We start from the raw sequence: 110,366 nt of genomic DNA, 5'->3' as shown, positions 1-110,366 counted from the left end.
CTCGCGCTGGGGGGCGATGTGCCACCCGCAGTACGCCCGGACCTCTGCCTCGGCACGCGCGGTCGCGTCGGCCTGGCTCAGCGGCATGGGTCAGCTCGCGCTCTTGTTCGCCGGAGCGGTCGCCTTCTTCGTGGCAGCGCCAGCCTTCTTGGCCGCGTCGCCGTACTTCTCGGCGTCGGTCTCCGACAGCAGCATCGTGTGCTCGATGCCGTTGATGGTCACGGTGTACTCGGTCAGCTTCTCTTCAGCCATGGCGGTTTCTCCTTCAGCGGATAGGAGCCCGGGGCAACCAGGCAGGGGTCGGCTGCCCCGGGCTGAGGACTACGCGGTGAAGGTGACCTTCACGACGGCCGACGGGATGCGGACCGCGAGCGCCAGACGCTCTTCGACGCGGGTCGTGACGATGTTGCTGGTGAACTTGCCCTGGTCGGAGTTCGTGGACTCGACCCGGACACCGCCCTTGCGGTACACGGTCCCGGCCTGGTTGAACGCTCCGACGAGTGCAGTGCCGGCCGCGACAGCGCTCGTGACGACGGTGCGCAGTCCCCACAGCGGAGGCTGCTGGAGCACGCTCCCGTTGCCGTACTCGCCCTGGAAGTACCCGCCGCCGAAGTACTGGTTGTTCGCGTCCCGCGACAGCCGCAGCCGCTGGTAGTCCATCGGGTTGATCACGATGCCGTCCGCCGCGAGACCCGTGGCGGTCTGGACCTTCGTCATCGCCCGGAACAGTGCGTCGGCGTCGTCGCCGCCACCGGCCGCCGACACCTCGGTCTGGATGCCGGAGCGGTTGAGCAGGCCGAGAACGTTGGTCCCGGTGCCGTTCCCGTTGAGGAGCTGCGCCTCCTCGAACATGCCGAGCAGGTACATGCCCCGGTTGTTGATCTCAGACACGAAGAAGTCGAGGTCTTCGGTCATCTCGTCCGACATGTCCCACCACGCGGCGATCTTCTTCAGCGCGTCGGTGCGAGTGGTCGGGTCCGTGAAGTGCATCTGCGGCTTCTGGCCGGTCTCACCGACCGTGGCGAATCCGCCCTCGACCGCGCCTTCGATGAAGTACGAGATCGCGTTGCCGGAGATGGACCCGGAGCCGAGCAGGTCGGCCACGACCGGCCCCGGCCGGTAGGCCCGGACGATGGTTCGGTCCACGGTGGTGAGCAGCGGGCCGAACACGGCTCCGGTGGTCACCTGCGGGTCGGTGTTCGCCTTGCTGGGCACGAACTCCGGGCTGGAGACCGTGTACCCGCTGATGGACTTGAGCCGGGCCAGGGTGTCGCCCTTGAGCGACTTGGCGAAGTGCTCGCCCAGGCTCTTGGCCGGGATGTCCTTGTCGTCGTCCTTGCGCTCGCCCTCGGACGCGTCGAGCTGCATGACGCTGTCCACGAGGGACTTCCCGGCGATCTGCTTGTCCAGCTCGCCGACCTTGGTCTTCTGCTCCTGGACGGACTTCAGCTCGTCCGGGGTCAGCTCGCGGCTTTCGGTCTTCGCTGCCTCGATGAGGTCTCGGGCAGCCTTGATGGCGGCGGAACGCTGCTCTGCAAGGGATGCAGTAGGCATGGCTACACGCCTCCTTCCAGTTCGATGAGGTCGAATTCGGCTGCCAGGGTCGTGACGGACGTGGCGCGGCTGGACTCCTTGGCCGTGGCCCCTTCGGGCTCCTTGGCCGTGGTCGGACCGGCGTCGCTGGTCTTCTCCTGACTGGTGTCACTGCTGGTCGAGTCGAGCTGCTTGAGCACGCCGGAGATGAGGTTCATGGCGTCCCGCAGGTCGGTCTCGTTCTTGGCGGACAGCACGCGGCCCGCCTTCCCACCGGCCCCCTCGTTGCGCTTGGCAACCAAGGTCCGGGTGTTCTGGTTCATCCCGATGAGCGTCGGCCCGACCTCGTAGAGGTTCAGCTCCTTGAGCGCGGTCTCCCCGGGGCCTTCCTCGTCCGGCGCGGCTCCCCCGTCCGGTACGTCGTACGCGAACGAGTACTGCCGGACCCGGCCGCCCTTGATGAGCTTGAAAGCCTTGGCGGCCTTGGGGTCCTCCATGTCGATCTGGGCCTTGACCCACAGACCTTCGTCGGTCTCCTTGGCCTCGGTGACCTCACCGATGTAGGCGTCCAGGTCGTCGTGCAGGTGCGACCAGATGAACGGGATGGTGTTCCCGCTGTCGGCCCACTCCTGAAGGGACTTCGAGAACGCGCCCGGCAGAATCCGGTCACCGATGCTGTCCACGTCGTAGGTCGCGACTAGTGCTTCCACCACTCCGTCGTCGGTGGTGTTCGCTGCCTTGACGCGGGCAGGCAGGGTCTTCAACTCAGGCATGTGCAGCCCTCCTTGCGGGCATCAAGGTGGAGTCCCCCCGCCCGGGGGCCCTGGTGACTTGGGGCCTGCTGGGGGGTGTGACGGGCCAGCCCTCGGGTCGTGGCAGCCCCAGGCAGGGGGAGTCAGAGGAGATTGATCTGCAACGCGCAGTTGCATCCGGCAACGTCATCCACGTCGCCGTCGGCGTCTCCGGGCCACATCAGGCCGTTGGAGAACTTGTCGTCCATCGCGACCGTCTCGCCGTTCATGCGGGCGTGCTCCGGCCGCGCGTTCGAGCCGGTCACCCATGTCTTGGTGGGCTCGACGTTGTTGGTGCGGGCGATCTGCCCGGCTGCTTCCTGGCTGGCGAATCCGGCCAGCCACGTAGCCAGGCCGATCGCGATCCCGACCGCCCGGGAGTCCAGCGCGGTCTTGTAGACGTTCGCCGGGTCGCCCTCGGGGTCGAGCACTGCGGCTTCGATCTGGTCGCGGGTGGTGGTGTTGATGTTCTCGGCCCGCTGCGCCATGACCGCCTGAAGGAAGTTCACGGTCGCGTCCGGGTCGTAGTCGTCCTCGCTGAAGCCGAGCGCCAGGGCCTCGGCCTTGCCGAGGGTGGCGGACACGGACAGCGCGACCCGGTGCAGGTCATCGGCCAGCTCGCGGTTCCAGCGCTCCTCGTCCCACTCGCCGCCCCGGCCGTACTTGTCGGCCGACTGCTGCCGTGCGAAGAACCGGCGCAGTACCCCTGCCACCTGCTCGGCCTGGCGTTCGGTCACCGCAGCCTTCAGCAGCACCAGGTTTCCCCTGCGGAGCTGGCGGGAGGCGGCGGCCGGCACCGAGTTGCTCGGGTTGTTCGGGTTGTTCGGTGCGGTGTCGCGTGGGTTCGCCTGCCCGCCGACCAGGACGTTGAGCGGGGTGACAAGCCCATCTCCGTCAGGGATCGCGGGCATGTTCCGCAGGCCACGGGCCTCGTTCGCCGTCATCCACGGGCGGCCCACCGAGGACTGGAGCGCCTGCGTCTGCTCCTCGAAGCTGCCCTGCAACTTCTCCTCGATGTTGAACTCCAGGTACACGTCGGTCCGGGAGTCGAAGCGGGGCACGAGGAAGGCGTTGATGCGGTCTTCGATCTGGGCGATGATCGGGCCCAGGGTGTCGCCGTACAGCATCCGGCGGAACTCGCGAACGTTGCTGTAGTTGGCGTTGTCGAGCAGGCCGATCATCGTCGGGTTGATGTGGTACACCGACGCGACGGTGTTGAGCGCCAGCCGGGCCCCCTCGATGAACTCCATCTCGTGGGCCGAGAAGTCCACCCGGCCCAGGGACATGCCGTCTTCGAGCAGCGGCGTACCGCCGACGCCCGGCCCGTTCCCGGTGAACTTGGATTCCCAGTCGGACTTGAACTGCTTGCGGGCCTCGTCGCTCCACTGCGGGGCACCGGCCGGGCGGGTCAGTACCGCACCGACCTTGCCGCCGCGCTGCCACACCGACTCGCGGTACCGCGACGCCTGCACCTGCTCGGACAGGATCTCGCGCAGTGCGCTGATCGGTGAGCTGCCCAGGGCCAGCGAGTCCGGCGACCAGCCGTGGAACGGGATCACCTGATCGGCCGGAATGTCCACCCAGTTGCCGCGATCGTTGGACGCGACCCGGTACGTCGCCGGACCGAGCGCGTCACCGCCCCAAGGCGTCACCCACGGGACCGGCAGCCGCGACAGCGGCTGCGCCGGGTCGTCGCTGGTCAGCCAGTACGCCCGGTCGTACAAGGCGAGATCGGCCACCAAGCCATAGATCAGCTCGTATGTGGTGGTGGCCTGGTTGGGTCGCCGGACGATCCTGCCGACGCCGTCGTGGATGCGCTTGCGGTCCACGTCGTCCACGCGCTGGAAGGCTTGCAGCCCGAGTTGGGCGATGTTGCGGGCGAGGAAGTTGACCACCGTCCGCAGGTACGGCTGCGTACGCCACATCTCCGCCGGAGACATGTGGAGGATGTGCTCGACCTGCTCGTTGGACAGCCGCCAGGAGCCGTACCAGTCGCCCCAGTTCGGAGGCCAGGAGGTGACTGTCTGAGTTCGCCGGAACCGGTCGAACAGACCCATCAGAAGACCTCCAATCTTGCAGCTTCGTAGGCACTGGTCGGCGCGGGCTCGGGCATGCCGCCGGTCAGGCACCACAGCGCGCCGGTCACTGCGACCAGCGGGCTTGCGTCGGTGGGCGATCCGCGCCGGTCCCAGACCCACGAATCGCCTACGGGGCGGGTAGATGCGGTGGCTGCGGCGAGGTTGAGTGCTGGCTGGTCGCGGTGGCGCAGGCCGACTGCCGCGTCCCCTTCTCCGATGGCTGCTCGAACGCGGTCGTAGAAAGTGCCGGCCGCAATGCCTAGGTCAGCTCCGCCCCACTCGACCACGCGAATCCCGGCGTCGGTCAGCGGTCCGATGAGGCTTGAGCTGGGGGCACCGCGGTGCTGTATCGCGACTGGCGCTCCCCTGACCTCAGCTGCCCGCTCCGGAGAGGTGAGCCAGTCAGCCAGCCAGTCCGTACCGGCCCGGCGTGCGATCAGCTCGACGTGGTACAGCCCATCCGGCCGGACCGACGCCAGCCCGACGTAAGTCGTGCTGCGGTCCCATGACACGTCCACGCACAGTGCGATCAGCGCGCCGGGGGCCCGGGAGGTGTCGGGGTCGGCGCTGGCTTCCCACGCTCCAGGCGGGAACGGGCCTTCCAGCGTCCCTTCGGACCACTGGCACAGCACCTCGGTGCGGAAGATCCACTCCGGGTCGGTCCGTACGGCCGACTTGATGGTCCGTTCGGTGATCGTGTGGCCGAGTGCCGGGTTGGCCTGCGCCCACGCGGCCGGGTCGCGCAGTGCGGCCCCGGGCGGGGCCGACCACTCGAAGATCCCGAGCGAGTCGTCTTCGGCGTCCAGCTCCATGCCGTCCTCGTCCGGCCGGATCTCCTCGTCGTCGGAGTTGATGCCGTCCGGGTCACCGAGCGCCAGGTGGGCCAGCTTGCGCAGGTATCGCAGCACGATGGACGTGCTGTCGCCCGCGTTGCTCATGGCAAGGATGAGCGCGAACGCTCGGGCCATGGTGGTCTTGGTGATGGCTCCCCAGGCGTCCCACGACTGGTGCTCGCGCAGCTCGTCCAGAAGCACCACGTCGCCGGACAGTCCGCGACCGGCGCGTCGGTTGGCGGCCTTCACCTTGTAGCGCTCGCCGGACGTCAGGACCAGCGACTTCTTGCCGTTGACCCGGATCACGTGCTGCTTCAGCTCGTCCAGCTCCGGTGTCTCTTCAACGAGGTCCACCGCGCCTTGCCAGATCTCTTCTGCGACGTCCAGATCCTGCGCTGTGCCGATGATCAGCGGGCTGCCGTACACGAACATGAACCACAGCGCGATGACCTGCGACAGCGTCGATTTGCCGTTCTGCCTGGCGATGAGGACGACGCAGGTGCGGAACCGGAGCGAGCCGTCAGGTTGCAGCTCCAGCATGTGGATCAGCAGCCATCTCTGCCACGGCATGAGGTCCATCTCCAGCACGTCTTCTGCGAAGGCGATGACACTGAAGCCGAGCGAGGTCTCCGGGGTCAGCTCACGCAGCGGCGGCGTGAAGATCCGTGGCTCCTCACAGCCGTGCAGCGTCACGTCAACTCGACTTGCGTGCGCCTTGGATCGCCCGGAGCTGGGCTAGCTTGCCCTCGGTCCTTGGCGGAGGTGGCGTCTTGTCAGCCGTCGCGGCCCGGCTCGCCGGGGTCGCCAGCATCTCCCGCAGCACGTTGTTCAGGTGCGGGATCAGGTACAGGGCCTTGGTGACCTCCTGGCCCTCGCCGGTCGATACCGCTTCGTCCACTCGGTCAGCGATCTTGCGTCCGGCCTCGACCAGCGCGGCATCCCAGCCAGGGTTCAGCTCGGCCGACGTGGTGGCGGACTGGTCGAACGCCTTCCGGAGCGAGTGTTCGTTGACCTTCGGTACGGCGGCGACGCGCTCGCGGCGCTCGCTGATCCGAAGCACCCGGTCCACCGCGTCCAGCTCGCCCTTGACTGCACGCGGCCACAGACTGGCGTGCAGCCGGTCCAGCCGGTCGGTTTCCAGCGCCCGTTGGAACTCCGGGTCGTGCTCGCCCATCGCCTGGTCGAACAGGGCACGGGCGGTCGGGATCGTCAGGTTGAGCTGATCCGCGATCACGTCGAAGTGCAGGCCACCCCGCCGGAGGTTGAGCACCTTCTGCGCCAGCTCGGCATCACCGGTCAGCTTCTTCACGGGTCACCTCCTGGTGGCAGTCGCAGACGCACATCGCGGGGCACCACTTGCACTGGCCCGGGACCTTCGGGCCGTCCGGCCCGGACGTCGAGAGGCAGTGATCGTGTTGCCCGTGCAGGCAGCTCGTGGACAGGTAGACGTGCTCGGTCACAGCAGCTCCAGGGCCACGCGGAGCCGCTGGGCTATGTCCTGCGTGGACCCGTGGTCGTTGATGCGGTGGAGGCGCACTCCGGGCAGCTCGCTGACGGTCTCGGCCAGCCGGGCGGCCCGGGTGGTGGCGGCCCGGACCCACTGCGGTGACTGTCGCGAGCCCCGTGCCTCGCGGCGAGACCGGCAGACCTCCTCCGGTGGGTCGAGCCAGACCAGGTCAACGGTCCGCCCGGCTTCGAGCGCGGACGTGACGAATCCGCGCGTTCCGAGACGTTGCCCTTCCCCGAGCACCACAGGGTGGTGGGCAGCGGCGATCCACCGGCACGCAACCGGGTGGATGTTCATGGCGAGCGCGTCGGTTCCGCTGAACGACTTTCGATGCCGGCCGAGCTCCGCTCCGACGAGCTGGTCGGCGTGGAACAGCTCGGTGCGGGGCATCCGCTGGTCGTCGCGGAACACGCGCAGCCAGTTCGTCGGGATCAGGGCACCCATCAGGGTGGACTTCCCGGACCCCGGCGGCCCGACGAGGTAGATCAGTCGCACGGGTCCGACGCGGCGATGTGCTGCCGTACGGTCTCGTCGCTGACAACGTCGACGACCAGGTGCACCCGGTCCACTCCGGTGGGGTTCGTGACCGCGTGCGGCTTCCGCGCGTCCAGGTAGTAGCAGCGCCACGGCTGGAGGTGTGTGGCCCGTTCGCGGCCGGTCAGGTCCCAGGAGTGCATGACGATGCGCGGGTCCGTGATCAGCGGGATGTGGAACCTGACGATCTGTCCATCGCGGGTGCCCGCGTTGCGGTCGGTGATGTCGGTGTGGCGGCCGAGCTTGCCGCCCTTGCCGCCGCGTCCGGCCATGCGGAGCAGTCGGACCCGCTCGAGTTTTTGCCACCAGTCCACGGACTCCACCAGGTCCTGGATGATCGGGGTCTGGTCTGCGAGCGTCGTCCACTGACAGCTGTAGCGCATGGCCTCGGGGTGCTCCGATTGCCACGAGCGTGGCATTTCGGACGGCTTGATGCCCCACCGCGGATCATCACGCTTGAACCCGCGCAGGCTGACCGCCGACCATGTGCCGTCGCTGTAGTACGGGAAGTCGTCGTGCCACTGGTTCACCGCCGCGACCTCGGACAGGATCGTGTCGCGGTACAGCTCGCGGACCTGGAAGGTTGGCAGCGTCGTGACCGTCTGCAGGTCTGCCGCCGCCATCCCGTCCACGTCGCCGGGCCGGGACCACACCGCGATCACCTCGGACGCGGCAGTGATGCGCCAGCACTTGATCGGTCGGCCCTGCGCGGCGAGTCCGGCCGCCAGCTCTGCATCCTCGACGTAGCCCATCACGTAGTCGAACCGGTCGAGGCTCGGGACGGGTGCGCCCGGGGTCCGGGCCAGGTGCGTGACGACGCTTGCTCCCTTGGCCATCGTGAACTCGCGTCCGGTGAAGTCCTTGCGCCTGCTGTCGCGGGTGAGTCGCTTCGCGATGCCGACCGTGCGGTGGTCGCCGTAGCGCCAGTCGCGGACCATCTCGGGGTTGGCTGCCAGCTCCTTGGCGGTCGGGGTGGCGAACGCGCCAGCGGCGTACTGCTTGGCGTAGCCCTGGAGGAAGCGAGCGGTCTCCCGAGCGGTCTCGGTCCGGTGGTCCAGGGTCATGGTCATGCAGCGTCCCTACAGGGGTCGAGAATGGCTCCAGTGCGCCGGTACGCGCCTCTCAGCGCCTTGTCTACGCCCGGGGCTATGCCGGACCAGGGGGCGGGGATTGCGACGTTCCATGCGGCTTCCAGCGTCGGCCGGTCGTCGGCCGGGGCGGACAGGATCTCGGCGCGCAGCGCGGCCAGGTGCTGACCGACGTAGTAGCGGCCCTTCCGCATGACGTTGAAGTCACAGATGACGGTCTCGAAGTCCACCCACTTGAGCTCGACGCCAGCGGCGTACAGCTCGGCGCGGCAGACCTCGGCGTGGTGCTCCAGCCAGCCTCGGGTCGGGGTCGGGTTGCCGTACAGCCGTTGCAGGGATTCGCGTGGCCCGCTGGACTCCCACAGGCAGCCGTCCGGCGCGTCCAGCGGCCAGTCGAGCACCTTCGAGATGAACTCGGTCCACTCGAACGAGGCTTGCCGGCCGACGCCCCACACCTGTCGCGTGAACGCCAGCATGCGGTTCCAGTTGCGTTCGCGGTCCGGCCCGTCCAGGGCACTGGACAGCCACTCCGCTTGGGTTCCGGTGCCGACGTACCTGGTGTAGGAGGCGTGCCGGAGCAGCATCTTCCCGGCGTACAGGTTGCGGCGCTCGGTCATGATCGGCAGGTCTGCGGCGTCGGTCCGGTCCGGCGCGGTCGCCCACGCTCGTGGTGTCGGCCAGCGGGCGTACGCGGTCCACGCCGAACCGAAGTCGTCATAGGCGTTGTAGAGGTAGAGCACCCACAGCGCGGCCTCGGTGTCGAGCGCGCCGGACCGGTGCAGCTCGGTGATCAGGTCGGCCCACGGCTCCACGTCCCGGCTGACCCACTCCAGGTGGGCGAACGTGGCCAGGTCGGACAGGGTCGCTTCGTCTCTCACATCGACCGCCAGCGTCCCGGCCGTACCGCCTTCGGCTCTCCCCCGCCGCGCGGCTGCGACTCGTCGCGGTCGCCCGGCCGGGGCTCCTCGTAGGTCATGGCCCGGCCGCGACCGGCGTTCCTGCCGGACCCGAAGCGTGCCGCGCCACCCTCGGCTGGCCGAGAGTCGCGGTTCAGCACCCGTTCCGGGCCGGGGTCGTTGGGGTCGGCGGCCTTCCGGCCCAACGCGGCCTCGCGTTCGGTGCGCTTCACGGCGGCCCGCGCGGTCTCCTCCGCGAACGTGTGGCAGTCCTTCAGGCCGCGGAGTGCGTAGTACACGACCGAGATCCGGTAGGCGTCCGGCGTCGTCTTGACCATCGGCGTGACTCCGTGGACGAGCTTCTTCCCGAAGAACATCACCGAGTACCCGTCGCGGCACGGGACCACCATGTCGTACTCGGGCACGTGCAGGTGTCCGCCGCGTACTCCGCGCCGGACCACCGGCATCACCGACCAGGCGTCGAAGTTGTTGCCGTCGCGGTGGTACGGCAGGGACGACTCCTTGTTGATCACGCCGGAAGTCCACAGGCTGTCGTCGGACAGACGCCAGTCAGGCAGAACCTGCTGGATGACGTCGCGGCCCATGATCTCGATCTCCGGGAACACGCCACCGAGCTGGCGGGCCAGTACGTCGGCGTAGTGCGCCAGGTAGGCGTGGGCGGCCGGGTTGTCCCGGCCGAAGCTGGACAGCACGCAACCTTCGTTGCGCATCATCGGCTTGCGGGGCCGGTAGCCGAACGTCCACGACTTGTTGCGGTTCCCGCTGGCGGCCCGGTAGTTGTCGGTGCTGCCGCCCCACTCGATGCCGAGGATGACCGACCGGAACCTGTCCAGGTCCGTCATAGGCAGGTGGCCCATGACCGGCTCGCCGGTGTCGGCGTCCAGGAACAGGGCCGGTCCACGGAACGTGGGCTCGTGGGTGGGGACCTTGCTTCCGACCAGCTCCGTGGCTTCCTCGGCGGTCCGCACCCGGGGTACCGGGATGCGGGAGATCATGCTCCGATCGGCTCCTCAGCGTCAGCCGCAGCGGCCGGGTACAACTCGGCCAGGTGCGCCAGGACGGCAGCGGAGTTGGACTCCTGGCCGTACTGGGCGCGGAGCTGGTCCATGCACGCGGTGACCTGTGCGTAGGCGGCCCGGTCGTAGTCGAGGACGATCAACCGGCGGCCCTGCTCCTCGTACCGCTCGGCGTACTCCTTGAGATCCGTGGACTCCCAGGCGTTCTCGCGCTCGGATCTGTCGGTGCCGGCGGCGTCGGCTGGAGGGTTCTCCGACAGTGCCGCGAGCAGGTCGTCTAGGTCGTCGTCCAGGTAGCCGGACCCTGACAGCCCTGCCTCCGTGGCCTCCAGCTCCTTCAGGATCGCCAACAGCGCGTCCTGGTCGTAGCTGCCGGAGTCGGCGGCCCGGTTGTCCATGAGGACGATCCGCGCGGCCTGCTCGTCGTCAACGTCCACGTAGGTGACCGCGACGGACTCCCAGCCCAGCTCCTTCGCGGCGTACAGCGTGTGGTTCCCGGCTAGTACCACGCCGGTGTCACGCCGGGCCACGATCGGCCGGTACTGGCCGTGCGTCTGCAGGGACTCCTTGATCAGGTCGACGTTGCCCCGGCGCGGGTTGCCGTTGTACGGCGACAGGTCAGCGACCGGTACCGCCAGCTCCGCAAGGGATTCGGGGATCTGGCTCATACCCCGGCCATCCCGTCCCACATCGAGTTGACGGTGAACTGAATGTCGCTGTCCGTGGACTCGAAGGTGATCGCGGCGTTGCGGGCTACTGCCCACGCGAACCGCACGTGGTAGCCCTCCGGGTCGTTGAGGACGTTGGTCGCGAGTGTCTTGCGCAGGCTGTCTCTGCGCTGGTCGCCGCTCGGGGCCTCGGCTGCAACGTCTGCAGCGGCCTGCATGGCTGCAACGAGCACGCGGTCGGCGAAGCCTTCGAAGCGGGCAAGCTGTGCCTGGTCGAGTAACGACATGGCGGTATCTCCTTCGTTGAAGGGCGGTTCAGTAGAGGGAGGTAACGAGGATCTTGCCGGGGGCACCTGCGCCACCGGCGACGTTCGCGGTAGAGGCGAAGCCGCCCGATCCGCCTCCGCCAGGGCTGTTGCCTGCGGTCCCGGTACCGGCCCCGAAGTTGGGGAACATCACGGCTCCTCCGCCAACTGGTGCGGCGCCACCGTGGTTCGCGAAGAGGCAGGTGCTGCCCAACCGGCGGCCCTTGCCTCCGTCGCTGCCTTGGGCGTTGAGCTGTCCGCCGGACCCGGTGCCACCTTGGCCACCGTTGGCTCCGGCGTCAGTGGTGCCTGAGGTCATGACCGAGCCACCCGCGCCAGCACCAGCCGTCAGGGCCTTGAAGGTGGACGAAGCGCTACCCGGGTTGCCGTTGTTGCCGGACACGCCGGTACCGCCAGCTCCGATCAGGAACGGCTCGGAGGCGGACAGTTCGGAGTCGGCGTAGACGCGCCGGACGTACCCGCCAGCTCCCCCGCCCCCGCCTTCTGCGGTGCCGGAGCCAGCTCCGACGCAGCCACCCCCAGCCCCGCCCGGCCCCCACAGCTCCACGATGTGTAGCCGCGCGGCCGGGCCGGTCGGCTTGACGAAGTTCGCGGAGCCGGCAATCGACTGGGTGAAGGTCGAGTTCGTCAACGGTCGCAAGGCGACCCACGCGGTACCGGTGTACCACTCGAACACGCCTGTGGTGGTGAGGAACGACAGCATGCCTGCGGTCGGCGCGGGCACGGCTGCGGTACGCGATGCGGCGTCCGCGTACACCATGACAACGCGCTTCTCTACGGCCTGTGCGAGGTTCTGGAAGGCCACCGGCCCGTTCGCAGCGTCCGACAGGGCCGGGTACGGGAACCCCTGCATGGGTGTGTTGGGCAACGGTCAACCTCCGCTCGGGATCGGGGGGTGGGCCCCACGAGGGGGGGATGGTTGACTCACCGGGGAGTCACCCTGGGCTCGGAGCTCCTGCGATCGCGACGCCCCTACGGGTGGTGCGTGATGTGCTTGCTCACCACTGCTCTGATGTGTTGCCGAGATTCGGCAGAGGTCGCCTGTTGCCCGCAGCCTTGTTGCAGTGCAGGTGGGCGGGGGCCAGGTTGGCAGGGTCCTCAGCAAGGTGAGGGTGGGTGCTCAGCGGATACGGGAAGTGATCCACGCTGAAGCTGTTCGGGTCCGGGTACGCGAGCCGGTAGTCAATGCGCTGTCCGCAGCGGCAGCAGGTTCCGCGCCGGGCTCTGACCTCAGCAACGAGCCGCAACCACCTGCGTCCCGCACGGCCCGCTGATCCCGTCATGCCCTTTCCTGTAAGGGAATCCGGGCAGGCAGAACCGCGCAGCTCCTATGTAAGCACACTGCGCGACTCATCACGAAGCCCTGCGCCTGTTGCCCTTGGCAAGGTGCTGGTGCCGTACGTCCGGCCACCACACCATCAGCCGACCCGTGGCCGGGTTGCGCTGACTGTCCACAGCGCCAGTCCTCATCCACGTACGTACCGTCTGTTCAGGCCGACCCGTCGCGGCTACCGCCTCGCTCACGGGCACGTACCGGTCCGCTCCCTCGCTCGCCAGGTGGTCGTACTTGGCTCGCTCGTACCGGCCCTGGTCGTACGCCTCGTGGCAGCGTGGACATTCCCAGTGGTCGTACTGCGCCTGGCGGGCGTACACCTTCACCAACCGCGCGCCGCACTCCCAGCACGGGACTCGCGACACCTCAGGCCGTACCCCGTCATGCAGCACGTTCTCGACCTGGTGCACCACCTGGGCAAGGTCCTTGGACAGGTGGGGGAAGATCCGGGTCATCGCAATGCGGTGGAGTTGCGCGTCCAGGTAGTCCGCGACCTGATCCAGTGTGGGCCGGAGTGCGGTGGGTTGGTCAGTCTGGCCGCGCCAGAGCTCCTCCCAGAACACCAGCATGTCCAGCGGAGGTACAGGGTCGTTGGGTAGCTCTGGTGTCGGCCGTTGGGTCTGTCCGATCCGGCCGCGCTGGCTGGCTGCTGGGGTGAGGAGGACGAGCGCGTCCCCGCCGGGCAGATGGTCGCCGCCGCGCCAGGCGTGCATGCCTCGATGTGCTTCTGCGGGCAGCTGAGCGGTGAGCTGGCGCAGGGTGTCCAGGTTGCTCCGTGCCACGGCTACGCAGCGAGGGCAGGTGTCCTGGGCGTGTTCGCGGTGGCACACCTGGCAGTGCAGCTCTGGACACGGTAGGCATCCACGACACGTGGCGTCGTCGCACTCGTCCTGGTGCCGGCTACGAACTACTCGGCCTTCGCTTCCGCGGTGACAGGTTGGGGGGTGGTTCCCCGGTTCCGCCCTATAGGGCGGCGGAACCGGGAACCGGGTAGAACCCTCTGCGGTTCCCGGCCGGTTCCCAACCTCGGGAACCGTGTCTGACCTGCGAATATGCGGATTCCGGTCGCTTGCGGTTCCCGGAACCGGGTCAGGTCCGGGAACCGGTCCTGGTTCCCGGCCTCGGGAACCGCTCATGATCGTCACTGGTCCTCACCCCACGGCAGCCGGTTGAAGGTCAGTTCGCGGTCGTTGATCGCGTCCCGGACGTTCTCGAACCGTGGGGAAATCCCGAACCGGTCCTTGAGCCGACGCATGGCGTCCTTGATGCTCGGTGGGGTGCGGTCGCCGTACAGCTCGTTGAGCTGCTCAATGAGCTGGTGCTTGCGGGCTGTCGCGACCGCGAGCACGCCACCGCCCTCGACTTCGTGGCGGAGGTGCGGCAGCATCTCGCGGCGCACCACGAGCACTTTCTCCGTGATCGGCATCCGGTTGGCGGTGCACTCCAGGCGGAAGGTGGTGTCGCTGACGGTTGTCATGGACCACACGGCGTCCACGTCGCCGTACTTGGCGCTCCCACCTCGCATGCCCTTCGTGGGGTCCTTGCCGGTGTGGTCGAGCCGGATACAGGCGATGCCCGCCTGCTTCAGTGCCAGGCCGGTGCGCCGGTATAGCCCGAGCCAGGTGTCGTTCTCGTTCTCCTCGCCTGCGACGGCCCGGGAGACGGTGTCGATCACTACGACCTCGGTGCCGTACTCGTTGCACGCGGCGAGCAGCAGCGCAGCCCCGGGGCCGGTGTCCAGTCCACCGAGCTGGGGAAAGCTGAGATAGTCCAAATACTCGAGGTCGTCGGGCCCGCGACCCATGGCTACGAGCCGGGTGCGCACATCGGCGCGCGGGTCGTTCTCGTAGTCCAGGTACAGCACGCGCCGAGGCCGGTCGATCTTGGTACCGAGCACCGGTTCGCCACGAGCGATGGCTACCGCGAGCTCCAACATGAGGAGGCTCTTGCCGACCTTGGGCGCGGAGTACATGGCGACGTGTCGCCGGGCGGGCAAGATCGGCTCAACGATCCACTCCTCCTGGCTGTCGTCGGCCCACAGCTCGTGCCAGTCGAGGCGCGGGAGCTGGTCGCGCACGGACCTGGCGGCTACGTCGTCGCTGTCCGGCGCGGTGACCACTGTGACGGTCGTCTCGGCCTGCTCGGGTACGTCGCGTGGTGACGCGGCCCGGAACGCTGACTGGAGGGTGGCTTGGGTCTCGTGGCTACTGAGTCCGATGCTGTGGGCTGCGGCGGCGAGTGACGCCCACGTGGACTCGTAGCCGAGGTGCCCGGCGAGAACGAGCTGAGCGAGGTTGAAGGCGGACACGTTGAGCTGGTGGTTCCGGCCGCCTTCGGGTGTGTGTTCCAGCTTGTCCAGCTCGCTGGACAGGGCACGGAGCGCGTAGGCGGTCGCGGTGCCAGGCGCTGCGGTGTGCCCGTTGAGCTGTTGGCGCGGCTCGTGCTGCGGGCGCAGCTCCCGCAGGAACAGGGGACGCTCGTCTGTCATCGCGCCACCTCTGCCAGCGGTCGCAGCCAGTGGTAGCTTCCAGCCGCGGTGACGGACGGCGGAACGACGACGTACCCGCCGCGACCGCGATAATCCACGCCGGGCAGCATTCCGGCGTAGTTGCCTGCGCCGGTCGCGGCCACGTACACGTGCAGCCCTCCCGGTCGGGGCGTGGACACGATCCCGAGTACGTCGATGCCGGCCGCGTCCCACGTCGGGTACTTCCGACCCCACTCGGCGTGGGAATCTGGGCCGTCGAAGTCGATCACGTCCACGCGGTGACCGGTGGCGATTGCCAGGTTGCAGCCGGGCCGGTCCGCGAACATGGCCCGTACAGCGTCGGGACCGGTGGTGCCGTCGTCCAGGCCGTGGCTGCCGAGGTAGGGCTTCTTGCTGCCGGGCTGGATCGGGAACACGGGCAGGCCCCGTGCGGCGTACCACAGGGCGGCACCGACGATGCTGGCCCGCTTGGGTGGTGGTTCGAGCCGATCCAGCTCGGCAGCGGCGGACATGATGCCGTCCACGTTCTGCGCGTCGAGCTCCTGGCGGAGCAGGGCTTCGGCGCGGGTCAGGTCATCCAGGTCATGCACGGGAGGCACCTCCAGCGGTCGGCGATCAGGGCGCGCTGGTGCAGTTGCAGGTGCAGGTGCAGTGACAGTTGCTCAGGCAGTTGCAGTTGCGGTGCTACAGGTCGTTCAGGGCCTCACGGATCAGCATCCCGCCGACCATCATCCGCAGGCCGAAGCTGGCCTGGGCCCACTCGTCGTAAGCGGCCCAGTAGGCGGCCTGGGCGTGGCCGTCGTCGTACGGGTAGGCGTCCCGGTCGGGCTCGGCGGCCATGTGGTCGCGCAGCATACCGACCGCCACCGACAACGTGCCGGTCACTCGTTGCGCTCCTCGGCAATGAACAGCGCGAGCTGACCAGGGACCTGGGCCGGTGGCTGCTCACGCCGGAGACGGAACTCGGTGCAGCGGTACGTGGCCCCGAGTAGCAGCCGGTCCCCCGGCTGCCACTCGGTCGGCGTCTTGCCCATCAGGCCCACGAGCAGAATCGGGCAGCCGTTGTCCGGCGCACCCTTGTCGTGGGCGCACTTGTCGCACCAGTTCGCGATCCAGGCGTCTCCCTCGGTGGAGTTGCTGAACGGCGCACGGTCGCGGGCGTTGGCGCTGATGGTGATGTAGCTCCTCACGGCTCCTCCCCGGTCGCGAACTTGCCCGGCTCGCGTGGGGCGGCGACGGTGCTGTACGCCTCGCAGTGGCTGTTGCCGGTGGCGCGGTGTGTCCACGCCCGGTGGCCGTTCCAGTGGCGGTAGATGATCGGCTCGGCGCAGAACCGGCAGGTGGCGATGGCTCGTGACCTGCTCATGGGCACAGCTCCTTGGCGAGGTCTGCGGTCTGCTCCTCGACGCACACCGCGTAGCCCTTGTCGAACTGCTCCAGGGCTTCGTCGACGATGTTGATCACGCGGTCGTACAGGTGGACCTGGGCCGGGGTGAGTCCGTACAGCTCGTTGAGCGTTCGCTCGTGCTCGTCGCGGCCGGCATCGGCCTCCTCGTACTTCGTGTGCCAGTCACCGCAGAGCACGTGGGTCTCGCCGTCGAGCCGCACGGACGCCTTGGCCTCGTGGGCGACCCAGCACATCAGTAGAGCCGTTCCGGGATGCTTGCGGTCATGGGCATCTTGGTGAGCGTCTTGCCGCGACGCCACGCGTTCCAGGCGCGGTACACCAGGCCGATGAGCATCACGCCGTTCTGGCGGGTCTTCTCCTGGCTGAGGTACTGCAACCGGCGCGCCAGCGCCAGGCGCGGGTCGCCGGGGCCGTCTGTGGTCATCTCGGCCAGCGAATGGAAGAACAGCGAACACGCGTCCATGTCGATCGCGGACAGCCGCATCCACGCGAGTGCGGCCACGGACGGCTGGAGGTGGATCTGCTTGTAGTACGCCTTCCCGATCTCGGCGCAGCGGTGAATGTTTGGATGCGTGTCGATCCATGCAGCGATCTCGCTGTTGGTCGGGTTGGCGATCCGCTCATCGGTGGTGACGAAGCCAGCGCCGGGCTCGGACAGCGCGAGCCGGACGGCTGCACTGACCACGGAGGCGTTCTTGGTGCCGCGCATGGCGAGCTGGTCGTTGACGGACCGCTTGATGCCGGAGTCCATCACCTCCTGCGCGCCGACCGGCACGTTCCATACCACGAGCATGCGGACGGTGCAGCCGGACCGTACAACGGCCTTGAGCCGGTGCTGTCCGTCGTCCAGCTCCCCCTTGGTGTTGAACTTGACCGGCTCGCCGGTGAGCTGCCAGCGGCCCGCGAGCATGTCGCGCATGTACGCGGCCACGACCCGATCCTTGACCGGCCGGTTGCGGACGTGGCAGCGCAGGAACTCGGCGGCCAGCTCCGGGGTGACGTTGAAGACTTCGGCGGACGGTTCGACGTCCGGCAGTCCCCGGGTGGGGACCGGAATCACCTGCCCTGGCGAGGGAATCTTCATGTCGATCACTTGGTATCCTTCCGGTTGGGTTGGTATGGCGATGGCCCGGTCCGGCGATAAAGGTCGGGTAGCCGGGCGGTGAAGCGCCGGGGCGGTGGTCACTCGACCACCGCCCCGTTCTCGTGGGGCACGTTCCCGAAGGTTTCGAAGCATTGGCAGCCTTCCAACGGGCTCCAGGTCTTGCAGGCCGACTGGGCCTCGGCCTGATGCCCGCAGGGAGCCAGGTACCAGTCCACGTCGCACGGTTCGGCCGGGGTGCCGCACTGCTGCTCGTCGTGCCAGTGCCGCACGGGCTGGCCGCAGCGGCTGCACCGCATGTACGGGTTGGGGAACTTGACCCACCGGTGGACCGGCGCGGAGCCGTCCTTCCGCGTGCCGGTCATGCGACCAGCTCCAGGCAGGGACGCGGGTTGCCCCACTCGGCTAGGAGGTTGTTGGCGCGGGCCAGTACCCGCACCGGGTCCAGGGGCCGGTGGTCCAGGTGGGCGCAGCGGTGTACGGAGTCCAGCAGCTCTGCCAGCGCGCAGTGCGGCTGGTCCTGGACGATGAACATGACGGCTGTCCGGACGGAGTGGCGTCGGCGTTGCTCCGCGATGGTCAGCGCGTCGTTGAAGTCGTTCGTCATCAGTGCTCCTCGGTGATCCGGGTGACGGTCAGCCGGTACGGCGACCGCAGGAAGCTGAGGGTGATGTCGAGCTGGTTGGTTGCGTTGCCTTCGGCATCGGTCACCAGCTCCAGTGAGGTGAGGGTCCTGACCTGCCCCTGCGCGAGCAGGAGCAGCATCAGGACCCCACCGGCCGCGACCAGGTTGTTGTCGTAGTCCGGTGCGGCGTCGTCCATCAGAACGGGGGCTCTTCGCCCACGGAGCTGGGCTTGTTGGCCAGGTGCTTCTCCGCGACCTCGATATCGGCCTTGGATGCCTTGTCGAGCTTCCACGGGGCGGACTGGCCGGGCTTGGCGGCACCCTTGCCAAGGCGGCCGACCACGAGCTGGCCCGTACGGGGCTTGAGCTGGCCCTGAAGGACGCGCGGGAACACCAGTGCGTCCGGGTACTCCTCACCCTTGTTCGATCCGTCCAGGACCGTCACGTCGGCGCGTACGGCGTCGGTGGTCCCGAAGTTGGTCACTACCCCCTGCTCCAAGCCGTACGGCTTGATGAGCAGCAAGGCCCCTTCGAGGTCGTCCCACTTGATGCCGGTCATCTCGGCCGGGTCAGCGAACTGGTTGCTCATGCGGTTGCTCCTTCAGTTTGTGAGTTGCTCGATGTGGGTCCGGGCGAGCTGCGTCAGCTCGTCGGTCCACTGGCTGGCGTGCTCGCGCCACAAGGCCCGGACGTCGTCCGGGGTCACCGCGGAATTGATCTGCTCTGCGAGCGTGGGGATTTCGTTCGCGGCCGGCACCGGCGTCGTGTTCGCGTTCGGGCCACCGATCGGTGATAGGAGAGCGCGTTGCGGAAGGGCTCGCTTCTCGCGGACCCGGCGGGACAGCGTCACCACGTCCCACCCGACCAACAGGTCGATCCAGTAGAGGGTGCAGGTGGCGGACCCGGCAGGGAGGTGGACGATCACGCCCCGGTCCAGCTCGGCCCCGTGCGGCTCCAGACGCTTCCCGGTCTCCACGTCGTACGGCAGCGACCGGGCGTACACCGCAAGCTGCGCGGCGATCTTCAGGAAGCCGTAGTCCAGCGACCCGGTCTTGAGGTCGGTGACGTACCGCTTACCTCCGTACCGGCTGATGCGGTCCGGGGTGCCGCCGATCTTGAGACTGTCCAGCACCATGAACTGCTCGATGTGGATCGGTTTGAAGTCCTTCGTCGCCGCGATGTAGGCGTTCAGGTCGGCCTGCGCGTCGTCCGGCAGGGTGCCGACCTCCTGCCCACGGTCGTGGGTCTCGGTGATCGCGTGCAGCGCGGTCCCGGTGGTCGCGGCGGCGCTGCCCTTGGCTGCCTCGATGGCGGACTCGCAGACGGCGTTCAGCTTGGACTTGTCCTCGCGGTGGGCAGCCACTGCCAGCTGGAGGTCACGCCGATCCGAGAGCCCCAGCGCCACCATGCGCTGCTGCCACTTGCTGAGGTTGTAGGTGTCCTCGATCGTGCCGACGTACGTCGTGCAGCGGGTGTACGCGGTCGGCTTGCCGCCGCCTGGCGGGACCACCAGCGGCCTTCCCCAGCGGTCTCGCCGGATCTCCGGGCTGGGGGCAACTGTCTGGACCATCAGGCCACCGCCTGGCGTTGGAGCGCAACGGAGGTCAGTCGGAGATGGGTCTCTGGCGCGCCACGCAGGATGCCGGTGGCGTGGTGGTGGCACCGGCCGTCGTACGCGGACATGGAGCGCTGCGCGTCGGTCAGGCTGTCCAGCCAGCGGAGGAAGTCGCCGGGCGGCACCTGCACGCCGAGCTCGTTGCTGTAGGTCGACCAGTTGATGGACAGCGGCGGAGGCAACTGCCGGTCGTGGATGACCATGAGCAGGTCGAAGGTGGCGCGTGCGAAAATGTGAGAGGGGTCGATCACGACGCCACCGCCGCCACCGCGTCAGGCGTCCACGGTTCCCGCTGGTTATGTTGCGTCCCGGTGAGACGGCTGTAATGAATCTGCGACACGCGGGGCCGCTTCCACGCGATCAGCGGTACCGCGTAGTTGGGTAGGAGCGCAGTCACACGGAGTAGGTCGGCACGCTCGGCCGGTGAAGCGTTAGCGTCGAGCTTGCATTGAATGAGGAGGATTTGCCTGGCCTTGAAGGCAACCAGGTCGATCTTGGTCTTGCTTCCGGCGGACCGGATCACGTCGTAGCCGTCGGCAACGAGCTCGCGCCTTACGGCGTGCTCGAAGTCGCGGCCCCGGTGGTACTGGGCCATGACGTTCACCTCGTGGGGGTACGAGTAGTGGACGCCCGATGTCCTGCTACTGCAGGGCTTCAGACGTAGTCGTTACACCGATGTCGGTGCTCACTGATTTGCCGCGCGGTTGTTACACCGGGCGGCGCGGTGTGCCGTGCGAGGGGCATGCGCGGTCGCGTCGAAACACCCACTGGTAGCCGTTCTTGGTGCGCACGTTGGCGAAACGGCAGGAGCACGGAGGCGGCTCCGGGTCAGGGGTTGCGACAAGCACTGCGACGTTCATTGCGCCATCTCCAGCAGCACTGGCTGCGCGTCGTCATGCGGTACGACGACCGGTGCCGGCCGCAGCGGAAGGAATGCGCTCGCAGGGATTCGCAGCGCCAGCTTGACGATCACTGTGCCGCCGATAGGGCTCTGTGGATGCGACTGTGTCAGCCGCGCGACCCTTGCTCCACGCAAGGACTTCGCGAGGCCGTTGTTGTACGCCCAGATCGGCTCAACCTGCGCGTAGAACAAGGCATCCACGTAGTCGGCGCTCACGCGCCACGCTCGGCGGGCAGGCCAGAGATGAACTCCCGCAGCGAGGTCATGACGACGAGGCGGCGGCGGCCGATATACCTGGAGTCGATAGCTCCCTGGTCCAGAAGCTCGTATACGTGGTTGCGGGATAGCCCGAGCAGTCGGGCGGTTTCCTTGGTGGACACGAGAACCGCGTCGGACTGGTCGGACGGTTCACGCTCGGACAGAGTTGTTGCACGAGGCATGGAGCATCACACTTCCCTGTGTCTGAAGGGGGTTTCAGGTGGACAGGCAGTTGCAGATGCAGTGGCAGATTCAGTTGCTCGGACAGTCGCAGTTGCTCAGGCAGATTCAGTTGCTTATGGCCCCCACCGCCTCGGAAACCTGACCTGCCTGGGGGGTAGGTGGTCCCGGGCTTCCGTCCCGTTCAGGCGGTGGGGATGTACCGCACGTTAGTCAGTCGATCACGGCGGGTTCAAGATTCGGTCACTACCGTATGTGCGCAAAATGCTGGTTTAACTCACTCAGTTACGGCTAAGGTTCCCAAGATCTGGGAGCACGGGGCTCGGTCCAGGTCTCAACCTGACCGACCCCGGACTTCTGTAGGGAGTCGAGCGAACGACTCTCTCGACTGGGGTCCTGATGCGCGCGGGCCCCCCTGTTGGTCGGGGCCGTACCTCACGAAAGGCCCCGTCCTGAAGGAGGTATGAAGCCCCTTGGACAACCGGGAGCCGATGAGGCACTTCCGGGCGTCAGACGAGCTGTGGCAGTCGGCGCAAGAGACCGTGCGGAAGCGCGGTGACGGCAGCGTGTCCCGTATTATCCGGCGGTTACTGGCGGCTTATGTGGGTGGAACCCACGTCTTGCCAGACCACCGGCGGAACATGAAGCCGGACAACGGAATCAGAGGAGCGAACAGTGAACGGAACCAAGGAAGGTAGAGGTCTGCACGTGCCATGGCGGCGCATCTGCGCTGCGTGCGGACGAGTCCTGCTACACCACGAGGGACGGGGATACGCGCATCCCCTCGCTGATCCCAGCCTGGCCGACCATCCGGCCGTGCCAGTGTTGGACACCGACGTTGCGGTCGACGTGCGGTGCGACTTCTGCTTCGCGGACCACACCGAATGGGTGTTGCCGGCCTCGAACTTCGAGGCACCGGTTGCCCGGATCAACCTGTTCGGGACAGTCGGCATCGAGTCCGACGAACGTCACGGCAACGCGGGCGACTGGGGAGCCTGCACGGAGTGCGCGGAGCTGATCCGTGCCAATGCCTGGCCGAAACTCATCAAGCGCGTCCGGGACTGCTGGCCCCACGTGCACAGCGGCAACCTCATGCCCGAGGAGCGGCACACCAACACCTACAGGCTGTACCGCGAGCTGCGGAAACACATCACGGGCCCGCTGGTCCCCGTCGACCGGGTGGTGGACCTGTGACCGACGAGCAACTGGAGTGCCTGACCGGCGAGGTCGTCCGGCACAGAGACGTGTCCGGCGTCAGCGGAACCGGAGTCGTCGCGCAGGTGGTCAAGCTCGGCAACGGCAAGTTCGTGCTTGGCTGGCTCGGCAAGCACCCCTCCACGACGATCTGGGACACCCTGGAGGGGATCTTCGCCGTGCACGGTCACGACGGCGCAACCGTCATCCACTGGGCCAACGGACAGGTCCAGACGCGAGCCGCGAAGGAGGACGAGGCGTGCCAGGGCAGCGAGTGAAACCGAGCGTCACGTTCAACATCAACGGACTCGCGTGGAAGGTCATCGAAGGCTCTGCGCTGTACAAGGAACCGGATCTATATGCCCGGGGCGACGAGGACGCCAAGGAGGCGTGCGAAGCGCTCCACTATGCCGACGTCGGCGTACGCGGCCGGGGCAAGACGTACGAGATCGCCACGACGGTCGCGGCGGCCACGGTGATCATGGAGTACTGCCGAAACACCGGCAACACCTTCAAGACCAGTGGCAACCTTCAAACCCGACGGGATGGGGAAGCGCTGCTCGTCGCGGCCGACCGGATCTACTACAAGATCCGGGAGGTGAACGGTGATGCGCCGTGGCAGACACCGGGCAAGCCCTGACCTGCTTGCCACCCGGCGCGAGCGCTGGGCGGACAGGCTGGTGAAGGTGGTCTGCCGGGTAGTCGGCCACGATCCAGACAAGCGGTACACCGGGGACACGATCTGCTCCCGATGCCGCATTGGCCTGGGGAGGTGGCGCGGGTGAAGCAGAAGACCGTACGGTCTGGCGACATCGCACGCTGCCCGATCAAGTCGTTGTTGCCGGATCACTACAAGGTGGACGGGACATGCGAGTGCCCGTCCGTGAACTACTGCCTTCGCTGTGGCAAGGACACGTCCAGCGAGGTGGTGATGACGGCGTTTCGTCGCCGTGGGCAACGTTTCGTCCCAGTGCCGGGGGTCGTGCTCTGCATGGCCTGCGGTGCGAACGGCGCGAACACGCTCACTGACAACGAGTGCCGTTCCCTGGGCCTGACGGGGTAAGGTCCCGGACCCACATTGCGGGCCCCGTGGGGTCTCCCCTCAACCCTGCGGGGCCCGCGCAGCACCAACCCAGACCAACAGAGGAGCGCATCACCATATGGCGAGGACAGGGTTAGCTCTCGTGACATTCACCGAACCAGAGCAGGCCGTAGGCGACCACGACCAGACCACCAAGCGCCTGAGCGAGTGGGACGAAGGCCAGAAGGTGTGTCGGGGCGAGAAGCGGCACAAGTACAAGACGCGTCGGGTCTACGTGTACGGCCAAGACCCGGACAAGGTCGGCACACGCATGACAATCATCAAGCGGTGCCGGATCTGCCGGTGTGTCGAGGTGGAGGCCGACTTTGTGCGCTCACCGCGCGGGCTGCGGCAAGTGACGAAGTGGTACCCCAAGTACTTCGAGAGCAAGGACGGCGTGCCCTACCTGCTCGACAAGGGTTCGGCACGGCTGGATGACGGTGACTTCGAGGAACTGAACGCCGACCTATACCTGGGTCAGTCCCTCACGTTCGTAGAGGAGACAGACTGATGGCGACCGAGCTGATCCTCAAGCGCTGGTGCGACGGCGTGAAGGAGGACCTTGAAGGCGAGTTCGTGCCGCGCCACGATCCGCCTGCTCCCGCAGAGGAGCGCGGCCCGTACACGCTGGGCGGTAGGCCGAAGAAGATCGACTTCTGCGACGCGTGCGACCAGCACCAGACAGCAGCGGAGATGCGCTACGCCCTGGAGGAGTTCGGTGTCGTGTTCGAGGCCGGCAACTCGAAGAAGGTCTCGGTGAAGAACTCCGCGGCTGCCTCGGTGGCGAAGCACGCGGTGTCGGGCCAGCGGTACGGGCGGCCCCCAGTCGGCAAACGGACGCAGTACTGCCTGTGGTGCCCAATGGACTACACCGACAGCGGCTTGGGCGGACACGTGAAAAAGCACGGCTTCACCGGCCTGAAGGACGCGCTCGGCTCAACCTGCCCTCGGTGTGGGACGTCGGGACACGGGGCCCTGACGCAACACGTTGCCAAGGAGCATCCTGAGTTCGAGTCGGTCACCGCTGCGTTCATCTGGGCGCGTGACAACCATGACCCGCACGGGGTGTACGCACACCGGCGCGGAGCTGGAGCGAACGTCGTGGAAGGCCTGCTGCCATGACCTCCGGGGGCGACGCCACACCAGGCCGCGCCGACCTGTACGTCGTGGTCGTGGATGCCTTCGACCCAACAGAGGCGCAACGGCGTGTACTCGACGTGTTCGGACCCGAAAGCGAAGCCTCTCTCACAGCGGCGACTGAGATGGCGACGGAGTGGACCAGCGGGTCCGGGTTCCGCTCGCGGTACCCGGACTTTGCCGACCCCGGAGTCGAGGTGCACCAATTGCAGATCTCCGACGAGCTCACCGGGATACGCGGGCGTGCACGGAGGCGACTGCTGCGAGTCGTCGGGAAGGAGGCGGACTGAGTGACGGGCATGGACGACATGCCGCCGGACCCGTGCGACCCGATTCCCCCGCATACGTTGGGGCACTTCGAGATCGGGCCAGACCCAGCCAGCTTCGGTATCCGTATGAAGGTGCTGGTCCGGTGTCTGGACTGCCCCGGCGAGCCGATAGGAGTTGCTGGCTGCACCCATGAAGCGGTGCGGCTGATGGTGGAGCACGCAGAGACCATGAACTCTTGACAAGTGAATACAGCCTGTACCGCCCTGGACCACTTCAGGCGGGGACTGGCACGAGTGTGCCGTGGCACAGATCACCCACCGTATTCGACCTGTCATGACAGGGCACCGCTATAGTGGCTGGCTGAAGTCCCCCCATGCAGTTCGGTGGCCTCCAGGGGGTCTGAAGGTTCGCTCCTCTGACCCTGTAGAAGCCCCATGTATGGGGGGACTTCCCAACGTGCTGGGGTCGGTGCTGAGGGGCACTCTCGGGCAAGCAGAAGGGCCCGGCGTGGGGATTACCCACGCCGGGCCCTTGTTGTTGACGGAGACTGCCGTCGAGTGCCGGCTACGCAGCTTCCTGCCAGTACGTGTCCAGGTCCTGCATGGCCTTGAAGGCAGCAGGCAGGTTGTCCGCCTGGTAGTTGAAGGTGACCTTCACGTCCGCGTGACCGAGGATCTCAGCCACGACCCGGGGCGGCACCCCGGCGTTCTCCAGCAACTGGGACGTGGTGTTGCGAGCGGCGTGCAGCGCCGTGTGTTCGACGCCCGCCAACTCCAGCAGCAGGGTCCAGGCGGTCCAGTCGCGCTTGTTGTCCATCGGCCTGCCGGTCCGGGGGTTCGGGAAGACGAGATCATCCTCGGTGGCCCCGGCCGCGAACCGTACCTTCCGCAGCTTGCGGAGCCGGTCGGCAACCGGCGGAATCAGCGGCACCGGCCGGTCGGTGGAGGTCTCGGACTTCGGTGGGCCGAAGACCGGCCCATCGTCGCCCCAGGCCAGCGACTCGTGGACGATCAGGTACGGCATCGGCACGTCCGGCTCGTCGAGCTTGATGTACTTCCAGCGCAGGGCCAGCGCCTCACCCTGCCGTAGTCCGGCCAGGAGTGCGAGCCAGAACCGGGGGTTGTCCCCGGCCAGCTTTAGCACCTGCCATGCCTCCTCGACCGTCAAGGGCCGTCGGGGGTTGACCTTCGTGCCCGGCGCGTCGATCAGGTCGCAGGGGTTGCGGCTCATCCTGCCGCGCCGTACCGCGACCTTGAAGCCCTTGGTCAGGATGGCATGCGTCCCGCGGAGTGTCGCCTCTTCCAGACCGGCCGCCCGCATCGCGATCCACATCGCCTCCACGCGGTCCGGGAGCTGCTTGCTGTCCAGCCGGTACTTCCCCAGGTGCGGGATGATGTATCGGTTGATCTTCGAGATGTAGCCCTTGCGAGTGTTCTCCCTCAGGGTGGGCGCCAAGCTGGTCCAGTGGTTCACAAGCTCCAGATCGGCTGCGTCCGTCCGGAACCAGTCCTCAATGGTCAGCGAGCCGGTCGTGACAGCGTTAGTGACCTCCTTCGCGGTCAGCTCTTTCAGCTTGTTGATGACCTCTCGCTCGGTCTTGCCATACAGAGTCGGCCGGGTCCGCTCGCCGATCATCGTCGTGACCCACATCCGAGCCCGGAACCGGCCCCGGCACTCGTGCTCCGGACGATTCCCGTCCCGCCCGACTGGTGGGCAGGTGGGGTGGTCATGCATCCGGCTGATGCTGCCTTCGCCTTTGCGCCGACGTGGTGCGGTGTCGCTCATGAGGTTCGCTCCTCTGGTGATTGGGATGTTGCCTATAGCCCCTATCCTAGCCCCTGTAGTAGCCCCAATCTTATCCCCGAACGCCTGGTACCCAACGGGATCAGCGGGACAATAGTCGGCGGCAAACGCCAAGCTGGCGTGGTGGAAAACGTCCCGTTGGTTGCCGTGGGCACCCACTGCTCTCGGGGGATCACCTAGGACTCATAATCCCTCGGTCACGGGTTCGAGTCCCGTCCGCCCTACTCTGTGTTTCCGCAGGTCACGGCGACATTTGGCGTGATCTGCGGGTCGCGCTGGAGCACCCGGCGTCGTTAGGCGACGAGGCGGGCTCTCAGCGTGGAGAGCTGGTTGTCGCTCAGGCCGCCGTGACGGAGGTACGCCTCGGTGCCGCCGTATTGGTCTTCGAGGTGCTGGATTACGGCGAGCATTGTTTCTGGGCGTGCGGTGAAGGACTCGGCCAGTTGGCTGCGTTCGTCGGGGTCGTCGATGAGGGCGAGCTGTTCGGTGAAGTGGTCGCGCATGCGGTCGTCCAGGACGGCGTAGTCGGCGGCGACTGATTGGGCCGGTACTCCGGCGACGCTCAAGGCCAGTGCGATCACGTTCCCGGAGCGGTCCTTACCGGCATGACAGTGGACGACGACTGCGCCGGCCGGCGCGTCCGCGATCGCACCGACCGCGGCGGCGAACAGTGCGGGGTGGAGGTCGAGCATCGCCATGTAGGTCTGTTCGAGGCTCAGGGTCGGGTCGTAGGGATCGTCGGGGTGATAGAGAGGCATGTTGCGGCAGAGCGGGTCCGTCGCGAACGGCGACGGGTCGCCGTCGCACTCCGGTGGCGTCCGTACGTCGATGATCCGGCTCACGGATGCCTCCCGCACCGCCGCTACCCCGGCGTCGGTCAGCCGGCTGAGATTGTCGGAACGGATCAGTGCCCCAGCGGCAATCCGGCGTCCGTCACCGGTGGGGAGGCCGCCGAGGTCGCGGACGTTGAGACAGTTGGGCCAAGTCAGGCGCATGGGCTCCTCTTCCGTCGGTCGGAGCTGGAATCCGGGCGTCGTGCCGGAGTCCCAATAAACTAAGGCAATTCTCAGGTCACGGAACAACCTGTGAACAAGTTGCCGAGGTCTTGCTCAGGGACTCGTCCGCGCGGATCATTCCGTTCGGTAGCCAACCAGGCACCGCCCGGAATCAGTCTGGTGGAGGAGCTCCGATGATCGGTTGGAAGTCAGGGCTGTCCGTCGTCGCGGTAGTCGCCGTGACGATCGTAGGAATCTCGAGTCCGGCCCAAGGCAGCGGTCGGCCCACGTCCGGTCCCGGATCCTGCACGCTGAAGGGCTGGGATCCGAGCGCGGACCCCGACGATGCCAAAGATCTGCCACAGGGTTCGCGGCCGCAGTCCTACAAACCCGACGACTACGACTGCACGGGAGCCAAGTACGCGAGCAATGGTTCGGAGTTCACGAAGTTCCCGCAGCCCAGGACGTTCACACCGGCCGCGGCCCAGCAGGCAGGCTCCGCGACGAAGCAGGCAGTTGCCGCGAGCAACCCCCTGGCCCCGTACTTCCCGCCGTTCACGCACTTCGTCGTGCTCTACCGCGAGAATCACACCTTCGACGACTACCTGGGCGACTGCGCCACGACGGTTCAGACCGGGTGCAACGGCCAGGTGCAGAGCACCAACCACATCAGTTCGGTGCCCAATCTGCACACGCTGGCGAAGACCTACTCCCTGCTGGACGCGTACAGCACCGGCACCCAGCCGCCCAGCGGCCCGAACCACTGGTGGCTGTTCTCCGCGCAGTCGGCGTCGAGCAGCCAGCAGCAGCCGTACCCCGCCACGCACGGCACGTTCTTCGACCGCCAACTGAAGGGCGTCACCGGGCCGGCGGGCGAGGGCAGTGACCCATGTGCCACCCAGACCGGCGCAGCCGGCGGCAGCAGTCCGTACACGTTCGTCATGAACGGTGACTTCTACTGGATGCAAAGCACCGGCAGCGGGTACTGGCGGAACCCGGGCACAGGCAATCCGGAGGTGCTGCCCGTGAACCGCCCGGGAACGAGCGTCCCGGAGGAGCTGACCTACAACAACTACACCTGCAAGGGTCAGAACGACGACGACCAGACGATCGGAACCGGCTTCCTGAACTTCGTCTCCGCGAACGGCCTGCCCGCATACTCGTACGTCGAACTCTTCAACGACCACCCGGGCACCTACCAGGACATCCCGAAGAACGACGCGGTCACGAAGCAGGTCGTCGACTCGATCATGGGCAACGCCTCGTACAAGGACAACACGGTGATCGTGGTGACCGAGGACGACACCCAGAACGGCTCGAACGGGCCTGACCACGTGTCCAACACGTACCGGGTGCCGACGGTCATCGTGGCATCACCGAAGTACATGAAGCAGGGCTACGTCAGCCACGTCGCCTACACGACGAACAACGTCCTCGCGGCGATGGAACGGACGATGGAGAACGTGCACGCGGGCATCATCGACCCGAATGGGAACCTGGGGCTCGGCACGTACCCGATGACCGCCGCCGATCAGGCTGCCCTGGGTGACCCGCTCGAGGACCTGTGGCTCCAGGGTTCGACCCCGCTGACCGCGTCCGCGTCCGGTACGCCGTCGACCGGAAACGCGCCGCTGACCGTGTCGTTCGGCGGCTCGGCCACCGGCGGCACCGCGCCGTACTCCTACTCCTGGAACTTCGGGGACGGCTCGGCCGTGAGCACCGCGCAGAACCCGAGCCACACCTACACCACCGCCGGTACCTACACGGCCACGTTGACGGTCACCGACAGCTCTTCGAAGACAGCGACCTCGACGGTCACGACCACCGTGGGCGCGGTCGGCAGCCCGCTCACGGCCACCGCGTCCGGCAACCCCACGTCCGGACAGGTGCCGCTGACAACGAACTTCAGCGGTACGGCCACCGGCGGTACTCCGTCGTACAGCTACAGCTGGAACTTCGGCGACGGCTCCGCGGCCAGCTCGACGCAGAACCCGAGCCACACCTACACCACAGCCGGCACCTACACGGCGACATTGACGGTCACCGATAGCTCTTCGAAGACAGCGACTGCAACGGTCAGCGTCACCGCATCGCCGATCGCCGGTACACCGCCAGACGCCCCGACCGGGCTGACCGCAACCGCCGGCAACGCCCAGGCCTCCCTGAAGTGGACAGCGCCCGCGAACAACGGCGGCGTCGCGATCACCGCCTACAAGGTGTACCGCGGCACGAGCAGCGGCTCGGAAACGCCAGTGACCAGCGGCGGCTGCAGCGGCCTGGGCGTCGTACTGACCTGCACCGACACCGGCCTGACCAACGGGCAGGCGTACTACTACAAGGTCAGCGCGGTGAACTCGATCGGCGAGGGAGCGCAGTCCACCGAAGCGACCGCGACGCCGACATCCAGCTCATGCGCGGCGCAGCAACTGCTCGGCAACCCCGGCTTCGAAACCGGTACGGCGGCACCGTGGTCGGCCAGCTCCAGCGTGGTCAGCAACAACACCAGCGAGCCTGCCCGCACCGGCAGCTGGAAGGCGTGGATGGACGGGTACGGCGCGACCCACACGGACACGTTGTCGCAGCCGGTGGCGCTGCCCACGGGATGCACGAACTACAAGTTCAACTTCTACATGCACGTCGATACCGCGGAGACAACCACGACGTCGAAGTACGACACCCTCAAGCTGCAGGTCCTGAACAGCTCGGGCACCGTCCTGTCGACGCTGTACACCTACTCGAACCTCAACGCGAACACCGGCTACAGCCTGCACTCGTTCAACCTGTCCAGCTACGCCGGGCAAAACATCACGCTCAAGCTCACCGGCGTGGAGGACTACACGAAGCAAACGTCCTTCGTCATCGACGACACCTCCGTCAACTTGAGCTGACCGGAACGCGGGGAAACTGAGTGTGTCCACAGTTTCCCCGCGTTGTGGTTGCCGAAGTGCAGGGTGTTGGACACCTGCGCGTCATGCGGACGCTGTACGCGATGCATAGGCATGGCGTTATGGCGAAATACTCCCGTCCGGTCGCGGCCGGACTCGCGGCGGCGGCGATCGCCGCGCTGTGTGCCGTACCCCTCATCGGTACGAGCGCCCAGGCGGCGAACGCGTCCCACCACACCAAGCATGTCCTGCTGATCTCGGTCGACGGCATGCATCAGAGCGACCTCGACTGGTACGTCGCGACGCATCCGAAGTCGGCGCTCGCCGGGCTGGCGCACGGCGGCAGCGAGTACACGCACGCGTTGACGTCGAACCCGTCGGACTCCGACCCGGGCGGTACGGCGCTGATGACCGGGGGCAACCCGAGGTCGACCGGTGTCTACTACGACGTCGAGTACAGCCACAAGGTCGACGAGCCGGGCGCGGCCTGTACGCCGGGTCACCCGGCCACCGGCGGCGACGTGGTCTACGACTCGCCCGACGACGCGCTTCCGGGCGTCCCGGACCTGGCGACCGGTGCGGCGCACGCGTTCCCGTCGTTCGACGAGAACGGGTCGATCTACGGGCCGGACGGCGCCGACCGCAACCCCACGCTGATCATGAACCTGAAGAACGACGCGTCGTCGTTCGACAAGTCGACGTTCCCGATCGACCCGGCGACCTGCAAGAACGTGATGCCGTGGGACTACCTGGGCGACAACTCGATCTTCCAGGTGGTCCACGCCGCCGGCCTGCGGACGGCGTGGTCGGACAAGCACGCGATCTACCTGTCGTTCAACGGCCCGGGCTCACAGGGCAAGAGCATCGACGACTTCTTCGGGCCCGAGATCGACTCGCAGGCCGTGATGCCGAACGGCAAGCCGTACCCGCAGGACGACGACTGGGCGCACATCGACGCCGCCACCAAGCAGTACGACGGCTACAAGGTCCAGGCGATGCTGAACGAGATCGACGGTCTCGACCACTCGGGCAAGAGCCACGTCGGTACGCCGGCGGTCTTCGGCATGAACTTCCAGACCGTCTCGGTCGCGCAGAAGATCCCGTCGACCTCGGCGGACCTGATCTCGGACGGCCACGGCGGGTACACCACCAGCGCACCGCAGCCCGGCGGGTACCAGTGGGGCAACGGGAAGCTGGTCCCCGGCCCGGTGCTGTCGAGCGCCTTCGCCTCCGTCGACGCCCAGCTCGGCCGGATGGTTGCCGAGCTCGCGAAGCAGCACCTGACGGACTCGACGACGATCATCGTCACCGCGAAGCACGGCCAGTCGCCGCAGGATCCCACCAAGCTCGTCACGGTGCAGGACGGTCCGATCGTCGACGCGATCAACGCCGAGTGGGCCAAGACGCACCCGGGCAAGACGCTGATCGTCGCGGGTACGAACGACGACCTGTGGCAGTCCTACCTGTCGGACAACTCGCAGGCCGCGAGCAACTTCGTCAAGAGCTACCTGTGGAACCACACGGCGCAGGGCTTCGACGTGAACAAGAAGTCCGTCACGGTTCCGCACTCGGGTCTGACCCACATCTGGGCGGGCGCCCAGGCCGCGCGATTCTTCGGCGTACCGGTCAGCAATGGGCGCTATCCCGACGTCTTCGGCAAGGTCCAGGAGGGCGTCGTCTACGCGAAGCCGTCCAAGCTCGCCGAGCACGGTGGCATGAACTCCGGCGACCGTCACGTCCTGATGCTGGTCAGCGGCGCGGGCGTCCGCGCGCAGGTCGTGCGTACCCCCGTCGAGACCACCCAGGTCGCGCCGACGATCCTGTCTCTGCTCGGGCTCGACCCGCACAGCCTGCGGGCCGTCCAGGTCGAGGGCACGCGGGTCCTTCCGGGCGCCGTCACGCACGCCCGGCGGTGAGCTGAGGGCATGAGCCTCGGTCCCGGGCAGGACCGAGGCTCATGCTGCACCGCTTAGCTGGTCAGTGCATTCTTGGGACCCTGTGGCGCCTTCTTGGCATGACCGGTGCCCGGCTTGGGGGCGTTGAACACCTGCGTGTCGAACGCCATGTGGCCGACCATGTTCGCGAAGGTCTTGGACATCCAGGTCAGGACCGTGGGGTCGTTGTTGCTGAGGTTGTCGCACCAGCGGAACGGGTTGTCCACGCAGCCGCCGTCGTCGCCCGGCACGGTGCCCTCGAAGTTGCCCTCGGACCCGCCGAACAGCGCGACGTCCGACGCGAGCTTGCAGCAGTCCTGGCCGGTGAGGACACCGCTGGCCGGGACGCCCGCCTGCTGGAAACTGAACGCGTCCGTCCCGTCGGCCGAGAACAGGATGTGGTTCTTCCCGATCGAGTTCAGGTAGTCGATCCCGAAGTCACGGCCGATCGCGGACGGCGCCCAGATGCTCGACGGCATCGGGGTCCCCGGGCCGCGCCCGAACAGGGTCACGCCGTCCTTCGGGTCGAGTACGCCGGCCACGTAGTTCGGTGTCGCGGTCACATCGGCGTCCAGGTCGAACTTGATCTTGGCGAGCTCGGCCGCCGGCAGCGTGTTCACGTAGAACCGCGAGCCGAGCAGCCCGAGCTCCTCGCCGCCGAACCAGATGAAGCGCAGCTTGTTGCGGGGGCTGGTGTTCTTCAGCTGCTGGGCGATGTCGAGGATCGTGGCCGAGCCCGACGCGTTGTCGAGCATCCCGGCGCCGAAGATCGCGTCCAGGTGGGCGTCGACGACGAGGATGTTGTTCGGGTCGCCGCCCTTGGAGTCGGCGATCACGTTCCAGTCGGAGCGGTTCGGGTCGTCGATCACCTGGACGTTGACGGTCAGCGTCGGGCCGGAACCCGGGACGTACTGCGACAGCAGTTGGGTGCCGACGGCGTACGACGTGAACAGCACGGGGATGTGCTCCGTACCGGCAAGGCTGCCGGAGAAGGCGTTCGTCCGTCCGGGGTTGCCCTCGTTGAAGATGACGGCCGCGGACGCGCCGGCCGCCTGGGCGTTCGCGACCTTCTGCGCGAACGTGCAGGTGCCGCGCTGGATCAGCGCGATATTGCCCGCCACGAACCCGGCGAAGTCGGACGCCGCGCACCCGCTGGCCGAGCTCGGCGTGGGCGTCGCGGGGACGACGATGCCGGCCGCGGGCTGCACCTTCGCGCTGGCCGAACCGGCTACTGACGCCGGATTGAAGTCCGTGACCAGGGCGAACGAGTGCGGCGTTGGCGAGTCCTCATGCATCACCGGCGTACCGACGAAGCTCGTGTAGTGGAACTTGTACTCCTGCAGGGTGACGTCGTACCCCGCGGCCTTCATCACACTGGCCACGTAGTCGGCCGACGCCTTGTAGCCGGGCTCCCCCGAGTTCCGCGACGGGTGGCCGTCGGCGCCCGGATTGGCGTCCGCGATCTGCTGGAACTTGACCATGTGGGCCCAGAGATCCGTCTGGGTGACACAGTCGACGAGCTTCTGCGGGGTGTTGTTGACCCGGTTGGCGCAGGCCGTCGGGTTGGCGTCGGCCGTCCCGGTGGCGCTCGAAGCGACCGGCGTCAAGGCCCCGGTGACAGCCACAGCGGCCGCCGCGGCCATCGCGAGTCCCCAGCCTCGACGTCGTGCTTGTCCTGGCCTCATCCTCTTCTCCCTCCCCTGACGCTATGTACATGCCGTTGATACGCCTGGAGAGGCGCGGACTGAAGATCTGGCACGACACATGACAGGACTGTCATCCTTGGTGGCTCACGAAGGAGCTGGCATGAACTGGAGAAACCTCCCGCTGGACGCGGGCCCGCGCGGCAACGAGGTGGAGACGCTGCAGTTCGCCCTCGACCGGGTGCGGCAGCAGTTCGCCTGGAAGACCGGCGGTCTGACCGCCGGGCAACTCCGGCAGACGCATCCGCCGTCGACGATGACGCTGGCCGGTCTGATCAAGCACATGTCGTTCGTCGAGGACGGCTTCACCTCGCGGGCAGCCGACCGCCCGCTCGCCGCGCCGTGGGACACCCGCAGCTGGGTCGAGAACGACCGCTGGGGCTGGGAGTCCGCCGTCGCCGACGACCCGGAGGAGCTGTACGCCCTCTGGTACGCCGCGGCCGCCCGCTCCCGCGCGACCTGGCAGGAGCTGAGCGCGGACGGCGGTCTGGACGCGATCGTGGAGGACCCCGATCCGGCGTGGGCGACGAACCGCCGGCGGATCGCGTTCGACCTGCTGGAGGAGTACCTGAAGCACACCGGCCACGCCGACGTACTGCGTGAAGCCGTGGACGGCGTACGGGGTAACGACCCTGAATGAGCTGACGGAGGCGCTGCAGACGTCGTACGGCGTGCAGGCGGTCGAGCTGCACCGGATCCATGCCGGGACGAACACCGTCAACTACCAGGTCGTCGACGACACCGGCCGCTCGTGGTTCGCCAAGCTCTACAACGGCAACCTCGACAGCGAACGGGACGCCATCGAGCTGACCGCGTACGCCGGCCGCGCGGTGCCGGTGCCCGCGGTACGGCGGACCCTCGACGGCGAGCTGATCGCGGCGCCGTTGCCGATGTCGTTGTGGGAGTTCGTCGACGGCGAGACGGCCGAGGGCGGGATCACCGGCGCGCGCTGGCCCGCGGTCGGGACCATGCTTGGCCGGCTGCACCGCCTCCTGTCCGAGCACCCAGGTGCCAGGCCGACGCTCCGTCCGGCGGCCGGGCTCCGCGATGTCGCGTGCGCCGAAAGGAACTTCGACGAACTGATCGCACGTCTCCAGGCACGTCACGAGCTCACCTCCTTCGAAGCGTGGGCCTGCGAAGCGGCGCGGGAACGCCGGGCGTTGCTCGGACGGGCCGGCGCGATCCTCGCCGGTCTGCCCGCGCTGACCACCCACGTCCTGCACGGGGACCTCGCCTCACCCAACCTGATGCTGCGGGGCGACCACGTCGCCGCGGTGATCGACTTCCAGCCACCGCGGCCGGGCTTCGTCGCCTGGGAGATCGCCCGCATCGGCTGCGACCCGCGGACGGTGATCCTCGGCGACCAGTGGATCGACGGCCTCGCCGTACTGCTGGACGCCTACCGGTCCGAGCATCCCGCCGCACGTCCGGACGACCTCCGGTCCGTGGTCGCCGCCGGCTGCGCCCACACCCTGGGCTCCACCTACCCACTGTCGGAGCCCGCACCCGTCCCCGCCTCCCTCGAGCTGTACGCCCGAGCCCGCCACCAGGCCGCCCTGACGATGCTCGACCGACTGCCAGAGGTGCAGGACCATCTCAAACTGGGATCGACACGTTGAAGAGGCGCTCCGCGTTGTGCAGGGACTCCGTGACGATCTCCTGCCCGTTGGTGACCACGTCCTGCTGGTACGTCGCGAGGTCCTCCCCCGACGTCAGCGCTCGTGTCAGCCGAGCCGCGTCCCAGAGCGCGGTGTTCGCGCCGGCGCCTGCCGCCGGGGTCATCGGGTGGACGGCGTCGCCGAGCATCGTCACGCGCTCCGACCACCAGGTCGGCACCGTGACGCAGGTCCGGAGCGTGATCGGGAACGCCGCCTCGGGCTCCCCCGCCGCGATCAGCGCGCGGATCGCCGGATGCCAGTCCGCCACCGACCGCGTCACGATCGCCCACAGGTCGGCGGGCCGCATCGCGAACAGCTCCTCGTCCGACGCTCCGAGCACCGCGTTCGTCCCGGTCAGCACCGCCATCAGGTAGTCGCCGTACTCCGCCGGAGGCTCCCGGAACATCACCGGCCCGAACGCCGTACCAAGACCGGCACCGTCGCTCGCAAAACAGAACCCGCGCAGGAACGCCTCCGGCGCTGCCGCCCGCACCGCGTCCGTCAACGGCACCTTCCCGTAGATGCAGCGCACCCCGATGTCGGTCACGTCGAGCTCCGGCACCAACTGCCGGCGGACGCCGGACCCCACGCCGTCCGCCCCGACGAGCAGGTCGGCCGTCACGGACGTCCCGTCCGCGAACGAGATCTCGACACCGTCGGCCGTCTCGGCGTACGACGTGAACTGCTTGCCGAACCGCAGTACGTCGTCGAGCCCGGTCATCAGCGCCCGGCGGAACGCGTACCGATCGACCGACGTCACGGAGTCCGGTCCGGCGACCGGGAACACCTGCTGGAACTGCTCGTTCAGCTGCGCGTCGAACCCCGCCACCAGGTCGCCCGGATGGGTGGCGGTCGCGATCACACGCCGTCGGACGGCGTCCGGCAGCATCGCGGCCAGCGCCTCCTCCCCGACCGGGCTGATGTGGATCCGGTACCCCTGTTTGCGGTACTGCGGGGAGGGATCGCGCTCGTACACCACGACCTCCTTGCCCGCCTTCCGCAGTCCTTGTGCGAGCGCCAGTCCGCCGATGCCGGCACCCATGATCGCGACCTTCATCTCCGACTCCAATCATCCGTGAGGCAAACTCTATCATCCGTCTGGTTGATTAAGTTAGCACGTCGGATGGCGGTCCGCTAGGATGATTTCGTGCGCAGATCACCCGGACCCGAGGAGCGGCAGCGCGACCCCGAGCGCAGCAAGCAGCAGCTGCTGGACGCGGCGGAGGTCGAGTTCGGCGCGCACGGGTTCAGCGGCGCGCGGGTCGGCGAGATCGCGGCCCGGGCGGGCGTGAACAAGCAACTGATCTCGTACTACTTCGGCGGCAAGGAAGGGCTCTACCGCGCGGTCGCGGAGCGCTGGCGGGCCTCCGAGCCGGCCATCACCGAGGGCGCCGAGTCGCTCGGCGAGATGGTCGGCGCCTATGCCCGGACGTCGATCGCGCGGCCCGACCTGCTGCGGCTACTCGTTCGCGAGGCCGTCGACCGCGACACCAGCAGCAACGACGCGGAGGGGCAACGCGCCCGTTTCCAGGGCATGGTCGACGACTTCCGCCGCCGCCAGTCCGACGGCGAGCTCGCCGACGACCTGGACCCGGCGTACACGGGCCTGGCCCTCTTCGGCCTGGCCTCCGCCCCGGTCGTCTTCCCCCAGATCGCCCGTGCCCTCGGCCTCGACCCGGACGACGAAGACTTCACCACGAAGTACGCCGAAGAGGTCGCCCGCTTGGTGTCGCATCTCAAAGACTAAATGGCGCGGTTGCGGAGTTCGGCGCGGTAGGCCTCGAGGGCGATGAGTTCGCCGAACATGCGGTTGTACTCGTCGGCGCGGTCGATCGGGTTGGTGCGTTGGAGCTTCGACTTCAGGTCGGCGATGCGGCGGGCGCAAGTCAGCTCCTGGAGACGCGCGAGGAGCGCGTGCGCGTACTGCTCGTCGGGGTCACGGCCGAGCCGGAGCGGGTCGACGGCCAGTGCGCCGACCACCGCGGCGGCCGGGTCGTTACCGATGGCATCGCGGACCGCGACCACCCAGGCCTCGCCGGGCGCGGCGACGGCCGGGCCGCCGACCTTCGCCATCGCGGCCCGGACCGCGGCCAGCCACGGATGCGTGAAGTCGTGGTCGTCGAGCTCGTCGAACGCGGTCCCGACCAGCGCCGGGAACTGCATCGCGACCTTCAGCACGTCCCACTCGATCACGAACCGCTGGTCCCGCGGTGACGGGATGTCGGTCCGCTGCACCGGCCGGGCCTCGGCGGCAGCGGCCGCGGCCTGCTGCTGGTGGTGCTGTTGCTGCTGCGGTGCCACACCTCGGGACGCCGCGCGGTAGACCTCCGACCGGACCTGGTCGACCTCCATGCCCAGCTGCCCGGCCAGCTCACGGGTGAACCCGTCCACCTTCGACCGGTCCCGGATGCTGATCACCAGCTTGGCCGCCTCGCGGAGCGCGTCGATCCGGGTGTCCGCCCGGTCCAGGTCGTACTTCGTCAGCACGTTCCCGAGCACGAACCGGTACAGCGGGACGCGCCGCCCGATCAGCTCGCGGACCGCGGCGTCGCCCTTCTGCAGCCGCAGGTCGCACGGGTCCAGCCCGTCCGGCTCGACCGCGACGTACGTCTGCGCCGCGAACGCCTGGTCGCCCGCGAACGCCTTGAGCGCCGCCCGCTGACCCGCCTCGTCGCCGTCGAAGGTGAAGATCACCTCGCCGCGGAACTGGTCGTTGTCGAGCAGCAGTTGCCGCAGCACCCGCGCGTGGTCGTCGCCGAACGCCGTACCGCAGGTCGCGACCGCGGTCTGGACGCCGGCCAGGTGACACGCCATCACGTCGGTGTAGCCCTCGACCACGACGGCCTGCCGGCCCTTCGCGATCTCCCGCCGGGCCAGGTCCACGCCGTACAGCACCTTGGACTTCTTGTAGATCGGCGTCTCGGGCGTGTTCAGGTACTTCGCCTCGATCCGGTCGTCGTCGAACAACCGGCGGGCGCCGAACCCGATCACGTCCGACGACGCGTCCCGGATCGGCCACATCAGCCGACCGCGGAACCGGTCGTACAGCCCGCGCTGACCGTCGGCGGCCACGCCGGAGGCGACCAGCTCGGCGTTCGTGAAGCCGCGACCGCGCAGATGGCTCACCAGCGCCTCGCCGCCGCGCGGCGAGAACCCGACCCCGAACTGGACCGCGGCGTCCTTGTCGAACCCGCGCTTGTCCAGGAATTGGCGGCCGAGCGACGCCTCGGGCGCGCCGAACAGCTGGTCGACGTAGAACTCGGCGGCCACCCGGTGAGCCTCGACCAGCCGCGGCCGCTGGTTCCCCGGGCCGCGCGGCACCGGCGCGCCGGAGTCCTCGTACCGCAGCTGGATGCCGACCTTCGAGGCCAGCGTCTCGACCGCCTCCGAGAAGGTGATCTGGTCGACCTTCTGGATGAAGTCGATGACGTCGCCGCCCTCTTGGCAGCCGAAGCAGTAGAAGAAGCCGCGGGCCGGGGTGACGTTGAACGAGGGCGACTTCTCGTCGTGGAACGGGCAGAGGCCCTTCAGGTTGCCACCGCCGGCGTTCTTCAAGGTCACGTACGAACCCACGACGTCGTCGATGCGGGCCCGCTCGCGCACCAGCGCGATGTCCTCTTCCTTGATCCGGCCTGCCACCCCGCGAGTCTAGCCGGGCCGATCACGTAGGTTGACGGGTATGCCACGTACCCTTCGCCAAGGTCAGCGGTCCGAGCTGTACGTCGTCGATGTCGCCCGTAACGAGCACCGGCTGGTGTTCAGTTCGGACGAGGTGCTGTTCGAGGCGCCGAACTGGCTCGCCGACGGTACGTTGATTGTCAACGGCAACGGGCTGCTGTACCGGGTGGCCGACGGGCTCGAGGAGATCGAGCTCGGCGGGGTGCCCGCGATCAACAACGACCACGTGGTCAGCCCGGACGGGCGGACGGTGTACGTGTCGGCCGGGGACGGGCACATCTACGCCGTACCGATCGAGGGCGGCGCGGGCCGCCGGGTCACCAACGACCGCGGGGCCGGGTTCCACCACTACCTGCACGGTGTGTCCCCGGACGGTACGACGCTCGCGTACATCGGGCTGGAGTGGGTCGGCGAGCGGCGGATCACCAACGTGTGGACGATCCCGGCCGCGGGCGGCGCGGACGTCCAGGTGACCGACGACGAGTTCGCTGACGACGGGTCGGAGTACGGGCCGGACGGCGAGTGGATCTACTTCAACTCCGAACGCGCGGGACAGGCGCAGCTGTTCCGGATCAAGGACGGCACGGCCCAGCAGCTGACCGACGACGAGCGGGTCAACTGGTTCCCGCACCCCGCGCCGGACGGGTCGGCGATCGCCTACGTGAGCTTCCCGACCGGCACCGAAGGGCATCCGGTCGACATCGACGACGTCCGGCTGCGGCTCCTCACCCGCGACGGCGAGATCCGCGAACTGACGAGCCTGTTCGGCGGCCAGGGCACGATGAATGTGCCCAGCTGGTCACCGGACAGCTCGTCGTTCGCGTACGTCACCTACCCGCTCTAGACGTCCGCCAGCTCGACGGAGGTGTCCGCGAGGCGGGCCGGGTCGACCTGCTTGCCGGAGCGGATCAGCGCGCTGACCGCGTCGATCGTGTCCCACGTGTTCACGTGCATACCGGCGAGGACGTGGTTCTCGTCGTCCAGCCAGAACGCCAGGTAGGCGCCGGACTTCGGGTCGCCACGCAGCACCACGTGGTACGACGTACCGCGCGGCACCTCGCCCGCGTACTCCATGCCCAGGTCGAACTGGTCGGTGAAGAAGTACGGGATCGCATCGTGCGACACGTCCTCGCCGAGCATCGCCTTCGCGGCCGCGGCGCCGGTGTCCTTCGCGTTCTGCCAGTGCTCGACGCGGACCGAGCGGCCGAGCAGCGGGTGGTCCCAGCGAACCACGTCGCCGGCGGCGTACACGTCCGCGACCTTCGTCTGCAGGTCCGGGCCGGTGACGATGCCGGAGCCGTTCTCCGGCGTCGCGACCTCGATGCCGGCCGCCGCGGCGAGCTCGGTGTTCGGCCGGACGCCGACGCCGACGATCACCAGGTCCGCCGGGATCACCTCGCCGCCGGTCACCTTGACGCCGGTGACCTTGTCGGTGCCCTCGAAACCTTCGACGCCGGTACCGAAGCGGAACTGCACGCCGTGCGCGCGGTGCAGGTCGGCGAACAGCCCGCCGACCTCTTCCCCGAGGACCGCGGCGAGCGCGGTCGACTGAGGCTCGACGACCGTCACCTCGCAGCCCCGCTCGCGCGCGGCCGCCGCGGCCTCGAGCCCGATCCACCCGGCGCCGACGACGACCACCCGCGGCTTCGCGGCGTACGCCTCGGTCAGCGCCTGCGACTCCTCCGCCGTCCGCAGGTAGTGCACGCCCGGGAGCTCGGCCCCCGGTACGTCGAGTTCGCGGACCCGGCTGCCGGTCGCGATCAGGAGCTTCGCGTACGGGACCTGCGTGCCGTCGTCGAGCGTCACCGTGTGCGCGGCCGGGTCGATCGCGGTCGCCGTCGTACCGAGCCGGAGATCGATCGAGTGGTCGTCGTACCACTGCTGGTCGTGCAACTGCGCGGCACCGGTGTCGGCCTTGCCGAGCAGGACGTCCTTGGACAGCGGAGGTCGCTCGTACGGCAAGGACTTCTCGCTGCCGATCAGGACGATCCGCCCGCTCCAGCCGTCCTCCCGAAGGGTCTCGGCCGCGGTCGCACCCGCGAGACTCGCACCGACGATCACGATCTGTTCATCAGCCATGAACGAACCTTAGTCCTCGCTGAACCCTTGTCGCAGGCGGTCTCGATGACTACGTTGTCGCAGGACATAATACGTCCTATGTCTTGCTGAGGAGAGTCATGCGCGTACCCCGACCAGGCCGCCTCGCGGCCGCCGCCCTCCTGGTGTTCGTCACCCTCACCTCGCCGGCCCGCGCGTCCGGGCCGCCCGCCCCGTTCGTCGACGACAGCGTGCTGTTCCAGCAGAAGACCGACGGCTACTCCTGCTTCCGGATCCCGGCCGTCGTGCATGCCGCCAACGGCGACGTACTCGCCTTCGCGGAGGGTCGCGTCGCGGACTGCGGCGACGACGGCGACATCGACATCGTGCTGCGCCGCTCCACCGACGGCGGCCAGACCTGGGGGCCGCTGCAGGTGGTCTCCGACGGCAACGGGAGTACCCACGGCAATCCTGTGCCGATTGTTGACAATCGGACAGGCCGGGTCGTCCTGGTGACGACCCACAACGGCCCGGAGCCCTGCACGAACGGCTGCGACCGCGACCCGTACGTGCAGACCAGCGACGACAACGGCGCCACCTGGACCGCGCCCCGCGAACTCACCGACGCGAAGCTGCCGAGCTGGAACTTCTGGTACGCCACCGGCCCGATGCACGGCATCCAGCTCCAGCACGGCCCACACGCCGGCCGGCTCATCGTCGGCGCGAACTTCGAGACGTACGACGGGGTCGGGCCGCATGTCTACGGCACGCACCTGCTGTACTCCGACGACTCCGGCGAGACCTGGCACATCGGGGCGACGACGTCCCGGGAGGACGGGAAGGTGATCGCGCAGGAGGTGACCGTCGTCGAGCTGAACGACGGCCGGATCTACGCGCTCGCCCGGGAACGCGGGACGGATCCGGGCAACCGCGCGTACGCGATCAGCAGCGACGGCGGGGAGACGTTCGACAAGCCGTTCCGGACGATCCCGCAGCTGGTGATGCCGGACGTGCAGGGGTCGCTGCTGCGGTTCGACTCGCACCGGATCCTGTTCTCGGCGCCCGCGCATCCGGCCGCGCGAGAGGTGCTGACGGTGCGGTCGTCGTACGACGAGGCTCGGTCATTCGGCACGTGGCAGCAGGGCAAGGTGTTCTGGTGGGGGCCGTCGGCGTACTCCGACATGGTCCGGCTGGACGGGGACCAGGCGGGGTTGCTGTACGAGGCGGGGGTGGCGAGCCCGTACGAGTCGATCCGGTGGGCGCGGTTCAACGAGGCGTACCTGTCGGTGCCGAACGGGACGCCGCCGGGCATCCCCGGCCCGCCGGCGCCGGGGCCGCTGACGCCTGACGTCGGGCCGGCGCACAATCCGGCGTACGTGCGCGGTGAGGCGACTGTTGCCGAGGGCAAGTTCGGGAACGGGCTCGCGCTGGACGGGGTGGACGACTACGTCGAGGTGCCGTTCGACCGGTCGATCGACCTCGGGGCGGACGACTTCACGATGATGACGTGGATCAAGTACGGGTCGACGACCGGGTCGCACGCGATCCTCTGGGCCTATCGGACGGGGTCGGGGAGTACGCCGCAGGTGTGGTTGCGGGCGGAGCCGGAGAGCCAGCGGATCCGCGCGCTGCTGTCGGTCGACCGGTTCAACGTGACGGTGCAGTCGACGTCGGCGTACAACGACAACCAGTGGCATCACATCGTACTCCAGCGTGCGAACGGGAAGCTGCGGCTGGTGGTCGACGGCGTCGAGGCCGGCTCCACGGCGGCTCCCGCCGGGTCGGTCACCGCGGGGAAGGAGTTCGGCGTCCAGGGCATCCACATCGGCCAGCGGGTCGACGGCGCCAACCGCTTCCAGGGTTCGCTGGACGAGGTCCGCGTCTACCGCCGGGCGCTCTCCGACGAAGAACTGACCCAGATCCGCCTCACCAACAAGCCCAACAACAACCGCCTAGGCCTGGACCTCCCCTTCACCGCCATCCACTGAAGCCTGTCAGCTGGTGCGGGCTACCAGCTGACTGTGCCAAGCGAGGGCTGAGGGGTCGGTGAGGCTGGCTACCTGGTCGACTATGACGCGGAGGCGGGAGTGGTCGTCGGTGGCGGTGGTGAAGTCGGACTGGAAGGGGATGTCGAGGTGTCGTGGGGCGGTTTTCCACAGTGCTTCGACCAGTTCGGTGAGGAGTTCGCGTTGGGTGGCTCGGCGGGCCTGGCGTTCCGGGGACTTGAGGACGTGGTACATGCCGACGCCCTTCAGCAGCCCGATCTCGGTGCGGATTCCGGGCGGCACCACCAGGTCCGCCTCGTACCGGATCAGCCGCGACCCGCCGAACACCGCGTGCGTCGCCTGCTCGGCCGCCGTCGCGAACCGCCCGATCAGCTCGCTCGTCAGGTCCTTCAGCCCACCGAGCGCCCGCCGGCTGTCGTCGAACGTCGACGCCGGCCAGTACCGCAGCGCCTTCAGCCGCGCCCACCCCTCGTCCAGCTCGGCGTCGCTTGCCTCCGGCAAGTACATCTGCCGGACCGTCTCCCAGTACGGCTCCCGCACCGTGTCGACCGCGGCCAGGTCGATGTGATGGGCAACGATCCCGTCCTCGACGTCGTGCACCGAGTACGCCACGTCGTCGGCGAAGTCCATCACCTGCGCCTCCAGGCAACGCCGCTCCCCCACCCCCGGCCGCAACCACGTGAACACCGCGAGATCGTCGTCGTACACCCCGAACTTCCGCTCGCCAGGACGTCGCGCCCACGGGTACTTCGTCGCGGCGTCGAGGGTCGCGCGGCTCAGGTTGAGCCCGACGCTGCGCCCGTCCGCGTCGAACGTCTTGGACTCCAGCCGGGTCAGCAGCCGCAAGGTCTGCGCGTTCCCCTCGAACCCGCCGATGTCCGCCGCGACCTGGTCGAGCGCCCGCTCCCCGTTGTGCCCGAACGGCGGATGCCCGAGATCATGCGCCAGACACGCGGCGTCCACGATGTCCGGATCGCAGCCGAGCGTCGCCGCCAGCTCCCGCCCGATCTGCGCGACCTCGAGGCTGTGCGTCAACCGGTTCCGCACGAAGTCGTCGCTCCCGGCCAGCACCACCTGCGTCTTCGCCGCCAGCCGCCGCAACGCCGCGCTGTGCAGCACCCGCGCCCGATCACGCGCGAACGCTGTCCGCCCCGGCCGCTTCACCGGCTCCGCGACCCACCGCTCCGCGTCGTGCTCGTCGTACCCCTCATGCTGCTTCCTCATCACCACCCACACTAACGGCGACCACGGACATTTAGATTAAGTGCGTGCCCCGCGGGCGGCCGGACCACGGACCGGAACGCCTGGCGATTCCTGAAGACTGAGTGGTCGTCCGCGGGGCCGGTCTTGTGTTCGGCCGCTGGGCCTGTTCGGGAACTTGGAGCCGCCTCGCTGGGGGTGGACTTCTGCTTGTGGAATGTCTGGGCTGTGCCGTTGTCGGACTGGGCCGAGTGACCGTGTTCGTTGTGGTGGAAGGATCTTCGTGGAGCTGACCTTGGGTATCGACCTGGCGTGCCGGGCCGCGCACCAGGCCTCGCTGGCCCGTCGTGATGGGACGTTCGTGTGGACGGGGAGGAAGTTTCTTCACCCGGCCGGCTGAACTAGAGGCGTTGTGGGCCGCGATCGGTCTCACCGAGGCCGACACGCTCACGGTGGTGATGGAACCGACCCGCAACGCCTGGGCGCCGGTGGCGTCATGGTTCCGCCGCCGGCGCGCGAAGGTCTCGATGGTGCCCACCACCCAGTCGGCCGACCTGCGGGCGTACTACTCCAAGCACACCAAGAACGACCATCTGGACTCCAAGCTGCTGGCCCGGCTGCCGCTGCTACACCCCGAAGGGCTGCGCGAGCACACCGGCGACGGGCCAGCCGAACCGCTGCGCCGCGCGGTGAAGATCAGGGCGTCCATCGTGAAACGCCGCACCGCGATCTTCTCCCGGCTCGACGCCCACCTGGAGTTGCTCGGCCCGGCCTGGTACGACGCGCTCGGCTCGAACTACGGCAAGGCCGCGCTGGCGGTGCTGACCCGCTACGCCGACCCCCACGCGCTGGTGCGGCTCGGGCAGGCCCGGCTGACCCGGTTCCTGATCCGGCATTCGCGCGGCGCCTGGCGCGACGACCACGCCCGGGCACTACTCACCGCGGCGAAACAATCGATCGAGCTCTGGGGAACCGACGGGATCGACTTCGCGGAACTGGCCGCCGACATCGCGGTCGAAGCCGAACAGGCCCAGGTGCTGACCGAGCAGATCGAGGACCTCGATGAACGCTGCGCGAACCTCTACGCCGAGGCCGACCCCACCGGCATCATCGCCTCCGCGCCCGGCGTCGGGCCGGTCACGTCCGCGATCATCACCGGCCGGATCGGTGACCCGCACCGGTTCACCAGCCTGGCCGCGATCCGCGCCTACTCCGGCCTGGTCCCGAAGATGGCCCAGTCCGGGCAGTCCCTCCACCAGCACGGCCTCACCAAGGCCGGCGACCCACTGCTGCGCGAAGCCCTGTTCACCGCGGCCGACGCCGCCCGCAAGACCGACCCACAACTCGCGGCGAAATACGCCCGGCTGATGTCCACCCAGCGGCACCACGACTCCGCGATCTGCCACATCGCCACCACCCTGCTCACTCGGATCGCGACCTGCTGGCGCACCGGCCAGCACTACACCCTGCACGACACCGACGGCCGCGTCATCACCCCCGAAGAAGGCCGCCAGATCGTCAAGACCAAGCACCAGGTCGACAAGCAGACCCGGACCAAAGCCGCCAACACCCGCCAGTCCCAACGCCGCAAACACAGGACGAGCCGGGAGTCACAGGAGTCGCTAAGCGCTCCAACATCCCGGCCCGCCAACACCAGCATAGAAGCTACCCAGGTGGCTTGACATTCCTTAGGAACTCAGTTTCGCGACCTTCAGATGGCTACGCAGTAACGGATCCAGATGACGCCGTCCCGGAAGACCTCGGTCCCGGCGTGTTGCAGGTGCAGGCGGGGAGTGTCGTACCACGACTCGCCGCCCGACAGCACTGGGTGGATGAGCAGCGCGAGCTCATCCACCAATCCTTGGTCCAGGCAGGTCCTGGTGAGTGCGGGCGAGTCCACACGCACGGTCTGTACGCCCCGCCGGCCCAGAACGGTGAGGATTTCTAGCAGGTCCGCCTCCTCGTAGCCCGTGACGAGTTCGCGGGTGGTCGCGTCCGGCGGGCGCGGCGGCGTGAGGTCGGCATAGAGGGCCAGTACGCCGGACCAGTAGCCAAGCTCGCGCAACGAGTCCCACGTGTGGACGCGGGCCCGGTCGTCCACCACCGCCAGCAACGGCCCGTCGGCACGCGAGCCGCGGCGCGGGGCCGCCCGTACTTCGTTCTCCTGGGCAACGATCGTCTCCGCGTCGATCAGCGTCACGTCCTCCTGCCACAGCGTCGCCAGCGCATAGAACCGGGCGAGGTCGACGTCGAATCCCGACGTCGCCCCGTCCAGCGAAACCGCCAGCTGAGCCACCACATGAGGCCGCATATCCCCCAATCTAGGGACCCCCACCGACAAATCCGGTCACAGACTCCGTAGCGTTCCGGGCGAACGGGCGGGCGCTGCCGGCGCCGTGTGCAACACCTACCGGCAGATCGGTGGAGCCGTCGCGATCGCCGCCGTACTGCTTCTATTCGCGGCTCTCAACGGCACCCGCATCCGCGGGCGGGATCACCAGGGCAGCGGAGTCCCCGGTACGACGGCAGCGGCGAGGCGCTCCTGGACGGCGCGGCGGGCGCGGTTGTAGCCGGTCTCGTCGTTGTGCAGGATCGACGCGAGGTTCGCGGCCTCGTAGTACGCGTTCAGGTCGAAGGCGAGCTGAGCCGGGTCCGCCGTGAGTTCGCCGCGGTCGACGGCCTCGGTGATCGCGGTCTCGATCAGGTCCATCCATTCGCTGTGTACGGCGGCGAGGTACTCGTGGACGGCTCCGTCGCGGGCGGAGTACTCGTGCGAGACCTTCTGGAAGAAACAACCACCCGGGAACACGCGGCTCCGCGAGTAGTCGAGCCAGTGCCTGCTCAGCGCCCACACACGACCGAGGCCGGGCTCGATCTCGTACGCCGGGATGACCACGTTGTCGGCGTAGATCCGGCGCGCGGCACGGACCGTGGCGAGCTGGAGCTCCTCCTTGGAGCCGAAGTGCGCGAACAGCCCGCTCTTGCTGATCCCGAGCTCGGTCGCCAGCCGCCCGATCGACAGTCCTTCGAGGCCGTCGACCGACGCGATGTCGACGGCACGCCGCAGCACGGCGCGCCGGGTCTGATCACCCCGCGCCAGCCGTCCGTCGACCTTCTCCACGATCCCGATCCTAAGTGCATTGACTGCTACGCTGATCGAAACTAATAATACGACCGTTCGTATAGTTTGGTGGAGGGGTTCGGGATGCAGAAGCTGGTCAGTGTCGGATTGCAGACAATCGGATTGTTGTCGCCGCGGCTCGGCGGCCGGATCGCGTTCAGCCTGTGGCGGCGGCCTCTCGCCCGCGGCCGGGTCCGTGCCGACGAGGAGAGTGTCCACACTGCCGCGAAGGTCGAAAGCCTGGACGAGGCCGGCGCGGAGGTCCGGACGTACGCGTGGGGCGACGGCAAGCAGCCCGTGCTGCTCGTGCACGGCTGGCGCTCGCGGGCCTCGCGGTACGCCGCGTTCGTGACGCGACTGCTCGAGCTCGGGTACAGCCCGGTCTCGTACGACGCCCCGGCACACGGCGACTCCGACGGCGAGGTGACGTCGATCCTCGGGCACCAGCGGATCATCCGCGCGCTGGAGGAACGGCACGGCCCGTTCGAGGGCGTGATCGCGCACTCCCTCGGCGTACCGTTCGCGCTGTACGCCGTCCGCGAGGGCGTCGCCGCGAAGCGAATGGTGATGATCAGCGGGGTCGCGGACTTCGGCTACCTCGCCGACGCGTTCTGCGCCGAGCTCGGCCTCGGCCCGACGCTCAACCGCGAACTGCGCCGCTGCATCGAACGCGGGTACTTCGACGGCGACCACGACATCTGGACCCGCTTCTCGGTCACCACCGGCAAGGCCGAGCTACTAGTGATCCACAACGACGAGGACGACGTGGTCGACCCCGCCCAGGCCCAGGTCCTGCTCCGGAACTACGGCCCGCACGCCCATTTCCTGCCGACCACCGGCCTCGGCCACCGCCGGATCCTCTCGGACCCAGCGGTGATCGCCGAAGCTGTTGCCTTCCTGCAGGACTCAGATGTCCCGGAAGGTCTCGATCTGAGCGCCTAGCGAGTTCAGCCGGGTCGCCAGGTCCTCGTACCCGCGGTTGATCACGTAGATGCTGCGCAACACCGACGTACCCTTCGCGGCCAGCATCGCGATCAGTGCGACCACGGCCGGGCGGAGCGCCGGCGGGCACATCATCTCGGCGCCGGAGAAGTGCGTCGGCCCCTCGACCATCACCCGGTGCGGGTCGAGCAGCTTCACCCGGCCGCCGAGCTTGTTCAGGTCGGCCAGGTAGATCGCACGGTTCTCGTACACCCAGTCGTGGATCAGCGTCTGCCCGGTCGCCGTCGCGGCGATCACCGCGAAGAACGGCAGGTTGTCGATGTTCAGCCCGGGGAACGGCATCGGGTGGATCTTGTCGATCGGCGCGTGCAGCTTCGACGGCCGGGTGGTCAGGTCCACCAGCCGGGTCCGGCCGTTCTCGGCCAGGTACTCCGTACTGCGGTCGTAGTCGAGCCCCATCTCCTCGAGCAGCGCGAGCTCGATCTCCAGGAACTCGACCGGCGCCCGGCGGATGGTGATCTCGGACTTCGTGACGATCGCCGCGGTGAGCAGGCTCATCGCCTCGATCGGGTCCTCGGACGGCGCGTAGTCCACGTCGAGGTCGATGTCCGCCTTGCCGTGCACGGTCAGCGTCGTGGTACCGATGCCGTCGATCGTCACGCCGAGCAGGTCGAGGTAGAAGCACAGGTCCTGGACCATGTAGTTCGGGCTCGCGTTCCGGATCACCGTGACGCCGTCGAACCGGGCCGCGGCCATGATCGCGTTCTCGGTCACCGTGTCACCGCGCTCGGTCAGCACGATCGGCTTGCCCGGTGCGATCGCCCGGTTCACCAGCGCGTGGTACTGCCCGCCGGTCGCCTTCACCTCGAGGCCGAACGGGCGGAGCGCGGTCATGTGCGGCTCGACGGTCCGGGTGCCGAGGTCGCAGCCACCGGCGTACGGCAGCTCGAACGCGTCCTCGCGGTGCAGCAGCGGACCGAGGAACATGATGATCGAGCGGGTACGGCGGGCCGCGTCGGCGTCCATCGACTCCAGGTCGAGCTGCGCCGGCGGGACGATCTCCAGGTCACCCGCGTCGTTCAGCCAGGTCGTGCGAACGCCGATCGAGTTCAGTACCTCGAGCAGCCGGTTGACCTCTTCGATCCGGGCGACCTTGCGCAGCGTCGTACGGCCCTTGTTCAGCAGCGAGGCGCAGAGCAGCGCGACACCGGCGTTCTTGCTGGACTTGACGTCGATCGAGCCGGACAACTGGCGGCCGCCGGCTACTCGGAGGTGGACCGGGCCGCCACCGAGAGAGACAATTTCGGAGTCGAGCGCCTCGCCGATCCGGGCGAGCATCTCGAGGGTGAGGTTCTGATGACCCTTCTCGATCCTGTTCACGGCACTCTGGCTGGTGTTCAGTACTTCGGCCAGTTGCGTCTGTGTCCAGCCGCGGTGCTTGCGCGCGTCCCGGATCAGGTTTCCGATCCGGCTCAGGTAGTCGTCGGTCATACCCGGGACCATATCTCACATGTGAGATACCGCTGCGCCGACCCGCCGGTACCAGCGTAGCGAACATCACCGCGGTGCCTTCGAGGACCCGCCTGACCTGGTGAAACGCCCGCAGCCTAGAGTTGCCCCACACTCCCGCCGCCACCCGGAGAGGATCCAGCAGATGCCCGACGACACCTCCGCCGCGGTGGTCAACGAGTTCGAGGCGGAGTCGTGGCCGCTGGAAGCAGCCGCGGACAGCCTGCACCAGGTGATCGAGGGGTTCCACAACGGCGACACCCGGCCGCTGGTGATCGGCGACGGCGACCAGCCGGTGCTCGTGGTGCTGGCGATCGCCGACCTGGCCGACTTCCGGGCCCGGATCGCGGAGCTGCTCGGCAACCCGGTCGACGCCGGCTGGCTGCGGTACTACCTGCGCTCGAACTTCGACATCAGCTCCGAGCGCCTGGTCGAGCTGCTCGGCGTCGACGCCGACCACGGGCTCTCGTCGCTGGCCAGCCAGGTGAACGTCGAGCAGGCCGCAACGCTGATGCAGGACCACGTCCGCCGGACCGAGGCCGGCGGGAACCCGCTGATGCTGATCGGCGACGGGACGATGGCGACCGCGGCGCTGCTGTCGTTCCAGGCGTTCCAGGTGCTGATCGCGATGGAGGGCGACGGGAAGTACGACGACGACTCCTGCGCGCACGACGACGAGGAGAAGCCGACCACTCCGCTCGAGGTCCTCGCGGAGCGGATCGGGCCGGTGTCGACGCAGATCGTCGCGCAGCTGAACGCGGGCCGCGAGCCCGGCCTGCCGCGGTACGAGCTGCACTTCGAGGACAACCTGGTCGAGCACCTGCGCGACCTGGAGGCGCGCGCGCAGAAGACGCCGGGCGGCGGCGCGTACGACGAACTGAACGACCTGCTGCACCAGTTCGACCAGATGCGCAGCGGGCTGGTCCAGGCGGACGCGGACGCGGAGCCGGACGAAGCGCCGTACCTCGAGGCCACCGATCTGAAGGCGGCGCTGCCGGACATCCGGGACGCGTTCCGCGACGGCGCCGACGACCCGTACCTGATCGGCCTGGACGGCCGGCCGCTCGCCGGGCTGATCTCGTTCGACCTGTATGAGGAGCTGCAGAAGGTCTCCGTCGAACTCGACGGCACCGACGAGGCCCCCGTCCTCCCCCTCCCCGAGCCTCGCTGGGAGAACGGCCCGCGCCTGCTCCCGTTCGAGATCGCGCTGGAGATGTGCGAGGCGGTCTGCGAGGACATCACGAACGGCGAGGGCTCGATGCTCTTCATCGCCGACGAGGACGACGAACCCGAACTCGTCCTGGCCCCCCTCGTCTGGCTCTGGGCGTACGTCGACCACCTGAACCTCGCCGACGCCTGAGGCTTCGCACCCTCTCCAAGTGAGACCCCGCAGTGCCATCCTGGACCGGTGAAACGGTCCATACCACTCGTCGCGGCGGGCTGCCTGGTGCTCGCCGGCTGCTCGTCGGCCGGCCAACCGGGCGTGACTGTCGACCAGGCGGCGACGCTCGCCGACCAGGCCGTCCATCTGAAGGTGACCGGGCTACCGGCCGGCAAGCCGGTCCAGGTCGGCGCCGAGGCTGTGGACCGCGATGGCAGGAAGTGGCACAGCGAGGCGACGTTCACCGCGGACGCCCGCGGGACGGTCGACCTCGACAGCGCCAAGCCGTCGAGTGGGAGTTATCAGGACCCCGACGGGATGGGGCTGTTCTGGTCGATGAACCCGCCGGACGGCGACCCCGACACCCAGTCGTACATCCCGCCGACGGAGAGCGGGAGAGCCGTCGAACGCCTCGACGTGAGCGTGCGCCGCAACGGCAAGCGGCTCGCGAGTACGACGCTCACACGGCGCTGGGCGTCCGCCGGCGTGACGTTGACGGCGGTCACCTCGGCCAAGGACAAGTTCACCGGCATGTACGTCGCGCCGAAACCGGACGGTTCGAAGCACCCCGCCGTACTGTTCCTCGGTGGATCGGAAGGCGGCGTACCGCCGCTGTCGAGCCCCGCGTTGCTCGCGTCGCACGGGTATCCGGTGCTGGCGCTGGCGTACTTTCACGCGCCGGGAGTACCGGCGGACCTGCGTGACGTCCCACTCGAGTACTTCGCGTCGGCGGCCCGCTGGCTCGCGCGGCAGCCCGGGGTGGACCCGGCGCACCTGGTCGTGATGGGTACGTCGTACGGCTCCGAGCCGGCCTTGCTGCTGGCCGATCACTTCCCGGAGCTCGTCGCCGCGACCGTCTTGTATGCGCCGGGCTCGTACGTGACGGGGTCGTTCCCGCATCCAGGTGGCGCGGCCTGGACGTACCGGGGCACCTCGTTGCCGCCCGACGATCCGATCCCTGTCGACGGTGTCGACGGTCCCGTCCTCGCGGTCGCCGGCTCCGCCGACGCGACCTGGGGGTCGAAGTCGTCCGCGGAACTGATCATGCAGAAGCTCGACGCGGCGCGCGACAAGGTCCCGCACGAGGCCGTGATCGTCGACGGCGCCGGTCACGGGATCGGCGGTGCGCCGTACCTTCCGCACGGCACCGTCTTCAACCACCCCATCGTCGGCCACTTCACCCTCGGCGGCACCCGCCCAGCCAACGAGTCCGCCCTACTCCAGGGCTGGACAAAGACGCTCGCGCTGCTCGCGGCGCTCTAGCTGAACGGGAACAGGGGCTGCCATTCCGCGAGGGTGGCGATCTCGTAGACGTCGGCCGGGGTGTACGGGTCCTTCGCGAGGATGTCGCGGACCTCGGCCTCGTCGGCGACGTCGTACACGAGCAGCGCGCCGGTGCCGTCGGGGAACGGGCCGGCGGCGACCAGTTTGCCCGCTTCGCGGAGGGACGCGAGGTAGTCGCGGTGGGCGGGGCGGACCTCCAGGCGGCGGTCGGTCTCGGACACGTCGAAGCGCAACTGCACGACAAATTGGGCCATGGCCAGAAGCCTACATCGCCCATAGAACAAAGAGATTTGGTGCGGGTAAGGGAGTCACGAGCCGCCACAGCGGCTGGTTCAGGTCAGACCCGAAAGTCGACGAGTGAGCTCCCTTCCCGCCCGGATATTCTGACCAGCCGGTGCACCGCTATGCAAGGGTTTGGTGAAGACAAATTCCTACAATCAGTTGGTTGAGGTAACGCTTCGTGATCGAACCGCCGGCGGCGTCGATCAGGCCGCCGATGCAGTCGTACAGACGGTCACGCCGGTCGGTTGTCAAGGCCCGATGCCCCGAGTACGACGACAGAAGTTCGAGATATTCGGCCCTCGGGTAGGTCGCGTCCCAGGCGTATTTGCGGGACTCCACGGACTTGAACAGACCGGTGTCCGCCAGGCCCGCGGGATCTTCCGGTACGTCGTCCGAGGCGGGTAGCGGGCCGGCCGCCGGGTCGTCGGTGAACCTGTCGTAGCAGGTCTGCACGTCGGCGAAGAACTGCTCGGAACCGCCGGCCACGTGGTGGGTGGAGACCACCGCCAGCGCACCGCCGGGTCGGAGCAGCTCGACACATCGTTCGACGCGGGTTGCCGGATCGAGCCAGTGGAAGGCGGTGGCGGAGAGGACGAGGTCGTACTCCCCCGTTCGCAGCTCCCACGTGTCGAAGTCCGCGACGATCACCTCGATCGTTGGGAACTTCCGCCGCAATACCTCCGCGAGCCCAGGACTGAGTTCAACGGCGGTGATGGTCCAGCCCCGGGCCAGCATGGCGGCGGTTGCCTGGCCGGTGCCGGGGCCGATTTCGAGCACCCGCGGGTGCGGGCCGACCTGCCGAGCGAGGTCGTCGAAGAGCTCGCGCGGGTAGGTCGGACGGACGCGGTCGTACAACTCCGCGTCCTCACCGAAGGTCTGCCGGAGAGTCTGCCTGCTCACCCGTCCAATGCTGCGCGGCCGGACTCCAGGCGGGCGACCGGAATGCGGAACGGTGAGCATGAGACATAGTCCAGGCCCACCTCGTGGAAGAAGTGGATGCTGTCCGGGTCGCCGCCGTGCTCTCCGCAGACGCCCAGCTTGAGCTCCGGTTTGGTCGCCCGGCCGCGCTCGACGCCGGTCCGGACGAGCGCGCCGACCCCCTCCCGGTCGATCGACTCGAACGGCGACACCGCGAAGATCCCCTTCTCCAGATACCGCGAGAAGAACGCGCCCTCGACATCGTCCCGGCTGAACCCCCACGTGGTCTGCGTGAGGTCGTTCGTCCCGAACGAGAAGAAGTCGGCCGCCTCCGCGATCTGGTCCGCGATCACCGCGGCCCGCGGCAGCTCGATCATCGTGCCGATCGGAACCTCGACTCCGACCTCGGCCAGCACGCGTGACACCTCGTCACGCGCGAGCTGCAGTTCCTGGACGGCGCCGACCAGCGGGATCATGATCTCCGGCCGCGGGTCCTTCCCGCGCTGACGCAGCTCGACCGTCGCCGACGCGATCGCCCGTACCTGCATCGCGAACAGCCCGGGGATCACCAGCCCGAGCCGTACGCCGCGCAGCCCGAGCATCGGGTTCTGCTCGTGCAGCCGCTCGACCGCCGCGAGCAGCTTCTCGTCGTGGGCCGACGCCGTACCCCGCTCGCGCGCGATCGCGACCTGCACCGCGAGCTCCTCCATCGACGGCAGGAACTCGTGCAGCGGCGGGTCGATCAGCCGGATCGTCACCGGCAGCCCGTCCATCGCGTCCAGCAGCTCGAGGAAGTCTCCGCGCTGCAACGGTTCCAGCTCGGCCAGCGCCGCCTCGCGATCCGCGTCGTTGTCCGCGAGGATCAGCCGCTCGACGGACTCCCGGCGTTCGCCGAGGAACATGTGCTCGGTCCGGCACAGCCCGATCCCCTCGGCCCCGAACCGCCGCGCCCGCGCCGCGTCGTCGGCGGTGTCGGCGTTCGTCCGTACGCCGAGCCGCCGTACGTCGTCCGCGTGCGTGATCAACCGGTGCACCGACGCGACCAGCTCGTCCCCGTCCGTCGGCGCCAGCGTGCCCTCGAAGTACTGCACGACCGGCGACGGCACGACCGGTACCTCGCCGCGGAACACCTCGCCCGTGGTGCCGTCGATCGAGATCAGCTCACCCGCCCGCAGCACCGTCCCGCGGACCGTAATGGTGCCCTGGGCAACGTTCACGTCGAGCTCCTCCGCGCCGCAGACGCAGGTCTTGCCCATGCCGCGCGCGACCACGGCGGCGTGCGAGGTCTTGCCGCCGCGGCTGGTCAGGATGCCCTGCGCCGCGATCATCCCGTGCAGGTCGTCCGGGTTGGTCTCGCGCCGTACCAGGATCACCTTCTCGCCCCGCTCGGCTGCGTCGACCGCGGCCGCCGATGTGAAGACGACCTTGCCCGAAGCAGCACCCGGCGACGCCCCGATCGCCTTCGTCACAAGGTCCTTCGCGGCCGCGGCGTCGAACCGCGGGAACATCAGCTGCGCCAACTGCGCACCCTTGACGCGCCGAAGCGCCTCGTCGGTGTCGATCACGCCCTCGTCGATCAGGCTGGTCGCGATCCGGAACGCCGCCGCCGCGGTCCGCTTGCCGACCCGGGTCTGCAGCATCCACAGCTTCCCGCGTTCGACCGTGAACTCGATGTCGCACAGGTCGCGGTAGTGCCCCTCGAGCGTCGCCATGATGTGCATCAGGTCGTCGTACGACGTCTTGTCGAGCTGCTCGAGGTCGGCCAGCGGGACCGTGTTCCGGATGCCCGCGACGACGTCCTCGCCCTGCGCGTTCTGCAGGTAGTCGCCGTACACGCCGGGCTGCCCGGTCGACGGATCGCGGGTGAAGGCGACGCCGGTCCCGGAGTCCATGCCGAGGTTGCCGAACACCATCGAGCAGATGTTCACCGCGGTGCCGAGGTCCTTCGCGATCCGCTCCTGGCGGCGATAGAGGATCGCGCGGTCCGAGTTCCAGGAGCCGAAGACGGCCTCGATCGCGAGGTCCATCTGGGTCCGCGGGTCCTGCGGGAACTCGCGGCCGGTGCGCTCGTGCACTGCCTGCTTGAAGGTGCCGACCAGGGCCTGGAGATCGCCCGCGTCCAGGTCGAGGTCGTTGCGGGTGCCGCGGGCCGCCTTCAACGCCTCGATCGCGTCCTCGAAGACGTCGCCTTCCATGCCGAGCACGGTCTTGCCGAACATCTGGATCAGCCGGCGGTACGCGTCCCAGGCGAACCGCGGGTTGCCCGAGTGGTGCGCGAGCCCGTTCACCGAGTCGTCGTTCAGGCCGACGTTCAGCACCGTCTCCATCATGCCGGGCATCGACACCGCGGCGCCGGAGCGGACCGAGACCAGCAGCGGGTCGTCGGCCTGGCCGAGCTTCTTGCCCATCTTCCGCTCGAGCAGGTGGACGTGGTGGTCGATCTCGTCGGCGAGGTCGGCCGGCACCGCCCCGGTCTCCAGGTACGCGCGGCACGCGTCGGCGGTGATGGTGAATCCGGGTGGTACCGGCAGGCCGAGGTTGGTCATCTCGGCCAGGTTCGCCCCCTTGCCGCCGAGGAGCTGCTTCATGTCCTTGTTGCCTTCGGCGAAGTCGTAGACGAGTTTCGGCACGGTCACTCCCTGGGTTGCAGGCGGGTGTTTTCGGCGCGGCAAAGTAGGCCGCTGGCCCGTCGGCAACGGCGGCGGGGGCGTGCTTTCAGGGTAAGCCAGAAAACCAGTCCAGTTGAACACTGGTCTCACGATGCCGACGTGACCCTGCCCACAAGGCGTTGGCCGGAAAACCCTTACAGCGTTGACAACGCGAGACAATCGGCAGCAACACAGAAGGAGGGTGTTACCCGCCTTTTCGACGGGTAACACCCTCCTTCTCAGACTGCTACAGCTTCCGCCTGGTGCGTAGGTAGTCGCCCACGACGGCGGCTCCGAGACCGTCCGCGTCCGGCGCCAGCACCCGCCCGCCGCTGCGGCGGGCGAGCAGGTCGACGAAGGCGTTCAGGCGTGGATCGTCGCCGAGGCGGAAGACGGTCAGCGAGGCGCCGAGCTTGGCGAGCCGGTCGACCTCGAAGATCGTCTTGCGGAGCGTGGCCGGCTCCGGCGGGTACGAGAACTCCGCCGTACCGTCCGGCTCCAGGTGCGCGGTCGGCTCGCCGTCGGTGACCATCAGTACGACGGGTTGCGCGTCCGGGTGCCGCCGGAGGTGCCGGCCCGCGAGCAGGAGCGCGTGGTGCGCGTTGGTGCCCTGCTCCCAGGTGCCCTCCATCCCGATCAGCTGCGGCAGCTCCACGACCCCGGCGTACCGCCCGAACGTGATCAGCTGCAGCGCGTCGTTGCGGTACCGCGTCGAGATGAGCTGGTGCAGCGCGAGCGCTGTCCGCTTCATCGGCAGCCAGCGGCCCTCCTGCACCATCGACCAGGACGTGTCGACCAGCAGTGCGACCGCGGCCCGGGCCCGGTGCTCGGTCTCCGCGATCTCCACATCCGCCACGTCGAGCTTCACGGAGCCTGAGCGTGAAGCGGTCCGCAGTACGGCGTTCCGCACCGTCCGCGGGACGTCCCACGGCTGGGTGTCCCCGAACTCCCACGGTCGGGTCGACCCGCTCAGCTCACCGGCCGCACCGGCGTTCGCGGCGTCCCGTTCACCCGATCCGCGCGCGGTCCGCAGTACGTCGGCCAACGCCGTCTGACCGAGCTGCCGGAGTGCCTTCGGCGACAACTGCAGCGAACCGTCCGGCGCCCGCTCGATCAGCCCCTGGTCGCGCAGTTGCCGCTCCAGTTCGGACAGCCGACGAGCGTCGACCGTCGCCTCGTCGCCCAGCTGCCTGGTCAGCGCGTCGAGGTCGATGTCCTCCAGCCGCGCGCCCGGATACGACTGCGCGAGCTGCTCGGCCAGCGCATCCAGCTCGGCCAGGTCGGACATCGCCTGCGCGCCCTCGGCGAGGCCGAGCGGATCGTCACCGCTCATCCGCTCCGAGGAGTACCAGTCCTCCCCCGGCCGCAGCGACTGCAGCTGCGCGTCGAGCTGGGACAGCTGCTGGGACAACTGCGCGTTGCCGAACGCCTGCTGCGACAGCTCCATCAGCTCGGCACGCTGCTCGGGTGTCATCGAGTTCAGCATTCGTTGCGCCGCGGCCGCCCGTTGGGCGAGCGCGTCGATGAGCTCCTCGACGTTCCGCGGGTTCTCCGGGAAGAACTCGCCGTGCTTGGCCATGAACTCGGCGAACAGCTGCGGTACGTCGGGCCTGTTCGCGGCATGCGCCGCGAGCAGCGCGTTGAGGTCGGTGAGCATCTCGTTGATCCGCTCGACGTCCTCGGGCGTGGTCTGCTGCAGCGCCTCCTTCATGCCCTCGAACCGCGACCCGAGCAGCTCGCGCCCGAGCAGTTCGCGGATCTCCTCGTACTTCTGCCGGGCCTCCGACGACTCCCACTGGTAGTTGGCCAACTCGCGGACGGCGGCCGCCGTACCGGAAGGCAGCGCGTCGAGCTCGGCCTCCTTGAAGCGGGCGTCGTCGGACGGGTTCGGGAACAGCTCGCGCCGTTCGGCCTCCAGCGCCTCGTTGAGCAGGCGCTGCACGTCCTGGAGCGTGCCGTCGAGGTTGTGCCGCCGCTGGATCTCGCGACGGCGCTCCCACAACCGGCGGGTCAGGTCGTCCAGGCCCTGGGTGTTCCGGGTGCCGCGCCGGAGCATCTCCTCCAGCGCGGACCGCGGCGACGACCCGTTCATCACGTCCCGGCCGATCTCGTCCAGCGCGTCCCGCAGGTCCACCGGCGCCTGCAACGGATCCGGCCCGTCGTGCCACGGCCCGTAGGACCAGCCTTCAGGGAGACCGGTCATTGGGCCTCCCGGTCTGGACCGAGGAGCGGCGGGAGCGAAGCGACCAGAGCGACGAGGGAAGACCGGGAGCAACAGCCCCATGACCCGCCGCGACGGAGTCGTGGCATCTGCATAGACATGGTCAGGCTCCGTAGACCGTTGTGTCGTCGTCGGCATCCTTCGCCACCCGTTTCGACAGGTAGAGCATCTCGAGCGCGAGTTCGACGGCGGCCGCGATCCGGCCGGGTGAGTCGTCGGTGTCCACGCCGGCGCGGGCGGCGACGTCGTGCAGCACCGGCAGCTCGGGCAGCGCGGCCAGCACCTCGCGCCCGGGCACCCGTTCGCCGGTCGTCACAAGGTTGCCGTCGGCAACAGCGTGGGCCAGCGGGGTCAGGTCCAGCCCGGCGAACCGCTCCCGGGCGGTGTCGGCCACCGACCGGCGCAGCAGGTACTCGAGCAGTTCGATCTCGCGCCCTTCCTCACCCGGCTCGAACTCGAGCTTGCCCCGCAGTACGGCGGGCACCGCCTCCAGATCGACCGGCCGGGCGACGGCCGGCTCCTCGCCGGTGATCGCCGAACGGCGCAACGCGGCGGCGGCGATCGTCTCGGCCGCGGCGACCGCGAACCGGGCCGAAACCCCGGACCGCTGGTCGATCGCCGTCGACTCGCGCAGGTGCCGGACGAACCGGGCCAGCACCTCCAGCAGCGGCTCGCCGACCTCGGCGGTGAACTCGGCCTCCTGCCGGATCACGTCCACCTCGGCGTCGATGTCGAGCGGGTAGTGGGTCCGGACCTCGGCGCCGAACCGGTCCTTCAGCGGCGTGATGATCCGGCCGCGGTTGGTGTAGTCCTCGGGGTTGGCCGTTGCCACCAGCAACACGTCGAGCGGCAGCCGGAGCGTGTACCCGCGGACCTGGATGTCGCGCTCCTCCATCACGTTCAGCAACGCGACCTGGATCCGTTCGGCCAGGTCCGGCAGCTCGTTGATCGCGACGATGCCGCGGTGCGCGCGCGGTACCAGCCCGAAGTGGATGGTCTCCGGGTCGCCGAGGCTGCGGCCCTCGGCGACCTTCACCGGGTCCACGTCGCCGATCAGGTCGCCGACGCTCGTGTCGGGCGTCGCCAGCTTCTCGGCGTACCGCAGATCGCGGTGCAGCCAGGCGACCGGCAGGTCGTCACCGAGCTCGGCGGCACGCCGGCGCGAGGCTGGGGTGATGGGGTCGAGCGGATGCTCGGGGAGCTCCGCGCCCTCGATGACGGGGGTCCACTCGTCGAGCAGGCCGACCAGCGTGCGCAGCAGCCGGGTCTTGCCCTGGCCGCGCTCGCCCAGCAGTACGACGTCGTGGCCGGCCAGCAGGGCTCGTTCGAGTTGCGGAATCACCGTCCGGGTGAATCCGACGATGCCGGGCCACGGATCACGTCCGGCCCGGAGTTCTTTCAGCAGGTTGTCACGGATCTCGGCCTTGATCGACCGGGGAAGATGTCCGGCGGCCCGGAGGTCACCAGCCTTACGAGGGAGTTCAGCAGGTGCACTAGTCACCTTGACGACGTTAGCTCGCTCCTCCCAACAGGTGGGAGCTTTATCTCACCGCCTGGGCGTCACTCGTCCGGAGGTGAAGACGTGCGTCGGTGTGAAGGTGATCGGTACCCACGGGTGCCCGGGCGCCTCGCGGGTGACGAAATGGTTGCCGTCGGCGGGCTCGGTCGGGCGCAGTTCGTACTCGTGCACCGGGTCCTCGGCGAACGCCAGCCGATCCCCCGTGGCCTGGTAGGTCAGCACCAGCTCATCGCCCCGCCGGTCCACGTCGACCCGGACGCCGGCGCGTTCGTACCGCCCGACGTGCCGGTCGTCGACCGGTCCGTCGATCGGCTGCGGCGCCTCCGGGTGCGCCACCCCGGCGTACTGCGTGAACACCTCGGACGCGAGCGGTTCGAACAGGCGGGTGCCGTTGCCGGAGTTCGTCAGCAGGCACATGATCAGCCGCGCCTCCGGGTCGATCCGGAGGAACGCGAGCTGCGAGATCGTCGTCCCGTCGTGCCCGAACAGCCGCCGGCCGCCCCAGTCGAAGATCCGCCAGGTCAGGCCGAGATCGACGAACCCGCCGATGCCGGCCGCGAACGGTACCTGCGGCTCCTGCATCACGGCGTACCGCTCGTCGGTCAGGTGCAGTTTGGCGAACTCCAGCAGGTCCGAGGCGCTCGCGGTGATCGTGCCCGCCGGGCCGATGCTGCGCGGGAGTTGCCACGTCTTCACGCGGGAACCGTCGGTGGCGAGGTGGCCGACCGCGGCGTTGTGCAGGATCGCCTCCTCGGGAAGCGTGACGGTGTGGGTCAGGCCGAGCGGCTCGATCAGGCGGGCCTTGAGCGACTCGTCCCAGGTGCGGTCGTCGAGTACTTCGATGAGGCGGCCGAGCAGGACGAAGCCGGCGTTGCAGTACGAGTACGCCGTACCGGGTTCGAAGAGCTGGTCGACGTCGGCGAGCAGCTCGACGTACCGCTGCAGGCAGTCGTCGCCGCGGCCGGTGTCGGTGAACAGGTCGCCGTCGATGCCGCTCGTGTGGATGAGCAGGTGCCCGACGGTGATCCGCGGGTCGACAGGTGCCTCTGGCAACAGTTTGACGATCGGGTCGGCCGGCCGGAGCCGCTCCTCGACGGCCAGCTGGACGATCATCGACGCCGTCCACGCCTTGCTGATCGAGCCGAGCTGGAACAGCGAGTCGGCGGTGGTCCGCACGCCGGTCGTGGAGTTCAGGACGCCGTACGGCACGATCGTCGTCTCGCCGTCGTGCCAGATCGCGAGCACTGCCCCGGTGACGTCCGCCGCCACCGCCAACTCGTCCAACCGCCGAGCCCAGTCAGCCATACGGACCAACCTACTTTGCTGCCTCCTCAAGCAATGCACGCAGGCCCGCCCACGCGGCCTTCTCGTCGAGGCCCTGCTCGACCAGGATCTGCGTCGCGACCCCGAGCGAGTCCCGGTAGAACGCGAGCAGCAGGTGTTCGGTGCCGACGTAGTTGTGCCCGAGCGTCAGCGCCTCGCCGACCGCTCCCTGCAGGACATGCGCGGTCCGGCGGGTGTACGGCGGGTTCTCCGCGTCGAGTGCCTTGTCGGCCGCTTTCGTGTCGGACGCCGGACCGGCCGGACTCTTCACGTCCATCGCAGTCCGCACCGACTCCTCGGTGATGCCGTGGGCGAGAAGCACCTTGGTCGCCAGGGCCTCGGGCTGGGTGAACAACGCGAGCAGCAGGTGCTCGGTGCCGATGAAGGAATGATTCCGGCCGCGCGCGACGTCCTTCGCGGCCGCCACCACGGCTTTCGTCCGCTTGGTGTACCGGTTGAGCGTGGGTGTGGCGGTCCAGGAGTCGGCGAAGCGTTTGTGGGCGGCCTGTTTGGTGACGCCGAGGACGGCGCTGATCTCCACCCAGGACTTGCCCGCACCCCGCGCCCGGTCCACGAAGAACCCGAGCGCCTGGTCACTGGTCGTCGTCAGTTCGCTGACCGTCGCCGCCGCGACGGCGAGCTGCTGAAGCTCGTCCTCGCTGCCGGCGTCGGCCTTGATCGTGGTGATGAGCTGCTGCAGATCCGGTCCAGGAGTCATACGTCAACCCTAGGTTGACAAACATCACCCCGTCAACCCTAGGTTGACATCGGGGGTGGGGTACCTAACGACAGGAGGTGTCCGTCGTTTCGGGCGCACCGGCAGTCCAGTCAGGCGTGAGCGGTGGCGGCCGGGAGGGACACCTCCTGTCGTTAGGTACCGTCTCCCCTGTGCAAGGCATTCCGGACGTCATCGACAGCGGACTGAGGGTGCTGTTCTGTGGGATCAACCCGGGGCTGATGTCGGCCGCGACCGGGCATCACTTCGCGCGGCCGGGGAACCGGTTCTGGCCGGCGGTGCATTTGAGCGGATTCACCCCGCGGCAGCTGAAACCCGCCGAGCAGCAGGAGCTGTTGAGCTACCGGCTCGGCATCACGAACGTCGTCGACCGGCCGTCGGCGAAGGCCGCCGAGTTGTCCCGCGCGGAGTTCCTCGCCGGCGGGGAGAACCTGGTGAAGAAGGTGCTCGACGTACAGCCCGAGTGGCTCGCCGTGCTCGGCGTCACGGCGTACCGGGACGCTTTCGGCGACCGTACGGCGGCAGTGGGCAAGCAGGACCGGACCATCGGCGCCACCCGCGTCTGGGTGCTGCCGAATCCGAGCGGCCTGAATGCCCACTACACGTTGCCGAAGCTCACCGCGGCGTTCGCGGAGCTGGCTCAGGTCAGTTGAGCGCCTTGCGCAGCGTCGAGATCGCCAGCTCGATCGCGGCGTTCGCGGCGTGCGTGTCGCGGAGCGCGTCCAGCATCACGAAGTCGTGGATGATCGCCGCGAACCGCACCGCCGTCGTCGGTACGCCGGCCGCCAGCAGCTTGGCGGCGTACGCCTCGCCCTCGTCCCGCAGTACGTCGGCCTGACCGGTGATGACCAGCGCCGGCGGCAGGCCCTGCAGCTGCTCGGTCGTCGCGCGCAGCGGTGAGGCGGTGATCTGGTTCCGCTCGCTCTCGTCGGTCGTGTACTGGTCCCAGAACCACTTCATCCCGTCCAGCTGCAGGAAGTACCCCTCGGCGAACTCCCGGTACGACGCCGTGTCGAACGACGCGTCCGTCACCGGGTAGAACAGCACCTGCTGGACGAACTTCACGTCGCCGCCCTCCTTCGCGAGCAGCGTGACGGCGGCCGTCATGTTCCCGCCGACCGAGTCGCCCGCGATCGCCAGCCGCTCCGCGTCCAGACCGTGATCTTTGCCCGAGGCAATGATCCAGCGGGCGACGGCGTAGTTCTGCTCGAGCGCGTGCGGGTACCGGACCTCGGGCGAGAGGTCGTACTCCGGGAACACCACCGCGGCGCCCGCGCCGACGGCGAGCTCGCGGACCAGCCGGTCGTGGGTGTGCGCGTTGCCGAACACCCAGCCGGCGCCGTGGATGTAGAGGATCACCGGCAGCACGCCGGTCGCGCCCTGCGGCTTCACGATCCGCGCCCTGGTGCCGTCCGCGGCCGTCACCCACTCCTCGTCGACCGGGAGCTTCGGGTAGTCGGTGGTCTGCACCTCGTCGACGGCCTTGCGGCCCTCCTCCGGGGACAGCTGGAACAGGAACGGCGGCTTCGCGGTGGCATCGGCGAAGGCCTGGGCGGCGGGCTCGAGCAATGTCATTTCTTCCTCCCATGGACTGTGAGAACGTTCGTTCTCCGCTGGCGTTTGCTACTGTAGGAGAACGTTGGTTCTCCGCGCAAGGTGGCGCGGGTCACGCTGGAGGTTTCGATGGTGCTGGACACGGCGACGGCGCAGCGGCAGGTGCTGGACGCGGCCGACGCGCTGTTCTACGAGCGCGGCGTGCAGGCGGTCGGGATGGACGCGATCCGGTCCGCGTCCGGGGTCTCGCTGAAGCGGCTGTACCAGCTGTTCCCGTCCAAGGAGACGCTGATCGAGGCATACCTGGACCGCCGGGACGCGCTCTGGAAGTCGATGCTCGCCGAGCACGTCGACGCGGCGGCCGACCCGCGGTCGCGGCTGCTCGCGGTGTTCGACTTCCTGTACGAGTGGTTCCAGCAGCGGGACTACCGGGGCTGCGCGTTCATCAACTCGTTCGGCGAGCTCGGCACCGTGTCGCCGCGGGTCGCCGAGCTGGCGCTCGAGCACAAGGAAGGCTTCCGCCGCGCGCTCGGCGAACTGGCCACCGCGGCCGGCGCCCGCGACCCGGAGGCGCTCGCCGACCACCTCATCCTGCTCAGCGAGGGCGCCATCACCCGCTCCGCGATCTCAGGCACCGCCGACCCCGCCGTCCGCGCGCGAGAGGCCGCGACGATGATCCTCAACGCATCCCTCCCCAGCTGACCCCACAACTACCCCCGCAGGCGACCCCACCACCTGCCCCATACCCCAACCCAGGAACCCCCCAACGAGCCGACCCCGGCAGTCCACCCGCGCCTCCCCCGCGAGCCGGCCCCGGCAGCTCACCCCAGACACCTGACCAGCGACCCACCCCGGCACCTGGCCCCGGCAGCGGACCCGACGAACCGACCCCAGCAGTTCACCCGCGCCGCCCCCGCGCGCCGGCCCGGGCAGCTCACCCCTGCGGCCGACCTGGCGGCCGACTTGGCGGCTGGCATGCGCAGGTGACTCCGCGAGGCGACTCGCCGGGTCGGCGCGGGAGCCGCCAGGGAATGGCGTGATGGAGTCGTGGGGCGGGTGGCACCGTCGTTCGGCAGGATGGGCCTATGCGTTTGCCGGAGCTGCTGCGATCGATCGACGGACTCTCGTACGGGCAACGCGTACGACTGCTCGCGGACCGGGCGCCGGAGCTCGCCGGGCTGCTCGGTGAGCTGGCTCGCGGCAGTGCGTTCGAGCGCGTCCTCGGCCTGCAGATCGCGGAGGTCACGCGGGACGCCGCGTACGTCTCCCGGATGCTCCGCGACCTCGACCCGGCGGTCCAGGCGCGGGCATTGGCCGCGGTCGGTCGCGGCGTACCGGTCACGGACGACGACCTGCGGATCCTGTACGACGACGCGCCTGCGGCACTCCGGTCCAAGCTGGTGGCGCTGGTACGGCGGCAGCGGCGGGAGCATCTCGCCGTACGGCTGATCGACGAGCACCGCGCGCGCTGGGGTGACGTCGCGGCGACCGGTCTGCTCGACGCGGTCGACGGCGCGACCGTGGCGCGGCTGCTGCCGGAGCTGGCGTACTGCGTGACGCCGGGAAACTGGCGGCGGCTCGCTCGGCATCATCCGTCGGAGGTGCTCACGTACGCGCGTGACACCTTGCCGGCGGGTGACGACCGCGACGAGTGGTGGCGGGGTGTCGGACACGGCGTTGCCGCTGCGCTCGACGTCGAGTTGATCAAGGAGGCGCTGCCGGCGCACGACCTGCCGGCGGCGGTGATCGACGTGATCGGGCCGCTGACCGATCGGGACCCGGCCGGTGTGCTGGCGTTGCTGCTCGCGCCCGACCGGCGGAGTGCCGTACCCAAGGCGTTGACGCCGGCCCTGCGGCGCCGGTTGTACCGGTACTCCGACGACGAGCTGGTGGAGCTCGGGCGGATCCTCTGGCCGGAGCTGACCGACGTACTGCGTGAGCTGGCGCCGGCGCGGCGTGGACGGCTGTTCGAGGCGGTGACGAAGGACGTCGACCTCGGGCAGGCGCAGCTTCGCGAGGATCTGTTGCGGGTGCTGCCGCATGCGGTTCGGGTGGCGCAGGCGCGGCGCATGCTGACGCTGCCGGCGGTCGCGGAGGACGGTGCGCGACGGCGGCGGGTGACCGCTCACCTGCCGTACGACGATGCGCTCGCTCTGCTGTCGGGCGAGCTCCGGGATCCCGATGCTGGGGTGCGGTCGTCGGTCTACCAGGCGGTTGTCCGGTCGGCGACGCGGGCTGAGCAGGTCGTGGCGGCGGTGGCGTGGGCCGCGGATCGGGTACGGAACGACCAGGATCTGGTGCGGCTCGCCGTACTGCACGCGATCGCGGACGTGTCGCCGACACTGCTGACCGAGGCGTTGACGCTTCCGCTCGAGACCTTGCTCGAGGATGCGTTGAACGCGCGCGACACGTCGTGGGCGACCCGGCACGCCCTCGGGCGGATCGCCGAGCGCACGGTCGTGCATGGTGCCCTGGGCAACGAGTCGGGCCTGCTCGACTGGGGGCTGCGGGCGCACGCGCGGTTGTCGGAGAACATCGGCGAGATCGCACTCGGTCGGATTGTTGACAATCTACCGCGCGGGCGTGAGGGCGCGGTGTACGACGTACTGCGACCGGCGATCGAGGCGGCCGCGCGGCGGAACGAGTTCGCGCTCGCGTTCGCGGTGGCGGAAGCCTTCGGGCGGCGGGCGTGGTCGCTGGATCACCTGCAGGACGTGCTCGAACAGGCCGTGTGGTCGAACCAGGAACACACGGTCGAGCGCGCCTGCCGGTACTGGCTGGACGCGCCCGCGACCCGGTCCGCTCGGGTGGAGCGGATCGTTCGCCGGGACGTGCGGCTCGCGCGGTGGCATCCGGTGTGGTGGCTGGTGACCGAGGTACGGACCGATCTGCTGGATCCGGTGTTCGAGGCGGCGGACAGCATCCGGCGGTTCGATCGGAACAGTCCGTCGTGGGAGGTTCCGGACTACGCGCTGCGGTTGTGGCTGCCGCGGCAGCAGGCCCGGTACGCGTCGTTGCTGGCCGGCGTTGCGCGTGATCACGGGATGCCCGAGTGGTACCGGGCCGCGGCAGTGAAGACGCTCGGTCGGGTGCCGACCGCACGGGCCGCTTTGGACGAGTTCTTGGCGAGTGACGAGGTGCTGCTGCAGGAGGCTGCGCTCGCGGCGCTCGCGTGGACGGACCGGCCCGATCAGGCGCTGCCGCTGTTGCTGTCGCACGCGGGAGACGATCGGGCGCGGGTTGCTGTCTATGCGGCGGCTCGGGCTGCGCGGTTCGTGCGGCCGAGCTTGTTGCCTGGATTGTTGCAGCCCGTGTTGTCGCGCGAGGGCGTGAAGGTGACGGCGCGCAAGGAGGCGGTACGACTGCTGGGCGAGCTGCGGGCGCCGGGCGCGGGTGCGGTGCTGACGGAGACGTGGGCCGGGGCGCATCGGGACGTACGGGCGACAATCGCTCGGACTGTGTCGCAGTACTTGCTGTACGACGCTCCTGCGTGGGCTGTGCTGGAGCAAGCGGTGCACGACTCGCCGGCGACCGCGGTGGTGCTCGGCACGCGGTCGGCGTACGACGTACCGCTTGCCTATCGGTCGCGGTACGCCGACCTGTTGATCGCGGTGACGACCCGCCCGGAACCGGACGTGGTCGGTCCGACGCTGCTCGCGTTGCGCGGGTGGGCACGCTACAACCCTGCTGCTGCGGGGGTTTGCGCCGACTTCGTCACGGACCTGTCGCTGCGTAGCCGGGTGTGGTCGGACGCGATCACCGCGCTCGTGTCGATCGTGGCGGCGAACCCGCCCGACGGTCTGCGGGAACTTGTCGACGCCGTCCGCCTACTGGTCCGGCTCGAGGAGGATCCCGCCCTCCCGAACGCCACCGCCGACCGGGACCATCCAGCTCGCCGGCGGTTGACGCAGCTCGTTGATCAACTCACCGGCCAGCTGGCGGGTCGCTCGGCCTCCGCCCGCGGTCACCTCTCGCAGGTGGCGGACGAGCTCACCGCACCTGACTACCTCACGTCACGTTTGCGGTTGCTCCTGGTGGCAGCACCTACCGCCGCGGACGCCGTACCCGCCCTTCGCGACGCTGTCGCCGACGACATCCTGGCGGCATCCGCAGCGGCCGATCTCCTCCGCGCGCGCCTCCATGCAACCGAACCCCTGTGGTCCCCCGCCGACCTGCTCCCGCTGGCCGAATCCCTCGCCCACGCAGGCGATCCAGCGTCCGCCCTGCTGGCCCAAGCCCTCCTGACCGCCGCCGCCCCGCGCGCCGGCTGGCCTCCCAGCTGGCGCGCGATATTAGTTGCCCTCCGCAACCACGCCACGCCGTCCATCCGCCGCGCCGCGCTGGACATCACCACCGCGGCCGAGTAGGCAACCGAACGGCCACCGACAGGGGTCCGCCTCGCCATGGGCTTGTCGCTGAGCGCTAGCTCCCCGCGTCGCCCGTCGGTTCTGCTTCGGCTTTTGCCTCTGCCTCGCGGGCGCGTTTGCGGCGTTTGCCCTCGTGCATGGCGACGACCCGGGCGACCGGGATCGCGCGCCCCTCCGCGAGTATGTCCTCGGGGATGTCCTGTGGCGCCGGCAGTGCGTCCGCCCACGGATCGCGGTCCCCGAGCAGCGCGGGCGCCGTACGCACGGTGAAGTCCCGCGGCGACACGTTCTCCAGCTCGTCCCAGCTCACCGGGAACGACACCGTCGTACCGGGCCGCACTCGGGGACTGTACGCCGCCACGATCGTCGCCCCGCCGGACCGGGTCGAGTCGACGAACACCTTCCCGTGCCGGTCCTCCTTGATGTACGCCGTCGTCGCAACAGCCGGATCGAGCTTCTCCGCGCGGGCCGCGATCGCCCGGGTGGCCGCCGCGGCGTCCTCGATCGTCACCGTGTCGACGATCGGCACGATCACGTGCACGCCCTTCGCGCCGCTCGTCTTCACCGCCCCCGACAGCCCGGAGTCGGTCAACGCCTGCCGGACGAGCAGCGCCGCCTGGACAGCCATCGTGAACGTCTCGCCCTGCGGCGGGTCGAGGTCCAGTACGAGATGCGTGACGCGGTCCCAGCGGTCGGCGCGCATCAGCGTCGGGTGGTACTCGACCGCGCGCTGGTTGGCGAACCACAGCAACGTCCGCCGGTCGTCGCACAACGCGTACGATACCTCCCGCTTGGACGCCTCCGCCCACACCTGCACGGTCTTCACCCAGTCAGGTGTGTACTTCGGAACGTTCTTCTGCATGAACTTCGGCTGTCCCGGACGGATCCGCACCACCGAGAGCGGCCGCTCCCGCAGCTCGGGCAGGATCCGCCCGTGCACCGCGTCCAGGTAGTCGACCAGGTCTCGCTTGGTCGCCTCCGCTCCGTCGAACAACGGCTGATCCAGGTTGGTCAGGTCGACCCCGTCCCGCACTTCATCCGGCTTACTCGCCATCCCCAGAGCTTAGAAGGCGAACGAGGGCATCGAGAACCACCTTCTCCTCACCGGGCTCCAGCGTTTGCGGATTGAGGGCGATCGCGTCGTCGGGCAGCCCGTAGGTTCCGACGGAGATTCGCGGGTCGCCGTCGAACAGCAGCTGCACGACCGTGTCGCGGTCCCTGGCGAGGCGGAGTACGGCGCGGCTGTGCGGCTGACCCGCCTCGCTCGGGTACCCGCGCTCCACCAGTACGCCCGGGAGACCCTGCAAGCCGACAATCCAGTTGTCGACAATCCGCTCGTACCCGGCCAGCAACTCCCCCTCGTCCTGCTGCAGCGTCCACTCGACCGCGGCGAGCAGGCCCATCAGCTCTTCCTTGCCGACCTTCATCCCGCGGCCGATCTCGTGCAGCGGTGAGGTGTGCGCGCGTACCCGGTCCACCAGCCACCCCTTCCCCAGCACCAACCCGCTGGCCTGCGGTCCGCGGAGCCCTTTCCCGCCGCTGACAATCACCGCGTCCGCCCCGACATCCCGCGTAAACCGCCACAGACTCGCCACCGGCGGGATCTGCGCTGCCGCGTCAACGAGCACCGGTACGCCGTACTCCCCGGCAACCCGCACCACGTCCTCGATCGGTAGCGCGCCGCGCGCGTAGTGCGCCCCCGCAAACCACAACACACACGCCGGTCCCCGCCCAACCGCCGCCCGCAACTCCTCCTCCGACGCCCCCACCTCGACAACCCGCACCCCCAGCAACCGGGCCGAGTAGTCATAGCCATTGCGCTGACTGGCAAACATCACCACCTCAGCAGCTACTGGGAAGGCCTGGGAGTCGGTGGTGATGCTGGCGGCGACTGCGAGGGTGATTGCGGCGGCGGCGCCGGAGGTTACGTAGGCGGCCTCGTTGTGGGTCAGCTCGGCCAGGCGCTCCCCGACGCGTTGGTTCAGCTCGGGCAGGTCGACGAACTGTGCCGCCGCGTCGACCATCGCCTGCAGCACCGGTGGTGGCATCAACGAGCCGCCCAGAACGGTGACGGTTGCGTTGGCGTTGATGACGGGCCGCACCCCCAGCGGATTCATGCGACGAACTTCGACATCGCCGGTACGCCGGATCGCCCGGCCAGCCACGCGTCGAGGAAGTCGTTGTCCGTCCCGTCAAGATGTGTGACCTTGTAGACCTCCGGGTCCGGCAGCGCCTCCACCAACGACCGGCACCAGTCGTCGTCCTCGACAGACACCAACGCCCGGCCGGCCACCGCCGGAGCATGCCGCACCGGATCGAAGTACGAGAGGGTTGTCGACAATCCTCCTGTCGACGATCCACTCCTCAGCTGATCGTTCAACTCCTCCAGCGGATACAGGCACGACGTCGACCGCGCCTCCATCGCCCGGTAGAACAGCAGGTCCGTCACCCGCACCGAGCTGAACCCGGGCCGCCGCGCCGCCGTCAGCACGGCCAGGTCGTCCCCGCTCACCGCGACCCGCGCCGGATCCACCTCCGCCAGCCCCATCAGGAACTCGGCCGCCCGCAGACAGTCCGCCGCGATCCCGCGATACACGTACGTCGACGGATCGTCGATCCCCATCGTCAACAGTCCTGGGTACGCCGCCGCGAACCCCTCGTCGGCGAGCCGCTGACCGCGGTGCATCAGGCTGAGCACGACGTACCGGCTCCGGTCGTTCGGATGCGGGATGTTGTTGACGCTCCCGTACCGCGGGGTGATCAGCAACCCCGGAAACGGCCCGTCACCGCGCGGGATGCTGAGGTTGCCGTACACGCGGTACGGCCCGGTGCTGGTGATCCGCAGCGCGTAGAACGTCGCCTCGTCGGTGGTTCGCGCCGGTACGACGTCCAGGACCGGCCGGCCGGGGATCGCCGCAAGCTCTTCGTCGACCGCGGCCCAGTAGCTGTCGAAGGTCATCAGGTCACCGTCCCGGGGTGAGGTGCTCGGCAAGGAAGTCCTCCACGATCCGCATCACGTCCGGCAGCCCGGCGTGGTGCGCGCAGTGCGGGTACGTGTGCAAGGTCTTCTCGCACGTCAGCGCCCGGTGCAGCGCGAACCCGGTCTCCGGCGGGCAGACGTCGTCCTCGAGCCCGAGGTACAGCAACGTCGGCGCCTGCACCTTCGGCGCGAAGTTCAGCCCGTCGTAGTACGCGACCGTCTCCCGTACGCGATCGACATCCTTCGGATGGACCCGCAGGTACTCGTTGATCTCCTCGTACGGGTACGACCGGGTCAGCGTCGGCGCGGTCATGATCCCGCAGAGGTACGGCGCCCCGGCCGCGACGCAGCGGATCACGCCGGGCATCAGCGCGGCCGTGGAGATCCCGAGCCCGCCGCCCTGGCTCGAGCCCTGGAGACCGATCCGCAGATTGTCGACATCAGGACGATCCAGCAGTACCTCGACCGCCCGGACCACGTCGAGGTAGAACCCGCGGTACCCGTAGGTGCTGGGGTCGACGATGTTGTGCGTCAGCAGCCCCGGGTAGCCCGGGTCGAACACGTCGTTCGAGCGGAGTTTGCCGCGTGGGGCGATCGCGAGGGTGGCGTAGCCGAGCTCGGCCCATTCCTTCGGGACGGTCGGCTCCGAGATGTACCCGGGGATCGTGACCAGCCCGGGCAGCGGGCCGGGGCGGTCGCGCGGTACGGCGTACCAGCCGGCGATCCGGAGTCCGCCGTAGCTGGTGAAACGTAGATCGTTGACAATCACCGTGCTGGTGGAGAGGTCGGGCCTCTCGGTGAGTACCGGGTCGAGCGGGTACGACGCGCAGTCCGCGAGGCCGGCTGCCCAGAAGGCGTCGAAGTCTTCCGGGAGGTCGACCTCGACGGTCGCGTTCTCGGGGTCTCTCAAGAGCGTTCCTTTCACTGGGGAGCCTGACGGGCCGCGTCGAACAGGTGCAGCCGGTGCGACATCGTCAGCGCCTCGAGCGCGGGCGGGACCAGTCCGAGACCGGTCAGCTCGAGGATGTGGCGGCGGGTGAGCTCCATGGTTGTGCCTCCAACGCTTGGGCGATGCGCAGTCGGTACAGTCGCGTCGGGCGTCCTTTGGGGTGGTGCTGGGCGGTCCCCTCGACGCTCACCAGGCCGCCGGCGTCGAGAGTCCGGATCAGGCGGCGCCCGCTCTGGTCCGTGATTCCGAGATGACCGGCAAGCTCCCCAGGCGACAGCGTGCGGCCTTGCAGTTCCTGGTCCAGCGCGGCCAGCCGGGAGACGGTGGCAGCGCTCAGACCGACGTACTTCGCGAGGCGTTCGACGTCGTCGCCGTGCGACCGGTACGAGTACCGCAACGCCTCGCCGGCCGGTCCCATCGGGCCGATCACGACACCGCTGTCCTCGAACAGGTACGCGCACGGTTCGGCGGCGAGCTCGGCCCGCACCGCGGCCTGCTCGGCGAGCAGCACACAGTTCCGGGCCGAGACGCCGACCCCGAACCCGGCCGAGATCCGCGCACCGAGCGCCGCCGCGGCCTCGGCGAGCGCCGGTACGGCGACCCAGTTGCGGGTGATCCGCTCGAACAGCGCCTTGTGCGCGAACACGACCACGCCGCGGCGCCCGCGGTTCTCGATCCAGGCGCCGGCGAACTCCGGGGTGTTGTGCAGGTGGTTCATCAGCCCGATCCGGGCCCGCTCCTCGTCCGGCGCGTCCGAGATCTGGAACACCCCGGCCGCGAACCGTTGCGCGCTGGCCCGCTCCGACTCGATCCGCAGCGCGAGCTCGTGCAGCTCGGTCCGGATCGTGGCCGGCACCGGCATCCCGCTGATGATCGGGATCTGCCCGGCCAGTTGCTCGCGTACGGCGGCGCGCACGCTGATCACGTAGCTGCGCTCCCCGAACCGATCGAACGCGTCCCGGTGGAACGCCGCGATCTCGTCGACGGTCTGGGTCGGTGCGTAGGGCAAGCAGTCGATCTGGTCCTGGTCGAGGTCCAGTGCGGTGGCCACCGCTTCGACCGCCTCGGCCGGGAACGTGTCGATGCTGACCGGCGTACGCCCCCAGCCGCGTTCCTGTGCACGGTGGAGCGCGAGCGTCAGGTCGAGCGCCGACGACCGGATCACGCCGACCGGGAGGCCGGGCGGCAGGAGTTCCTGGCTCGCGGTGTACGGCACCGGTCCGGCCAGGAAGCCGTCGAGGTGCGTCGTACTCAGGAACTCGGCGACCCGGTCGCGGATCTCGTCCTCGTGGTCGTACGTGACCCATTTCAGGTCCACACCGCGCAGGGTGCGCGCGGCGTCGTGGAAGAGCTCGTGATGCGTCACGTGCGTGACGACGCCGATCACGATGTCCATGGACACCCCTTTACGAACCATGTTCGGAAGTGACTCGTAAGTGCATTGCCGTCCAAGTTCTCCCGGATCGCCCTGCGGGTCAAGGGTTTGCGGGATTTGTTCAAGACGTGGGCGGCGGCGGGTTCCTAGGGTCGGCGGCATGATTCTGGTAACCGGAGGCCTCGGGATGATCGGCGCCCACACCGCCCGCGCACTCACCGACCTCGGCCGCGACGTCGTGGTCACCTCGCACCGCGCCGCCGACGTGCCCTCGTTCCTGCGGGGCAGGGTGACGGTGGAGTCCCTCGACGTCACCGACCGGGACGCATTTCTTGCCCTGGGCAAGCAGTACGAGTTCACCGACGTCGTGCACCTGGCCGGCAGCATTCCCGGCGACGACCCGGTCGCGTACTTCCGGGCCGACCTCGCCGGTCTGCTCAACGCGCTCGACGCCGCCCGCGCCTGGCGGGTCCGGCGGTTCGCCGTCGCCAGCAGCATCGGCAACTACATCGGCCGGCCGGAGATCCCGTGGCACGAGGACCTGGCGCTTCCGACCGCGGACCTGCCGCTGCTGATCATCGCGTTCAAGAAGGCCGTCGAACCGCTCACCACGCACAGCCTCCAGGACACCGGCGTACAACCGGTCCTGCTGCGGATCGGCAGTACCTGGGGACCGTTGATGGACCCGGAATCCCCGTTCAACCCGATGCCGCCGTACATCAGCGCCGTACTGCGCGGGGAGACGCCGCAAGCCCTGTACGCCGACGACGGCGGCGACTGCTGCTACGGACCCGACGCCGGCCGCGCGATCGCGCTGCTGACCGTCGCGGAGAGCCTGCCGCACACCGTCTACAACGTGTCCAGCGGGCGCCCCGTCACCAACGGCGAGTTCGTCGAGGCCGTGCGGCAGTTCCGCCCGGACCTACCGCTCAGCCTGCTCCCCGGACGCCGGCTCGGGCCGGGGCAGGACCCGTACCTCGACATCTCCCGGCTCACCCGGGACACCGGGTTCACACCCGGCTACGACATCGCCGCCGCCGTCGCCGACTACGCCGCCTGGCGCGCGGACAACAACCGCTGAAGGAGTACGCCATGCTCGAACCCGCTGTCCGCGCCGTCCTCGAGACCGCGTCGTACGGTCACCTCGCCACCCTGCTGCCGGACGGGTCTCCGCACAACACTCCGGTGTACGTCGGCGCGCACGGAGACCAGGTCGTCTTCTTCACCGGGCCGGGGATGCGCAAAGCCCGCAACCTGCGCCGCGACCCGCGCCTGGCGCTGTCGATCGTCCCGGTCGGCAACCCGTTCGAACCGGTGACGATTCGCGGGCGGGTCGTGGAGTGGATCGAGGGCGACGCGGCGTGGGAAATCATCGACCGGCTGGTTGCGAAGTACATCGACCTCGAGTACCCGCGCGACCAGGAAAGGGTCGTCCTCGTCGTAGAACCGGACCACCAGAAGGTCGGTATGGGCTGAGGATCCGCCGGCCTTTGGTGGTTGGATGCAGGGGTGCTGGTTTTGTTGTGCGGTACCTCGTTCTCGGGGAAGAGCACGGTCGCGCGGGAGTTGGCCCGGCGGCTGCCGGCGCGGGTCGTGAGCCTCGACGAGATCAACGAACGGCGCGGCCTGTGGGGCGGGGACGGGATCCCGATCGAGGAGTGGGCCCGGACGCACCAGGTAGCGCAGGCCGAGGTGCTGGAGTTGCTGTCGGCCGGGGACACGGTGGTGGTGGACGACACGAGCTCGCCGCGGTTCCTGCGGGACGGGTGGCGGGCGCTGGCTGTTGGGGCCGGGGTCGAGTTCCGGCTGGTGTACGTCGAGGCGAATGAGGCAACCGTCCGCGCCCGCCGGCACCACAACCGCCTCTCACCCCACCGCCGAGACGTCACCGACACCGTCCTGGACCACCACCTGTCCAACTTCGAACCCCCCGAGCCAGACGAAGGCGCCCTGTCCCCCGACCAACTGCTACCCCACGTACCGAAGAACGGGTAGTACCCACCAACTCCCCACCACCCCCGAAACCCCCACCACTAACCGTCCTTCGGTACACACACACAGACCTGCCGGACCATAGGAAGGCGCCGCAGGTGGCGTGAGCCCGTGCCGCAGGTGGCGTGAGCCCGTGCCGAAGGTGGCGTGAGCCCGAGCCGAAGGCGGCGTGAGCCCGAGCCGAAGGCGGCGTGAGCCCGTGCCGAAGGCGGCGTGAGCCCGAGCCGAAGGCGGCCGACAAACAGCGGCGATCCCCCGGCGCCCTGCCCGGCGCGCTCACCCGAATCTGTCGGCCTTCACCCACACCGTCCACGTCTGACCTGCCGTGCCTGCTCAACGTCTGCCGCCTCAACGCGAGTTCGCCGGAACATGGCCGTCAGGACCGAGCCGTCGACCGACGGCCGCTGTGCGCTGACCGACACATAACCCCAGGAGCCGGCGATCATCGGCCGACTCGGAAGTCGGCGAGTGTGTGCGCGGTGTGTTTTGGTCAGAGTTCGGCCGAGCGTGATGATCGAACCGGCCGGATGCGAGCTCCTGCCCGGGCTGGCGATGCGGAGGATCGCGGACCTGCACCCGGGTAACGCCAAGACCGACGCCCGCGACGCTTACCTCATCGCCGAGGCCGCCCGCTCGATCCCGCACGCGCTGTGCCGGGTCGACACCGGCGACGAACCACTGGCCGACCTGGAAGTCATCGTCGGCTACGACGACGACCTGGCCGGCGAGGTCACCCGGGTCACCAACCGGATCCGCGGCTTGCTCACCCAGGTCCATCCCGCCCTGGAACGCGTGCTCGGCCCCAAGATCCAGCACCCCGCCGTCCTCGAGCTCTTGACCCGATTCGGCGGACCCCAAGGACTCACCACCGCGACCCGACGCCAGCTCGTCACCACAACGAAGGCCCGAGCCCCACGCTCCTACGACAAGCTCGTCGACGCGATCCAGCAAGCCGGGCGCGGCGGATGCGATCGGCACGCCCCAGCACCCTCGGTCTCCGCGACAACACCTGGCAGGTCGCCGAGCCGTCCGGCGCGGTGCCGGTGCGGGGTCGGGGAAGACCCGGGTGCTGGCGCCCTCGCGATCAGCACACGAACCACGGACATACCAGTCCGCCGTCAGCCGGAGCCCAACTCAGATGGTGACGAAGGACGGCGGCCCGGTCGCGGGCCCGGTGGCTACGCGCTCACCCCACACCGCGAAACGAGCCGCAGCAGTCAGCGTCGCGTCGTCAGCCTTCCACCGACTGGTCCGCGCAGCAGGCACCGCTGTATCGCCGCAGGGGTCGCCTGCCGGCTCGTTGGGTTCGGCCGGTCTGGGTCTGCTGTCGGGGTGCTCAGGCCAGGCAGGCACGACATCCAGCGGCTCAGGCGCGAGCCGGACGCCACCCGACGGTTGATCAGCTCGCACGGCGACCGCAACCGCCGGTCGGGCGGCACCGGCACCGGCACCGGCGGGTCGCCTGTCTGCGGTGGCCGGTTGGGTTGAGCCCGCAGCCGGTTGGGCGAGGTCTGGGCCCGGTGGCCGGGCAGCGCATACAAAGGTTGAGTCGGCCCAGGCCGGGCGGGCTACGTGGACCTTGCCATCGGTGATGGTGATCGTCCAGCGGTCGTTGTGCAGATCCACGTGGTGCCGTCGGCACAAGAGCGCCATGTTGGTCAGGGCCGTGGCTCCGCCGTCGACCCAGTGCGTCAGATGATGGGCGTCACACATCACCGGCGGCGCCGCACACACCACGCAGCCCCGGTCGCGGGCGATCAGGGCGTGGCGGATGTGCCTGGTGACCAGGCGTTCCCGACGGCCGACGTCCAGGGGTTCGGAGTTCGAGCCCAGGACCAGCGGGATGACGTTCGCGTCGCAGGCCAGACGCCGGATCGTGGCGGCCGACAGGTCGTCGCCGTAGACGGTTTGGCCGGTCGCGTGGGCGGTGGCTGACTTCAGGTCGTCGAGGTCGATGGTGACGGTGATGTTCGCCTTCGCGCCGTGGCCGGCGGTGTCGGTGTCCCACGCGTTCGCGGCCACCGTCAACGCGGTGGTCAGCGCGTCGGCTTGACGCTTGTCCCGCGGGCGAGGGTCGTGTTCGCCGTCGACGGTCTTGTGCGGGCGGGCACCCGCGTGTACGACGGCGCGGAGGAGTTCGGCGTTCTCGTTGGACAGGTAGCCGCGGAACTTGACGCCGTTCTCGGCGGTGGTCAACGTCAACGATTCGCGCTGATAGGCCTTGTGTTCTGCGGGTTCGGGGCCGTCGGCGTCGATCCGGTCGCAGAGGTGCTTCGCGGCGGTGCGGAGTTCTTGGGGGGTGTGGGTGGGGACGAGGCCGACCAGTTGCTGCTCGGTGACGTCGAGAGTTTCGACCGGGACGCGGTCACGGACGCGTTCGAGTTCGGTGATGATCGCGGCCGCGTGGCCGATCTGCATCTGATGGACCGTGCCGTCGGCCGACTCGATGCCGCCGGTCAGGGCGTCGTTCACGGCCTGGTACTTGGGCAGCGCGCGGGCCACGCGGACGTCGCGCCAGACCTCGGCACGGTCACGGCGGTGGCGGACGGTGAGGAGTTCGACGGTGTCGCGGGCACCGACTTCCTCGGCCAGGCCGTCGGTCTCGGAGCGGGCGATGAGTTGCAACTCGACAGATCGCAGGCGGGCGATCTCGGCACGGACCTTGTCCAGGGCAGGCAACACCTCGTGGTTGCCGATAGCAACCACTGTGCGTCCGCCGAGAATGTCCATGAACAGACTCTAGCTGGCGCCTCCGACAGTTTTCAAAGCCTGGGATCCCCTTATTTTCAAGGAGATTAGTTATCCACAGATTTCGAGTCACTGTCGGTTTGCGGCCCCGGGCTGCTGTGGAAACTTCTGACTGAGCAGCGCGGGTTCACGGAGTCTCTGACTCTGGGCCGGAGAAGGGTCTCAACACGCATCGCCGCAGGCGCTTGTCCGCTTCGGAGGTCCAGGAGGTAGAACGGCAAGCGTACGCGGGGCCGCTTCACGGGCGGGGCGGCGCCGGAGGCGGCCAGCAACCAGCCGCCGCAGGCGGTGTCCGCACGTCGCCACACCCAGGACGTAGAACAGCACGCATGCGCGAGCGCCTCACGGGTGAGGCCCGGTAGCACGCCGCCGGAGGCGGTGTCCTGCCCTCCGCGGACCTGATCAAGGTAGAACAGCACGCACAGGTAGGTGCGGCACGGGTTAGGCGGTCGCATGCCGCCGGAGGTGGCCAACAGGCAGTCGCTGCTCGGCGTGGTTGTTCGGGTGTTCAGCCGCCGGAGATGCCTAGTTCGGCTTCGGCTAGGTCGGTGGTTAGGCCGTCGGTGTCGTTGAGCCAGCCTTCGGGGAGGGTTATGTGGTCTCGGGGGCTTCCCTGGCGGCCTCGGGGGGCGCCTAGTTCGGCGACGGGGAAGGGGACCGTGGGGTCCAGTTGGGAGAGGAGGGCGTCCAGGTTGGCGAGGGTGTCGACCATGCCCAGGGCGGCGCGGAGTTCGCCGCCGGCGGGGAAGCCCTTCAGGTACCAGGAGACGTGTTTGCGGAAGTCGCGCAGGCCGCGCTGCTCCCCCATCAGTTCGGCGAGCAGTTCGCCGTGTCGCCGCATCACCGAGGCGACCTCGCCGAGCGTCGGCAGCTCCAGCACCTCGTCGCCGGCGAACGCCGCCGCCAGGTCGCGGAACAGCCACGGCCGCCCGAGGCACCCGCGCCCGACGATCACCCCGGCGCACCCGGTCTCCGCGACCATCCGCAGGGCGTCCCCGGCCTCCCAGATGTCCCCGTTCCCGAGCACCGGAATCGACACGTGCGAGACAAGCGAGGCGATCGTCGACCAGTCTGCCTGACCGGAGTACGCCTGCGCCGCGGTCCGCCCGTGCAGCCCGATCGCCGCCGCCCCCGACTCCTCGGCGATCCGCCCCGCGTCCAGATAGGTCTGGTGCGAGGCGTCGATCCCGATCCGGGTCTTCATCGTCACCGGTACGCCGTACGGCGTCGCCGCGTGCACCGCGGACCGCAGGATCGCGCCGAGCAGGTTCCGCTTCCAGGGCAGTGCCGCGCCGCCGCCCTTGCGGGTCACCTTCGGCACCGGGCACCCGAAGTTCAGGTCCACATGCGCGACCCCATAGGAATCACAAAGGATCTGCACTGCCCGCCCGACATAGACAGGGTCCACGCCATACAACTGCACGGACCGCACGGTCTCGCTCTCGGCGAACGTCAGCATGTCGAGCGACTTCTGGTCCCCCTCGACGATGCCCCGCGACGTGATCATCTCGCACACGTACAGCCCGGCGCCCTGTTCGGCGCACAGCCGCCGGTACGCCGCGTTCGTGATGCCGGCCATCGGCGCCAGCACCACCGGCGTGTCGATCGTGAGGTTGCCCAGCTTCAGCACGTCACGCCTGCTTCACGACGACGTCGCCGTCGCCGGTGATCGACGCCCGGTACGGCTGGACCGCGTTCGCGGTGGTGGTCACGTCGCACCCGATCCCGGGTCCGTCGTGGACGACGATGCCGATCTCGTCCATGTCGCAGGTCACCTTGGACGCGCCGGCGGCGGTCCGGAGCACCGCGTCGACGACCTTCGCGCGGGCGATCGCGATCTTCGGCGACGTGAACTTGTACGACGCGCTGTACTGCTTCGCGTCGACCGTGAGGGTCCCGGTGAACGGCTTCCCGGAGTACGTCACGGTGCAGTCGAGGTTGTGCTGCCCGGCGGTCTCGACCTTGTCGATGCCGGGGCACTTCACTGTCGTCGTCGCGGCCTTGCCCGCCGCGAGCTGCGTCTTCTTCGCGATCGCGAACGTGATCCGCTCGGCCAGCGGCGCGTCGTCGGCCGGCGCACCGGTGACGGTCGGCGTGGGCCAGGGCTTCGAAGGCGTCGGCAGCGGGGTCAGCGAGGGCGTCGACGCGGTCGGAATCGACGAGGACTCGGCAACGGTCGGCGTAGCGGAAGGAGCCGAAGGAGCAGTCGACGGTGCGCCGCCGGCGTCCTTCTTGCTGTCAGAGCACGACGCCAGCGCCAGTACGGCGAGCACCGCCAGTAGCCCCCGTGCGACCTTCATCGTCAGCAACCCACCAAGTGCTGGGCGAGGTACCCGGTGACCTCGGTGAGCGCGACGCGCTCCTGCTTCATCGAGTCGCGTTCCCGGATCGTCACCGCCTGGTCCTCGAGGGTGTCGAAGTCGACGGTGATGCAGTACGGCGTACCGATCTCGTCCTGGCGGCGGTACCGGCGGCCGATCGCGCCGGCGTCGTCGAAGTCAACGTTCCAGTTCTTCCGCAGCTCGGCGGCCAGGTCGCGGGCCTTCGGTGACAGGTCGGCGTTTCGGGACAGCGGCAGTACGGCGGCCTTGACCGGCGCGAGCCGCGGGTCGAACCGCAGCACGGTCCGCTTGTCGACGCCGCCCTTGGCGTTCGGCGCCTCGTCCTCGGTGTACGCGTCGAGCAGGAACGCGAGCACGTTCCGGGTCAGGCCGGCCGCGGGCTCGATGACGTACGGCGTCCAGCGCTCGCCCTTCTCCTGGTCGAAGTACGACAGGTCGGCGCCGGAGTGCTTGGAGTGCGTGGTCAGGTCGAAGTCGGTGCGGTTCGCGATGCCCTCGAGCTCGTCGAACTCCTTGCCGCCGAAGTTGAACCGGTACTCGATGTCGACGGTGCGCTTCGAGTAGTGGCTGAGCTTCTCCTTCGGGTGCTCGTAGAACCGCATGTTGTCCGGGTTCAGCCCGAGGCCGGTGTACCAGTCCCAGCGCGCCTTCAGCCAGTACTCGTGCCAGTCCTCGTCGGAGCCGGGCTCGACGAAGAACTCCATCTCCATCTGCTCGAACTCGCGGGTCCGGAAGATGAAGTTGCCGGGGGTGATCTCGTTCCGGAAGCTCTTGCCGACCTGGGCGATGCCGAACGGCGGCTTCTTCCGGGCGGTGCCCATCACGTTCGCGAAGTTGACGAAGATGCCCTGCGCGGTCTCCGGGCGCAGGTAGTGCAGGCCCTCGGAGGACTCGACCGGGCCGAGGTACGTCTTCAGCAGGCCGTTGAACATCCGCGGCTCGGTGAAGGTGCCCTTGTTGCCGCAGTTCGGGCAGGCGATCTCGGCGAGCTTGACCTCGTCGGCGTCCTTGTTCTTCCGGCGCGCGTAGTCCTCGCGGAGGTGGTCGTCGCGGAACCGCTTGTGGCAGGACTGGCACTCGGTCAGCGGGTCGACGAACTCGGACAGGTGCCCGGACGCCTCCCACACCTGGGTCGGCAGGATCACCGAGGAGTCCAGCCCGACGATGTCGTCGCGGCCGGTGACCATGGTCCGCCACCACTGGCCGCGGACGTTGTTCTTCAGCTCGACGCCGAGCGGCCCGTAGTCCCAGGCCGACTTGGTACCGCCGTAGATCTCGCCGCACGGGTACACGAAGCCTCTCCGCTTGCTGAGGCTGACGACGGCATCGACGGTTTCCACGGGCACTTTTGAACTCCAGAACGGGGTACTGACAGATCTACGGAAGCAACCAGGCTATCGGTCCTGAGCGCCGCGTATCGAATCCGTGCTACATCAACAGATCTTCGTACGCCGTCGGCTCGTCGATCGCCTGCGACAGCAGCGGCACGGCGGTGAGCTTCACGTCGTACGGCGACAACGCCCGCCGGTAGCTCCCGACGTTCTCGAACTCGAGGGTGAGCGCCAGCAGCTCCGGGTCGTCCACGTTCCGCCCGGTCCGGGCCGCGACGAACCCCTGCTGCCGCGCGAGCACGTCGACGGCGGCCTGCAACCGCTCTCCGAACCCGGCCTGCTCGGACTCCCCCACCCGGAACCTGATCACCACGAACACGCGAGTCACCTTACGGTAAGCGATCAGACCTTCCGCAGCGACGGCCGCCGCCGCACAGTGTCGGTATGCCCGAGCGTGTGGTCGGCCGGACCCGGGAGCTCAGCACCCTGACCGGTCTGCTGGACGAGGTCGAGCGCGGCCGCGGCCAGGGCGCGCTCCTGATCGGTGACGCCGGGATCGGGAAGTCGACCGTCGCCGCGGCCCTCGCGGACGTCGCGCGCGGCCGCAGGTACGCCGTGGCGTGGGGCCGCTGCCCGGAGACCGAGACGCTGCCGTACTGGCCGTGGCGGCAGGCGTTCCGTGCTCTGGACCTGCCGATCGCGCCGACCGACGAAGCGGACACCGTCCTGGCCCGGACCAGCATGTACGCCGCGGTCGCGGACCAGCTCGGGTCTGCGACCGCGGAGCAGCCGGCCGTGATCATCCTGGAGGACGTCCACCTCGCCGACGGGTCCGCGCTCGCACTGCTCCGGTTCGTCGTCGGCCTGCTCCCGGAGCTGCCGTGCCTCCTCCTCGTCACCAGCCGTGACAACGCGGTCGACGTACCGGAGCCGGCCGCCGAGGCGCTCCGGGCGCTGCCGCCGTCGTTCGTACGACTGCCGCTCGCCGGCCTGGACCGCGCCGCGACGGGTGAGCTGGTCGCACAGGTGCTGGGCAGTACGGACTCCGCCTACACCGACGCCGTGCATGCCCGCACCGGCGGTAACCCGTTCTTCGTCCAGGAACTCGCCCGTTGGCACGCGGCCCGCGGTACGACGTCCACCGAGACGCCCGTCGGCGTACGCCAGGTGCTGGAACGGCGGCTCGCCCGGCTCGAGCAGCACACGTACGACGTACTCGCGGCCGCCGCCGTACTGGGCGAGGACGTGGAGCTCGACCTGCTCGCGGCGGTCGTCGACATGCCCCGCGCGGACCTGCTCGTCGTACTAGGTGATGCCGTTGCGGCGCGGTTGGCCGAGGTGGATGCGGAGCGGGTCCGGTTCGCACACTCGTTGGTGCGTGAGGTGGTTCACGCGGGGCTTGGCGTGCATCAGCGGTCGGCGCTGCACTTACGGGCGGCCGAGTTGCTGGCTGATCGGAACGACGCCGGGCAGGTTGCGGCGCACTGCCGGGAGGCGGGCGCGGTCGAGCGGTCGCGGGAGTTCGCGTTGGTGGCGGCGCGGGAGGCGCAACGGCAGTCCGGGTACGAGCAGGCAGTGCGGTTCTACCGGTGGGCGGACCTGGACGATCCGGTGGTCCGGCTGGAGTTGGGGGCGGCGCAGGTGCTGGCCGGGGAACTCGCGGCGGGGCGGGAGACGCTGCGGGCGGTGGCGCGGGCGACGGACGATCCCGAACTGGTCGCGCGGGCCGTACTGGCGATGGGCGGCGGGGTGGGCGGGTTCGAGGTGGACCTCGGCGACGAGGAACAGACCTCTCTCCTGGAGCGCGTCGTAGCGCGGTTGCCGGACGACGCGTTGAAGGCTGCCGCCGTGGCGCGGCTGGCTCTCGCTCGGATCCCGACCGATCGTGGGGACGGCCCACGGCAGCTGGCCGATGAGTCGGTACGACTGGCGCGGGCGGCGGGTGACCCCCGGGCGGAGGTCGCTGCGTTGGCGGCGTGGTGCGACGTGTTCTCAGGACCGGATCACGTCGCCGAGCGGATCGCCGCGGCGGAACGGATGCTGTCGATCGCAACCGGTGACCTGGCGTTGGTGCTGCTTGCCCGGCGGCTGCTGGTGGTTGCCCTGCTCGAACAGGGCCGGTTCGTCGAGGCCGACGTACAGATCGCGGCCTACGCCCGGGCCGTCCTGCCGTTGCGGCTTCCGCTGTACAGCTGGCTGGTGCCGATCTGGCACGGCATGCGGGCGTTGATGTCCGGCCGGCTGGAGACGGCCGCGAGCTGCATCGCCCAGGCCACGCAACTCGCCGACGACGCGGACAGCCCGAACGCCCGGCTGATGGTGTTCGCACTGCGCGCCGCGCACGCCGACCTCACCGGCGTGGTCGAGGAGCTGCGCACGTACGTCGAGACCGTGATGCGTCCTTTTGTCAACAATCCGATGGTTGACGGTCCGTCGGCGTACTACTTCGCCCGGAGCGGTTCGAGGGCGGTGGCCCGCGGCATCGCCCGGCGCCGGGTACGCGACGGTCTGGACGCGATCCCCCGGGACGCCGAGTGGCTGGAGTCGCTGGCGTTCCTCGGCGAGGCGGCCCGGGTGCTCGGCGAGCCGGAGGCGGCGCGGCTCGTGTACGACGCGCTCACGCCGTACGCCGGGTTGTGGGTGATCGACGGGATCGGTGGCGCGTGTCTTGGCACTGTGTCGTTGTTCCTCGGCCGATTGGCGGCGCAGCTCGGCCGGCCGGAGGCTCGGCGGCTGTTGGAGGACGCGCTCGAGGCGCATCGCACGGCGGGGGCGGAGGCCCTTGTCGCCGAGACGGAGAAGGCGCTTGCCGAGGTCGGCGTGCCGCCTGTTCGTGCGGTGGGCGACGTGGGCGAGCTGCGGTGTCTGGGGGCGAGCTGGGAGACGACGTGGCGCGGTGTGACCGCGCATGTGCCTGATTCCAAAGGGATTCGGGACCTGGCCGCGTTGCTGGTCCGGCCGCGGAATCCGGTGAGTGTGCTCGATCTGTCCGGTCCGGGACGGGTGCGGGGCGCTGATCTCGGACCGGTGCTCGACCAGCAGGCGCGGACGGCGTACCGGCGGCGGTTGCTCGATCTGGAGGAGGAACTGGCCGAGGCGACCGACCCGGTGCGGGCGGAACGGCTCCGGGACGAGCGGGACTTCTTGGCGCGGGAGCTGGCCGGTGCGCTCGGGCTCGGCGGGCGGGCGCGGTCCGCGGGCGATCCGGTGGAGCGCAGCCGGAAGGCCGTCTCGATGCGGATCGGCGTTGCGGTGAAGGCGATCGAGCGGGTGCATCCGGCGCTTGGCCGGCATCTGCGGGCATCGGTCCGGACCGGCCGCCAGTGCGTGTACGAGCCGGAGGACGACGTCACCTGGCATTGCCAGCCGGCACCTGGCGCCTCCGGAGTGACACCGATCCAAGGGAGGGCGACATGACCACCACGACCGACCAGCGGGCCGCGGAAGCTGCCGAGGCGCTGATGGGACGGATGTTCGGCGCGGCACTCGGCGCGGCCGAACTGTTCACGATCTACCTCGGCGACGTGCACGGGATCTACCGGGCGCTCGACGAGGGCGGTCCGGCGACGGCGGCCGAGCTGGCCGCGCGGACCGGCCTCGACCACCGGTACCTGGTCGAATGGCTGCAGTCGCAGTCGATCAGCGGATTGTTGACAATCGACGGTACGGACGTGTGGACCGACCGGTTCGCTCTGGCCCCGGGGGTCCGCGAGGCCCTGCTGGAGCCGACGCACCCGGTGTACGCGGGCGGGCTGGCCGCGATCGTGCCGGCGGTCGGCCGGGCGCTGCCCCAGCTGGTCGAGGCGTTCCGGACCGGCGCCGGCGTCCCGTACACGGCGTACGGCGAGGAGGCCGTCCGGGCGCAGGAGCTGCTGAACCGGCCGGCGTACGTGAACTCGCTGGCGGCCGAGTGGATCCCGAGCGTGCCCGGACTGCACGACCTGCTGACCAGGGGCGCGCGGGTCGCGGACCTCGGAACCGGTGCGGGCTGGTCCGCGATCGAGCTGGCCAAGGCGTACCCGGCGGTGCACGTGGACGGGTACGACAACGACGAGGACTCGATCAGCCGGGCCCGGCGAAACGCCGCCGAACAAGGGGTTTCCGGCCGGGTCTCGTTCGAGGTCCGCGACATCACCGACGTGGTCGCGGGCGGGACGCAGTACGACCTGGTGACGTTCTTCGAGTGCGTGCACGACTTCGCCCATCCGGTCGAAGCGCTGATCGCGGCGCGTACCGCGCTCGCCCCAGGCGGTTCGGTGATCGTGATGGACGAGCACGCCGACGAGGTGCTCGCCGCGCCCGGTGACGAGGTGCAGCGGTTCCTGGCCGCGGCCAGCACGCTCTGGTGTACGCCGCAGGGCCTCGTGGACGAGGACTCCGACGTCGTCGGCGCGATCATGCGCCCGGACCAGCTCCGGCACCTGGCGCAGCACGCCGGCTTCGGTCAGGTCGACGTACTGCCGATCGAGCACCCGTTCTGGAGGTTCTACCGGCTGACCCCCTGACGGGACCTGGAACAATAGGGGCATGAGCACCCCGAGCAGCCCGTTGCGGCAGCGGATCACGAAGGTCAGTTATCCGTACGTCGCCAAGCTGCACGCCGCGCCCAAGCTGACCCTGCCCGGCATCACGCTGGTGCTGGCGCTGGCCGGGGTGTTCGCGCCGGTCGTCGTCGGGGTGCCCGCGCTCGTGCTGCTCGCGTTGCTGCTCGGCTGGCTCGCGTTCCTGTCCTGGCCGGCCGTGACCGGCGGGCCGAAGTTCCTGCGGATCTTCTCGATCCTGCTCATCCTGCTGTTCGCGGTCTCCCGCATCGCCAACGGTTAGGGCCGTCCGAGGCTGTCGTAGGCAGCCTCGACGGCGGCCTCGCGGAGCTCCTCGACGGGCTCGTGGTCGATCATCACCGCGCAGTCGGACAGGCCGCCGAGCGCGACCATGCAGCGGACCACGTCGGCCGCCCGGCACGGAGTACGTGTTCGGCGACTCGATCGCGGACCTGCACGACGACGGCGAAGGCGTCGACGTCACGTTCGACTCCGGGATGCGGCACCGGTTCGACCTGGTGATCGGCGCGGACGGCCTGCACTCGAACGTGCGACGGCTCGCGTTCGGTTCCGAGGAAGAGCTGCAGCGCCCGCTCGGCGGCTACCTCGCGGTGTTCTCGATGCCGGACGTGTTCGGCCTCGGCAACCACACACTCGCGCACTTCTCGGTCGGCAAGCTCGTCGGCGTGTACGGCGTACGCCAGACCGGGCAGGTCCGTGCGGGGTTCCTGTTCCGGGGCGAGCTGACGTATGACCACCGCGACAAGGACCAGCAGAAGGCCCAGCTGGTGAAGGAGTTCGGCGACTACGGCTGGAAGGTGCCGCAGCTGCTGGAGCACCTGGAGAACGCCGAGGACTTCTACTTCGACTCGATCGCCCAGATCACCCTGGACTCATGGGTGGCGGGCCGTGTCGCACTCGTGGGAGACGCGGGCTACTCACCCGGACCGGCAGTTGGCGGTGGGACGAGCCTGGCTGTCGTGGCGGCGTACGTCCTGGCCGGTGAGCTGGCTGCGGCCGGCCCCGCTGGGCTGCGCAACTACGAGCAGGTGATCCGGCCGCTCGTCGACAGCAGCAGGAGGCTCAGCCCGAAGATCATGGGCACGGTCATCCCCAGCAATGCTCTCGCAGTGCGGCTGAGGCCAGGAGCAGCAGCCACGCTGGCCAAGCTCCCTACGTCGCTGCAGCGCCTCATCTGGTCGCAGAACGCTGTAGGCAAGGTCTTCAGCTCGACCACACTGCCTGACTACTCAGACCTCCTGAAGCCCGAGCGCGGTCAGCCGGTTCCGTAGCCACGACAGCTCCTTGCTGAGCCGTTTCGCCAATGCCTGTTGGTTTCTGGGCTCCCGCGACCACACGTACACCTCTGACTCCAAGTGGTGCGTCAACGGATGCCCACCACCCACCAACCGCGCCAGACAGTCATCCAGTACGCCGGTAGTCGTACTTAGCGGAGGTGGTGGCGCAGAATGCGCGGCCAGGTGCGCATGCATCCGCCAGGCCGCATGCCCCGACAGCTGCGACGACTGCGCCACGTCGTCCACCCCTGGCCCACCCCACTCACGCACCTGCCGCAAGTGCTTCGGTACGCCGAGCTGACCGAGCACGTACCGCCCGGACGCGTCAGACGGGTCAACCAGCGTCGGAGCAACCGACAGCTGCGCCTTCACCACATCGACGCCCGCACGCCACAAGAGCCCGAAAGACTCGGCAGGGTCCTCGAACTGCACCGCCAGATGACATACGTCGAGCCCCAGCCCGATCCGCGACGTACCGCCGTACGGACTCGAATAGCGGTCCAGCCACGCCGCGGCCTGCCCGATCATCTCCAGCACGCAGCCAGGCTCGGTTTCTACCGCAATGCGGATCGGCCGACCGGTCCTGGCCTCCGTACGAGCCAGGTGCTGCTCAACGCGGTCGAACGCCTCCCGCGCGGCCCGGTTGCGCGCCCGCGACCACGGCACCCGCCACGCGAGCGGCACGGTCGAGATCGAGCCGTACGACGCATCGTCCGGCAGCAGCTCCGCGAGTACGTCGACCAGGTCGAGCGTGTACCGAAGGCGCTCGGGCTCGGTCCAGTCCGGGCAGTACAGGTCGACGCCCGCGGACCGGCCGGTGTGCGGGATACCGTTCACGGTCACGACTTCCAGCTGGTTGCGGTGCAGCGCGCGGCGGAGTTTGCTCAGCGACGCCGGCGAGTTCGCCAGTCGATCGGCCAGCCGATGCGGGAACCACAGCCCGACCCCGAGCACCGGTGCGTCGAGCGTCGACCGCACAATCCCGGCGCACCCGTCGAGCCGCGCGACGAGCTCGTCCAGGTCCGCGGCCGGATGCACCGACGCGCAGTACCCCAGATGAACTGTCGAACCGTCCCGATGCCTGAACCTCATCAGCACCCCCGTACAGCCACGGAAAGTGAGTGCCTTCGGACGTTCCGTGACCTATTAGCAGCGTACGAGGTGCCGCGCGACTAGGTCGCGGGAGCGGTCCGCGACGGCCATCGCGGCCAGCGCGGTGGTGAGCGGGACGGCCGCGATGATGCCGAGGCTGCCGACCAGGCCGCGGACCACCTCCATCGCGACCGGCTCGGTGGAGATCACCGACAGCATCGGCAGGTCCTGGATCGCGAACACGAGCAGCACCGGCATCGCGGCACCGGCGTACGCGAGGACCAGGGTGTTCACCACCGAAGCCACATGCGTACGCCCGATCCGCAGGCCCGCGGACAACAGCTCGCGCCGGCTCGCGGCCGGGTTCGCGGCGGACAGCTCCCACACTGCGGCCGCCTGGGTCACCGTGACGTCGTCGAGCACCCCGAGCGCGCCGATCACCATCCCGGCCACCAGCAGACCGCTGATGTCCAGGTTCGGTGCGAACGCCTTCGCCGTCGAAGCCCCGTCCGCGGCAAGACCGCTGAGCTGCGAGAACTTCGTGAAGAACCACCCGAGCAGCACGGTCAGCCCGAGCGCGGCGATCGTACCGGCCAGCGCGATCGCCGACTCCGCGTTGATCCCGTGGGTCAGGAACACCGCGATCGTCATGATCACCGCGCCGCCGACCACCGCGACCAGCAACGGACTCGAGCCGCGCAGGATCGCCGGCAGGATGAACTTCGTCAGCATCACCGCCGTCACCGCGAGCGCGATCAGCGCCGCGAACCCACGCCACCGGGACAGCGCGACGACCGCGATCGCGAAGATCACCGCGAGGACCAGCAGCGGCTTGGTCCGGTCGTGGTCGACGTACTGGTACCTCTGGTCCAGCGGCGCGCCGTCCTGCACGCCGAGCATGATCACCTGGCCGGTCTCGACCGCGATCGCCGTACCGCCCGCAGTCGGCACCTGGACCGGGACGGCCCTGCCCTTGTCCGGGCCGTTGCTCAGCTTGACCGTCGCCAGATTGCACTTGTCCTGCGGGTTCGGGCACACCTTCAGCGCGGTCACCTCGCCGCGCGCGGTGCTCGTCTGGTACCCCTGCACCTTCACCCCGCCGCCCGGCCAGAGCACGATCAGCAGCACCACGGAGGCGACGATCAGCGGGACCAGTACGGCGGCGACCACGATCCGCACCCGGCGGGCGACCACCGCGTCCGAGTTCACCACCCAGGTATCGACGACATGATCCCCGTGGCCGTGTCCATGACCGTGTCCGTGCCCGTGAGATCTGCGGCGGTTGCCTCTGCGGTCGGCACGCCGGCGCCCGACGTTGCGGCTGGCCATCGGCTACTCCCTGTTTTGACAATCAGTTCCAGCTAGAATGAAAATGATTGTCATGAGATCTGGTCTTCGCGCAATTATTGCCGGTGCCGCGACGCTGGCCGTCCTCGCCCTCGCGGGGTGCGGCGCCGCGACCGCCGACGGTACTGCCGACGGCAAGCTCAGCGTGGTCACCTCGTTCTACCCGCTCGAGTTCATCGCCCGTACGGTGGGCGGCGACGCGGTGCACGTGACCACTCTCACCGCGCCAGGCGTCGAGCCGCACGACCTCGAGCTGACGCCGAAGCAGGTCGCCTCGATCGCCGAAGCGAAGCTGGTCGTCTACGAGAAGGACCTGCAGCCGGCCGTCGACGAGGCCGTCGACCAGAACGCCAAGGACGCCGGCTTCGACGTCGCCCCGGTCGCCCAGCTGGAGGACACCGGCGCGGACTTCGAGCAGCACACCGGCGCCGCGCCGATCGCGCACAAGGACAACGCGCTCGACCCGCACTTCTGGCTCGACCCGGTCCGGTACGCCGCTGTCGTCAAGGCCGTCGAGGAGAAGCTCGCGACCGTCGACAGCGCGAACGCGGCCGGGTACCACGAGCGGGCGAAGGCGCTGCTCGCCCAGATCGACGCGCTGGACACGGCGTACAAGACCGGTCTCGCGCACTGCAGGCTGACGACGTTCGTGACCAGCCACCAGGCGTTCGCCTACCTCGCGAAGCGGTACGGTCTGACGATGATCGGGATCGCCGGGTTCACGCCGGACGCCGAGCCGACGCCGAGCCGGATCAAGGAGGTCCAGGACATCGTGAAGGCCCAGCACGTGACCACGATCTTCTACGAGGAGCTCGTCAGCCCGAAGGTGGCCGAGACGATCGCGAACGACGTCGGCGTCCAGACCGCCGTACTGAGCCCGATCGAAGGCCTGTCGGACGCGAACTCGAAGGACACCTACCTGACGCTCATGCGGCGCAACCTGCAGGAACTCGAGAAAGCGAACGGCTGCTCGTGACGGCTGACAACGCGGTGAGCGTCGACGACCTGTCGGTGGATCTCGGCGGCCGGCTGATCCTGCGCGGGATCGATCTGCGGATCAAGCAGGGTGAAGTGCTGGCCGTCCTCGGCACCAACGGGTCCGGCAAGTCGACCTTGATCAAGACGATCGTCGGGCTGTTGCCCGCGGCCCGTGGTCAGGTCCGGTTGTTCGGTACGCCGGTCCCCCGCTTCCGCGCGTGGCGCCGGGTCGGGTACGTACCGCAGCGGATCACCGCGGCCGGCGGCGTACCGGCGACGGTGTACGAGGTGGTGTCGTCCGGGCTGCTCTCGAAGCGCCGGCTGTTCTCGCCGCTCGGTGCCGCCGGCAAGCAAGCGATCGAGGACGCGCTGCAGGTCGTCGACATGGCCGACCGACGCAAGGACGCGGTCGCCGAGCTGTCCGGCGGGCAGCAGCAGCGGGTGCTGATCGCCCGGGCGCTGGTGTCCGATCCGGACCTGCTGGTGCTCGACGAGCCGACCGCGGGCGTGGACCTGGCCAGCCAGCAGATCTTCGCCGACGCGGTCCGCGAGCGGGTCGAGCGCGGTACGACGGTGGTGATGGTGAGCCACGACCTCGGCCCGATGGACGCGCTGATCGACCGCTCGGTGGTGATGCGCCGCGGCCGGATCGTGTACGACGGACCGCCGCACGCCTCGCAGACCCACGCCCACGTCCACCACTCACAAACCGCCGACGACGAACCGGGGTGGCTCCCCTCATGACGATATTCGAACTCGAGTTCATGCAGCGCGCGCTGATCGCCGGGTTGCTGACCGGGCTGTCCGCGCCGGCCATCGGGACGTACCTGGTGCAGCGGCGGCTGTCGTTGATGGGTGACGGGATCGGGCACATCGCGATCACCGGAGTCGCACTCGGTCTGCTGACCGGGACGGCGCCGGTGCTGACCGCGGTGATCGTGTCGATCGCCGGCGCGACCGCCATCGAACTGGTCCGCGCCCGCGGCAAGGCCACCGGCGACGTTGCGCTGGCACTCCTGTTCTACGGCGGTATCGCGGGAGGTGTCCTGCTGATCGGCCTGGCCGGTCAGGGCGCCGCAACACTGAACACCTACCTGTTCGGCTCACTCACCACGGTCTCCCAGAGCGACCTGTACGTCGTTGCAGGCCTGGCGATCGCCGTGCTGGTCGTAGCGATCGGCCTAGGCCCACAGCTGTTCGCGGTATGCCAGGACGAGGAGTTCGCCCGTACGACGGGACTCCGGGTCCAGGTGCTCAACTTGGTGATCGCCGTGATGGCCGCGGTCACCGTGACGGTGGCTATGCGCACGGTGGGGCTCCTGCTCGTCAGCGCGCTCATGGTGGTCCCGGTGGCGACGGCGCAGCAGATCACGCGCTCGTTCCGCAGTACGTTCGTGACCGCGTGCATCATCGGCGTACTGGCGTGCCTGGCCGGCATCGTCACGTCGTACAACGCGAACGTCGCACCTGGCGCGACCATCGTCGTACTGGCGCTGGCCGGCTTCGTGGTGGCGGCTGTGGTCGGGACGCTGCTCCGCCGTCGGTCGGCGCGGCCGTTGGCGGACGAGGAGCCTGAGGTCGGCGTACCGGCACCGGAGCCGCATGTGGTGAGCGCGGGGCATCCGCACGCGCACAACCAGGAGTGCGGTCACAAGAAGGTCGAACACGGGGACCATGTCGACTACGTCCACGACGGTCACCTGCACGCGGCACACGGTGATCACTGGGACGAGCACTGATTTGCCGACTTCTGAGAGAATTGCCGGCGACAGGGAGATGACAGGAGGAACGGTGGCTATCGGAACACGCTCGACCCGTCAGCGCGCGGCGGTCGCGCACGCGCTCGACCAGATCGACGAATTCCGGACCGCCCAGGAGATCCACCTGGAGCTCCGGTCGGCCGGTGAGGCCGTCGGCCTGACCACCGTCTACCGCACCCTGCAGGCGCTCGCGGACTCCCGCGAGGTCGACGTACTGCGTACCGCCGACGGCGAAACGGCGTACCGGCGCTGCTCGAAGGGCCATCACCACCACCTGGTCTGCCGCAACTGCGGCCGCACGGTCGAGGTCGAGGGCCCGGCCGTCGAACGCTGGGCCGACAAGGTCGCCGCCGAACACGGCTACACCGACATCAGCCACACCCTGGAGATCTTCGGCACCTGCGCCGACTGCGCCGGCAAGTGACGCAGGTCACCTTTGCCTTTGAGTGCACTCCAAGGCGTACGGTCTGAGACATGACCACGATCGAACTGCACGCACCCGAGCTGGAGCCGGTGGATCCCGACCTGCTCTGCCTGCTGGAGCTGCCGGACGATCTGCCCGACGACCTGTCGATCGCCGAGGCCGCCGAGCTCACCGGGCTGACCGCCCACACGTTGCGGTACTACGAACGCATCGGTCTGGTCGACGTACGCCGGGACGCCGCCGGGTACCGCAGCTACGACCGGCGGGCGATGTCGCGGATCGTGTTCGTCAGCCGGCTGCGCGCCTCCGGGATGTCGATCGGCGCGATCGGCCACTACCTGGAGCTGGTGGTCGAGGGCGACCACACCGCTCCGCAGCGGCTCGTCCTGATGCAGGAACACCGCGAACGCATCCAGCGGCAGCTCAAGGACCTGCAGCTCGCCCTCGCGGTCACCGACTACAAGATCGCCGCGTACGGCGGCACCGCCGCACCGTAAACACCAACTGGATTCAGCCGACCGTCACGCACGGCTCGGCCGGCTTGTGATGGGAGAAAACAGATGAAACTGGGTAGCCAAGGCGCCGAGGTCAGCCGGCTCGGACTCGGCTGTATGGGCATGAGCTTCGCGTACGGCGCCGCCGACGACAACGAGTCGATCGCCACTCTGCACCGCGCGCTCGACCTCGGCGTCACGTTCCTCGACACCGCCGACATGTACGGCTTCGGCGCCAACGAGGAACTCGTCGGCCAGGCGATCGCGGACCGCCGCGACGAGGTGTTCCTGGCCACCAAGTTCGGCATCACCGGCGACCCGCGGAACCCCGCGGTGCGCGGCATCAACGGCTCGCCGGAGTACGTCAGGTCGGCGATCGACGCGTCCCTGCAGCGGCTGGGCGTCGACCACGTCGACCTGTACTACCAGCACCGGATGGACCCCGCCGTACCGGTCGAGGAGACCGTCGGCGCGATGGCGGAACTCGTCCAGGCCGGGAAGGTCCGGTACCTCGGGCTGTCCGAGGCGTCCGCGGAGACGATCCGGCGGGCGCACGCCGTACACCCGATCACCGCCGTCCAGTCGGAGTGGTCGCTGTTCAGCCGGGACATCGAGGAGACGGTGCGGCCGGTACTGCGGGAGCTCGGCATCGGGGTGGTTCCGTACTCGCCGCTGGGCCGGGGCATGCTCACCGGCGCGCTGCCGACGGAGCTCGCCGCCGACGACTTCCGCCGTACCCTGCCGCGGTTCGCCGCGGACAACCTCGACGCCAACCTCAAGCTGGTCGAACAGATCCGCGCGGTCGCGGCCCGGTACGACGCGACGCCGGGGCAGATCGCGCTCGCCTGGGTGCTTGCGCAGGGCAACGACGTGGCGCCGATCCCGGGGACGAAGCGGCGCAAGTACCTCGAGGAGAACTGGGCCGCCGTCGACGTCGAGCTCTCCGCGGCCGACCTTGAGGCACTGTCGAAGTTGGCCCCGGTCGGCACCCGGTACGCCGACATGACCTGGGTCGCCGGGCAGACCGCACCGCAGAGCTGATAAACTGTGCGCAGTAAGCCTTCCTACCGGACTCTTCCGGCGGAAGGCTTTTCTGCGTTCTGTATCCCTTTGTGAGGAGACGTATGTCCGACCTGGTGGTACGCCGTGTGCAGGCGTCCGACCGCATCCTGATGGAGCGACTGTGGCTGATGTTCCGCCACGACCTGTCCGAGTTCCAGGGCCAGCTGCCACGGCCCGACGGCAGCTACCGCACCGAGTGGCTGGAGAAGGTGCTCACTGGTGACCCGGAGTGGGCCGGGTACCTGATCTCGCTGGGCGACGTACCGATCGGGTTCTGTTTCATGCGGGCGCTGCAGCAGCCGGTGCACGTACTGAACGCGTTCTTCATGGTCCGTCCGGCCAGGCGCCGCGGGTACGGGCTGCAGGCGGTACAGGAGGTGTTGTCGCATCACCCCGGTCCGTGCGACGTCGCGTTCCAGGGCAACAACGAGAAAGCGGTCCGGTTCTGGCAGCGGGTCGCGACCGAGGTCTCCGGGGACGTGTGGACGCAGGAGGAGCGCCCGATCCGCGGCAACCCCGACGCGACACCGGACCTGTGGATCTCATTCAAGGTCTAGCGGCAACCCGAAGTACTCGAACAGCTCCTGGTCGAAGAAGACCACGTTGTGCGTGATGCCGGCCTTGGCGACGGTGAACACCTGCAGGCTGTGCGCGTGGAACCGCCCGTCGCCCCCGCGCACGTAGGCGCCGATGGCCGGCTGGTCGTTGGCGACCGTCGGCAGCAGTCGCCAGGCAGGGCCGCGCATCGCGTACACGCGGGCCATGAACTCGCCGTACGCGTCGCGGCCGACGTACCAGAGCGGGGCCGGCGGCATCTCGAGGACGACCCGGTCGGTGAGCAGCCGGGTCAGGCCGCTGACGTCGGCGGCCTCGAACGCGCGGATGTAGTCGTCGATGACGGACTTGATCTCGCGGTCGTCGGGCTCGTCGACGTCGTCCTCGGTGATGTCGATCTCGGCGAGCTTGGCCCGCGCCCGCTGCAGCGCGCTGTTCACGCTCGCGGACGTCGTCTCGAGGGCCTCGGCGATGTCCGCGACCGGCCAGTCGAGGACGTCCCGCAGTACCAGGACCGCCCGCTGCCGGGCCGGGAGGTACTGCATCGCGGCGATCAGGGCCAGCCGCAGACTCCCCTGCGCGACCATCGCCGCCGCCGGGTCGGTCGGGAACGGCTGCAGCCACGCCACGTCCGTCGACAGCTCGATCGGCGCCTGCGCGTCCTCGGTCACACTCACCAGCCCCGACGGCAACGCGCGACGGCCCTTCCCCTTCAGAGCGGTCAGGCAGGCGTTGGTCGCGATCCGGTAGAGCCACGTCCTCATCGACGCCCGCTGCTCGTCGTACGTGTCCGCGGCCCGCCATGCCCGCAGCAGAGTCTCCTGCACGAGGTCTTCCGCGTCGTGGATGGATCCCACCATGCGGTAGCAGTGCACCAGCAGCTCGTGCCGGTGCGGCTCGGTCATCCGGTCGAAATCGTCACGGTCCATCGTCAGCCTCCTGCAGGTATGTACTGCGCGACCTCACCAAAATCATCGGTCCAGCACCGATGAATCCGGCGGACCTGCCAGGTATATCCCGACGTCCCGTGCAGACGAGGGAGAAAACCTGATGACCGCACTGATCGACCGTCCCGTGGCAACCCGTCGTGGGCTGATGCTCGCCGTCCTGCTGCTCGGCCAGTTCATGGCCCTGCTCGACACGTCCATCGTGAACGTCGCGATGCCGGCCGTCGGCGCCGGCTTCCACGCCTCCGGCGCCTGGCTGCAGCTGGTTGTCGGCGGCTACCTGGTCGCGTACGCGATGACGCTGATCACCGGCGCCCGGCTGGGCGACCTGTACGGCCGCCGCCGGATCTACCTGACCGGCGCGATCCTGTTCACGCTCGCCTCGCTCGGCTGCGGCCTGGCGCCGGCGATCCTGCCGCTGGTGCTGTTCCGGTTCGTCCAGGGCGTCGCCGCGGCGATCATGGTGCCGCAGATCATCAGCCTGATCCAGGCCCACTTCACCGGACCGGCCCGCGCGAAGGCGTTGTCGGCGTACGGCGTGACGCTGTCCGCCGGCCAGGTCGCCGGGCTGATCGCGGGCGGCCTGCTGGTCGGCGCGAACCTCCTCGGCTCCGGCTGGCGCCCGGTGTTCCTGGTCAACGTCCCGGTCGGGATCTGCCTGGCGATCCTGGTTCCCCGTGCGGTGCCGGCGGACCGCCCCGCGTCGGCGCGGCGCCTCGACCTGACCGGGCTGGCGTTGTCGACCTGCGCCGTACTGCTGGTGGTGCTGCCGGCGGTGGTCGGTCACGAGATCGGGTGGCCGTTGTGGACCTTCGGCTGCATCGCCGCCGGGGTCGTGCTCGCGGTGGTCTTCGTCCGGTACGAGCGCCGTACTGCGGACCCGCTGCTCGACCTCGACGTGCTGCGGGCCCGCGGGTTGCCGGCCGGGCTGGTGACGATGGTGTTCACGGTGCTGGCGCTCGGCGGGTTCCTGTTCGCGTTCACGCTGCACCTGCAGACCGAGCTCGGCGAGTCGGCGATGCGGGCCGGGCTGACCTGGCTCCCGTTCGCCGTCACCTTCGGGCTGGTCGGATACTTCTGGCGGACGGTCCCGGCCCGGCTGCACCACCTCGTCGTACCGACCGGCCTTTTGCTGTGCGCGGTCGGGTACGCGGGTGTCGGGTCGTTCCTGTGGCTCGCGATGGTGCTGGCGGGCGCGGGCATGGGGTTGTCCGCGAGCCCGCTCGTCACCCAGTCGCTGGTGAACGTGCCGCTGCCCCGCGCCGCGGACGCGAGCGGAATCCTCACCACCGTGATGCAGCTCGGCCAGGTCGGCGGCGTCACGATCTTCGGCACGGTGTACCTGTCGACGCGCTCGTTCCCGGTGACGCATTGGGCCGTCGCGCTGACGGCGGCGACCGGCATCGTCGCCGCCGCGTTCCTGGCTAGAACAGTACGACCGACCGCAGTACGTCGCCGTGGTGCATCTTCGTGAACGCGTCCTCGACGTCCTCCAGCGCGATCGTCTCCGACACGAACCGGTCCAGCGGCAGCCGGCCCTGCAGGTGCAGGTCGATCAGCATCGGGAAGTCGCGGCTCGGCAGGCAGTCGCCGTACCAGCTGGACTTCAGCGCGCCGCCGCGGCCGAAGAAGTCCAGCAACGGCATCTCGAGCCGCATCTCGGGCGTCGGTACGCCGACCAGGACGACCGTACCGGCCAGGTCGCGGGCGTAGAACGCCTGCTTCCAGGTCTCCGGGCGACCGACCGCGTCGATCACGACGTCCGCGCCGAACCCGCCGGTCAGCTCCTGCACCGCCTCGACGACACCGTCGTGGTCGAGGCCCGTGGAGTTGATCGTGTGGGTGGCGCCGAGTTCCTTCGCGGTGCCGAGCTTGCGGTCGTCGAGGTCCAGCGCGATCACCTTCGCCGCTCCGGCAAGACGCGCGCCGACCACGGCCGCCGCACCGACGCCGCCGGCACCGATCACCGCGACCGTGTCGCCGCGGCCGACGTTGCCGGTGTTGAGCGCGGCGCCGAGGCCGGCCATCACGCCACATCCGAGCAGCCCCGCCACCTCGGGCTTCGCCGCCGGGTCGACCTTCGTGCACTGCCCGGCCGCGACCAGGGTCTTCTCCGCGAACGCCCCGATGCCGAGCGCCGGGCTCAGCTCGGTGCCGTCGTTCAGCGTCATCTTCTGCTGGGCATTGTGGGTGTTGAAGCAGTACCAGGGCCGGCCGCGCAGGCAGGCGCGGCAGTTCCCGCAGACCGCCCGCCAGTTCAGTACGACGAAGTCACCCGGCTGTACGTCGGTGACGCCGTCGCCGACCGCCTCCACGATCCCCGCCGCCTCGTGCCCGAGCAGGAACGGGAACTCGTCGTTGATCCCGCCCTCCCGGTAGTGCAGGTCCGTGTGGCAGACCCCGCAGGCCTGCACCTTCACGACCGCTTCACCGGGACCGGGGTCCGGAATCGTGATCTCCTCGATCGACACCGGCGCACCCTTGCCCGCCGCCACCACACCACGCACCGTCTGAGCCATACGCCCGAACCTAACCGCCATCCCACCGCCCCGTCAGCCCCTCCCGGGCGTGGCGTAAAGAACGACAGGACGTAGTCGTCTACGTATACCGCCCGCCACGCCTGCAGCTAGCTGGCGAGAGCCCGGTGGACACCACTACCTCCTGTCCTTCTTACCCCTCCTGTCCACCAGTCGGGGGACAGCGGGTCCGCCGGGCGGTGCTCCCGGGGACCCATGGCCTGGCGCGAGAGTTGAGGTATGGAGAACGACAACGCAGTGAGGGTGCGCGGCCTGGTCAAGCGGTACCCGGACAAGGTCGCGGTCGACGGTGTCGATCTGGACATCCACCGGGGCGAGGTGTTCGCCCTGCTCGGCCCGAACGGGGCCGGTAAGACGACGACCGTGGAGATTCTGGAGGGGTATCGCCACGCCGACGCCGGAGAGATCAGCGTGCTGGGGTCGGACCCGGCACACGCCGACCGGGTCTGGCGGTCCCGGATCGGGATCGTCGCCCAGACCACCCGGGACGAGGCCGTGCTGTCGGTCGCCGAGATGGTCACGCACTTCGCCGGCTACTACCCGAACCCGCGCGACCCCGAACAGGTGATCGCCGCGGTCGGCCTGGAGGAGAAGCGCAAGGCCCGGGTCCGCAGCCTGTCCGGCGGCCAGCGCCGCCGGCTGGACGTCGCGCTCGGCGTGATCGGCAACCCGGAGCTGCTGTTCCTGGACGAGCCGACCACCGGGTTCGACCCGGAGGCGCGGCGTCAGTTCTGGACGCTGATCGAGGAGCTCCGCACCGAGGGCACCACGGTCCTCCTCACCACCCACTACCTGGACGAGGCCGAGCACCTGGCCGACCGGGTCGGCGTGATCGCCGACGGCAAGATGATCGAGATCGCGACTCCAGAGACCCTCGGCGGCCGCGGCGCCCGCACCGCACGCGTCTCCTGGCTGGCCGCGGACGGTCAGCACGAAGTACGCACGGACCAGCCGACCGCCGAGGTCGCGCGACTGATGGCGGAGTACGGCGGCGCGGAAGTACCGGAACTGGAAGTACGCCGGCCGAGCCTCGAAGACATCTACCTGGAACTCATCGGGTCGGCCGCCGCCGCTCCGGAACTGGAAGGAGCTCTCAAGTGAGTGCCGCGCTGCCGTCCCCGCTGAAGGTCGGGCTGTCCCGCACCGGGATCGAGGTGAAGGAGTTCTTCCGCGAACGCGAGCAGCTGATCTTCACCTTCTTCTTCCCGATCATCTTCCTCGGCATCTTCTCCGCCGTGTTCAGCGGCACCGACTTCTCCGGCGGGGTCACCGCCGCGACCTACTTCACCCCCGGGATGATTGCCTCCGGCATCTTCCTGACCAGCTTCCAGTCGCTCGCCATCGCGATCGCGATCGAGCGCGACCAGGACGTCCTCAAGCGGCTCCGCGGTACGCCGATGTCGCCGCAGTCGTACTTCATCGGCAAGATCGGCATGGTCCTGATCACCTCGATCCTGCAGTTCGCGCTGCTGCTCGCGATCGCCGGCCTCGCGCTCGGCGTCGACATTCCCACCTCGCCCGCCAAGTGGCTGAACTTCCTGTGGATCTTCGTCCTCGGTACGGCGTCCGGGTCGGTGCTCGGGATCGCGTTCTCCGTCGTACCGAAGTCCGGCCGGGCCGCGTCCGCCGTCGTCACCCCGGTGGTCCTGCTGCTGCAGTTCATGTCCGGTGTGTACTTCGTCTACAGCAGCCTGCCGTCGTGGATGCGGACCGTGGCATCGGTGTTCCCGCTGAAGTGGCTCGCGCAGGGCATGCGGTCGGTGTTCCTCCCGGACGGGTTCGAGGTGCACGAGCCGGGCGGGTCCTGGCAGCTCGGCACCGGCGCGATCGTACTCACGGTCTGGCTGGTCGTCGGCCTCTTCCTCGCCCAGCGGCTGTTCCGCTGGACCCGGCGGGACGCCGGCTGATGGACGGGCTCCCCGCGCGGCGTGCTGCCGAGGAGCCCGCTACGCCGGTGTGGAGCGGGCCTCGTCTGTGGATCCTCGTGTGGAGGAAGATAGGGTCCGTGCAGAACTCACGCGGCGCCGGGCAGCCGGTCTGGACCCGGGCGCTGGTCGGCTGGCACATCGTGTTCTGGGTGCTGCTCGGGATGACGCTCGCGCTGTCGTTCCTCGGTCACCTCGGCACCGTGCGGCAGTCGGTCTACGTCGGTACGGTCGTGGTGCTCGGGGCGGCGTACCGGTTCATCGGCCTGCCGGCGATCCGGTCCCGCCGGCGGCTTCCGTCGTACACCTATCGGCTGCTGCTGATCGCCTGCCTCGCGACACTGATCGGGATCTACCCGCAGTCGGTGTTCCTGATGTTCATCGCGTCCGCGCAGATCTGGCTGCTCTGCGAGGACCTGCGCGAAGGCATCGGGCTGAGCGTGCTGCTCGTGGTCGCCGTCGGCGCGGCGCAACTGTGGAGCGCCGGGTGGGGCTGGAGCGCGTTCTGGGAGATCCTGCCGTGGATGCTGGTCAGCCTCGTGGTCAGCCTGCTGTTCGGGATCTGGATCGAGAAGGTGATCACGCAGAGTCAGCAGCGGGCGGAGCTGATCGAGCAGCTCGAGTCCGCCCGCGACGAGCTCGCCGAGGCGCACCACAGCGCCGGCGTGATGGCCGAGCGGGAGCGGATGGCGCGGGAGATCCACGACACGCTCGCGCAGGGGATGACCTCGATCGTGATGCTGAGCCAGGCTGCCGCGGCCGAGCTTTCCCAAGGCGGCGCCGGTGTGGCGGCTCGGCTCGCCGCGATCGAGGACACCGCCCGGGAGAACCTCGCCGAGGCGCGGGCGCTGGTGGCGGCGTTCACGCCGGTCGCGTTGTCGGAGGCGACCTTGACCGAGGTACTGCGGCGGCAGGCGGAACGGTTCGCCGCCGAGACCGGGGTCGACGTACGGGTCTCGCTTGACCTCCCCGACGACGAGGTCGCGGCGCTGCCGCAGGCGCAGCAGGTGGTGCTGTTGCGGTCGGCGCAGGAGGCGCTCGCCAACGTCCGCAAGCACGCGGCCGCGACGCAGGTGCTGATCACGCTCGGGTTGTCCGGCGGCGGCGTCTGGATCGAGATCCAGGACGACGGGTCCGGGTTCTCCCCCGGCGTCGCGTCGACCGGCTTCGGCCTGAACGCGATGCGCGGCCGGGTCGAGGAATCGGGCGGTACCGTCCAGATCGACAGCGCGCCCGGCCACGGCACGCGCGTCCAGGTTCTGATCCCAGCAGTGCAGGAGGATGTGTGATTCGGGTTCTGGTGGTCGACGACCACCCGGTGGTGCGGTCCGGGCTGTCCGGCATGCTGTCGGTGACCGAGGACATCACGGTGGTCGGCGAGGCCGGCGACGGTTCCGAGGCGCTGGCGCTGGTCGAGTCGACCAAGCCCGACGTCGTACTGATGGACCTGCGGATGCCCCGGATGGACGGGGTCGCCGCGACCGGGGCGATCGTGTCTACGTACCCGTCGACGCGGGTGCTGGTGCTGACGACGTACGACACCGACACCGACATCCTGCACGCGGTCGAGGCCGGCGCCGCCGGGTACCTGCTCAAGGACACCCCGCACGCCGAACTCCTGAACGGCATCCGCGCCGCCGCCCGCGGCGAAACGGTCCTCGCGCCACCGGTCGCGGCCCGCCTGATGTCCCGCCTCCGTACGCCGGCCGCGCCCGCGGCGGCGCAACCGTCACCCCGCGAACTCGAAGTACTCGCCGCCGTCGCCCGCGGGCTCAGCAACGCCGAGATCGGCCGCGAACTGTTCATCGGCGAAGCAACGGTGAAGACCCACCTCCAACGCCTGTTCGCCAAACTCGACGTCGACGACCGCACCCGCGCCGTCACCGTCGCCATCGAACGCGGCCTGCTCCCCTCCCCCGGCCGCTGACCACTGGGCTGTTACAGCTGGACGCCCGTGTCGGGGCGGCTCAGCTGCAGCCTCGAGGCCGGGGCGGGCTCCTGGTACGACACCTGCTCGCCCGCCTGCTGACTCTGCGGCGTCGGGTTCGTCGCCGCCTGCATGCTCTTCGCCAGCTCCGGGTCCAAGCCCGCCGCCGGCTTCTCCGCCTCGGCCGTGATCTTCTCGACCAACCCAGGCGCTGCCTCCACCGCCGCATCGACCGGCTTCTCGTTCTGCCCGATCGCCGTCCGCACCCGGGTCATCCCCTGCCGCGCGCTCGCCAGCGACGTCCCCATCTGCTCGCTCTTCGACCGAATGGTCCGCGCGACCTCGCCGCTCCCGAGCCGCGGCAGCCCCTCACCGAATCTCGACGCGCCCCTCCGGGCGTCCTCCAACCGGTCCGCCACACGCTGAACGTCCGCCGCGGCGCCCTCGACGATCTGCTTGACCTTCTCCACGTGCTTGCCAAGCGCCCCGACCGGCGACTTCTCCTGCCCCGAACCGCCCAGCGCCTCAACGTTCTCCATCGCGGTCCGCAGCTTCGCGCGACTGTCCTGAAGTACGGCGAGCGTGCCGCGCGGCTGCCCCGAATCATGGGTAGCCTCCAGGCTGCGCCTCAGGTGCCCGAGGTTCGACGCGATCCGGTCGACCTGCCGCTGCGTTTCCTGCTGCGCGTGCACCAGCCGCCGGTCGACCTCCCCGCCACCCGGCTGCTCGAACCGCGCAACCTCGGCGGCCGACTCGTACACCCGATCGACCGCGGTCACCGCCCGCCCCAGCTGCTGATCGAACTCCGGATCGCTCAGCGCCTGCCGGAGCGCGGCATCGGCCTCCGTGAGCGCCCGCACGATCTGCGCCGTACGCCCGGCAACCTCGTCCTTGTCCACGATCAGCTCTCCTCTACGCGCGTCACTGCGCACCCTGCCACCCAACAGGTCCGCTCAGTGCCGGCCGTCCTGCTGCGCGGACCCGTCTGCCGGCAACCACTCCGTACGCTGCACGTCCAGCTCCTCCGGCTCAGCCGCCGTACCGTCGTCGTCCGCCAGTCTGGCCCGCATGTTCTCCGCCAGCTGACGGACCTCCTCACGTACGGCGAGCAGCTCCCGCTCCGCCGCCTGCCGCGGTGTCTCGCGCTCCGGCACGTTCCAGCTCCCGTCGTCGGTGATTGCTCCAACGACGGTAGACGCGGACGAACCCGCGACCGGTTCCCTACTGGTCCTGTGTGACCTCGTTCGGTACGGCGCCGCCGTACCGCCGGTCGCGCCGCGCGTAGATCTCGATCGCCCGCCACAGGTCCCGCCGGTCGAAGTCCGGCCAGAGCGTGTCCAGGAACACCATCTCGGCGTACGCCAGCTGCCACACCAGGAAGTTGCTGGTCCGCTGCTCCCCCGACGACCGGACGAACAGGTCGACCTCGGGGATGTCCGGCGCGTACAGGTGCCGGGCGATCGTCTGCTCGGTGATCCGGTCCGGCTTGAGCTTGCCCTCGGCAACGTCCCGCGCGATCGACCGCATCGCGTCCGCGATCTCCGCGCGGCCGCCGTAGTTCACACAGAACTGCAGCGTGATCGTGTCGTTGTCCTTGGTCCGCTCCTGCGCGTACTCGAGCTCGTCGATCACGCTCTTCCACAACCGCGGCCGCCGCCCCGACCACACCACCCGCACCCCCATCGCGTCCAGCTCGTCCCGCCGCCGGTGGATGACCTCGCGGTTGAACCCCATCAGGAACCGGACCTCCTCCGGCGAACGCGCCCAGTTCTCGGTCGAGAACGCGTACGCCGAGATGTACTTCACCCCAATCTCGATCCCGCCCTTGATCACATCCAGTAACGAAGCCTCGCCCGCCCGGTGCCCCTCGGTCCGCGCCAGCCCCCGCTGCTTGGCCCACCGCCCGTTCCCATCCATCACGATCGCCACATGCCGAGGCACCAGTTCCCTGGGCACAACCGGCGGCCGAGCCCCCGAATGATGCCCCTCCGGCGCCACCACAACCTTCCTCTCCCCCAGCCTCTCCCCCGACCGCTCCCTCGACCCCCCGGCCCCCCGAATCCCCGACCCCCGAGACTCCGACCCACGACCCCGACGACGACCAATAGGCGACATAACCCGCAGTCTCCCATCCCCCCTGCAACAACCTGCAACCTGTGGATAACCCACCCCACCGAACACCCTCCGTATGCAACCCTTAACCCACAACCACCCAAGAACGGAGCCCCACCCCATGCCCCGCCGACCGGCCTTCCTCCCCGCCACCGCCGCCCTCTGCGCCCTCACAGCGCTAGCCGCGTGCCAAGGCTCCCCCGAAGCCGGCCACCCCAACACGCCGTCGACAACAACCGCCACGACGGACGCTCCCACCTCTCCGGTCTCCACCACACCTTCGACTCCGACCTGGAGCGCCGAGGAAGAGGCCGCAATCTCCGCTGCGACCGCGCGCTACCTGGCTGCGCGTCGGGCTACCGAGCTGGCGATGCAGAATCCTGCGAAGTCGAACCGCGCGACTCTCGAACGAACTGGTAACGGTGGACAATGGCTTACCGACATCATCGATGACCTCACCTCGTATCGAGACAACGGTTGGTATCAGAGCGGATCCGTCAAACTGTCTCCGCCGTCCCCGAAGTCAGTTCGATTGACAGGCGAGCCGGAGGTGACCTTGACAACCTGCGTTGATTCCAGCGCAGTCATCATTCGCTATCAATCGACCAAGAAGCCGGTGCCGCTCGGTCCGGACAACGGGTCTCGCCATCTAACGCAGGCTCGCATGGTTCTTGCCTCGGGAACTGATGGCAAGAAGGCCTGGTTTCTGATTGACGAAAGCGGAGATGCGAAATGCTGACCCAGTTGGGGCTGATGCGCAGCCTGGGGCAGACGTTTCTTGCAGTCACCCTTGCTGCCATCGGACCTCATGGTGGGCCGACGCTGCCGCCAAAGCCGGAGGGCGACGTCGTCCCCAAATGCAGCAAGCTCCTGAACAAATGCTGGTGGGTGCCGAGGTCAATCATCAAGATTCCCGGCGTTCCGTCGAAACCAGGCAAGCCTCCGACCCACCAGAAAGTCACCAAGCCAGAATGCAACTTCCACGGCGTTCCGCAGGCCTGCACGGATTCGTTTCAGGGAAACTGGTCCAATAGCCATCAATGCTACATGCGGCGCGAGACGCCCGATCCACCGTTCGACGACCCACGCTGGAAAGGTCATACGGATGGCAGCATCTGGGCGTGCACACGAGAGCAGGGCTACGACAAGGGCAAACATCTCATCACCGAATGGGTGTGGCTACCTGGAAAGCCGGACACAGTCGTCGTCGATCCGGTGACATTGGCGTACGAGGCGATTGCAGAAATGCAACTGGCGCCGCCGCTGATCAAAACCGCCCCAGCGCCCGGTCAGATCGGCCTGGTGAACATGCCGGTTTGGATGTGGGTGACGCAGAGTGAGAGCACCTGGGGTCCGATTGTTCGGAGTGCGAGCGTGCCTGGCTTGTCTGTCACGGCTACGGCGCGCGTGAAGGCAATTGACTGGTCGATGGGAGACGGAAGCACGGTGCGGTGCGACGGCCCGGGGACGCCGTACGACAAGTCCGTGGGGGTGAAGAACTCTCCCACCTGTGGGCATCGGTATGTGAAGACTTCGCGCAAGCTGCCGAATTGCAAGTATCCGGTGACTGCGGTTGCTCAGTGGGAGATCACCTGGGAGAGCACACTCGGAGACACTGGCCAGATCGGTATGACCCAACAGGCCGCGACGCAGCTGCGGATCGGTGAAGCGGTGCCGGTGATTGTGGATCCGGGTGGTGGTGATGCTTCCGCGCCGGGTGCGGGTGGTTGCTGAGCGGCACATTGTGCGAGGGAGGAAGAGGTTCGGGGTATGACGACTTGGGCGTCGGTTGAGCAGGTGCGGGCGGAGTCGCCGTTGGCAGTGGAAGCCCGTGATGGACAGAGGGTCGAAGACCACTTATCCACAGGCTCGCGCAATAGCCCGGAGCAAGGGCTGATGTGACAGTTAGTATCTGGGCATGGCCGGACCGACGACTGACGCGCGGATCTATCTACTCGATGCGGACGAGCGGCACGTAGTGCCGGGTGGACCGGCGATCGTTGGGCCGGATGGGGTGCGTGAGGAGCTTCCGCCGCTCGTGTTCGAAGCGATTCAGCACGTAGTTGCTGCGATGCGGGCTGGCAGAGGGGTCAAGATCAGCCCGCTACGACCCGAGCTCCCGATCGACCAGGCAGCCGACGCGATCGCGGTACGGCGAGATGTGTTGCGTAAACACGTCGCCGCGGGTGAGATCCCGTTCCGCTCGTCGGAATATGTCGACTGGGTACAGCTAGCTGACGTCATCAATTGGGACTCCGAACGTCGCAGAACCCGACGCGCGGCCCTCGATGAGCTGCTGGGCGACGATCCCGAGGACGACGGACAACCGTCATGACACGGTCGGAATCGTTCGATTTCGACTCGCCCGAGCACGCATTTCTGGATGCCAACGTGATTCGAGGCCAGCAGACCACCCACGTCCTCTTGTCACTGGCAGACCACGACGTCTTCGAGCCGCACTGGACGCAGCAGGTCATCGACGAGATGCGCCGGAACAGACCGCCTGGGCTGCCCGAGGCGGACATCGACCGGCGCATCAGGGCGATGAACGTCGGCTTCCCGGATGCGATGGTGGAAGCACCGCCGCAGGAACTGCAGGATCAGATGCAGGCGGATCCGAAGGACAAGCACGTGCTGGCAGGCGCCGTGTACAGCGAGTCGGACGTGCTCGTCACTGATAATCTGAAGGACTTCGATCCACCGACGTCTGGGCCGAACGCGATGCGGGTCGAGAGTCTCAATCAGTTCTTGAACCGAAAGCTCGACGAGGATCCTCAGCGCGTGCAAGAAGGCCTACAAGCGATGCTCGACGGCAACCGGCGAGACCCGAAAACGATGTCGGCGCTCATCGACACAATGGCCGATGGCCAGGAGTTGCGAGGGTTTGCCCAGAAGCTGAACACCGTTGTGCCTCCGGAGCAGCGCGGAACATCGCCCGTGCTGACAGCCAATCAGCGCGGCTCGGCGCAGCACGCCGCCTTCGACGGCGTGCCCGGACCTGGCACCCCACAAGCTCCCTCCGCCGCTCCCGAGGCCAGTAAGACCAGCAGACCGGCAGGCATCGATCGAACGAGGAACACCGAGCAGGACAGGTAGGCCATCGCGGCCGCCCGAGGAGAACGTGGGGCGGCAAAGATCAGCCTGCGCCTGTGGTGAGGTCCAGGTGGGGGAGGGAGCGGAGTTGGTGTTCTTGGTGGTAGGTGAAGAAGGCGGCTATCAGGCCGGTGGATTCTCGGCGGGTTCGGGGGTCGGCTTGGAGGGCGGTGGGCCAGTCGCCGGTGAGGAGGGCGGTGAGGTGGGTGACTGTGGATTGGGAGGGCATGGCTGAGGCTGGGGGGCGGCAGGTGGTGCAGACCATGCCGCCGGAGGCGGGGTTGAAGGCTCGGTGCGGGCCTGGCTCGCCGCAGCGGGCGCAGTCGTCGAAGGACGGGGCGTAGCCGGAGATCGACAGGGAACGCAGTAGGAACGAGTCGAGGACCAGGGCCGGTTCGCGTTCGCCGGTGGACAGGACGCGAAGGGCGCCGGCCAGCAGCAGGTGGTGCTGGAGGGCTGGTTCCTTCTCTTCCACCACCAGGCGGTCGGCGGTCTCGAGGAGCACGGTGCCGGCGGTGTAGCGGGCGTAGTCGTTGACGATGCCTTCGCCGTACGCCGCGATCGACTCGGCCTGGGTGACGACGTCGAGGGTGCGGCCGGTGGCGAGTTGCAGGTCGACGTAGCTGAACGGTTCCAGCCGGGCGCCGAAGCGGGACGACGTACGGCGGACTCCCTTGGCGACGGCGCGGACCTTGCCGTTGGCGCGGGTCAGCAGCGTGGCGATCCGGTCCGCCTCACCCAGCTTCTGGGTGCGCAGCACGATCGCCTGATCCCGGTAGAGCGGCACCCCACCAGTCTCTCATTGAGCACGGACATACTGCTCCAGGCTGGTTGGTTCGACTCCGGTGATGTCCCGGACCGCCGTGGACACGTGGCCGAGTTCGCCGCTGGCGATGGCGGCGTACGACGTGACCCAGCCGGCCACCTCCCAGGCGGGGGCGCCGTACGACTCCCGGGAGCGGTACGCCTCGTCGAGGGTCTCCGGCTCGTAGCGGATCGTGCGGCCCCAGGCGTCGGTGAGGAGGGCGGCGGCCTCGGCAAGGGTGAACGCCGAGGGTCCGGTGAGGTCGTAGGTGGCGCCCGAGTACCGGTCGGGTGCGGGCGAAGCACCGGCGGTGCGGAGTACCGCGGCGGCAACCGCGGCGACGTCATCGCGGGTGACGGCGGCGGTTCGGCCGTCGCCGGCCGGCCCGCGGATCACGCCGTCGGCGCCGACGAACCCGGGCACGAAGTCGAGGTACAGGTTGTCCCGCAGGAACGTGAAGTCGACGCCCGACGCTCTGATGTGCTCCTCGGTGTGCCAGTGGTCGCGCGCGAACGTGAACGTCGCCCCGGGCGCCGCCCCGACGAACGAGGTGTACACGATCCGCCGTACCCCGGCCGCCACCGCCGCGTCGACCGTTGCCTTGTGCAACTCGACCCGGTCCGCCGATTCCGTTGCACTGAGCAACATCAGTACGTCGACCCCGTCCAGCGCGGACACCAGCGCCGCGTGCTCGCCGTACGCCGCCCGCGCGACCGACACGTCCGGCAGTACGGGCGCCCGCGCCGGGTCCCGCACGATCAGCCGCAGCGGTACGCCGGTCAGCCGGGCGACGATCCGCGACCCGAGCTGCCCGGTCGCGCCGGTGATGCCGATCACTTGCCCACCAGGTCCATCCCGCCCGCGGCGTACCGTTGGCCGGCCACCGCGTCCGCCGGGAAGGTCGCGTCCAGCGCGGCCAGCTCGTCGGCGCTCAGCGAGACGTCGAGCGCGCCGAGGTTCTCGGTCAGGTACGACCGCCGCTTGGTCCCCGGGATCGGCGCCACGTCGTTGCCCTGCGCAAGCAACCACGCGAGCGCGAGCTGACTCGGCGTCACGCCCTTCGACGCCGCCAGCGACCGCACCTGGGCGACCAGGTCGAGGTTGCGCTGGAAGTTCTCGCCCTGGAACCGGGGCAGCCCCCGCCGCATGTCGTCCGCGGGGAAGT

114 protein-coding genes and 1 pseudogene (2 of these 115 running past the window's edge) are annotated in these 110,366 nt (G+C 68.9%); 44 read left to right on the top strand and 71 right to left on the bottom strand.

Annotated elements, in window-relative coordinates; all coding sequences use genetic code 11:
• From ACFV9C_RS25360 to ACFV9C_RS25205, 32 genes are all read right to left on the bottom strand, one after another.
• Positions 1–87, bottom strand: partial view of a hypothetical protein gene (locus tag ACFV9C_RS25360; protein WP_380197335.1) — the 5' end (the start) only. 423 nt of this gene lie to the left of the window's left edge; 87 of the gene's 510 nt are visible here — the first part of the coding sequence; the start codon lies at positions 85–87; its stop codon lies off the left edge, out of view.
• Positions 88–90: 3 nt separating this feature from the next.
• Positions 91–252 carry a hypothetical protein gene (locus ACFV9C_RS25355; protein WP_380197334.1) on the bottom strand — a complete coding sequence of 54 codons (162 nt, stop codon included), beginning with the start codon at positions 250–252 and terminating at the stop codon, positions 91–93.
• Positions 253–321: 69 nt separating this feature from the next.
• Entirely contained in the window at positions 322–1,554 is a 1,233-nt protein-coding gene (locus ACFV9C_RS25350; protein ID WP_380197333.1) for a phage major capsid protein, read from the bottom strand.
• A gap of 2 nt (positions 1,555–1,556) precedes the next feature.
• The gene (locus ACFV9C_RS25345) at positions 1,557–2,306 is read right to left on the bottom strand and encodes an HK97 family phage prohead protease (RefSeq protein WP_380197331.1); all 750 of its coding nucleotides are present in this window, start codon (positions 2,304–2,306) and stop codon (positions 1,557–1,559) included.
• 122 nt (positions 2,307–2,428) lie between these two features.
• A complete protein-coding gene (locus tag ACFV9C_RS25340) occupies positions 2,429–4,381 on the bottom strand; it encodes a phage portal protein (protein WP_380197329.1) in 1,953 nt (650 codons plus the stop codon).
• The gene (locus ACFV9C_RS25335; protein ID WP_380197327.1) at positions 4,381–5,928 is read right to left on the bottom strand and encodes a terminase large subunit domain-containing protein; all 1,548 of its coding nucleotides are present in this window, start codon (positions 5,926–5,928) and stop codon (positions 4,381–4,383) included. The genes ACFV9C_RS25340 and ACFV9C_RS25335 overlap by 1 nt, the downstream gene beginning before the upstream one ends.
• A gap of 1 nt (position 5,929) precedes the next feature.
• The gene (locus ACFV9C_RS25330; RefSeq protein WP_380197325.1) at positions 5,930–6,544 is read right to left on the bottom strand and encodes a hypothetical protein; all 615 of its coding nucleotides are present in this window, start codon (positions 6,542–6,544) and stop codon (positions 5,930–5,932) included.
• Between the two features lie 147 nt (positions 6,545–6,691).
• Positions 6,692–7,237, bottom strand: coding sequence for a P-loop-containing protein (locus ACFV9C_RS25325; protein WP_380197324.1), 546 nt, complete (start codon positions 7,235–7,237; stop codon positions 6,692–6,694).
• A complete protein-coding gene (locus tag ACFV9C_RS25320) occupies positions 7,228–8,346 on the bottom strand; it encodes an aspartyl/asparaginyl beta-hydroxylase domain-containing protein (protein WP_380197323.1) in 1,119 nt (372 codons plus the stop codon). The genes ACFV9C_RS25325 and ACFV9C_RS25320 overlap by 10 nt, the downstream gene beginning before the upstream one ends.
• A complete protein-coding gene (locus ACFV9C_RS25315; protein WP_380197321.1) occupies positions 8,343–9,242 on the bottom strand; it encodes a hypothetical protein in 900 nt (299 codons plus the stop codon). Before ACFV9C_RS25315 ends, ACFV9C_RS25320 begins: the two co-directional genes overlap by 4 nt.
• Complete coding sequence (locus ACFV9C_RS25310) at positions 9,239–10,276, bottom strand: hypothetical protein (RefSeq protein WP_380197320.1); 1,038 nt, start codon at positions 10,274–10,276, stop codon at positions 9,239–9,241. Before ACFV9C_RS25310 ends, ACFV9C_RS25315 begins: the two co-directional genes overlap by 4 nt.
• Complete coding sequence (locus ACFV9C_RS25305) at positions 10,273–10,965, bottom strand: ParB N-terminal domain-containing protein (RefSeq protein WP_380197318.1); 693 nt, start codon at positions 10,963–10,965, stop codon at positions 10,273–10,275. The genes ACFV9C_RS25310 and ACFV9C_RS25305 overlap by 4 nt, the downstream gene beginning before the upstream one ends.
• Complete coding sequence (locus ACFV9C_RS25300) at positions 10,962–11,252, bottom strand: hypothetical protein (RefSeq protein ID WP_380197317.1); 291 nt, start codon at positions 11,250–11,252, stop codon at positions 10,962–10,964. The genes ACFV9C_RS25305 and ACFV9C_RS25300 overlap by 4 nt, the downstream gene beginning before the upstream one ends.
• A gap of 28 nt (positions 11,253–11,280) precedes the next feature.
• A complete protein-coding gene (locus ACFV9C_RS25295) occupies positions 11,281–12,159 on the bottom strand; it encodes a hypothetical protein (RefSeq protein ID WP_380197315.1) in 879 nt (292 codons plus the stop codon).
• 130 nt (positions 12,160–12,289) lie between these two features.
• Positions 12,290–12,574 carry an HNH endonuclease gene (locus ACFV9C_RS25290; RefSeq protein ID WP_380197313.1) on the bottom strand — a complete coding sequence of 95 codons (285 nt, stop codon included), beginning with the start codon at positions 12,572–12,574 and terminating at the stop codon, positions 12,290–12,292.
• A gap of 70 nt (positions 12,575–12,644) precedes the next feature.
• Positions 12,645–13,406: a hypothetical protein gene (locus ACFV9C_RS25285; RefSeq protein WP_380197312.1), complete on the bottom strand. Its 762-nt coding sequence runs from the start codon at positions 13,404–13,406 to the stop codon at positions 12,645–12,647.
• Positions 13,407–13,765: 359 nt separating this feature from the next.
• The gene (locus tag ACFV9C_RS25280) at positions 13,766–15,112 is read right to left on the bottom strand and encodes an AAA family ATPase (protein WP_380197311.1); all 1,347 of its coding nucleotides are present in this window, start codon (positions 15,110–15,112) and stop codon (positions 13,766–13,768) included.
• Positions 15,109–15,702, bottom strand: coding sequence for a bifunctional DNA primase/polymerase (locus ACFV9C_RS25275; RefSeq protein ID WP_380197309.1), 594 nt, complete (start codon positions 15,700–15,702; stop codon positions 15,109–15,111). Before ACFV9C_RS25275 ends, ACFV9C_RS25280 begins: the two co-directional genes overlap by 4 nt.
• 94 nt (positions 15,703–15,796) lie before the next feature.
• A complete protein-coding gene (locus tag ACFV9C_RS25270; protein ID WP_380197307.1) occupies positions 15,797–15,997 on the bottom strand; it encodes a hypothetical protein in 201 nt (66 codons plus the stop codon).
• Positions 15,994–16,302: a hypothetical protein gene (locus ACFV9C_RS25265; RefSeq protein ID WP_380197305.1), complete on the bottom strand. Its 309-nt coding sequence runs from the start codon at positions 16,300–16,302 to the stop codon at positions 15,994–15,996. The genes ACFV9C_RS25270 and ACFV9C_RS25265 overlap by 4 nt, the downstream gene beginning before the upstream one ends.
• A complete protein-coding gene (locus ACFV9C_RS25260; protein WP_380197304.1) occupies positions 16,299–16,478 on the bottom strand; it encodes a hypothetical protein in 180 nt (59 codons plus the stop codon). Before ACFV9C_RS25260 ends, ACFV9C_RS25265 begins: the two co-directional genes overlap by 4 nt.
• Positions 16,475–16,753, bottom strand: coding sequence for a hypothetical protein (locus tag ACFV9C_RS25255; RefSeq protein WP_380197302.1), 279 nt, complete (start codon positions 16,751–16,753; stop codon positions 16,475–16,477). The genes ACFV9C_RS25260 and ACFV9C_RS25255 overlap by 4 nt, the downstream gene beginning before the upstream one ends.
• On the bottom strand, positions 16,753–17,706 hold the full coding sequence (locus ACFV9C_RS25250) for a hypothetical protein (protein ID WP_380197300.1): 954 nt from the start codon (positions 17,704–17,706) through the stop codon (positions 16,753–16,755). The genes ACFV9C_RS25255 and ACFV9C_RS25250 overlap by 1 nt, the downstream gene beginning before the upstream one ends.
• A complete protein-coding gene (locus ACFV9C_RS25245) occupies positions 17,703–17,987 on the bottom strand; it encodes a hypothetical protein (RefSeq protein ID WP_380197299.1) in 285 nt (94 codons plus the stop codon). The genes ACFV9C_RS25250 and ACFV9C_RS25245 overlap by 4 nt, the downstream gene beginning before the upstream one ends.
• A complete protein-coding gene (locus ACFV9C_RS25240; RefSeq protein ID WP_380197297.1) occupies positions 17,984–18,229 on the bottom strand; it encodes a hypothetical protein in 246 nt (81 codons plus the stop codon). Before ACFV9C_RS25240 ends, ACFV9C_RS25245 begins: the two co-directional genes overlap by 4 nt.
• Positions 18,229–18,444 carry a hypothetical protein gene (locus tag ACFV9C_RS25235; protein ID WP_380197295.1) on the bottom strand — a complete coding sequence of 72 codons (216 nt, stop codon included), beginning with the start codon at positions 18,442–18,444 and terminating at the stop codon, positions 18,229–18,231. The genes ACFV9C_RS25240 and ACFV9C_RS25235 overlap by 1 nt, the downstream gene beginning before the upstream one ends.
• Entirely contained in the window at positions 18,444–18,836 is a 393-nt protein-coding gene (locus tag ACFV9C_RS25230; RefSeq protein WP_380197293.1) for a hypothetical protein, read from the bottom strand. Before ACFV9C_RS25230 ends, ACFV9C_RS25235 begins: the two co-directional genes overlap by 1 nt.
• Before the next feature lie 12 nt (positions 18,837–18,848).
• Positions 18,849–19,817 (bottom strand): hypothetical protein, encoded by a 969-nt coding sequence (locus tag ACFV9C_RS25225; RefSeq protein ID WP_380197291.1) that lies wholly within the window; start codon positions 19,815–19,817, stop codon positions 18,849–18,851.
• Positions 19,817–20,113: a hypothetical protein gene (locus tag ACFV9C_RS25220; protein WP_380197290.1), complete on the bottom strand. Its 297-nt coding sequence runs from the start codon at positions 20,111–20,113 to the stop codon at positions 19,817–19,819. The genes ACFV9C_RS25225 and ACFV9C_RS25220 overlap by 1 nt, the downstream gene beginning before the upstream one ends.
• The gene (locus tag ACFV9C_RS25215; protein ID WP_380197288.1) at positions 20,110–20,457 is read right to left on the bottom strand and encodes a restriction endonuclease; all 348 of its coding nucleotides are present in this window, start codon (positions 20,455–20,457) and stop codon (positions 20,110–20,112) included. Before ACFV9C_RS25215 ends, ACFV9C_RS25220 begins: the two co-directional genes overlap by 4 nt.
• A 261-nt stretch (positions 20,458–20,718) precedes the next feature.
• Entirely contained in the window at positions 20,719–20,979 is a 261-nt protein-coding gene (locus ACFV9C_RS25210) for a hypothetical protein (RefSeq protein ID WP_380197286.1), read from the bottom strand.
• Complete coding sequence (locus ACFV9C_RS25205; protein ID WP_380197284.1) at positions 20,976–21,203, bottom strand: helix-turn-helix domain-containing protein; 228 nt, start codon at positions 21,201–21,203, stop codon at positions 20,976–20,978. Before ACFV9C_RS25205 ends, ACFV9C_RS25210 begins: the two co-directional genes overlap by 4 nt.
• An 814-nt stretch (positions 21,204–22,017) precedes the next feature.
• Between ACFV9C_RS25205 and ACFV9C_RS25200 the strand changes: the two genes are divergently transcribed.
• The 6 genes from ACFV9C_RS25200 (at position 22,018) to ACFV9C_RS25175 (ending at position 24,903) form a co-directional block, all read left to right on the top strand.
• Entirely contained in the window at positions 22,018–22,395 is a 378-nt protein-coding gene (locus ACFV9C_RS25200; protein WP_380197283.1) for a hypothetical protein, read from the top strand.
• Positions 22,392–22,673, top strand: a complete 282-nt coding sequence (locus ACFV9C_RS25195) for a hypothetical protein (protein ID WP_380197281.1) — start codon at positions 22,392–22,394, stop codon at positions 22,671–22,673. The genes ACFV9C_RS25200 and ACFV9C_RS25195 overlap by 4 nt, the downstream gene beginning before the upstream one ends.
• On the top strand, positions 22,655–23,035 hold the full coding sequence (locus tag ACFV9C_RS25190) for a hypothetical protein (RefSeq protein ID WP_380197279.1): 381 nt from the start codon (positions 22,655–22,657) through the stop codon (positions 23,033–23,035). Before ACFV9C_RS25195 ends, ACFV9C_RS25190 begins: the two co-directional genes overlap by 19 nt.
• 544 nt (positions 23,036–23,579) lie before the next feature.
• The gene (locus tag ACFV9C_RS25185; RefSeq protein WP_380197277.1) at positions 23,580–23,987 is read left to right on the top strand and encodes a hypothetical protein; all 408 of its coding nucleotides are present in this window, start codon (positions 23,580–23,582) and stop codon (positions 23,985–23,987) included.
• Positions 23,987–24,598, top strand: a complete 612-nt coding sequence (locus ACFV9C_RS25180; protein ID WP_380197275.1) for a hypothetical protein — start codon at positions 23,987–23,989, stop codon at positions 24,596–24,598. Before ACFV9C_RS25185 ends, ACFV9C_RS25180 begins: the two co-directional genes overlap by 1 nt.
• On the top strand, positions 24,595–24,903 hold the full coding sequence (locus ACFV9C_RS25175) for a hypothetical protein (RefSeq protein WP_380197273.1): 309 nt from the start codon (positions 24,595–24,597) through the stop codon (positions 24,901–24,903). Before ACFV9C_RS25180 ends, ACFV9C_RS25175 begins: the two co-directional genes overlap by 4 nt.
• A 544-nt stretch (positions 24,904–25,447) precedes the next feature.
• On the opposite strand, the gene ACFV9C_RS25170 is transcribed toward ACFV9C_RS25175, so the two are convergent.
• Complete coding sequence (locus ACFV9C_RS25170) at positions 25,448–26,668, bottom strand: tyrosine-type recombinase/integrase (RefSeq protein WP_380197272.1); 1,221 nt, start codon at positions 26,666–26,668, stop codon at positions 25,448–25,450.
• A gap of 311 nt (positions 26,669–26,979) precedes the next feature.
• The gene (locus ACFV9C_RS25165; RefSeq protein WP_380197270.1) at positions 26,980–27,681 is read right to left on the bottom strand and encodes a tyrosine-protein phosphatase; all 702 of its coding nucleotides are present in this window, start codon (positions 27,679–27,681) and stop codon (positions 26,980–26,982) included.
• A gap of 194 nt (positions 27,682–27,875) precedes the next feature.
• Here ACFV9C_RS25165 and ACFV9C_RS25160 point away from each other — a divergent pair, with 194 nt between their 5' ends.
• Both ACFV9C_RS25160 and ACFV9C_RS25155 read left to right on the top strand, forming a co-directional pair.
• Positions 27,876–30,569, top strand: a complete 2,694-nt coding sequence (locus ACFV9C_RS25160; protein ID WP_380197268.1) for a PKD domain-containing protein — start codon at positions 27,876–27,878, stop codon at positions 30,567–30,569.
• Between the two features lie 119 nt (positions 30,570–30,688).
• Positions 30,689–32,482, top strand: coding sequence for an alkaline phosphatase family protein (locus ACFV9C_RS25155; protein WP_380197267.1), 1,794 nt, complete (start codon positions 30,689–30,691; stop codon positions 32,480–32,482).
• 53 nt (positions 32,483–32,535) lie between these two features.
• Here ACFV9C_RS25155 and ACFV9C_RS25150 read toward each other — a convergent pair whose 3' ends face one another.
• Complete coding sequence (locus ACFV9C_RS25150; RefSeq protein WP_380197265.1) at positions 32,536–34,185, bottom strand: M28 family peptidase; 1,650 nt, start codon at positions 34,183–34,185, stop codon at positions 32,536–32,538.
• A gap of 121 nt (positions 34,186–34,306) precedes the next feature.
• Here ACFV9C_RS25150 and ACFV9C_RS25145 point away from each other — a divergent pair, with 121 nt between their 5' ends.
• Both ACFV9C_RS25145 and ACFV9C_RS25140 read left to right on the top strand, forming a co-directional pair.
• Positions 34,307–34,843 carry a DUF664 domain-containing protein gene (locus tag ACFV9C_RS25145; protein WP_380197264.1) on the top strand — a complete coding sequence of 179 codons (537 nt, stop codon included), beginning with the start codon at positions 34,307–34,309 and terminating at the stop codon, positions 34,841–34,843.
• A complete protein-coding gene (locus tag ACFV9C_RS25140; protein ID WP_380197262.1) occupies positions 34,803–35,822 on the top strand; it encodes a phosphotransferase enzyme family protein in 1,020 nt (339 codons plus the stop codon). Before ACFV9C_RS25145 ends, ACFV9C_RS25140 begins: the two co-directional genes overlap by 41 nt.
• On the opposite strand, the gene ACFV9C_RS25135 is transcribed toward ACFV9C_RS25140, so the two are convergent.
• Positions 35,800–36,918: an FAD-dependent oxidoreductase gene (locus tag ACFV9C_RS25135; protein ID WP_380197261.1), complete on the bottom strand. Its 1,119-nt coding sequence runs from the start codon at positions 36,916–36,918 to the stop codon at positions 35,800–35,802. The two genes, ACFV9C_RS25140 and ACFV9C_RS25135, sit on opposite strands and share 23 nt — an antisense overlap.
• A 90-nt stretch (positions 36,919–37,008) precedes the next feature.
• Between ACFV9C_RS25135 and ACFV9C_RS25130 the strand changes: the two genes are divergently transcribed.
• Positions 37,009–37,608: a TetR/AcrR family transcriptional regulator gene (locus tag ACFV9C_RS25130; RefSeq protein ID WP_380197259.1), complete on the top strand. Its 600-nt coding sequence runs from the start codon at positions 37,009–37,011 to the stop codon at positions 37,606–37,608.
• Here the strand turns inward: ACFV9C_RS25130 and dnaG are convergent.
• Positions 37,605–39,500 (bottom strand): DNA primase, encoded by a 1,896-nt coding sequence (gene dnaG / locus ACFV9C_RS25125; RefSeq protein ID WP_380197258.1) that lies wholly within the window; start codon positions 39,498–39,500, stop codon positions 37,605–37,607. The genes ACFV9C_RS25130 and dnaG overlap by 4 nt on opposite strands.
• A 40-nt stretch (positions 39,501–39,540) precedes the next feature.
• On the opposite strand from dnaG, the gene ACFV9C_RS25120 reads away from it, so the two are divergent.
• Entirely contained in the window at positions 39,541–40,383 is an 843-nt protein-coding gene (locus tag ACFV9C_RS25120; protein ID WP_380197256.1) for a TolB family protein, read from the top strand.
• On the opposite strand, the gene ACFV9C_RS25115 is transcribed toward ACFV9C_RS25120, so the two are convergent.
• Positions 40,380–41,618, bottom strand: a complete 1,239-nt coding sequence (locus ACFV9C_RS25115) for an NAD(P)/FAD-dependent oxidoreductase (RefSeq protein ID WP_380197255.1) — start codon at positions 41,616–41,618, stop codon at positions 40,380–40,382. The genes ACFV9C_RS25120 and ACFV9C_RS25115 overlap by 4 nt on opposite strands.
• Positions 41,619–41,716: 98 nt before the next feature.
• Here ACFV9C_RS25115 and ACFV9C_RS25110 point away from each other — a divergent pair, with 98 nt between their 5' ends.
• On the top strand, positions 41,717–43,564 hold the full coding sequence (locus tag ACFV9C_RS25110; protein WP_380197254.1) for an exo-alpha-sialidase: 1,848 nt from the start codon (positions 41,717–41,719) through the stop codon (positions 43,562–43,564).
• Positions 43,565–43,570: 6 nt separating this feature from the next.
• Here ACFV9C_RS25110 and ACFV9C_RS25105 read toward each other — a convergent pair whose 3' ends face one another.
• Positions 43,571–44,806 (bottom strand): deoxyguanosinetriphosphate triphosphohydrolase, encoded by a 1,236-nt coding sequence (locus ACFV9C_RS25105; protein ID WP_380197252.1) that lies wholly within the window; start codon positions 44,804–44,806, stop codon positions 43,571–43,573.
• 326 nt (positions 44,807–45,132) lie between these two features.
• On the opposite strand from ACFV9C_RS25105, the gene ACFV9C_RS25100 reads away from it, so the two are divergent.
• A complete protein-coding gene (locus tag ACFV9C_RS25100) occupies positions 45,133–46,464 on the top strand; it encodes an IS110 family transposase (RefSeq protein ID WP_380197619.1) in 1,332 nt (443 codons plus the stop codon).
• Positions 46,465–46,493: 29 nt separating this feature from the next.
• On the opposite strand, the gene ACFV9C_RS25095 is transcribed toward ACFV9C_RS25100, so the two are convergent.
• Together ACFV9C_RS25095 and ACFV9C_RS25090 are read right to left on the bottom strand one after the other, a co-directional pair.
• Positions 46,494–47,093: a dihydrofolate reductase family protein gene (locus ACFV9C_RS25095; RefSeq protein WP_380197251.1), complete on the bottom strand. Its 600-nt coding sequence runs from the start codon at positions 47,091–47,093 to the stop codon at positions 46,494–46,496.
• A gap of 183 nt (positions 47,094–47,276) precedes the next feature.
• Positions 47,277–47,903, bottom strand: a complete 627-nt coding sequence (locus tag ACFV9C_RS25090) for a TetR/AcrR family transcriptional regulator (protein WP_380197249.1) — start codon at positions 47,901–47,903, stop codon at positions 47,277–47,279.
• 84 nt (positions 47,904–47,987) lie between these two features.
• On the opposite strand from ACFV9C_RS25090, the gene ACFV9C_RS25085 reads away from it, so the two are divergent.
• Positions 47,988–48,845: an alpha/beta hydrolase gene (locus tag ACFV9C_RS25085; RefSeq protein WP_380197247.1), complete on the top strand. Its 858-nt coding sequence runs from the start codon at positions 47,988–47,990 to the stop codon at positions 48,843–48,845.
• Here the strand turns inward: ACFV9C_RS25085 and ACFV9C_RS25080 are convergent.
• A complete protein-coding gene (locus ACFV9C_RS25080; protein WP_380197245.1) occupies positions 48,810–50,336 on the bottom strand; it encodes a helix-turn-helix domain-containing protein in 1,527 nt (508 codons plus the stop codon). The genes ACFV9C_RS25085 and ACFV9C_RS25080 overlap by 36 nt on opposite strands.
• A gap of 163 nt (positions 50,337–50,499) precedes the next feature.
• Between ACFV9C_RS25080 and ACFV9C_RS25075 the strand changes: the two genes are divergently transcribed.
• Both ACFV9C_RS25075 and ACFV9C_RS25070 read left to right on the top strand, forming a co-directional pair.
• Complete coding sequence (locus ACFV9C_RS25075; protein WP_380197244.1) at positions 50,500–51,714, top strand: hypothetical protein; 1,215 nt, start codon at positions 50,500–50,502, stop codon at positions 51,712–51,714.
• A 48-nt stretch (positions 51,715–51,762) separates the two neighbouring features.
• Positions 51,763–52,998: an acyl-CoA thioesterase/BAAT N-terminal domain-containing protein gene (locus ACFV9C_RS25070; protein ID WP_380197242.1), complete on the top strand. Its 1,236-nt coding sequence runs from the start codon at positions 51,763–51,765 to the stop codon at positions 52,996–52,998.
• Here ACFV9C_RS25070 and ACFV9C_RS25065 read toward each other — a convergent pair.
• The 7 genes from ACFV9C_RS25065 to ACFV9C_RS25035 form a co-directional block, all read right to left on the bottom strand.
• On the bottom strand, positions 52,995–53,273 hold the full coding sequence (locus tag ACFV9C_RS25065; protein WP_380197240.1) for a YciI family protein: 279 nt from the start codon (positions 53,271–53,273) through the stop codon (positions 52,995–52,997). The two genes, ACFV9C_RS25070 and ACFV9C_RS25065, sit on opposite strands and share 4 nt — an antisense overlap.
• 148 nt (positions 53,274–53,421) lie before the next feature.
• Positions 53,422–54,201: a class I SAM-dependent methyltransferase gene (locus ACFV9C_RS25060; protein ID WP_380197238.1), complete on the bottom strand. Its 780-nt coding sequence runs from the start codon at positions 54,199–54,201 to the stop codon at positions 53,422–53,424.
• On the bottom strand, positions 54,198–56,849 hold the full coding sequence (ppdK, locus tag ACFV9C_RS25055) for a pyruvate, phosphate dikinase (RefSeq protein ID WP_380197236.1): 2,652 nt from the start codon (positions 56,847–56,849) through the stop codon (positions 54,198–54,200). The genes ACFV9C_RS25060 and ppdK overlap by 4 nt, the downstream gene beginning before the upstream one ends.
• 265 nt (positions 56,850–57,114) lie before the next feature.
• Positions 57,115–59,070 (bottom strand): hypothetical protein, encoded by a 1,956-nt coding sequence (locus tag ACFV9C_RS25050; protein ID WP_380197234.1) that lies wholly within the window; start codon positions 59,068–59,070, stop codon positions 57,115–57,117.
• A gap of 121 nt (positions 59,071–59,191) precedes the next feature.
• A complete protein-coding gene (locus tag ACFV9C_RS25045; RefSeq protein ID WP_380197232.1) occupies positions 59,192–60,589 on the bottom strand; it encodes an ATP-binding protein in 1,398 nt (465 codons plus the stop codon).
• 45 nt (positions 60,590–60,634) lie between these two features.
• Positions 60,635–61,912, bottom strand: coding sequence for a serine hydrolase domain-containing protein (locus ACFV9C_RS25040; RefSeq protein ID WP_380197231.1), 1,278 nt, complete (start codon positions 61,910–61,912; stop codon positions 60,635–60,637).
• A 10-nt stretch (positions 61,913–61,922) separates the two neighbouring features.
• A complete protein-coding gene (locus tag ACFV9C_RS25035; RefSeq protein ID WP_380197229.1) occupies positions 61,923–62,648 on the bottom strand; it encodes a Clp protease N-terminal domain-containing protein in 726 nt (241 codons plus the stop codon).
• 170 nt (positions 62,649–62,818) lie between these two features.
• Between ACFV9C_RS25035 and mug the strand changes: the two genes are divergently transcribed.
• Positions 62,819–63,319, top strand: a complete 501-nt coding sequence (mug, locus tag ACFV9C_RS25030; protein ID WP_380197227.1) for a G/U mismatch-specific DNA glycosylase — start codon at positions 62,819–62,821, stop codon at positions 63,317–63,319.
• Here the strand turns inward: mug and ACFV9C_RS25025 are convergent.
• Entirely contained in the window at positions 63,312–64,241 is a 930-nt protein-coding gene (locus ACFV9C_RS25025; protein ID WP_380197225.1) for an alpha/beta hydrolase, read from the bottom strand. The genes mug and ACFV9C_RS25025 overlap by 8 nt on opposite strands.
• A gap of 108 nt (positions 64,242–64,349) precedes the next feature.
• Between ACFV9C_RS25025 and ACFV9C_RS25020 the strand changes: the two genes are divergently transcribed.
• Together ACFV9C_RS25020 and ACFV9C_RS25015 are read left to right on the top strand one after the other, a co-directional pair.
• Positions 64,350–64,922, top strand: coding sequence for a TetR/AcrR family transcriptional regulator (locus ACFV9C_RS25020; protein WP_380197223.1), 573 nt, complete (start codon positions 64,350–64,352; stop codon positions 64,920–64,922).
• A 383-nt stretch (positions 64,923–65,305) separates the two neighbouring features.
• Positions 65,306–68,587 carry a hypothetical protein gene (locus tag ACFV9C_RS25015; RefSeq protein WP_380197221.1) on the top strand — a complete coding sequence of 1,094 codons (3,282 nt, stop codon included), beginning with the start codon at positions 65,306–65,308 and terminating at the stop codon, positions 68,585–68,587.
• 55 nt (positions 68,588–68,642) lie between these two features.
• On the opposite strand, the gene ligD is transcribed toward ACFV9C_RS25015, so the two are convergent.
• Genes ligD through ACFV9C_RS24985 form a run of 6 tightly spaced genes read right to left on the bottom strand, consistent with a single transcriptional unit; the run spans position 68,643 to position 73,912 of the window.
• Complete coding sequence (gene ligD, locus ACFV9C_RS25010; protein ID WP_380197220.1) at positions 68,643–69,641, bottom strand: non-homologous end-joining DNA ligase; 999 nt, start codon at positions 69,639–69,641, stop codon at positions 68,643–68,645.
• Positions 69,631–70,704 (bottom strand): hypothetical protein, encoded by a 1,074-nt coding sequence (locus tag ACFV9C_RS25005; RefSeq protein ID WP_380197218.1) that lies wholly within the window; start codon positions 70,702–70,704, stop codon positions 69,631–69,633. Before ACFV9C_RS25005 ends, ligD begins: the two co-directional genes overlap by 11 nt.
• Positions 70,701–71,546, bottom strand: a complete 846-nt coding sequence (locus ACFV9C_RS25000; RefSeq protein ID WP_380197216.1) for an acetylxylan esterase — start codon at positions 71,544–71,546, stop codon at positions 70,701–70,703. Before ACFV9C_RS25000 ends, ACFV9C_RS25005 begins: the two co-directional genes overlap by 4 nt.
• 4 nt (positions 71,547–71,550) lie before the next feature.
• Entirely contained in the window at positions 71,551–72,477 is a 927-nt protein-coding gene (locus ACFV9C_RS24995) for an acetylxylan esterase (protein WP_380197215.1), read from the bottom strand.
• 11 nt (positions 72,478–72,488) lie between these two features.
• Positions 72,489–72,614, bottom strand: coding sequence for a hypothetical protein (locus ACFV9C_RS24990; RefSeq protein WP_380197214.1), 126 nt, complete (start codon positions 72,612–72,614; stop codon positions 72,489–72,491).
• Complete coding sequence (locus ACFV9C_RS24985) at positions 72,581–73,912, bottom strand: hypothetical protein (protein ID WP_380197212.1); 1,332 nt, start codon at positions 73,910–73,912, stop codon at positions 72,581–72,583. The genes ACFV9C_RS24990 and ACFV9C_RS24985 overlap by 34 nt, the downstream gene beginning before the upstream one ends.
• A gap of 139 nt (positions 73,913–74,051) precedes the next feature.
• Between ACFV9C_RS24985 and ACFV9C_RS24980 the strand changes: the two genes are divergently transcribed.
• The 4 genes and pseudogenes from ACFV9C_RS24980 to ACFV9C_RS24965 form a co-directional block, all read left to right on the top strand.
• A complete protein-coding gene (locus tag ACFV9C_RS24980) occupies positions 74,052–74,972 on the top strand; it encodes an NAD-dependent epimerase/dehydratase family protein (protein WP_380197211.1) in 921 nt (306 codons plus the stop codon).
• Between the two features lie 11 nt (positions 74,973–74,983).
• Positions 74,984–75,367 carry a PPOX class F420-dependent oxidoreductase gene (locus ACFV9C_RS24975; RefSeq protein ID WP_380197209.1) on the top strand — a complete coding sequence of 128 codons (384 nt, stop codon included), beginning with the start codon at positions 74,984–74,986 and terminating at the stop codon, positions 75,365–75,367.
• Positions 75,368–75,400: 33 nt separating this feature from the next.
• Complete coding sequence (locus ACFV9C_RS24970; protein ID WP_380197206.1) at positions 75,401–75,886, top strand: AAA family ATPase; 486 nt, start codon at positions 75,401–75,403, stop codon at positions 75,884–75,886.
• Between the two features lie 534 nt (positions 75,887–76,420).
• A pseudogene (locus ACFV9C_RS24965) lies at positions 76,421–76,837 on the top strand (transposase); the annotation flags it as partial.
• A 180-nt stretch (positions 76,838–77,017) separates the two neighbouring features.
• Here the strand turns inward: ACFV9C_RS24965 and ACFV9C_RS24960 are convergent.
• The 5 genes from ACFV9C_RS24960 to ACFV9C_RS24940 all read right to left on the bottom strand — a co-directional run bounded on the left by ACFV9C_RS24960 (position 77,018) and on the right by ACFV9C_RS24940 (position 82,683).
• The gene (locus ACFV9C_RS24960) at positions 77,018–78,613 is read right to left on the bottom strand and encodes a DUF222 domain-containing protein (protein WP_380197205.1); all 1,596 of its coding nucleotides are present in this window, start codon (positions 78,611–78,613) and stop codon (positions 77,018–77,020) included.
• Positions 78,614–79,139: 526 nt separating this feature from the next.
• Entirely contained in the window at positions 79,140–80,261 is a 1,122-nt protein-coding gene (gene dusB, locus ACFV9C_RS24955; RefSeq protein WP_380197203.1) for a tRNA dihydrouridine synthase DusB, read from the bottom strand.
• A gap of 1 nt (position 80,262) precedes the next feature.
• Complete coding sequence (locus ACFV9C_RS24950; protein ID WP_380197202.1) at positions 80,263–80,931, bottom strand: hypothetical protein; 669 nt, start codon at positions 80,929–80,931, stop codon at positions 80,263–80,265.
• Positions 80,932–80,933: 2 nt separating this feature from the next.
• A complete protein-coding gene (locus tag ACFV9C_RS24945; protein ID WP_380197200.1) occupies positions 80,934–82,319 on the bottom strand; it encodes a glycine--tRNA ligase in 1,386 nt (461 codons plus the stop codon).
• 82 nt (positions 82,320–82,401) lie between these two features.
• Positions 82,402–82,683, bottom strand: coding sequence for an antibiotic biosynthesis monooxygenase family protein (locus tag ACFV9C_RS24940; protein ID WP_380197198.1), 282 nt, complete (start codon positions 82,681–82,683; stop codon positions 82,402–82,404).
• 65 nt (positions 82,684–82,748) lie between these two features.
• On the opposite strand from ACFV9C_RS24940, the gene ACFV9C_RS24935 reads away from it, so the two are divergent.
• The 4 genes from ACFV9C_RS24935 to ACFV9C_RS24920 all read left to right on the top strand — a co-directional run bounded on the left by ACFV9C_RS24935 (position 82,749) and on the right by ACFV9C_RS24920 (position 88,137).
• Positions 82,749–85,721 (top strand): ATP-binding protein, encoded by a 2,973-nt coding sequence (locus tag ACFV9C_RS24935; RefSeq protein WP_380197196.1) that lies wholly within the window; start codon positions 82,749–82,751, stop codon positions 85,719–85,721.
• Positions 85,718–86,809: a class I SAM-dependent methyltransferase gene (locus ACFV9C_RS24930; RefSeq protein ID WP_380197194.1), complete on the top strand. Its 1,092-nt coding sequence runs from the start codon at positions 85,718–85,720 to the stop codon at positions 86,807–86,809. The genes ACFV9C_RS24935 and ACFV9C_RS24930 overlap by 4 nt, the downstream gene beginning before the upstream one ends.
• Positions 86,810–86,831: 22 nt before the next feature.
• On the top strand, positions 86,832–87,128 hold the full coding sequence (locus tag ACFV9C_RS24925) for a DUF6703 family protein (protein WP_380197192.1): 297 nt from the start codon (positions 86,832–86,834) through the stop codon (positions 87,126–87,128).
• Positions 87,129–87,273: 145 nt separating this feature from the next.
• Positions 87,274–88,137, top strand: a complete 864-nt coding sequence (locus ACFV9C_RS24920) for an FAD-dependent monooxygenase (protein WP_380197190.1) — start codon at positions 87,274–87,276, stop codon at positions 88,135–88,137.
• Here ACFV9C_RS24920 and eboE read toward each other — a convergent pair.
• Together eboE and ACFV9C_RS24910 are read right to left on the bottom strand one after the other, a co-directional pair.
• On the bottom strand, positions 88,096–89,235 hold the full coding sequence (gene eboE / locus ACFV9C_RS24915; RefSeq protein WP_380197188.1) for a metabolite traffic protein EboE: 1,140 nt from the start codon (positions 89,233–89,235) through the stop codon (positions 88,096–88,098). The two genes, ACFV9C_RS24920 and eboE, sit on opposite strands and share 42 nt — an antisense overlap.
• Positions 89,236–89,289: 54 nt before the next feature.
• Complete coding sequence (locus ACFV9C_RS24910; RefSeq protein ID WP_380197186.1) at positions 89,290–90,447, bottom strand: YibE/F family protein; 1,158 nt, start codon at positions 90,445–90,447, stop codon at positions 89,290–89,292.
• A 169-nt stretch (positions 90,448–90,616) separates the two neighbouring features.
• Here ACFV9C_RS24910 and ACFV9C_RS24905 point away from each other — a divergent pair, with 169 nt between their 5' ends.
• From ACFV9C_RS24905 to ACFV9C_RS24875, 7 genes are all read left to right on the top strand, one after another.
• The gene (locus ACFV9C_RS24905; RefSeq protein ID WP_380197184.1) at positions 90,617–91,558 is read left to right on the top strand and encodes a metal ABC transporter substrate-binding protein; all 942 of its coding nucleotides are present in this window, start codon (positions 90,617–90,619) and stop codon (positions 91,556–91,558) included.
• Positions 91,555–92,304, top strand: coding sequence for a metal ABC transporter ATP-binding protein (locus tag ACFV9C_RS24900; RefSeq protein ID WP_380197182.1), 750 nt, complete (start codon positions 91,555–91,557; stop codon positions 92,302–92,304). Before ACFV9C_RS24905 ends, ACFV9C_RS24900 begins: the two co-directional genes overlap by 4 nt.
• Positions 92,301–93,299, top strand: coding sequence for a metal ABC transporter permease (locus ACFV9C_RS24895; protein ID WP_380197180.1), 999 nt, complete (start codon positions 92,301–92,303; stop codon positions 93,297–93,299). The genes ACFV9C_RS24900 and ACFV9C_RS24895 overlap by 4 nt, the downstream gene beginning before the upstream one ends.
• A 52-nt stretch (positions 93,300–93,351) precedes the next feature.
• Complete coding sequence (locus tag ACFV9C_RS24890; RefSeq protein ID WP_380197178.1) at positions 93,352–93,744, top strand: Fur family transcriptional regulator; 393 nt, start codon at positions 93,352–93,354, stop codon at positions 93,742–93,744.
• Positions 93,745–93,794: 50 nt separating this feature from the next.
• The gene (locus ACFV9C_RS24885) at positions 93,795–94,241 is read left to right on the top strand and encodes a MerR family transcriptional regulator (protein ID WP_380197176.1); all 447 of its coding nucleotides are present in this window, start codon (positions 93,795–93,797) and stop codon (positions 94,239–94,241) included.
• A 63-nt stretch (positions 94,242–94,304) separates the two neighbouring features.
• Positions 94,305–95,279, top strand: a complete 975-nt coding sequence (locus ACFV9C_RS24880) for an aldo/keto reductase (RefSeq protein WP_380197174.1) — start codon at positions 94,305–94,307, stop codon at positions 95,277–95,279.
• Between the two features lie 83 nt (positions 95,280–95,362).
• On the top strand, positions 95,363–95,857 hold the full coding sequence (locus ACFV9C_RS24875) for a GNAT family N-acetyltransferase (RefSeq protein WP_380197172.1): 495 nt from the start codon (positions 95,363–95,365) through the stop codon (positions 95,855–95,857).
• Here ACFV9C_RS24875 and ACFV9C_RS24870 read toward each other — a convergent pair.
• Positions 95,843–96,784 carry a sigma-70 family RNA polymerase sigma factor gene (locus ACFV9C_RS24870; protein ID WP_380197170.1) on the bottom strand — a complete coding sequence of 314 codons (942 nt, stop codon included), beginning with the start codon at positions 96,782–96,784 and terminating at the stop codon, positions 95,843–95,845. The two genes, ACFV9C_RS24875 and ACFV9C_RS24870, sit on opposite strands and share 15 nt — an antisense overlap.
• A gap of 121 nt (positions 96,785–96,905) precedes the next feature.
• Here ACFV9C_RS24870 and ACFV9C_RS24865 point away from each other — a divergent pair, with 121 nt between their 5' ends.
• Positions 96,906–98,276: an MFS transporter gene (locus tag ACFV9C_RS24865; protein ID WP_380197168.1), complete on the top strand. Its 1,371-nt coding sequence runs from the start codon at positions 96,906–96,908 to the stop codon at positions 98,274–98,276.
• Here ACFV9C_RS24865 and ACFV9C_RS24860 read toward each other — a convergent pair.
• On the bottom strand, positions 98,227–99,321 hold the full coding sequence (locus ACFV9C_RS24860) for an S-(hydroxymethyl)mycothiol dehydrogenase (RefSeq protein ID WP_380197166.1): 1,095 nt from the start codon (positions 99,319–99,321) through the stop codon (positions 98,227–98,229). The two genes, ACFV9C_RS24865 and ACFV9C_RS24860, sit on opposite strands and share 50 nt — an antisense overlap.
• A 237-nt stretch (positions 99,322–99,558) precedes the next feature.
• Between ACFV9C_RS24860 and ACFV9C_RS24855 the strand changes: the two genes are divergently transcribed.
• The 4 genes from ACFV9C_RS24855 (at position 99,559) to ACFV9C_RS24840 (ending at position 103,191) form a co-directional block, all read left to right on the top strand.
• The gene (locus ACFV9C_RS24855; protein ID WP_380197164.1) at positions 99,559–100,440 is read left to right on the top strand and encodes an ABC transporter ATP-binding protein; all 882 of its coding nucleotides are present in this window, start codon (positions 99,559–99,561) and stop codon (positions 100,438–100,440) included.
• On the top strand, positions 100,437–101,246 hold the full coding sequence (locus ACFV9C_RS24850) for an ABC transporter permease (protein WP_380197162.1): 810 nt from the start codon (positions 100,437–100,439) through the stop codon (positions 101,244–101,246). The genes ACFV9C_RS24855 and ACFV9C_RS24850 overlap by 4 nt, the downstream gene beginning before the upstream one ends.
• Positions 101,247–101,344: 98 nt before the next feature.
• A complete protein-coding gene (locus ACFV9C_RS24845) occupies positions 101,345–102,553 on the top strand; it encodes a sensor histidine kinase (protein ID WP_380197160.1) in 1,209 nt (402 codons plus the stop codon).
• On the top strand, positions 102,550–103,191 hold the full coding sequence (locus ACFV9C_RS24840) for a response regulator (RefSeq protein WP_380197158.1): 642 nt from the start codon (positions 102,550–102,552) through the stop codon (positions 103,189–103,191). Before ACFV9C_RS24845 ends, ACFV9C_RS24840 begins: the two co-directional genes overlap by 4 nt.
• An 11-nt stretch (positions 103,192–103,202) precedes the next feature.
• Here ACFV9C_RS24840 and ACFV9C_RS24835 read toward each other — a convergent pair whose 3' ends face one another.
• The 3 genes from ACFV9C_RS24835 to ACFV9C_RS24825 form a co-directional block, all read right to left on the bottom strand.
• The gene (locus ACFV9C_RS24835; RefSeq protein WP_380197156.1) at positions 103,203–104,090 is read right to left on the bottom strand and encodes a hypothetical protein; all 888 of its coding nucleotides are present in this window, start codon (positions 104,088–104,090) and stop codon (positions 103,203–103,205) included.
• A 54-nt stretch (positions 104,091–104,144) separates the two neighbouring features.
• Positions 104,145–104,345: a hypothetical protein gene (locus tag ACFV9C_RS24830; RefSeq protein WP_380197155.1), complete on the bottom strand. Its 201-nt coding sequence runs from the start codon at positions 104,343–104,345 to the stop codon at positions 104,145–104,147.
• A 67-nt stretch (positions 104,346–104,412) separates the two neighbouring features.
• Positions 104,413–105,192 (bottom strand): isoprenyl transferase, encoded by a 780-nt coding sequence (locus ACFV9C_RS24825; protein WP_380197153.1) that lies wholly within the window; start codon positions 105,190–105,192, stop codon positions 104,413–104,415.
• Between the two features lie 232 nt (positions 105,193–105,424).
• Between ACFV9C_RS24825 and ACFV9C_RS24820 the strand changes: the two genes are divergently transcribed.
• The 4 genes from ACFV9C_RS24820 (at position 105,425) to ACFV9C_RS24805 (ending at position 108,399) form a co-directional block, all read left to right on the top strand.
• Positions 105,425–106,042 (top strand): hypothetical protein, encoded by a 618-nt coding sequence (locus ACFV9C_RS24820; protein WP_380197152.1) that lies wholly within the window; start codon positions 105,425–105,427, stop codon positions 106,040–106,042.
• Positions 106,036–107,037: a hypothetical protein gene (locus tag ACFV9C_RS24815; RefSeq protein WP_380197150.1), complete on the top strand. Its 1,002-nt coding sequence runs from the start codon at positions 106,036–106,038 to the stop codon at positions 107,035–107,037. The genes ACFV9C_RS24820 and ACFV9C_RS24815 overlap by 7 nt, the downstream gene beginning before the upstream one ends.
• Positions 107,038–107,221: 184 nt before the next feature.
• Positions 107,222–107,638 carry a hypothetical protein gene (locus ACFV9C_RS24810; RefSeq protein WP_380197148.1) on the top strand — a complete coding sequence of 139 codons (417 nt, stop codon included), beginning with the start codon at positions 107,222–107,224 and terminating at the stop codon, positions 107,636–107,638.
• Positions 107,635–108,399 carry a hypothetical protein gene (locus ACFV9C_RS24805; protein ID WP_380197147.1) on the top strand — a complete coding sequence of 255 codons (765 nt, stop codon included), beginning with the start codon at positions 107,635–107,637 and terminating at the stop codon, positions 108,397–108,399. The genes ACFV9C_RS24810 and ACFV9C_RS24805 overlap by 4 nt, the downstream gene beginning before the upstream one ends.
• Positions 108,400–108,439: 40 nt before the next feature.
• On the opposite strand, the gene recO is transcribed toward ACFV9C_RS24805, so the two are convergent.
• The 3 genes in view from recO to ACFV9C_RS24790 are tightly spaced (at most 12 nt apart) and all read right to left on the bottom strand, a layout consistent with a single transcriptional unit that may run on beyond the window.
• Positions 108,440–109,183, bottom strand: a complete 744-nt coding sequence (gene recO, locus ACFV9C_RS24800; RefSeq protein ID WP_380197145.1) for a DNA repair protein RecO — start codon at positions 109,181–109,183, stop codon at positions 108,440–108,442.
• Between the two features lie 12 nt (positions 109,184–109,195).
• Positions 109,196–110,038, bottom strand: coding sequence for an SDR family oxidoreductase (locus tag ACFV9C_RS24795; protein WP_380197143.1), 843 nt, complete (start codon positions 110,036–110,038; stop codon positions 109,196–109,198).
• A protein-coding gene (locus ACFV9C_RS24790; protein WP_380197141.1) for an aldo/keto reductase crosses the window boundary here: on the bottom strand, positions 110,035–110,366 show its final stretch. 658 nt of this gene lie beyond the right edge of the window; 332 of the gene's 990 nt are visible here — the last part of the coding sequence; its start codon lies off the right edge, out of view — the gene reads right to left on this strand; its stop codon occupies positions 110,035–110,037. The genes ACFV9C_RS24795 and ACFV9C_RS24790 overlap by 4 nt, the downstream gene beginning before the upstream one ends.

It is taken from the genome of Kribbella sp. NPDC059898 (assembly GCF_042730855.1).
Classification (GTDB): Bacteria; Actinomycetota; Actinomycetes; order Propionibacteriales; family Kribbellaceae; genus Kribbella.
The sequence above is the reverse complement of the archived record's forward strand: the minus strand, read 5'-3'. Positions and strand labels throughout refer to the sequence as shown.

Excerpts from the sequence above, each read along its gene's own strand:
- ACFV9C_RS25355 (WP_380197334.1), bottom strand. The coding sequence starts at position 252 with ATGGCTGAAGAGAAGCTGACCGAGTACACCGTGACCATCAACGGCATC.
- ACFV9C_RS25350 (WP_380197333.1), bottom strand. The coding sequence starts at position 1,554 with ATGCCTACTGCATCCCTTGCAGAGCAGCGTTCCGCCGCCATCAAGGCT.
- ACFV9C_RS25345 (WP_380197331.1), bottom strand. The coding sequence starts at position 2,306 with ATGCCTGAGTTGAAGACCCTGCCTGCCCGCGTCAAGGCAGCGAACACC.
- ACFV9C_RS25340 (WP_380197329.1), bottom strand. The coding sequence starts at position 4,381 with ATGGGTCTGTTCGACCGGTTCCGGCGAACTCAGACAGTCACCTCCTGG.
- ACFV9C_RS25320 (WP_380197323.1), bottom strand. The coding sequence starts at position 8,346 with ATGACCATGACCCTGGACCACCGGACCGAGACCGCTCGGGAGACCGCT.
- ACFV9C_RS25310 (WP_380197320.1), bottom strand. The coding sequence starts at position 10,276 with ATGATCTCCCGCATCCCGGTACCCCGGGTGCGGACCGCCGAGGAAGCC.
- ACFV9C_RS25305 (WP_380197318.1), bottom strand. The coding sequence starts at position 10,965 with ATGAGCCAGATCCCCGAATCCCTTGCGGAGCTGGCGGTACCGGTCGCT.
- ACFV9C_RS25300 (WP_380197317.1), bottom strand. The coding sequence starts at position 11,252 with ATGTCGTTACTCGACCAGGCACAGCTTGCCCGCTTCGAAGGCTTCGCC.
- ACFV9C_RS25290 (WP_380197313.1), bottom strand. The coding sequence starts at position 12,574 with ATGACGGGATCAGCGGGCCGTGCGGGACGCAGGTGGTTGCGGCTCGTT.
- ACFV9C_RS25280 (WP_380197311.1), bottom strand. The coding sequence starts at position 15,112 with ATGACAGACGAGCGTCCCCTGTTCCTGCGGGAGCTGCGCCCGCAGCAC.
- ACFV9C_RS25260 (WP_380197304.1), bottom strand. The coding sequence starts at position 16,478 with ATGAGCAGGTCACGAGCCATCGCCACCTGCCGGTTCTGCGCCGAGCCG.
- ACFV9C_RS25255 (WP_380197302.1), bottom strand. The coding sequence starts at position 16,753 with ATGTGCTGGGTCGCCCACGAGGCCAAGGCGTCCGTGCGGCTCGACGGC.
- ACFV9C_RS25245 (WP_380197299.1), bottom strand. The coding sequence starts at position 17,987 with ATGACCGGCACGCGGAAGGACGGCTCCGCGCCGGTCCACCGGTGGGTC.
- ACFV9C_RS25240 (WP_380197297.1), bottom strand. The coding sequence starts at position 18,229 with ATGACGAACGACTTCAACGACGCGCTGACCATCGCGGAGCAACGCCGA.
- ACFV9C_RS25235 (WP_380197295.1), bottom strand. The coding sequence starts at position 18,444 with ATGGACGACGCCGCACCGGACTACGACAACAACCTGGTCGCGGCCGGT.
- ACFV9C_RS25230 (WP_380197293.1), bottom strand. The coding sequence starts at position 18,836 with ATGAGCAACCAGTTCGCTGACCCGGCCGAGATGACCGGCATCAAGTGG.
- ACFV9C_RS25225 (WP_380197291.1), bottom strand. The coding sequence starts at position 19,817 with ATGGTCCAGACAGTTGCCCCCAGCCCGGAGATCCGGCGAGACCGCTGG.
- ACFV9C_RS25215 (WP_380197288.1), bottom strand. The coding sequence starts at position 20,457 with ATGGCCCAGTACCACCGGGGCCGCGACTTCGAGCACGCCGTAAGGCGC.
- ACFV9C_RS25205 (WP_380197284.1), bottom strand. The coding sequence starts at position 21,203 with ATGCCTCGTGCAACAACTCTGTCCGAGCGTGAACCGTCCGACCAGTCC.
- ACFV9C_RS25180 (WP_380197275.1), top strand. The coding sequence starts at position 23,987 with ATGGCGACCGAGCTGATCCTCAAGCGCTGGTGCGACGGCGTGAAGGAG.
- ACFV9C_RS25175 (WP_380197273.1), top strand. The coding sequence starts at position 24,595 with ATGACCTCCGGGGGCGACGCCACACCAGGCCGCGCCGACCTGTACGTC.
- ACFV9C_RS25170 (WP_380197272.1), bottom strand. The coding sequence starts at position 26,668 with ATGAGCGACACCGCACCACGTCGGCGCAAAGGCGAAGGCAGCATCAGC.
- ACFV9C_RS25165 (WP_380197270.1), bottom strand. The coding sequence starts at position 27,681 with ATGCGCCTGACTTGGCCCAACTGTCTCAACGTCCGCGACCTCGGCGGC.
- ACFV9C_RS25160 (WP_380197268.1), top strand. The coding sequence starts at position 27,876 with ATGATCGGTTGGAAGTCAGGGCTGTCCGTCGTCGCGGTAGTCGCCGTG.
- ACFV9C_RS25155 (WP_380197267.1), top strand. The coding sequence starts at position 30,689 with ATGGCGAAATACTCCCGTCCGGTCGCGGCCGGACTCGCGGCGGCGGCG.
- ACFV9C_RS25150 (WP_380197265.1), bottom strand. The coding sequence starts at position 34,185 with ATGAGGCCAGGACAAGCACGACGTCGAGGCTGGGGACTCGCGATGGCC.
- ACFV9C_RS25145 (WP_380197264.1), top strand. The coding sequence starts at position 34,307 with ATGAACTGGAGAAACCTCCCGCTGGACGCGGGCCCGCGCGGCAACGAG.
- ACFV9C_RS25135 (WP_380197261.1), bottom strand. The coding sequence starts at position 36,918 with ATGAAGGTCGCGATCATGGGTGCCGGCATCGGCGGACTGGCGCTCGCA.
- ACFV9C_RS25120 (WP_380197256.1), top strand. The coding sequence starts at position 39,541 with ATGCCACGTACCCTTCGCCAAGGTCAGCGGTCCGAGCTGTACGTCGTC.
- ACFV9C_RS25115 (WP_380197255.1), bottom strand. The coding sequence starts at position 41,618 with ATGGCTGATGAACAGATCGTGATCGTCGGTGCGAGTCTCGCGGGTGCG.
- ACFV9C_RS25110 (WP_380197254.1), top strand. The coding sequence starts at position 41,717 with ATGCGCGTACCCCGACCAGGCCGCCTCGCGGCCGCCGCCCTCCTGGTG.
- ACFV9C_RS25105 (WP_380197252.1), bottom strand. The coding sequence starts at position 44,806 with ATGAGGAAGCAGCATGAGGGGTACGACGAGCACGACGCGGAGCGGTGG.
- ACFV9C_RS25100 (WP_380197619.1), top strand. The coding sequence starts at position 45,133 with ATGGGACGTTCGTGTGGACGGGGAGGAAGTTTCTTCACCCGGCCGGCT.
- ACFV9C_RS25095 (WP_380197251.1), bottom strand. The coding sequence starts at position 47,093 with ATGCGGCCTCATGTGGTGGCTCAGCTGGCGGTTTCGCTGGACGGGGCG.
- ACFV9C_RS25085 (WP_380197247.1), top strand. The coding sequence starts at position 47,988 with ATGCAGAAGCTGGTCAGTGTCGGATTGCAGACAATCGGATTGTTGTCG.
- ACFV9C_RS25080 (WP_380197245.1), bottom strand. The coding sequence starts at position 50,336 with ATGACCGACGACTACCTGAGCCGGATCGGAAACCTGATCCGGGACGCG.
- ACFV9C_RS25075 (WP_380197244.1), top strand. The coding sequence starts at position 50,500 with ATGCCCGACGACACCTCCGCCGCGGTGGTCAACGAGTTCGAGGCGGAG.
- ACFV9C_RS25065 (WP_380197240.1), bottom strand. The coding sequence starts at position 53,273 with ATGGCCCAATTTGTCGTGCAGTTGCGCTTCGACGTGTCCGAGACCGAC.
- ACFV9C_RS25050 (WP_380197234.1), bottom strand. The coding sequence starts at position 59,070 with ATGACCGGTCTCCCTGAAGGCTGGTCCTACGGGCCGTGGCACGACGGG.
- ACFV9C_RS25040 (WP_380197231.1), bottom strand. The coding sequence starts at position 61,912 with ATGGCTGACTGGGCTCGGCGGTTGGACGAGTTGGCGGTGGCGGCGGAC.
- ACFV9C_RS25035 (WP_380197229.1), bottom strand. The coding sequence starts at position 62,648 with ATGACTCCTGGACCGGATCTGCAGCAGCTCATCACCACGATCAAGGCC.
- ACFV9C_RS25025 (WP_380197225.1), bottom strand. The coding sequence starts at position 64,241 with ATGACATTGCTCGAGCCCGCCGCCCAGGCCTTCGCCGATGCCACCGCG.
- ACFV9C_RS25020 (WP_380197223.1), top strand. The coding sequence starts at position 64,350 with ATGGTGCTGGACACGGCGACGGCGCAGCGGCAGGTGCTGGACGCGGCC.
- ACFV9C_RS25015 (WP_380197221.1), top strand. The coding sequence starts at position 65,306 with ATGCGTTTGCCGGAGCTGCTGCGATCGATCGACGGACTCTCGTACGGG.
- ligD (WP_380197220.1), bottom strand. The coding sequence starts at position 69,641 with ATGGCGAGTAAGCCGGATGAAGTGCGGGACGGGGTCGACCTGACCAAC.
- ACFV9C_RS25005 (WP_380197218.1), bottom strand. The coding sequence starts at position 70,704 with ATGAATCCGCTGGGGGTGCGGCCCGTCATCAACGCCAACGCAACCGTC.
- ACFV9C_RS25000 (WP_380197216.1), bottom strand. The coding sequence starts at position 71,546 with ATGACCTTCGACAGCTACTGGGCCGCGGTCGACGAAGAGCTTGCGGCG.
- ACFV9C_RS24990 (WP_380197214.1), bottom strand. The coding sequence starts at position 72,614 with ATGGAGCTCACCCGCCGCCACATCCTCGAGCTGACCGGTCTCGGACTG.
- ACFV9C_RS24985 (WP_380197212.1), bottom strand. The coding sequence starts at position 73,912 with ATGGACATCGTGATCGGCGTCGTCACGCACGTGACGCATCACGAGCTC.
- ACFV9C_RS24980 (WP_380197211.1), top strand. The coding sequence starts at position 74,052 with ATGATTCTGGTAACCGGAGGCCTCGGGATGATCGGCGCCCACACCGCC.
- ACFV9C_RS24975 (WP_380197209.1), top strand. The coding sequence starts at position 74,984 with ATGCTCGAACCCGCTGTCCGCGCCGTCCTCGAGACCGCGTCGTACGGT.
- ACFV9C_RS24960 (WP_380197205.1), bottom strand. The coding sequence starts at position 78,613 with ATGGACATTCTCGGCGGACGCACAGTGGTTGCTATCGGCAACCACGAG.
- ACFV9C_RS24950 (WP_380197202.1), bottom strand. The coding sequence starts at position 80,931 with ATGAAGGTCGCACGGGGGCTACTGGCGGTGCTCGCCGTACTGGCGCTG.
- ACFV9C_RS24935 (WP_380197196.1), top strand. The coding sequence starts at position 82,749 with ATGCCCGAGCGTGTGGTCGGCCGGACCCGGGAGCTCAGCACCCTGACC.
- ACFV9C_RS24930 (WP_380197194.1), top strand. The coding sequence starts at position 85,718 with ATGACCACCACGACCGACCAGCGGGCCGCGGAAGCTGCCGAGGCGCTG.
- ACFV9C_RS24925 (WP_380197192.1), top strand. The coding sequence starts at position 86,832 with ATGAGCACCCCGAGCAGCCCGTTGCGGCAGCGGATCACGAAGGTCAGT.
- eboE (WP_380197188.1), bottom strand. The coding sequence starts at position 89,235 with ATGAGGTTCAGGCATCGGGACGGTTCGACAGTTCATCTGGGGTACTGC.
- ACFV9C_RS24905 (WP_380197184.1), top strand. The coding sequence starts at position 90,617 with ATGAGATCTGGTCTTCGCGCAATTATTGCCGGTGCCGCGACGCTGGCC.
- ACFV9C_RS24895 (WP_380197180.1), top strand. The coding sequence starts at position 92,301 with ATGACGATATTCGAACTCGAGTTCATGCAGCGCGCGCTGATCGCCGGG.
- ACFV9C_RS24885 (WP_380197176.1), top strand. The coding sequence starts at position 93,795 with ATGACCACGATCGAACTGCACGCACCCGAGCTGGAGCCGGTGGATCCC.
- ACFV9C_RS24880 (WP_380197174.1), top strand. The coding sequence starts at position 94,305 with ATGAAACTGGGTAGCCAAGGCGCCGAGGTCAGCCGGCTCGGACTCGGC.
- ACFV9C_RS24875 (WP_380197172.1), top strand. The coding sequence starts at position 95,363 with ATGTCCGACCTGGTGGTACGCCGTGTGCAGGCGTCCGACCGCATCCTG.
- ACFV9C_RS24870 (WP_380197170.1), bottom strand. The coding sequence starts at position 96,784 with ATGGACCGTGACGATTTCGACCGGATGACCGAGCCGCACCGGCACGAG.
- ACFV9C_RS24865 (WP_380197168.1), top strand. The coding sequence starts at position 96,906 with ATGACCGCACTGATCGACCGTCCCGTGGCAACCCGTCGTGGGCTGATG.
- ACFV9C_RS24860 (WP_380197166.1), bottom strand. The coding sequence starts at position 99,321 with ATGGCTCAGACGGTGCGTGGTGTGGTGGCGGCGGGCAAGGGTGCGCCG.
- ACFV9C_RS24855 (WP_380197164.1), top strand. The coding sequence starts at position 99,559 with ATGGAGAACGACAACGCAGTGAGGGTGCGCGGCCTGGTCAAGCGGTAC.
- ACFV9C_RS24820 (WP_380197152.1), top strand. The coding sequence starts at position 105,425 with ATGCCCCGCCGACCGGCCTTCCTCCCCGCCACCGCCGCCCTCTGCGCC.
- ACFV9C_RS24815 (WP_380197150.1), top strand. The coding sequence starts at position 106,036 with ATGCTGACCCAGTTGGGGCTGATGCGCAGCCTGGGGCAGACGTTTCTT.
- ACFV9C_RS24810 (WP_380197148.1), top strand. The coding sequence starts at position 107,222 with ATGGCCGGACCGACGACTGACGCGCGGATCTATCTACTCGATGCGGAC.
- ACFV9C_RS24805 (WP_380197147.1), top strand. The coding sequence starts at position 107,635 with ATGACACGGTCGGAATCGTTCGATTTCGACTCGCCCGAGCACGCATTT.